Annotated in this window: 89 protein-coding genes and 1 pseudogene; 33 read left to right on the top strand and 57 right to left on the bottom strand. The window is 64.0% G+C overall.

Annotated features, from left to right (window positions below):
- From P8Y64_02055 to P8Y64_02030, 6 genes are all read left to right on the top strand, one after another.
- Positions 1-1395: APC family permease (locus P8Y64_02055; protein MEJ2059258.1), on the top strand; the 1395-nt coding region annotated here is incomplete at its 5' end.
- Positions 1396-1460: 65 nt separating this feature from the next.
- On the top strand, positions 1461-2219 hold the full coding sequence (locus tag P8Y64_02050; GenBank protein ID MEJ2059257.1) for a hypothetical protein: 759 nt from the start codon (positions 1461-1463) through the stop codon (positions 2217-2219).
- A gap of 30 nt (positions 2220-2249) precedes the next feature.
- On the top strand, positions 2250-3641 hold the full coding sequence (locus P8Y64_02045) for a glutamate decarboxylase (GenBank protein MEJ2059256.1): 1392 nt from the start codon (positions 2250-2252) through the stop codon (positions 3639-3641).
- A gap of 7 nt (positions 3642-3648) precedes the next feature.
- The gene (locus P8Y64_02040; protein ID MEJ2059255.1) at positions 3649-4884 is read left to right on the top strand and encodes a multidrug effflux MFS transporter; all 1236 of its coding nucleotides are present in this window, start codon (positions 3649-3651) and stop codon (positions 4882-4884) included.
- Between the two features lie 90 nt (positions 4885-4974).
- Positions 4975-5895, top strand: a complete 921-nt coding sequence (locus tag P8Y64_02035; protein ID MEJ2059254.1) for an ROK family protein — start codon at positions 4975-4977, stop codon at positions 5893-5895.
- 137 nt (positions 5896-6032) lie between these two features.
- The gene (locus P8Y64_02030) at positions 6033-6941 is read left to right on the top strand and encodes an EamA family transporter (GenBank protein MEJ2059253.1); all 909 of its coding nucleotides are present in this window, start codon (positions 6033-6035) and stop codon (positions 6939-6941) included.
- A 12-nt stretch (positions 6942-6953) separates the two neighbouring features.
- On the opposite strand, the gene P8Y64_02025 is transcribed toward P8Y64_02030, so the two are convergent.
- Both P8Y64_02025 and rlmJ read right to left on the bottom strand, forming a co-directional pair.
- On the bottom strand, positions 6954-7400 hold the full coding sequence (locus P8Y64_02025; GenBank protein MEJ2059252.1) for a thioesterase domain-containing protein: 447 nt from the start codon (positions 7398-7400) through the stop codon (positions 6954-6956).
- 5 nt (positions 7401-7405) lie between these two features.
- Complete coding sequence (gene rlmJ, locus P8Y64_02020) at positions 7406-8245, bottom strand: 23S rRNA (adenine(2030)-N(6))-methyltransferase RlmJ (protein MEJ2059251.1); 840 nt, start codon at positions 8243-8245, stop codon at positions 7406-7408.
- Between the two features lie 96 nt (positions 8246-8341).
- On the opposite strand from rlmJ, the gene P8Y64_02015 reads away from it, so the two are divergent.
- The 5 genes from P8Y64_02015 (at position 8342) to P8Y64_01995 (ending at position 12011) form a co-directional block, all read left to right on the top strand.
- The gene (locus P8Y64_02015; GenBank protein MEJ2059250.1) at positions 8342-8863 is read left to right on the top strand and encodes a hypothetical protein; all 522 of its coding nucleotides are present in this window, start codon (positions 8342-8344) and stop codon (positions 8861-8863) included.
- Positions 8864-8990: 127 nt separating this feature from the next.
- The gene (locus P8Y64_02010) at positions 8991-9458 is read left to right on the top strand and encodes a DsrE/DsrF/DrsH-like family protein (GenBank protein ID MEJ2059249.1); all 468 of its coding nucleotides are present in this window, start codon (positions 8991-8993) and stop codon (positions 9456-9458) included.
- A gap of 78 nt (positions 9459-9536) precedes the next feature.
- Positions 9537-10121 carry a TetR/AcrR family transcriptional regulator gene (locus tag P8Y64_02005; protein MEJ2059248.1) on the top strand — a complete coding sequence of 195 codons (585 nt, stop codon included), beginning with the start codon at positions 9537-9539 and terminating at the stop codon, positions 10119-10121.
- Positions 10122-10144: 23 nt separating this feature from the next.
- Positions 10145-10558, top strand: a complete 414-nt coding sequence (locus P8Y64_02000; protein MEJ2059247.1) for a hypothetical protein — start codon at positions 10145-10147, stop codon at positions 10556-10558.
- A 136-nt stretch (positions 10559-10694) separates the two neighbouring features.
- Positions 10695-12011 (top strand): NAD(P)/FAD-dependent oxidoreductase, encoded by a 1317-nt coding sequence (locus tag P8Y64_01995; GenBank protein MEJ2059246.1) that lies wholly within the window; start codon positions 10695-10697, stop codon positions 12009-12011.
- Between the two features lie 2 nt (positions 12012-12013).
- Here the strand turns inward: P8Y64_01995 and P8Y64_01990 are convergent, their stop codons facing one another.
- The 15 genes from P8Y64_01990 to P8Y64_01920 all read right to left on the bottom strand — a co-directional run bounded on the left by P8Y64_01990 (position 12014) and on the right by P8Y64_01920 (position 23291).
- Positions 12014-12802 (bottom strand): DNA-binding domain-containing protein, encoded by a 789-nt coding sequence (locus tag P8Y64_01990; GenBank protein MEJ2059245.1) that lies wholly within the window; start codon positions 12800-12802, stop codon positions 12014-12016.
- Complete coding sequence (locus tag P8Y64_01985) at positions 12799-13644, bottom strand: DUF692 domain-containing protein (GenBank protein MEJ2059244.1); 846 nt, start codon at positions 13642-13644, stop codon at positions 12799-12801. The genes P8Y64_01990 and P8Y64_01985 overlap by 4 nt, the downstream gene beginning before the upstream one ends.
- 57 nt (positions 13645-13701) lie before the next feature.
- A complete protein-coding gene (locus P8Y64_01980; protein ID MEJ2059243.1) occupies positions 13702-13956 on the bottom strand; it encodes a hypothetical protein in 255 nt (84 codons plus the stop codon).
- A gap of 111 nt (positions 13957-14067) precedes the next feature.
- Complete coding sequence (locus P8Y64_01975; protein ID MEJ2059242.1) at positions 14068-14490, bottom strand: DUF1841 family protein; 423 nt, start codon at positions 14488-14490, stop codon at positions 14068-14070.
- A 185-nt stretch (positions 14491-14675) separates the two neighbouring features.
- Positions 14676-15311, bottom strand: a complete 636-nt coding sequence (gene nth, locus P8Y64_01970; protein MEJ2059241.1) for an endonuclease III — start codon at positions 15309-15311, stop codon at positions 14676-14678.
- A gap of 77 nt (positions 15312-15388) precedes the next feature.
- The gene (locus P8Y64_01965) at positions 15389-15826 is read right to left on the bottom strand and encodes a hypothetical protein (protein MEJ2059240.1); all 438 of its coding nucleotides are present in this window, start codon (positions 15824-15826) and stop codon (positions 15389-15391) included.
- Between the two features lie 54 nt (positions 15827-15880).
- A complete protein-coding gene (locus tag P8Y64_01960; GenBank protein MEJ2059239.1) occupies positions 15881-16561 on the bottom strand; it encodes an electron transport complex subunit E in 681 nt (226 codons plus the stop codon).
- Positions 16554-17198, bottom strand: coding sequence for an electron transport complex subunit RsxG (rsxG, locus tag P8Y64_01955; GenBank protein ID MEJ2059238.1), 645 nt, complete (start codon positions 17196-17198; stop codon positions 16554-16556). Before rsxG ends, P8Y64_01960 begins: the two co-directional genes overlap by 8 nt.
- Positions 17195-18232: an electron transport complex subunit RsxD gene (rsxD, locus tag P8Y64_01950; protein ID MEJ2059237.1), complete on the bottom strand. Its 1038-nt coding sequence runs from the start codon at positions 18230-18232 to the stop codon at positions 17195-17197. Before rsxD ends, rsxG begins: the two co-directional genes overlap by 4 nt.
- A gap of 108 nt (positions 18233-18340) precedes the next feature.
- Positions 18341-20008: an electron transport complex subunit RsxC gene (gene rsxC, locus P8Y64_01945; protein ID MEJ2059236.1), complete on the bottom strand. Its 1668-nt coding sequence runs from the start codon at positions 20006-20008 to the stop codon at positions 18341-18343.
- A gap of 82 nt (positions 20009-20090) precedes the next feature.
- The gene (gene rsxB / locus P8Y64_01940; GenBank protein MEJ2059235.1) at positions 20091-20654 is read right to left on the bottom strand and encodes an electron transport complex subunit RsxB; all 564 of its coding nucleotides are present in this window, start codon (positions 20652-20654) and stop codon (positions 20091-20093) included.
- Between the two features lie 3 nt (positions 20655-20657).
- Positions 20658-21239 carry an electron transport complex subunit RsxA gene (gene rsxA / locus P8Y64_01935; protein ID MEJ2059234.1) on the bottom strand — a complete coding sequence of 194 codons (582 nt, stop codon included), beginning with the start codon at positions 21237-21239 and terminating at the stop codon, positions 20658-20660.
- 172 nt (positions 21240-21411) lie between these two features.
- Positions 21412-22089 (bottom strand): acireductone synthase, encoded by a 678-nt coding sequence (gene mtnC / locus P8Y64_01930; protein ID MEJ2059233.1) that lies wholly within the window; start codon positions 22087-22089, stop codon positions 21412-21414.
- The gene (locus tag P8Y64_01925; GenBank protein ID MEJ2059232.1) at positions 22086-22631 is read right to left on the bottom strand and encodes an acireductone dioxygenase; all 546 of its coding nucleotides are present in this window, start codon (positions 22629-22631) and stop codon (positions 22086-22088) included. The genes mtnC and P8Y64_01925 overlap by 4 nt, the downstream gene beginning before the upstream one ends.
- A gap of 39 nt (positions 22632-22670) precedes the next feature.
- Positions 22671-23291: a methylthioribulose 1-phosphate dehydratase gene (locus P8Y64_01920; GenBank protein MEJ2059231.1), complete on the bottom strand. Its 621-nt coding sequence runs from the start codon at positions 23289-23291 to the stop codon at positions 22671-22673.
- Positions 23292-23584: 293 nt separating this feature from the next.
- Here P8Y64_01920 and P8Y64_01915 point away from each other — a divergent pair.
- The 6 genes and pseudogenes from P8Y64_01915 to P8Y64_01890 all read left to right on the top strand — a co-directional run bounded on the left by P8Y64_01915 (position 23585) and on the right by P8Y64_01890 (position 32054).
- Positions 23585-24407 (top strand): annotated as a pseudogene (locus tag P8Y64_01915) (sensor domain-containing diguanylate cyclase).
- 84 nt (positions 24408-24491) lie between these two features.
- Positions 24492-26600 (top strand): EAL domain-containing protein, encoded by a 2109-nt coding sequence (locus P8Y64_01910; protein ID MEJ2059230.1) that lies wholly within the window; start codon positions 24492-24494, stop codon positions 26598-26600.
- 81 nt (positions 26601-26681) lie between these two features.
- Complete coding sequence (locus P8Y64_01905) at positions 26682-27776, top strand: PA0069 family radical SAM protein (GenBank protein MEJ2059229.1); 1095 nt, start codon at positions 26682-26684, stop codon at positions 27774-27776.
- Positions 27776-28471: an ABC transporter ATP-binding protein gene (locus P8Y64_01900; GenBank protein MEJ2059228.1), complete on the top strand. Its 696-nt coding sequence runs from the start codon at positions 27776-27778 to the stop codon at positions 28469-28471. Before P8Y64_01905 ends, P8Y64_01900 begins: the two co-directional genes overlap by 1 nt.
- Positions 28468-30936 (top strand): FtsX-like permease family protein, encoded by a 2469-nt coding sequence (locus tag P8Y64_01895; protein ID MEJ2059227.1) that lies wholly within the window; start codon positions 28468-28470, stop codon positions 30934-30936. The genes P8Y64_01900 and P8Y64_01895 overlap by 4 nt, the downstream gene beginning before the upstream one ends.
- Positions 30933-32054, top strand: coding sequence for a lipocalin-like domain-containing protein (locus tag P8Y64_01890; GenBank protein MEJ2059226.1), 1122 nt, complete (start codon positions 30933-30935; stop codon positions 32052-32054). Before P8Y64_01895 ends, P8Y64_01890 begins: the two co-directional genes overlap by 4 nt.
- Positions 32055-32070: 16 nt before the next feature.
- On the opposite strand, the gene P8Y64_01885 is transcribed toward P8Y64_01890, so the two are convergent.
- The 6 genes from P8Y64_01885 to metG all read right to left on the bottom strand — a co-directional run bounded on the left by P8Y64_01885 (position 32071) and on the right by metG (position 39991).
- Entirely contained in the window at positions 32071-32976 is a 906-nt protein-coding gene (locus tag P8Y64_01885; protein MEJ2059225.1) for an ABC transporter permease subunit, read from the bottom strand.
- Complete coding sequence (locus tag P8Y64_01880; protein ID MEJ2059224.1) at positions 32976-33881, bottom strand: ABC transporter permease subunit; 906 nt, start codon at positions 33879-33881, stop codon at positions 32976-32978. The genes P8Y64_01885 and P8Y64_01880 overlap by 1 nt, the downstream gene beginning before the upstream one ends.
- Positions 33878-34975: a polyamine ABC transporter ATP-binding protein gene (potA, locus tag P8Y64_01875; GenBank protein MEJ2059223.1), complete on the bottom strand. Its 1098-nt coding sequence runs from the start codon at positions 34973-34975 to the stop codon at positions 33878-33880. Before potA ends, P8Y64_01880 begins: the two co-directional genes overlap by 4 nt.
- Positions 34976-35073: 98 nt before the next feature.
- Positions 35074-36177 (bottom strand): polyamine ABC transporter substrate-binding protein, encoded by a 1104-nt coding sequence (locus P8Y64_01870; GenBank protein MEJ2059222.1) that lies wholly within the window; start codon positions 36175-36177, stop codon positions 35074-35076.
- A 347-nt stretch (positions 36178-36524) separates the two neighbouring features.
- Complete coding sequence (locus tag P8Y64_01865; protein MEJ2059221.1) at positions 36525-37697, bottom strand: GGDEF domain-containing protein; 1173 nt, start codon at positions 37695-37697, stop codon at positions 36525-36527.
- Positions 37698-37954: 257 nt separating this feature from the next.
- On the bottom strand, positions 37955-39991 hold the full coding sequence (gene metG, locus P8Y64_01860) for a methionine--tRNA ligase (protein ID MEJ2059220.1): 2037 nt from the start codon (positions 39989-39991) through the stop codon (positions 37955-37957).
- A 210-nt stretch (positions 39992-40201) separates the two neighbouring features.
- Here metG and apbC point away from each other — a divergent pair, with 210 nt between their 5' ends.
- The 5 genes from apbC (at position 40202) to P8Y64_01835 (ending at position 45379) form a co-directional block, all read left to right on the top strand.
- On the top strand, positions 40202-41293 hold the full coding sequence (apbC, locus tag P8Y64_01855; protein MEJ2059219.1) for an iron-sulfur cluster carrier protein ApbC: 1092 nt from the start codon (positions 40202-40204) through the stop codon (positions 41291-41293).
- A gap of 50 nt (positions 41294-41343) precedes the next feature.
- A complete protein-coding gene (gene dcd / locus P8Y64_01850; GenBank protein ID MEJ2059218.1) occupies positions 41344-41910 on the top strand; it encodes a dCTP deaminase in 567 nt (188 codons plus the stop codon).
- Between the two features lie 110 nt (positions 41911-42020).
- Positions 42021-42206 carry an SEL1-like repeat protein gene (locus tag P8Y64_01845; protein MEJ2059217.1) on the top strand — a complete coding sequence of 62 codons (186 nt, stop codon included), beginning with the start codon at positions 42021-42023 and terminating at the stop codon, positions 42204-42206.
- 146 nt (positions 42207-42352) lie between these two features.
- Positions 42353-43549, top strand: a complete 1197-nt coding sequence (locus P8Y64_01840) for an ammonium transporter (GenBank protein MEJ2059216.1) — start codon at positions 42353-42355, stop codon at positions 43547-43549.
- A gap of 186 nt (positions 43550-43735) precedes the next feature.
- Entirely contained in the window at positions 43736-45379 is a 1644-nt protein-coding gene (locus P8Y64_01835) for a Na/Pi symporter (GenBank protein ID MEJ2059215.1), read from the top strand.
- 15 nt (positions 45380-45394) lie between these two features.
- Here the strand turns inward: P8Y64_01835 and P8Y64_01830 are convergent, their stop codons facing one another.
- Together P8Y64_01830 and P8Y64_01825 are read right to left on the bottom strand one after the other, a co-directional pair.
- Positions 45395-45970 (bottom strand): DNA-3-methyladenine glycosylase I, encoded by a 576-nt coding sequence (locus P8Y64_01830; protein ID MEJ2059214.1) that lies wholly within the window; start codon positions 45968-45970, stop codon positions 45395-45397.
- Between the two features lie 179 nt (positions 45971-46149).
- Positions 46150-46683 (bottom strand): hypothetical protein, encoded by a 534-nt coding sequence (locus tag P8Y64_01825; GenBank protein ID MEJ2059213.1) that lies wholly within the window; start codon positions 46681-46683, stop codon positions 46150-46152.
- A 193-nt stretch (positions 46684-46876) separates the two neighbouring features.
- On the opposite strand from P8Y64_01825, the gene P8Y64_01820 reads away from it, so the two are divergent.
- Positions 46877-47107, top strand: coding sequence for a sulfurtransferase TusA family protein (locus tag P8Y64_01820; protein ID MEJ2059212.1), 231 nt, complete (start codon positions 46877-46879; stop codon positions 47105-47107).
- 65 nt (positions 47108-47172) lie between these two features.
- Positions 47173-47790, top strand: coding sequence for a TetR/AcrR family transcriptional regulator (locus P8Y64_01815; protein MEJ2059211.1), 618 nt, complete (start codon positions 47173-47175; stop codon positions 47788-47790).
- A gap of 10 nt (positions 47791-47800) precedes the next feature.
- Here the strand turns inward: P8Y64_01815 and P8Y64_01810 are convergent, their stop codons facing one another.
- Positions 47801-50773, bottom strand: coding sequence for an EAL domain-containing protein (locus P8Y64_01810; protein MEJ2059210.1), 2973 nt, complete (start codon positions 50771-50773; stop codon positions 47801-47803).
- A gap of 151 nt (positions 50774-50924) precedes the next feature.
- Between P8Y64_01810 and P8Y64_01805 the strand changes: the two genes are divergently transcribed.
- The gene (locus P8Y64_01805; GenBank protein ID MEJ2059209.1) at positions 50925-51884 is read left to right on the top strand and encodes a magnesium transporter CorA family protein; all 960 of its coding nucleotides are present in this window, start codon (positions 50925-50927) and stop codon (positions 51882-51884) included.
- A 67-nt stretch (positions 51885-51951) separates the two neighbouring features.
- Here the strand turns inward: P8Y64_01805 and P8Y64_01800 are convergent, their stop codons facing one another.
- Positions 51952-52668, bottom strand: a complete 717-nt coding sequence (locus P8Y64_01800) for an SDR family oxidoreductase (GenBank protein ID MEJ2059208.1) — start codon at positions 52666-52668, stop codon at positions 51952-51954.
- A 192-nt stretch (positions 52669-52860) separates the two neighbouring features.
- Positions 52861-53514 carry a peroxiredoxin gene (locus P8Y64_01795; protein MEJ2059207.1) on the bottom strand — a complete coding sequence of 218 codons (654 nt, stop codon included), beginning with the start codon at positions 53512-53514 and terminating at the stop codon, positions 52861-52863.
- Between the two features lie 411 nt (positions 53515-53925).
- Here P8Y64_01795 and P8Y64_01790 point away from each other — a divergent pair, with 411 nt between their 5' ends.
- Positions 53926-54243: a hypothetical protein gene (locus P8Y64_01790; GenBank protein ID MEJ2059206.1), complete on the top strand. Its 318-nt coding sequence runs from the start codon at positions 53926-53928 to the stop codon at positions 54241-54243.
- Positions 54244-54249: 6 nt separating this feature from the next.
- On the opposite strand, the gene mgtE is transcribed toward P8Y64_01790, so the two are convergent.
- The 13 genes from mgtE to kdsC all read right to left on the bottom strand — a co-directional run bounded on the left by mgtE (position 54250) and on the right by kdsC (position 65100).
- On the bottom strand, positions 54250-55635 hold the full coding sequence (gene mgtE, locus P8Y64_01785; GenBank protein MEJ2059205.1) for a magnesium transporter: 1386 nt from the start codon (positions 55633-55635) through the stop codon (positions 54250-54252).
- 156 nt (positions 55636-55791) lie between these two features.
- On the bottom strand, positions 55792-57537 hold the full coding sequence (gene ptsP / locus P8Y64_01780) for a phosphoenolpyruvate--protein phosphotransferase (GenBank protein MEJ2059204.1): 1746 nt from the start codon (positions 57535-57537) through the stop codon (positions 55792-55794).
- A 127-nt stretch (positions 57538-57664) separates the two neighbouring features.
- On the bottom strand, positions 57665-57934 hold the full coding sequence (locus P8Y64_01775) for an HPr family phosphocarrier protein (GenBank protein MEJ2059203.1): 270 nt from the start codon (positions 57932-57934) through the stop codon (positions 57665-57667).
- Between the two features lie 2 nt (positions 57935-57936).
- Complete coding sequence (locus P8Y64_01770) at positions 57937-58326, bottom strand: PTS fructose transporter subunit IIA (GenBank protein ID MEJ2059202.1); 390 nt, start codon at positions 58324-58326, stop codon at positions 57937-57939.
- Between the two features lie 35 nt (positions 58327-58361).
- A complete protein-coding gene (gene rapZ, locus P8Y64_01765; protein ID MEJ2059201.1) occupies positions 58362-59222 on the bottom strand; it encodes an RNase adapter RapZ in 861 nt (286 codons plus the stop codon).
- Positions 59219-60160 (bottom strand): HPr(Ser) kinase/phosphatase, encoded by a 942-nt coding sequence (gene hprK, locus P8Y64_01760; GenBank protein ID MEJ2059200.1) that lies wholly within the window; start codon positions 60158-60160, stop codon positions 59219-59221. Before hprK ends, rapZ begins: the two co-directional genes overlap by 4 nt.
- An 8-nt stretch (positions 60161-60168) precedes the next feature.
- Positions 60169-60630 (bottom strand): PTS sugar transporter subunit IIA, encoded by a 462-nt coding sequence (locus P8Y64_01755; protein ID MEJ2059199.1) that lies wholly within the window; start codon positions 60628-60630, stop codon positions 60169-60171.
- A gap of 10 nt (positions 60631-60640) precedes the next feature.
- Positions 60641-60964, bottom strand: a complete 324-nt coding sequence (raiA, locus tag P8Y64_01750; GenBank protein ID MEJ2059198.1) for a ribosome-associated translation inhibitor RaiA — start codon at positions 60962-60964, stop codon at positions 60641-60643.
- Positions 60965-61166: 202 nt separating this feature from the next.
- Positions 61167-62621, bottom strand: a complete 1455-nt coding sequence (locus P8Y64_01745; GenBank protein ID MEJ2059197.1) for an RNA polymerase factor sigma-54 — start codon at positions 62619-62621, stop codon at positions 61167-61169.
- A gap of 155 nt (positions 62622-62776) precedes the next feature.
- Positions 62777-63502, bottom strand: coding sequence for an LPS export ABC transporter ATP-binding protein (gene lptB / locus P8Y64_01740; protein ID MEJ2059196.1), 726 nt, complete (start codon positions 63500-63502; stop codon positions 62777-62779).
- A complete protein-coding gene (gene lptA / locus P8Y64_01735) occupies positions 63499-64014 on the bottom strand; it encodes a lipopolysaccharide transport periplasmic protein LptA (protein MEJ2059195.1) in 516 nt (171 codons plus the stop codon). The genes lptB and lptA overlap by 4 nt, the downstream gene beginning before the upstream one ends.
- Positions 64004-64549, bottom strand: coding sequence for an LPS export ABC transporter periplasmic protein LptC (gene lptC, locus P8Y64_01730; protein MEJ2059194.1), 546 nt, complete (start codon positions 64547-64549; stop codon positions 64004-64006). Before lptC ends, lptA begins: the two co-directional genes overlap by 11 nt.
- An 8-nt stretch (positions 64550-64557) precedes the next feature.
- The gene (gene kdsC, locus P8Y64_01725; GenBank protein MEJ2059193.1) at positions 64558-65100 is read right to left on the bottom strand and encodes a 3-deoxy-manno-octulosonate-8-phosphatase KdsC; all 543 of its coding nucleotides are present in this window, start codon (positions 65098-65100) and stop codon (positions 64558-64560) included.
- Between the two features lie 203 nt (positions 65101-65303).
- Between kdsC and P8Y64_01720 the strand changes: the two genes are divergently transcribed.
- Positions 65304-65717, top strand: a complete 414-nt coding sequence (locus tag P8Y64_01720) for a hypothetical protein (protein ID MEJ2059192.1) — start codon at positions 65304-65306, stop codon at positions 65715-65717.
- 18 nt (positions 65718-65735) lie between these two features.
- Here P8Y64_01720 and P8Y64_01715 read toward each other — a convergent pair whose 3' ends face one another.
- From P8Y64_01715 to P8Y64_01700, 4 genes are all read right to left on the bottom strand, one after another.
- Entirely contained in the window at positions 65736-66713 is a 978-nt protein-coding gene (locus P8Y64_01715; protein ID MEJ2059191.1) for a KpsF/GutQ family sugar-phosphate isomerase, read from the bottom strand.
- A gap of 20 nt (positions 66714-66733) precedes the next feature.
- Positions 66734-67699, bottom strand: a complete 966-nt coding sequence (locus P8Y64_01710) for a calcium/sodium antiporter (GenBank protein ID MEJ2059190.1) — start codon at positions 67697-67699, stop codon at positions 66734-66736.
- 66 nt (positions 67700-67765) lie between these two features.
- A complete protein-coding gene (locus P8Y64_01705) occupies positions 67766-68707 on the bottom strand; it encodes an NAD-dependent epimerase/dehydratase family protein (GenBank protein MEJ2059189.1) in 942 nt (313 codons plus the stop codon).
- Positions 68704-69792, bottom strand: coding sequence for an LLM class flavin-dependent oxidoreductase (locus P8Y64_01700; protein MEJ2059188.1), 1089 nt, complete (start codon positions 69790-69792; stop codon positions 68704-68706). Before P8Y64_01700 ends, P8Y64_01705 begins: the two co-directional genes overlap by 4 nt.
- 189 nt (positions 69793-69981) lie before the next feature.
- Between P8Y64_01700 and pepN the strand changes: the two genes are divergently transcribed.
- Together pepN and P8Y64_01690 are read left to right on the top strand one after the other, a co-directional pair.
- A complete protein-coding gene (gene pepN, locus P8Y64_01695; protein ID MEJ2059187.1) occupies positions 69982-72636 on the top strand; it encodes an aminopeptidase N in 2655 nt (884 codons plus the stop codon).
- Between the two features lie 124 nt (positions 72637-72760).
- Positions 72761-74542 (top strand): SulP family inorganic anion transporter, encoded by a 1782-nt coding sequence (locus P8Y64_01690; GenBank protein ID MEJ2059186.1) that lies wholly within the window; start codon positions 72761-72763, stop codon positions 74540-74542.
- 9 nt (positions 74543-74551) lie between these two features.
- Here P8Y64_01690 and P8Y64_01685 read toward each other — a convergent pair whose 3' ends face one another.
- From P8Y64_01685 to P8Y64_01675, 3 genes are all read right to left on the bottom strand, one after another.
- Positions 74552-74893, bottom strand: a complete 342-nt coding sequence (locus P8Y64_01685; GenBank protein MEJ2059185.1) for a type 1 pili tip component — start codon at positions 74891-74893, stop codon at positions 74552-74554.
- A 174-nt stretch (positions 74894-75067) separates the two neighbouring features.
- Entirely contained in the window at positions 75068-75274 is a 207-nt protein-coding gene (locus P8Y64_01680) for a hypothetical protein (GenBank protein ID MEJ2059184.1), read from the bottom strand.
- A 17-nt stretch (positions 75275-75291) separates the two neighbouring features.
- Complete coding sequence (locus tag P8Y64_01675; protein MEJ2059183.1) at positions 75292-75516, bottom strand: hypothetical protein; 225 nt, start codon at positions 75514-75516, stop codon at positions 75292-75294.
- Positions 75517-75681: 165 nt separating this feature from the next.
- Here P8Y64_01675 and P8Y64_01670 point away from each other — a divergent pair, with 165 nt between their 5' ends.
- Both P8Y64_01670 and P8Y64_01665 read left to right on the top strand, forming a co-directional pair.
- Positions 75682-76590 (top strand): formylglycine-generating enzyme family protein, encoded by a 909-nt coding sequence (locus P8Y64_01670; GenBank protein MEJ2059182.1) that lies wholly within the window; start codon positions 75682-75684, stop codon positions 76588-76590.
- 9 nt (positions 76591-76599) lie between these two features.
- A complete protein-coding gene (locus P8Y64_01665) occupies positions 76600-77673 on the top strand; it encodes a DUF484 family protein (protein ID MEJ2059181.1) in 1074 nt (357 codons plus the stop codon).
- A 27-nt stretch (positions 77674-77700) separates the two neighbouring features.
- Here the strand turns inward: P8Y64_01665 and P8Y64_01660 are convergent, their stop codons facing one another.
- Entirely contained in the window at positions 77701-79035 is a 1335-nt protein-coding gene (locus tag P8Y64_01660; GenBank protein MEJ2059180.1) for a dihydroorotase, read from the bottom strand.
- A 190-nt stretch (positions 79036-79225) separates the two neighbouring features.
- Here P8Y64_01660 and P8Y64_01655 point away from each other — a divergent pair, with 190 nt between their 5' ends.
- Positions 79226-80704: a hypothetical protein gene (locus tag P8Y64_01655; protein MEJ2059179.1), complete on the top strand. Its 1479-nt coding sequence runs from the start codon at positions 79226-79228 to the stop codon at positions 80702-80704.
- A complete protein-coding gene (locus P8Y64_01650; protein ID MEJ2059178.1) occupies positions 80701-81360 on the top strand; it encodes a VWA domain-containing protein in 660 nt (219 codons plus the stop codon). Before P8Y64_01655 ends, P8Y64_01650 begins: the two co-directional genes overlap by 4 nt.
- Positions 81361-81476: 116 nt before the next feature.
- Here the strand turns inward: P8Y64_01650 and fabA are convergent, their stop codons facing one another.
- The 8 genes from fabA to P8Y64_01610 all read right to left on the bottom strand — a co-directional run.
- Entirely contained in the window at positions 81477-81992 is a 516-nt protein-coding gene (gene fabA / locus P8Y64_01645) for a 3-hydroxyacyl-[acyl-carrier-protein] dehydratase FabA (protein ID MEJ2059177.1), read from the bottom strand.
- 84 nt (positions 81993-82076) lie between these two features.
- Entirely contained in the window at positions 82077-82592 is a 516-nt protein-coding gene (locus P8Y64_01640) for a pyridoxamine 5'-phosphate oxidase family protein (GenBank protein ID MEJ2059176.1), read from the bottom strand.
- 13 nt (positions 82593-82605) lie between these two features.
- Positions 82606-82842, bottom strand: a complete 237-nt coding sequence (locus P8Y64_01635; protein MEJ2059175.1) for a hypothetical protein — start codon at positions 82840-82842, stop codon at positions 82606-82608.
- A 53-nt stretch (positions 82843-82895) separates the two neighbouring features.
- Complete coding sequence (modC, locus tag P8Y64_01630) at positions 82896-83966, bottom strand: molybdenum ABC transporter ATP-binding protein (protein MEJ2059174.1); 1071 nt, start codon at positions 83964-83966, stop codon at positions 82896-82898.
- Complete coding sequence (gene modB / locus P8Y64_01625) at positions 83963-84634, bottom strand: molybdate ABC transporter permease subunit (protein MEJ2059173.1); 672 nt, start codon at positions 84632-84634, stop codon at positions 83963-83965. The genes modC and modB overlap by 4 nt, the downstream gene beginning before the upstream one ends.
- Positions 84631-85401 carry a molybdate ABC transporter substrate-binding protein gene (gene modA, locus P8Y64_01620; protein MEJ2059172.1) on the bottom strand — a complete coding sequence of 257 codons (771 nt, stop codon included), beginning with the start codon at positions 85399-85401 and terminating at the stop codon, positions 84631-84633. Before modA ends, modB begins: the two co-directional genes overlap by 4 nt.
- A gap of 164 nt (positions 85402-85565) precedes the next feature.
- Positions 85566-85913 (bottom strand): LysR family transcriptional regulator, encoded by a 348-nt coding sequence (locus P8Y64_01615; GenBank protein ID MEJ2059171.1) that lies wholly within the window; start codon positions 85911-85913, stop codon positions 85566-85568.
- Position 85914: 1 nt separating this feature from the next.
- Positions 85915-86118 (bottom strand): hypothetical protein (locus P8Y64_01610; protein ID MEJ2059170.1); only part of this gene is annotated, 204 nt, incomplete at its 5' end.

The raw sequence follows: 86118 nt of genomic DNA, 5'->3' as shown, positions 1-86118 counted from the left end.
CGCATCGGTGTGTTCACGCTGGTGATGATCACCACCGCGTTGTTCATGACCCTGCGCAACATGCCCATGATGGCGGAGACCGGTCTGCAGATGGTGTTCTTCAACATCGTCACGGTCTTCGCCTTCCTGGTGCCGATCGCGCTGGTGTCCGCCGAGCTGGCCACGGCCTGGCCGCGCAACGGCGTTTACCACTGGGTGCAGGAGGCCTTCGGCACGCACTGGGGATTCACCGCGGTGTGGCTGCAGTGGATCCAGAGCATTTTCGGCATCACCTCCATCCTGTCCTATGCCGCGGCGTCGTTCGCCTACGTGATCGATCCGCGGCTGGGCGGTTCGCGGTATTTCATCGTGGCCGTGATCGTCGCGGTGTACTGGACGGCGACGTTCGCGAACCTGCGCGGCACGCGCTTTTCCGGTTTTATCAGCAGCGTCTGCCTGATCAGCGGCGTGCTGCTGCCCACCGCACTGCTGATCGGCTTCGCGCTGGTGTACGTGCTGCAGGGGCATCCCGTGCATCTCGACCTGTCGATGCGCTGGGACAACTGGCTGCCCACTCAACACCCGACCCAGAGCCTGATCCTGTTTCTGAGCTTCATCTTCGGCGTGGTGGGCATCGAGGTGTCCGCTTCGCACGCGCGCGAGGTGCGCGACGTGCAACGCAACTATCCCATCGCCGTGTTCAGCGCCGCGATCCTCGGCTTCACGCTCACCCTGCTGGGCGGTCTGGCGGTGGCGGTGGTGCTGCCGGCGTCGCGTATCGATCTGGTATCCGGCGCGGTGGAGAGTTTTTCCGCTTTTTTGAGCGTGTTTCACCTGCAATGGGCATTGCCGTTGCTGGCTTTCCTGGTCGCCTTCGGCGCGGCGGGGCAGGTGAGTACCTGGGTGGTCGGCCCCATCAAGGGGCTGTGGGCGGCGGGCTGCGACGGCAACCTGCCTGTCGCCCTGCAACGCACCAACGCGCAGGGCGTGCCACGCAATCTGCTGTTCGTACAGGCGGGGCTGATCAGCCTCATTGCCTGCGCGTTCCTGGTCATTCCCTCGGTGGACACCGCATTCCTCCTGCTGACCTCGGCGGCGGTGATTCTCTATTGTGCGATGTATCTCATGCTGTTCGCGGCCGCGATCCGCCTGCGCTACAGCGAGGCGGATACGCCGCGCCCGTACCGTGTGCCCGGCGGGCGGGTGTGGGGCCTGTGGCTGGTGGCGGGGACGGGCTTCGCGACGACGCTCGCCTGCCTGTTCATCGGCCTGTTGCCGCCAGGCGATGGGATCCCAGACCGTGTCTATGCGCCGGTCATGCTCGCCACCCTGGCTGCGATGCTGGCGTTGCCGCTGCTGGTCTACCGTTGGCGCCGTTCCGCCTGGGTGCAGGTTGCGGGTAACGAAATCGATTAGGATGATCGTTACCGGAAGCATGTCCGCAATCCCGGATACCAAGATATAAATAAGAGGGGGAGCGTATGGTTTTTATCGTCGCAAACTTCACCTTGGCCGGCGTGCTGTTCGTGATCGGTATCCTGACCTTGAAAAAGGTCAGCCACGTCGGTGAGCTGGCGTTTGCCAGCCTGCCGTTGCTGTTCGGCCTGCATCAATTCACTCAGGGCTTTGTCTGGTTGGGCCTGTACCACGCCGTCGGCCCGCAAACCCTGCATGTCGCTTCCACGCTGTTCGTTTTTTATGCGCAGGCGGTTTTGCCGTTTCTGGTACCGCTCGCCATCTGGCTGCTGGAACCGCGCGGGGTGAGAAGGCAGCTGATCGGGGTGTTGTTGCTGCTCGGCGGCCTGCTGGCGGTGTATGTGGCCTGGGGGCTGATTCAGCAGCCGACGCAGGTGTTCATCAGGAACTACTCGCTGGTTTACTCCAACCCGACCACCAGCCGTTTGTGGGTCGCGTTCATCTACATTCTGACGACCTGCGGCGCGCTCATCCTGAGCCGCAGCGTCGCCATTCAATTGTTCGGCTGGTTGAACCTTTTCGGGTTGCTGGCGGTATATGTAATTGCGCAGTACTCGTTTACGGCCCTCTGGTGTCTGTATGCCGCGCTGGTGAGCGCCATTCTGTATCTGCATTTCATCGAGCGGCGCATCGCTTTTCTCCGTGCGCTCAAGCAGACGCAGGCGCGTCTCGGAAGCGAACTGGAGGAGGGGCTGGAAAAGGAGCTGGAAAAACTGATTCGGTTGTTTCCCAGGCTGCGCAGATTTTTCGTTAACCTGGTCTGATACGCCATACCGATATCCCGGGAGTGAACCATGGTCAAAAAGGTCGTGCGTCTCGACGCACTGGAAGAAGAACAAGCTCAGCTCGCACCCACCTACGGCAGCCGCGTGATGCGCGAGCCGGTGCCCAAGTACGCCCTGCCGGAACAGGAGATGCCGGCCTCCGCCGCCTATCAGCTGATTCACGACGAGCTCATGCTGGACGGCAACGCGCGGCTCAATCTGGCGACCTTCGTGACCACCTGGATGGAACCGGAGGCGGAGGCCCTCATGGCCGAGACCTTCGACAAGAACATGATCGACAAGGACGAGTATCCGCAGACCGCCGAAATCGAGGAGCGCTGCGTGAACATGGTCGCGCGCCTGTTCAACGCGCCGGACACCGGCCGCGCGGTAGGCGTGTCCGCCATCGGTTCCAGCGAGGCGGTGATGCTGGCGGGCATGGCGATGAAATGGAACTGGCGCAAGCGCCGCGAGGCCGCCGGCCAGGCGGCGGACAAACCGAACCTGATCCTGGGCAGCAACGTTCAGGTGGTGTGGGAGAAGTTCTGCCGCTACTGGGAGATCGAGCCGCGCTACATCCCGATGGCGGAAGGGCGCTACGTCATCACCCCGGAGGAGGTGCTGGCGCGCATCGACGAGAACACCATCGGCGTGGTCGCCATCCTCGGCACCACCTTCACCGGCGAATTCGAACCCGTGCAGGCGATTCACGACGCCGTGGTCCAGCACAACGAACAGCACGGGCTGGACGTGCCGCTGCACGTGGATGCCGCCAGCGGCGGCTTCGTCGCGCCGTTCATTCATCCGGACCTGCTGTGGGATTTCCGCCTGCCGCAGGTGCGCTCGATCAACGTGTCGGGACACAAGTACGGTATGGTGTATCCGGGCGTGGGCTGGGTGGTGTGGCGCGATCAGCAGGACCTGCCGGAAGAGCTGGTCTTTCACGTCAATTATCTGGGCGGCGACATGCCGACCTTTACGCTGAATTTCTCGCGCCCCGGCAACCAGGTCATCGGCCAGTATTACAACTTCCTGCGCCTGGGCCACGAGGGCTACCGGCGCATCATGGAAACCCTGCGCGACAACGCCATGTACCTGTCGGGGCGCATCGCGGAGATGGGGCCCTTCGAACTGCTGAGCGACGGTAGTTCCATCCCGGTGTTCGCGTTCCGGCTCAAGTCCGCGGCGGACTACTCGGTGTTCGACCTGTCCGCCAAGCTGCGCGAGCGGGGCTGGCAGGTGCCCGCGTACACCATGCCGCCGGGCGCGGAACAGATCGCGGTGCTGCGCGTGGTGGTGCGCGAGGGTTTTTCGCGCGACATGGCCGAGATGCTGCTCGGCGACATCGCCAAGGCGATCGACGAACTCGGCAGCAATCCGCCCAGCAAACCGCATTCGCCGGAACCGCAGTTTCATCACTGAACAGGCCGTGAACCTCCTGCGTGCCAATCTGTTCGGCACCACGGTTCCAACATTATGGATTCTGGTGCTGATGGTTTCGGTAGGGCCTTTCGGGGATACCGAATACACACCGTCGCTGCCGCGGATTGCAGGTGAACTGGGGGTCAGTTACGGCGCGGCCCAGCAGAGTATGACGGTGTATCTGTTCGGGTATGCGCTGGTGCAGTTGGTTTATGGTCCGCTGTCGGACCGGTTCGGGCGCAAGCCCCTGATGTTGGCAGGCGCATTGCTGTTTGTGTGCGGTTCGCTGGTCTGTTTTGTCAGCTATTCCCTCGAGGCTTTGTTGCTGGGGCGTTTCGTGCAGGGGGTGGGGGCTTGTGCAGGCGCCGTGCTGACCTCCGCCGCGGTACGCGACAGTTTCCCGCCTGCGCATATCGAACAGGTGTATTCACGCATCAATGCGGCATTCGCGTTGGCGCCCGCCATCGGTCCCGTGGTCGGTGCCTTTGTCGACGACCATTTCGGCTGGCACGCAAATATGCTGGTGTTGCTGGTCATGTCCGCGCTGTTGTTGGTGTGTGTGCTGCTGTTTCTGCCCGAAACCCATACCGCGGACCGGCGGCGTTCGTTGCGCCTGCGCCGGATTGCACTGGGCTACCGCAGTCTGTTCACTCACCGCCTGTTCCTGCCGTTTATTGTCATCAACGGTTTGGTCATCGGGGTGGTATATGCCTGCCTGACCGAGGCGCCCGCGCTGGTGATCAATGTGCTGGGCCTGAAACCACGCTGGTTTGCCGTGGTGGCGGGCGGTATTTTCGTGGCCTTCGTAAGCGGTTCGATCTTGAGCAACTATCTGGAGCGTCACATGCCGGCGCGGAAAATCGTGGTGCTGGGCCTGTTTGTGATGCTGGCCGGCTCGGTGATATTGGGTATGTTGGGGCTGTCCGGGGTGTCCGATCTGGCCAGCACCCTGGGACCCATCATGCTGGTATTCCTTGGCATCGCCCTGGTGGTGCCGAACGCGGTGGGTGCCGCGATGCGCCCGTTCAGCCGGCTCGCGGGTTCCGCCTCGGCCATGATCGGCTTTACCCAGATGGGGATTGCCAGCGCCGCCAATGCCGGCGTGAGCCTGATTCCCTTGGGTCCGTTGTATGCCATGCCCTTGATGTTCGGTTTGCTGGCGTTGCTGGGGTTGGCGGTTTACCGACTGGGCATCAGGGGCAGGGAGGATCACCGCAGGCGGACCGCAGCGCTTGGGGGATAAGCGTCGGATGCACTTTTCCGACATTCTGGTAGGGTAAAAAAAGCACGCAGGCCGTGCACCGTGTGATAACAAATACGACAGGGGATGCGAATGACCGACACCGACTGGCGCCTGGGCATCGACCTGGGCGGTACCAAAATCGAGATCATCGCCCTGGATCATCAGGGACAGGAACATTTGCGCCGCCGCGTTGATACGCCGCAGAACGACTACCGCGGCACGCTGCAGGCGGTGGTCGACCTGATCCACGGGGTCGAGGCGGAGCTGGGCGCGCAGGGCACGGTCGGGCTCGGCACCCCGGGTGCGATCTCGCCGCCCACCGGCCTGCTCAAGAATTCCAATTCGGTGTGCCTCAACGGCCATCCCTTCAAGACTGATCTGGAGGCCTTGTTCGGGCGCGAGGTGCGCATGGCGAACGACGCCAACTGCTTTGCGCTGTCCGAGGCGGTGGATGGAGCCGCGGCCGGCGCGGAGGTGGTGTTCGGCGTCATCGTGGGGACCGGCACGGGTGCCGGCGTGGTGGTACGCGGTCGCGTGCTGACCGGCCCGAACGCCATCGCCGGTGAATGGGGGCACAATCCGCTGCCCTGGCCGCGCGATGATGAGCGTCCGGGACCGCCGTGCTATTGCGGCCTGCACGGCTGCATCGAGACCTTTTTGTCCGGCACGGGCATGGCGCGCGACCACCGCGAGGTGACCGGCCAGGATCTGGGTTCGCCCGAGATCGTCGCGCGTGCGGAGGCTGGTGACAGCGATTGCGTCGCCACGCTGGAACGTTACGAAGACCGCATGGCGCGCGGGCTGGCGCACATTATCAATATCCTGGACCCGGACGTGATCGTGCTCGGCGGCGGCATGTCGAATATCCAGCGCCTGTACGACAACGTCCCGCGCCTGTGGGATCAGTACGTGTTTTCCGATCAGGTGCTCAACCGTCTGGTGCCGCCGATGCACGGCGATTCGAGCGGGGTGCGCGGCGCCGCCTGGTTGTGGAACGACCATAACGCCTGATGCGCCTGAGCCGAACGATCCGGTAGCCGGATTGTCTATGGCGTTGCGGACCGGCGTGGGTTCGGTCGGCGTATCGCCTTCATTTCATTCCCCGCCGCACGACCGGCAATGGCCGGCGGCGGGCACCGTTCGAGTTCATGAATCAACAACGCGCGTGGTTACCCTGGGCCGCCCTGGCCCTGCTGTGCATGATCTGGGGTTACAACTGGGTCATCATGAAATTCGCCCTGCATGACGCCGGGCCGTTCGAGTTCGCCGCGCTGCGTTCGGTGCTGGGCGCGTTGTTGCTGTTCTCGCTGCTGGTGCTGTTTCGCCGCCCGTTCAGGCCGCGCGGCGTGTTCAGCGTATTCGTGCTGGGGGTGCTGCAGACCAGCGGCTTCGTCGGCCTGGTGACCTGGGCGCTGGTCAGCGGCGGGGCGGGCAAGACGGCGGTGCTCGCCTACACCATGCCGTTGTGGTTGCTGCTGCTCGGCTGGCCCCTGCTCGGCGAACGGGTGCAGGGCTGGAACTGGCTGGCCATTATCCTTGCCGCCACCGGACTGGTGTTCATCCTGCAGCCCTGGCGGTTTCACGCTCATGTATTCAGTACCGTGCTGGCCATACTCGCCGGCCTGGCCTGGGCGCTGTCCTCGATCTGGGCCAAGCGCATGCGCGGGCGACTGCCGGTGGATCTGCTGCAGCTGAGCGCCTGGCAGATGCTGCTGGGTTCGATTCCGCTGGTGATCGCCGCGTTCACCGTCAGGGAGCCCGCGATCCATTGGACGCCGCTGTTCGTCGGGGCGCTGGCCTACAACGCGGCGCTTGCGACCGCACTCGCCTGGCTGCTGTGGCTGTTCATCCTGCGCCACCTGCCGGCGGGGCAGGCGGGCATGAGCATGCTGGCGGTGCCCATGATCGGCCTGCTCTCGGCCTGGCTGCAGCTGGGCGAACATCCCGGTCCCTGGGAGCAGGCCGGCATCGTTTCCATCCTGCTCGGCCTCGCCCTGCTGAGCTTTCTGCAAGTCCGCAAGGCGCCGCGCCGGGTGCCCGAGGCGGTACGCGAATAAGCGTGACCGCGCTCAGGTGTGGATGACGTATCTGCCCTGAAAGCGCACGGCCGGACCGTCGGCGCCGCCGATCTCAGCGTTCAGGGATATCCGCGCCATGCCCTTTTTGCGGAACAGGCGGACGAATTTTTCGAACCCGGCCTCGGATTCGATGCGGGCCGTGGCGACGATGTCCTGCGTCACCGGCTGCAGGTACCGGATGTCGCTTTCCTGAATCACGATGTGCGCGGCGAGCCCCAGTTCGTGAAGCCGGCTGTGGATCAGCGACCAGCCCGCCAGCACCGCCACCGAATACAGGCTGCCGCCGAACGCCGTGGCCTTGTGGTTGAGGTTGTTTTCCAGCGGCGCGGTCAGCGTCACCGCGTCGTGCGTGACGTCGGTCACCTTGATGCCGATCGCCCGCGTGAGGGGGATTTCATGGTGCAGCGTGTGCTGCAGGGCTTGCATGCGGTCCGTCATGCGGTTTACTCCGGAATCCACCAGTCGAGCAGCGGCGCCGGCGCCTCGTCGGTGTCCAGCCGTTTTTCCATTTCGGCGACGGCCGCCGCGATGCAGGCATCGATCTGCCAGGGCGGGTTGACGATCACCATGCCCGAGCCGTTCAGTCCCAGCGGGGTGTCGGGCGGGGCGATATAAAACTCGCTGCGCAGTACGTTGCGCAGGCCGCTTTTTTTCAGGTCATCCAGCAGGCGCTGCGCGGGGTTGCCGGCAAGGACGGGATACCAGACGGCGTAGATGCCGCCGGGCCAGCGTTTGTGCGCTTCGCGCACGGCGGGGACCACCGCGCCGTAGTCAGCCTTAACCTCGTAGGGCGGGTCGATCAGCACCAGGCCGCGCTTTTCCTGCGGGGGTACCAGGGCGGGAAGGCCTTCGAAACCGTCGCGGCGATGGACGGCCACCCGCTTGTCGTTGCGGAAGTTCTGCCTGAGGGCGGCGTGATCGGCCGGGTGCAGCTCCATGAGCACCATGCGGTCCGCCGCGCGCAGGAAATGCCGGGCGATGCCCGGCGAGCCGGGGTAATAATGCAGGCTGCCGTCGGGATTGAGCGCGCGCACCGCATCGAGGTAGCCGCCCAGGCTCTCCGCCCCGGTGATCGGCCAGAGGCGTTCGATGCCGCCGTGGAATTCGCCGGTTTTTTGCGCGGCCTGTTCCGTCAGGTCGTATACGCCGGCGCCGGCATGGGTGTCGTAGCAGCAAAAGGGTTTGGGCTTCGCGCGCAGCGATTGCAGCAGCAAAGCGAGAATCACGTGCTTGTGCACATCGGCAAAATTGCCGGCATGAAAGGCGTGGCGGTAACTCAGCATGAATCGGCTTTTAAAGTGGTTGACGCATCATGCCTGTCTATCGCTGTTCTGCTAGACTGGCCACATAAGTAAACCATGCCGATACACGCTACGACCATGAATACTCGAATCCTGACCCTGATCGTCGTTATTCTCGGTGCCGCATTGTTCCGCCTGGTGCCGCATCCGCCCAATGTCACCCCCATCGCTGCCATCGCCCTGTTCTCCGGCGCCTATCTCGCCGATCGCCGCCTGTCGCTGGTCGTACCCCTGCTGGCCATGCTGCTGAGCGATCTGTTCCTGGGCTTTTATTCCGGCATGGCGCTCACCTATCTGGCGTTCGCGCTCAGCGTGGTGCTGGGCTGGAGCCTGCACAGCCGGCGCGCCCGTCCGCTGCCGGTGCTGGGTGCCGCGGTGGGCAGCTCGCTGATCTTCTATCTGCTGACCAATTTCGGCAGTTGGGCCACCACCGGTCTGTATCCGCACGACCCCGCCGGCCTGCTGGCCGCCTACGTGGCGGGACTGCCCTTTTACCGCAACAGCCTGGCCGGCGATCTGCTGTTCACCGGGCTGCTGTTCTGGGGCTTCCATCTCGCAGAGCGCCGGATTCCCTCCCTGCGGGAACACGTGCACGGCTGATTCTTACCTTTCATTGCGTAAGGTCAAAAAATACGTATGCTTGGCAAGCTGAGTCTGCTTGACAAACTCATACGGCTGTCTTAATAACTAGATAGTAGTTTTACCTACCCTTAACCGGAGATTAGAGATGAGTGAGAAAAAGCTCGCGATTATTGCTACCAAAGGAACGCTGGACTGGGCCTATCCCCCCTTCATCCTTGCTTCCACCGCCGCCGCCCTCGGCTATCAGGTGGAGGTGTTCTTCACCTTCTACGGTCTGCAGCTGCTGAAGAAGAAGCTGGACCTCCAGGTCACCTCGCTGGGCAACCCGGGCATGCCGATGCCCATGCCGATGCCGGTGATGCTGCAGGCGCTGCCCGGTATGCAGAGCATGATGACCGTGATGATGAAGAAGAAGATGAAGTCCAAGGGCGTTGCCAGCCTGGAGGACCTGCGTGAATTGTGCCTGGAGGCCGAGGTACGCATGGTGGCCTGCCAGATGACGGTGGACCTGTTTGAGATGCCCACCTCCGATTTCATCGAAGGTATCGAGTACGGCGGCGCCGCGACTTTCTTCGAATTCGCCGGCGAGTCCGATATCTGCCTGTTTATCTGATTACAAAAAGCGGTTGGGCGGCTTTTGCCGCCCGCCGCATGATCTGCCCGATCCGGCAGTAATTAGGGGACTATCGGGATGGAAACACGCGGAGAACAAAATCGTCAGCGTATTCTGCGCGCCGCAGCTGACCTGTTTTATCATCAGGGCTATAACGCCACCTCGTTTACGGATATCGCCCAGGCGGCCGATATACCGCGCGGTAATTTCTACTACTACTTCAAGACCAAGGACGAAATTCTCGAAAGCGTCATCGAGATGCGCCTGGAATGGGTGCGCGAGCAGCTTAAGGAATGGACCGCCAGGCATACGGATCCGCGCGAACGCATGTGCGAACTGCCCGGCATGCTGCTGGACGAGGCGGACAACGTCGTCCGCTACGGCTGCCCGCTGGGTACGCTCAACGCCGAACTGGGCAAGACGCACCATATCCTGCAAAGCGCCGCCTCCCGGCTGTTCAGCGACATCGCCGACTGGCTCACCGGGCAGTTTCATGAACTGGGCTACAACAACGAATCGCGGCATACGGCCCTGCACGTGCTGTCACGAATCCAGGGTGCGACCGTGATTGCCAATGCCTGCACCGACCGTGGTTTTCTGTTTCGGGAAATGCACGACATCCAGGATTGGATTCGCAAGCAATCCTGGAACACCAGGCAGTGAGCGCCCAGCCCGCCGACGATTACATGGCCATCTACCACGGCCAGTTCCGTGGGGTGTTGCGCTGGCCTCAGCTGGATGACCTCTGGGCACGGATCCGTTCCGCACCGGAGGGATGGTACATTTATGCGGTGGGCGAACCGCCGCCCGATTCGAAGTCCTCTTCCGAGCAGCTGCTGCACTTCATCGACGAGGTCGACCAACTGCTGCGCGCCGAGCACAAAGAGGATTATTGCGGCATCGTCTACGTGGACGATCGCGAGCAACCGGCCTTCGTGAAAATCTACGACCCCAATAATCTCGGTGTGTCATGCGGATCCAGCGAGTTTCCGCCCTATCCGGGCTGGATCCTGTCGCGCATTCCGCCCGTGGATCTGCCGACCGCCTTTCCGCCGCCCAATAACCGCCGCCGCTGGTGGCAGAGGTTGCTGGCGCACTGATCCATAAGCCCGCTTGAGGCCTTGACCGTTTCATTTGCAGTAGCGGATGCTGCGCACACTATCGTGCAACGCTCGGCTTGCCCTGAACGGGGCGGACCCACCCTGCTGTGTATCATCAACAGGGAAACCACTCACCATGACTTCACCGCATCGTATCGTCATCGTCGGCGCTGGCGCTGCCGGCCTGGAACTCGCAACCCGTCTTGGCAACCGTTTGGGCCGGCGTAAGCGCGCGGAAATCACCGTCATCGACCAGCAGAGCACGCACCTCTGGAAACCGCTGCTGCATGAGGTCGCCGCCGGCACGCTGGACCCCGCCGAACACGCCATCAATCAGCTCGCCCACGCCCGCCACCACCATATGCGCTTTCGCATCGGGCGCTTGGAGACACTGGATCGGGAACGCAGGCAGGTGTGGCTCGCGGCCACGCACAACGATAAAGGCGAGGAAATCATCCCCCGGCGCAGCTTCGCCTACGACACGCTGGTGATCGCCGTGGGCAGCGTGTCCAACGATTTCGGCACGCCCGGTGTGGCCGAGCATTGCTGGTTTCTCGACAGCCTGCCGGAGGCCGAACGTTTCCAGCAGCGATTGCTCGAAACCCTACTGCGGGCCGGTACGCACAAGCCCGGCGAGGCGGGCGGCGATCCCCTGCAGGTCGCCATCGTCGGCGGCGGTGCCACCGGCGTCGAACTCGCGGCGCAGCTGCACGAGGTCGCGCGACAGGTCGTTCAGTACGGTTTCGACGAGCTCGATCCCGAGCACCGCCTGCACCTGACGTTGCTCGAGGCCAGCCCGCGTATCCTGGCGGCCCTGCCCGAACATCTGAGCCGGGATGCCACCGCCGAACTGGAGTCTTTAGGGGTGCGCGTCCGGGCCAATAGCCGCGTCGTCGAGGTCACGCAGGACGGCATCCGCACCGCCGACGGCGAATTCCTGCCCGCCGCGGTCAAGGTGTGGGCCGCCGGCATTCGCGCACCGGAATGCCTGGATCATCTCGACGGTCTGGAGACCAATCCCCGTCATCAGCTCGTGGTGGGCCGCGACCTGCTCACCACCCGCGATCCGAACATCTTCGCCATCGGGGACTGCGCCGACTGCACGCTCGACGATGCCGGGAACAAGGTGCCGCCGCGCGCCCAGGCCGCCCATCAGCAGGCGCATTTCGTCGCGCGTGCCATCCAGCGGCGCCTGCGCGGGCGCACCCAAATCGGTGAATACGTGTATCGCGACTACGGCTCGCTGGTCACCTTAGGCCATTACAGTACCGTCGGCAGTCTCATGGGCTCGCTGCTGGGCAGCGTGCGTGTATCCGGCCTGATCGCGCGCATGGTGTATCTGTCGCTGTACAAGATGCATCAGATCGCACTGCACGGCTGGATGCGCACCGGCGCGCTGACCTTGGCGCGTCTGTTGCGGCGCAGCGTCAATCCGCAGATCAAGCTGCATTGAGGTCAGTCCGGGCGGACCTCGAGTCCGCTCAGCAGCCCGGCCTCTATCCAGCCCTTGAGCAGGCCGGCCGCATGCATCGGCGCCTGTTCCTCATCTACCCAGTCGCACAGTCCCGCGCACAGGTCGCCGAAACCGGTGCCGTCAGACAGGGCATCGAGCGCCCAGGCCGCATCCTCCGCAAGCGTGTCATAGCGCACGCCCAGGTCGTGCCGCCAGATCAGCCAGGGTGTGGTTTCGTCCTCGAGGCGGGGAGGGCAGTATGCGTCCGCTTCGTCCAGGGATCGCCACAGCTCGGGTGTATTGGAATACAGATCCAACCGGCGCAGGGCGGGGTGCGGGGTAAAGCGCAGTGCGCCCCAGTCTTCGGGTGTCACCGCGGCCAGATCCTGAATGCCGAGCAGTGGGGCATCGGGCGCATCGAAGGCATCGCCCTGCGCCCACTCGAAGGCAGCGAGTTCCGCCAGCCAGGGTTCGGAGCGGGTCTGCTCGACGTGCCGCAGCCAGTCCGGGAGGTGCCGGCCGAACCAGCGCACCGAATAATGCCGGGACGGATGGGTATGGATGTAGGCCTGCGCCAGTTCGGCGAAGCGGTCTTCCCCGAGCAATTTTTTCAACCGCGGATAGTCGTTGCCCAGGACCTCCAGCAGGCGCAGCACATAGGCCTCGCCGTAGATTTGCAGGCGGCTGGCCGCGTCCAGGCGGCGGCTGGGCAGGATGTTGTCGCCCAGGGGCGTGGCGTCCCCGGTCAGCAGGTAATCCTGAAAGGCCTGCTGGAGCGTGGCGAGGCTCATGCCGCCAGCTCCTCGAAGCGCCGGCCGATGTCGCGTGCGGTCTCAAGCTCGTCCAGCAGCGCCTGGAAGGGTGGAATGTGATCGTCGCGCTCGATCATGGTGGAGACCGGCGCACCGATGTGCCGCAGCGTGTAGTCGTACAGCGACCAGACCGGATCGCCGACCGGATGATCGTGGGTGTCGACGATGAAGTCGCCGTTGTGGGTGTGCCCGGCGATGTGTATCTGCCAGACCCGTTCCGGCGCAATGCCGTTCACGTAGTCGTGCGGATCGAAATCGTGATTGAAGGCGCTGACGTAGATGTTGTTCACGTCGAGCAGGATCAGGCTGTCCGCCTCTTCGGAAATGGCCGAGAGGAACTCCCATTCGGTGAGTTCCGATTCGCGGAAGGTCACGTAGCTGGAGACGTTCTCCAGCAGCACAGGGCGTTCCAGGTAGTCCTGCACCTCGCGCAGCCTTGTCGCGACATGGCGGACCGCTTCCTCCGTATACGGCAGCGGCAGCAGGTCATGCAGGTGGGTATGGGCGTTACCGGTCCAGCACAGATGGTCTGAAATCCAGCGCGGCTGGATTTCGTCGGCCAGCGCCTTGACCTGCGCAAGATAGCCGCGGTCGAGGGGGTCGGTGCTGCCGATGGAAAGTGAGACGCCATGCATCACCAGCGGGTAGCGTTCGGCGATGCGCAGCAGGTAATCGCGCGGCCGGCCGCCGGTGGCGAGATAGTTTTCGGTCAGTATCTCGAACCAGTCCACGGCCGGATCGTCCGCGGTCAGAATCTCCTCGTAATGCGGCGGACGCAGGCCGAGGCCGTAGCCGAGCCAGGGGCGTTGAGGCTTGTTCATGATGGACTCCCTGTGTGGCGGGGGATGCGGGGCGCGAATGCGCCCCGCGAGCGGTCATCAGTTGCCGACCTTGCCCCCAATCTGCTCGCAGGCGTGCTTGGACATCAGCACGAATCCCTGCCCCTTGCAGCTGTTCTGCGCTTTACAGGAGCTGGCGGCGGTCTTGCAGCTGCTCAGTCCCTTGCAGGCGTTCACGCCGACGCATTTCACGTTGCCGTTCGAGCCGGCCATGGCAGTGACCGGGGCGGCCGTGAACAGAGCGGCGGCGGCACCGGCCAGCGCGGCGCCCTTGAGTTTGTTCTTGATGCTCATAAATGCTTCCTCCAGTGTGAATGAACGGTGTGGGCACAGCGCCCGTAGGGAAATACGCACCGGAGGTAAAACTGGATGCAGGCCGGCGAAAAAAACCGGCTTGCGGGTGGATCAGAGGCGCTTCAGGCACTCCAGATAGGCGGCCTCGTCGGGATCGTGCCCGCTGCGCCCGGCCTCCCACAGCGCCGTGCCGAGGCATTCCATCATCTGATGCTCCGCTTCCAGAGGGCCGAGGCGTGCGGCGAGGCGCGCGTGCACGGCGGCGATGCCGGCGGGCCGGTCGGTGGCCGCCTGTTCGCGGATGGCGAGGTGCATGCCCATATGCAGAAAGGGATTGGCTTCACCCTGCTCGGGCGTGTATTCGGCCTCCACGGCCGCGTCGGTCGCCTCCAGCAGGGCATGGTATTCGGGGTGTTCGGCGATCACCCGGGCGATCTGGGTACCCAGGGCGTCGAGCGGTTCGCCGTTGCGATGGCGTGACCAGATATCGCAGTAGTAGCGGCGCAGGGCGTTGCGGTCGTTGCCGAAGAACATGGATGTTGGTCGCGGTTTAATGGGTGCTGAAAATTACTGCCTTAGCAGGTTGTTATTGTCGCTCAGGCGAGTGCGAGAGAAGGAAAAATCGGGCGAGGAAGCGCAGTTTACTTGATGTGTAAACGAGCATTTTGAGCCTGATTTTGACGCCCTATCGTGCCGCATGAGTAGACAAAAACAGCCTGCTAGATTTCGGTCTTATGGCGATATTCACACAGATCATAGATCACGCAGGAGCCGCAGCGGGGCTTGCGGGCGATGCAGGTGTAGCGCCCGTGCAGGATCAGCCAGTGATGGGCGTCGTGCAGGAATTCCTCGGGTATCACCTTGAGCAGTTTTTTCTCCACCGCCAGCACGGTCTTGCCCGGCGCGATACCGGTGCGGTTGGCGACCCGGAAGATGTGGGTGTCGACCGCCATGGTGGGTTGTCCGAAGGCGGTGTTGAGGATGACGTTGGCGGTTTTGCGTCCCACGCCGGGCAGGGCCTCGAGCGCCTCACGATTGTCCGGCACCCGGCTGTCGTGCCGTTCCACCAGCATCCGGCAGGCCTTGATGATGTTGGCCGCCTTGCTGTTGAACAGGCCGATGGTCTTGATGTACTGCTTGAGCCCGTCCTCGCCGAGGTCGAGGATTGCCTGGGGCGTGCTGGCGACGGGGAACAGTTTGGCGGTGGCCTTGTTGACGCCCTTGTCCGTCGCCTGCGCCGAAAGAATGACGGCGATCAACAACTCGAAGGGCGTGCTGTATTCGAGTTCGGTGGTGGGTTTGGGATTGGCCGCGCGGAAGCGTTCAAAGATCTCGCGGCGTTTGGCGGCGTTCATGAAGCGGGGAATCCTCGGTTTGCCGGACCGGGCGCCGGGGCTGGCGGGCGACGTGTGCCGCCCGCCGACCGGAAGGCTCAGACGTGGCGGTACAGGCCGACGTCGGGTGACGGCGGACGCGGGTTGTTCTGCGCCTCGGCCTTCAGCTCATCCAGAATCTTGTGGTGCGCTTCGTCCAGCTTGTGCATGGCGTCGCTGTCCAGCTTGGGGAAGATCAGGTTGCTGATGAAGGCACCCAGCTCGTCCAGCGCGGATGCCCAGCGCTTGTCGTTCAGATGGAAGCCGTGTTCAGCGTGCTGGCCCATGGGGTAATTGTTGAACTTGAGACCCATGGTGACGCTCAGGTCGGCGTCTTTGCTCACGAAGTCCTTGGCCCAGTCGTACCACCACTTGTAGTACTTCTCCTGCAGGTCGTTGTTGAACCCCTGGTGTTCGAAGAACGCACTAATGCTCATGCGGGGGGCGAGGCCGTAGCGCGAACCGCGCTTGCCGCCGAAGGGGAAATGTCCAGCCATCTTCTTGACTCTCCTATCTAATGCTCAGTGACATCGGGATTGAATCGTTTTACATCAGGCCGTGGCCGGCGACGCGGCGGAAACCGCACGACGTGCCGCCTGGCGACGGTCGATGAAGTTCTTCAACGCGATCAGCAGGCCCAGGCCGAAAAAGGCGCCGGGCGGCAGGACCGCCAGCAGGAAGCCACGATAATGTTCGAGGACCTTCATGCTGAGTTCGCTCGCCCAGGGGCCGAACAACAGGTTGGCGTGGGCGAACAGCGTGCCGTGCCCGAGGAATTCGCGCAGCGCGCCCAGCACGAACAGGACCAGCGCGAAACCCAGTCCGATCATCAGGCCGTCCAGAGCGGCCTTGGGCACCGAGTTTTTCGAGGCAAAGGCCTCGGCGCGGCCGATAATAGCGCAATTCGTGACGATAAGTGGAATGAAGATCCCCAGGATCTTGTACAGCTCGTGGAACCAGGCGTTCATGGCGAGCTGAATGGCGGTCACGATGGAGGCGATTACCAGCACGAAAACGGGAATGCGCACCTCGGGGCGGACCACGTTGCGGATCAGGGAGACCGTGGTGTTGGAGGCGACCAGCGTGAGGGCGGTGGCCAAGCCCAGGCCCAGGCCGTTGATCGCGGAGTTGCTGGTGGCCAGCAGCGGGCACAGGCCGAGCAGCTGCACCAGCCCCGTGTTGTTGGTCCACAGGCCGTCGGTGATGATCTGTCGATAACTGATCTCAGCCATGCTCCGGCTCCGGTTTTTGCTTGAATATCTCGTCCCGGTGGGCGGCAAAGTATAGCAAAGTCTTATGCACCGCCCCGACCACCGCCCGGGGGGTGATGGTGGCGCCGGTGAACTGGTCGAAGATGCCGCCGTCCTTTTGCACCGCCCAGCCCTTGGCGCCGGGGTTGTTCAGGCTCTTGCCGGTGAAGCCGTAGATCCAGTCGGAGACGCTGGTCTTGATGGCATCGCCCAGACCCGGCGTCTCGTTTTCGGAGACCACGCGCACGCCGGCGATGGTGCCGTCGGCGTTGATGCCCACCAGCAGCTTGATGGGGCCGCCGTAGCCGTTGGGCGCGATGACGTTGAAGATCGCCGCCACCGGCTGGCCGTTCTTGCGGGCGATGAATACCGTGACGGGCTTGTGCTTGCCGGCGCCGAGCTCCGGGCTGGTCACCTTGACGGTGTCCAGGATCGGGTTGTTGTCGTAGCGGCCGGGCGGGACGATTTCGTTCAGGCTGGCCAGCAGCACGGCGCGTTCGTTCTCGAGGATGCGCGCCTCGGTGACGGATTCGATCCAGGCGACCATGCCGGTGCCCACCAGACCGAATCCGGCCAGCACCAGCGTGGAAAGCAGCACGTTGCGCGCGGTGGCCTTCATTCCCTGCCTCCGTGGCCGAAGACCCGCGGCTGGGTGTAGTAGTCGATGGTCGGTGCCGCCATGTTCATCAGCAGCACGGCGAAGGCGATGGCATCGGGGTAGCCGCCCCAGGTGCGGATGACGAAGGTCAGGATGCCGATGCCGGCGCCGTAGATCAGCTGGCCGCGCGGCGTGGTGCTGGCGGTCACCGGGTCGGTGGCGATGAAAAAGGCGCCCAGCATCGCCCCGCCGCTGAAGATATGGAATGCCGGCGAGGCGAAGGCGTCCGGGTCATATAAAAAGAACACGCCCGCCAGCAGTCCCAGCGACAGCAGCATGGCGGTGGGGATCTGCCAGGTGATGATGCGTTTGTACAGCAGCCAGACGCCGCCGAGGAAGTACCAGTTGGCGATCCATTCCCAGCCCTTGCCGCCGAAATCGCCGAACAGGGAATTCTTGCGGATCTCGCTGATGGTATGGCCCAGGCCGAGCTGGGTCTTGACCTGGTCCAGCGGCGTGGCGCCCGAGACCGCATCCCAGCCGAGCCCGTGGAGGGGCGTGCCCGTGAAGATGATCTGCGCGGTCTGCAGCAGGTCGAAGTGATGTGCGGCCAGCGATTGCACCGGCAGCCAGGTCGTCATCTCACGCGGGAAGGAGATCAGCAGCACCACGTAACCAACCATGGCCGGATTGAAGGGGTTGTAGCCCAGTCCGCCGTAGAGCTGCTTGGCCACCACGATGGCGAAAAACACACCCAGTACGGTCAGCCACCATGGCGACAGCGGCGGAATGGCGATGGCCAGCAGCCAGGCGGTGACCACGGCGCTGTAATCGGACAGGGCAGGCTGTACCGGGCGGCGGCGGATGACCAGCATCAGGGCCTCGAAGCCGACGGCGGCGGCCACGGCGATACCCAGGTTGATCAGGGTGCCCCAGCCGAAGTACCACACCAGCGCGGCGGTGCCCGGAACCAGGGCGTAGAGCACCTGGCGCATGATGGCGCCGACGCCGGGGGTCCGGGTGACGTGGGGTGAACTGACGGTCCTGAAGCGCATGAAGAGTGTCGGCAGTCGAGTGCGTTGTTGTTGATCGTTATGTCGTCATGGGTGCGGAACGAACCCCTACGGGGCCGTTGCACGCGTGTTTGGTCCGGCGTAAATCGGTCAGTCGTTTCCCTCGGAGTCGGCCTTTTCCCTGGCGTGTGCCCGGCGGGCCTCGGCGGCCTCGATCTGCGCCGCCTGCTCGGGCGTCAGGTCGCTGGTGTTTTTTGGCTCCACGCCGGCGGTCGCCTTTTTGGCCTTGACGCGTTCCAGCGCGGCCTGGATGGCGGCCTTTTTGGGGTCCTCCGCGTCCGCCTTTTCCGGCTTCTTGGCCAGTGCCGCCTTTTTCCTGGCCAGCTTTTCGGCCTTTTCGCGTTTTTCGCGCTCCAGGCGTTCCTGGCGGAATTCGTGGCGGATGCGCGCCTGGTCGGCCTTGCGACGTTCGCGCTCCAGCTCCCAGATCTCGGTCTTGGCGAAGCGGTAGTACTGCACCAGGGGGATGTGGCTGGGGCAGACGTAGGAGCAGCAGCCGCACTCGATGCAGTCGAACAGGTTGTAGTCCTGCACCTTGTCGAAGTCGCGCGCACGTGCAAACCAGTAGAGCTGCTGGGGCAGCAGGTTGGCCGGGCAGGCGCGCATGCAGGCGCCGCAGCGGATGCAGGGCAGGGCCGGCGGCGTGGCGGGGGTCTCCTCGCGCGTGGCCGCCAGCAGGCAGTTGGTGCCCTTGATGACCGGTACCTCGTCGTCGGACAGGGCGAAGCCCATCATCGGCCCGCCCATGACCAGGCGGTGCGCCTCCGGGGTGTAGCCGCCGGCGGCGTCGATCAGGTCGCCGACCGGCGTGCCGAGCAGCACCTCGAAGTTACGCGGGTTTTGGGTGCCGCCGCCGGTGACGGTGACGATGCGCGAGATTAGCGGTTCGCCTTCGGCCACCGCCCGGTAGATGGCGTAGGCGGTGCCGACGTTGTGGCATACCATGCCGACGTCGATGGGCAGGCCCTGGCTGGGCACCTCGCGCCCGGTCAGCACCTTGATGAGCTGTTTTTCGCCGCCGGTGGGGTAGAGGGTCGGCACCTGCACCACGCGGATGCCGTCGACATCGCTGCCGCCCAGTGCCGCGCAGAAGTCCTGGTAGGCCTCGGGCTTGTTGTCCTCGATGCCGATGACGGCCTCGCCGGCCTTGACCACATGCATGATGATGCGCAGCCCGTCCAGCACCTGCGCCGCGCGTTCGCGCATCAGCATGTCGTCGCAGGTGATGTAGGGTTCGCATTCCGCGCCGTTGAGGATCACCGTGTCGATGGGCTGCTCGGTGCGCGGGTTGAGTTTCACCGCGGAGGGGAAGGCGGCGCCGCCGAGGCCGACGATGCCGGCCTCGCGCACGCGGTTGCGCAGCGTGACCGGATCGGCGTTGAGGTAGTCCTCGATCGGCGGCAGCCGCGACTCGCCCCAGTATTCGCGTCCGTCCGGTTCGATGACGATGCAGGGTGCGGACATGCCGGAGGGATGCGGCACCGGCCGTTCCTCGACGGTGACGACTCGGCCGGAGGTCGAAGCGTGCACCGCGGCGCTGACGTAACCCGGCGCGCGGGCGATCACCTGGCCCTTGTTGACGTTGTCGCCCGCTTTGACCAGGGGTTCGCAGTGTTCGCCGATGTGCTGGGACAGCGGCAGCACGACCAGGCGCGGCAGGCGCATGAACTCGATGGGCTCGCGCGTGGAAACGTCCTTGTGCTGTTCGGGGTGTACGCCCCCGTTGAAGTGCCAGAGTTTGTGCGCCTGCGCGGTCATGGGGCGGGATTCTACTCAGCCGGAGCGGAAAAATCGTCCCGGACGCCGTTCTTCCGGCCGGGGTTGCGCGCGGTGCAGGCCTTCAATGTTCGGTACTCAGCAGGGCGGCTTCGGTCTCGCCGGGATAGGGCCATTTCCATTCATCGATGGTCTTGGGCACCGGCACCATGGAGATGCAGTCCACCGGGCAGGGCTCGATGCACAGCTCGCAGCCCGTGCATTCGGCCGCGATGATGGTGTGCATGTGCTTGGCCGCACCGAGGATGGCGTCGACCGGGCAGGCCTGGATGCACAGCGTGCAGCCGATGCAGGTGTTCTCGTCGATGATGGCGACGTGTTTTTCCTTGTGCTCGCCGCGTTCCTCGTCCAGCGGCTTGGCGTCCACGCCGAGCAGGTCGGCGAGCTGGGCGATCACCTGTTCGCCGCCGGGCGGGCAGCGGTTGATGTCAGCCTCGCCGGCGGCGATGGCCTCGGCATAGGGGCGGCAGCCGGCGAATCCGCACTGGCCGCACTGGGTCTGGGGCAGGATGGCGTCGACCTGGTTCGCGATCGGGTCGCCCTCCACCTTGAAGCGGATGGCCGAATAACCGAGCACGATACCGAAGAAGGTGGCGAGCCCGCCGATGGCAAGAATGGCAGCCAGCATGATTCAGGGTTTGACCAGGCCGGAGAAGCCCATGAAGGCCAGCGACATCAGGCCGGCCGTGATGAGCGCGATCGCGTTGCCCTGGAAGATCACCGGCACGTCGGCGGCCTGCACGCGTTCGCGCACGGCGGCGAACAGGACCAGCACCAGCGAGAAGCCCAGCGCCGCGCCGAAGCCGTACAGCCCCGAAGCGAGGAAGCCGTGCGATTCCTGCACGTTGAGCAGGGCCACGCCGAGCACGGCGCAGTTGGTGGTGATCAGCGGCAAAAAGATGCCCAGCACGTTGTAAAGCAGCGGGCTGGTCTTGTGCACCACCATTTCGGTGAACTGCACCACCGCCGCGATCACCAGGATGAAGGCGATGGTCTGCAGGTATTCAAGGCCCAGCGGCTGGAGAATGTACTGGTTGACCAGGTAGGCGCAGATCGAGGACAGGGTCAGCACGAAGGTGGTCGCGAGCCCCATGCCGGTGGCGGTCTCCAGTTTGCGGGACACGCCCATGAACGGGCACAGGCCGAGAAATTTCACCAGTACGAAGTTGTTGACCAGAATCGTACTGACCAGGATGAGGATGTATTCTTTCATGGTTTCGTTAAATGCCCTGCTTCCGCGTCGCTCGCCTTGCTCTGGATCAAGTCAGGCGCATTGACCGGGCCGCGAACGCCGCGGGGATGAAGAATTTCATCGCGCCCACGCATCCGCGCAGCGCGCAACCAATCAGTATCCGCGCCTGACGAGCGGCTTTCAACCGCGTCTGTTAAATGGAAATCTCGTCGAAGCTGGTGGCCGTGGTGTGTCGGCCGCTTATCTGCACGCTGTCGTCACGTACCAGCTGACGGGTGCGCATTCCGACCTCCGCGGCGGCGTCGAGTTCCTCGGTGGTGTCGGAGAGGAACAGGACATCGTCCGGCGGCAGGCCGATTTCGTTCAGGATGTGCTGGTAGGAGGCGGGTTCGCGCTTGCCGCCGATGCGGGTGTCGAAGTAGCCCGAGAACAGCGGGGTCATGTCGCCCGCGTCGGTATGCGCGAACAACAGCTTCTGGGCCTGGACCGATCCGGAGGAATAGATGTACAGGGCGATGCCCTGCGCGTGCCAGCGCTGCAGGCCGCTTACCGCATCTTCATAGATGTGGCCCTGAAAGGCGCCGCGCCGGTAGCCGTCTGTCCAGACCATGCCCTGCAAGGCCTTGAGCGGCGTGACCTTGCGGTCGGTGTCCATCCATTCCTGCAGGGTGTCGATGATGCCGTCCAGGTCGAGGTCCTGGTCGATCTCGCGCCGCACGGCGTCGAGCTGTTCGGCGACCTGGGGGTCGTCGGCGTGCGTCCGGACGAAGCCGGGCAGATGCTCGGCCGCATAGGGAAACAGGACTTCGTGCACGAAGGCGATGCTCGATGTGGTGCCCTCGATGTCGGTGACGATGGCGCGTACCGTCATGCTTCACCGTAGCGCGGGAAGCGGGCGGCGATGTCCGAACCGGTGAAGCTCGCCTTCCAGCCGTCCGGGTTGCCGAACAGGCGGATGGCGATGAAGTGGGGGGCGGCGCCCATGTCGAACCAGTGCGGGGTACCGGCCGGCACGCTGATCAGATCGCCCCGCTCGCACAGCACCGCGTACACCTTGCCGTCCATATGGATGTCGAACAGGCCGGCGCCGGCCACGAAAAAGCGCACCTCGTCCTCGCCGTGGGTGTGCTCGTCCAGGAACTTGGCGCGCAGCGCTTCGCGGTCCGGGTGCTCGGGATGCATGCTCACCACGTCCACGCTCTGGAAGCCGCAATCCGCCATCAGGCGGTCGACGTCCGCGCGGTAGGCCGCGATGGTTTCCTCCTGGCTGGTGCCCGCCGCCAGCGGGGCGTTGGCCGTCCAGCGCTCGAAGCGGATACCGGCGGCGTTCAGCTCGCGCGCGATGTCCTCGAAGGCGGCGTAGTCGGTCCGGCTGGCGGGGTCGTCGTCGGGGAAGATGGTCAGGTGGCTCATGGGGCGTTCCTCGGGCGCTTGTTCATCAACGGGGCGGGGTCAATCCACCTGTCTCAGGCGCAGTTCGCAGTCCAGCAGGAATTCCAGCGCCTCGGCATGGGTCATGGCCTCGTTCACGTCCGCCCCCCAGGCATACAGGCCGTGGCCCTTGATCAGGTAGCCGGGCACGGGCGGATTCTTTTCGAACCAGTCGTCGACGGTGTGCGCCAGGCGTGGGATGTCCTGGTCGTTGGGGAAGACGGGCAGTTTGAGCGAGGTCTCGTGGGTGTCGATGCCGGGGAAGGCCTTGAGCACCTCCATATCGGACAGCTCCACCGAGGATTCCATGCTGATGCGCGACAGCACCGTGCTGGCCACGGAGTGGGTGTGCAGCACGCAGCCGGTTTGCGCGTCGGAACGATACAGGGCCAGGTGCAGCCCGGTCTCCGCGGAGGCCCGCTTGCCCGGGCTCAGGGGTTCGCCGTCCAGACGCATTTCCATGAAGTCGTCGGCGTTCAGCCGCCCCTTGTGCCTGCCGGAAACGGTGATCAGGCAGCGTTCCTCGTCCAGGCGGACCGAGAAATTGCCCGCCGTGGCGGGCACCCAGCCGCGCATGTGGAATTCCCGCCCCACGTCGATCAGGGTCTGGGCAAGCTGCACCGCATCGCGGCTGTCGTTCATGGGCTTGTGATTCGTCTGAGGTACGAAATGGTTAATTTACGCAAGCTGTCACGCGACGTCCATGCACGGGAATCCGGAAAGTGTGAAGCCGGGCACATGCGGGAGGTTGGTTGCGTCATGGTCGGCCTGTAGTATGGGGCCGTTCAGAGGGTGCTGTCTTGATTACCGAATCTTCAGATAGCGATAGTCCGGAAAAACGCGACTTCTTTTATCGCCTCAGTTTCCTGCTCGCCCAGGCGCTGTCGACGCGCGATTTGCTGGTGGGCCTGGAGCCGCTGCTGCAGGACTGGGGGGTGGAGGGATTCTGGCTGGGCGCCGCCCGGACGGACGGCAGCATCCTGTTCGAACACGCCAGCGATGAGGATATGGCCGCCTACGTGGCCAATGTGCCGCTGCGCTGGGACGACAGTCCCTGGGCCCGCGGCCCTGGTGGACGCGCCGTGCAGACCGGCACGCCGCAGTACGTCGCCGACTGGAAGGACGGGTCGGCGCCCGGTCCCTGGTCGCCTTGGATCGAGCAGTTCGGCTGGCGTTCCAGTGCGGCGTTGCCGCTGCGGGTCGGCGACCGGACCCAGCTCCTCTCCCTCTACAGCCGTGTTCCGGGAATGTTCGGCCGGCAGCATACCCAGGCCCAGCTGGAGGAATTCGCCAATCTGCTGGCCACCGCCCTGTCGCGCGAGGCCGCCGTGGCGGCGGAGCGCCGCCATCTGGCCAGGCAGGCGCTGCGCGATCCCCTGACCGGGTTGCCCAATCGCACGGCGTTGGATCAGCACATCGAGGAAGCGCTGGCACGCGCCAATCGTAACGAGCGTTTGCTCGCGGTGGGTCTGCTGGACCTGGATGATTTCAAGCCGGTCAATGATCGCTTCGGACACGCCGTCGGCGATCAGGTGCTCAGTGCGGTTGCCCAGCGACTCAAGGCCGCCGTGAGGGAAAGGGGATGAGTTCGTCATCCTGATGGAGGATATCGAGGATCTCGACGACTTCGAGATGACGCTGGAACGCATTCGTCAATCAATCACCGTTCCGATCGCCCTGGATGAGGTCGGCGAGGTGCAGGTCGGCGCGAGCCTCGGGGTGGTGATCTATCCGCTGTGCATTGATTGCACCGAGCAGGCGTCGGGCATCCTGCTGCGCGCGGCCGACCAGGCACTGTACCGGGTCAAGTCGTCCAAGGGCCTGCGCGATCGCTGGTGGGGCATGTTCGACGCGCGGCGTCCTTTCGATCCCGGCACCGACGGTTCGGAACAGCTGCTCGGCGACACAGACGGGCAGCCCGGTTACGGCCCTGATGCATGCCGGTTGCTGGAGCCCTTGCATGCGTCGCTCGAATCCCTGGTCAGCAGTTTCGTCGAACGGTTTTTCGACGAGCAGCTTGCCGGCAGTTCAGGCGCCGGTCAGGTGCTCGCGAGCCTGACCCCCGACAATCGGGAAGGTTTGCAGCAGGCACTGGCCAATCATTTCCGCTTATTGATCGACCCCCATCTCGATGCGGCAACCCATCATGCGACCGCCGCCCGCGTCGGGCGGGTTCACGCCATGGCCGGTATCGAGCCGACCTGGCTGATCGACGCCTACAGTCAGTGGACCAACATGGTGCAGTCGAGACTGGTGCACGCCGGTCTGGCCCATGCGGTGCTGAGCCATCGGGTGGGGATGGATCTGCAGGCTCAGCTGTCCGGTTTCGAAACGATCGAAGAAGGCCGCCAGGACGTGCTGCGGCGTCTCGACGCCTTGGCCTGGCGGGCACAAAGCTTCGCCGACCTGGCACAGGGCGTGGTCGATGCCCTTGCCGGGCTGGACGAGGTGGTGGCCGCTACCATCGGCCGCCCCGGTGAGGGACCTCAATTCCAGTTCGAGTTCGTCGCCGGGGACACCTTCAAGGCCTACCTCGATGAGGTGAGTGCGGGCAAGGCCCGGACCATCGTGACCGATCCCTCCCATCCCCAGGGGCAGGGACCGACCGGGCGTGCCTGGCGCAGCGGACAGATCGAACGTACGGTCAACTATGCCAGCGATCCCCGTATGGAGCCCTGGCGGAGCACCGCCGCCAGGCTCGGCGTGCGATCGAACGTCGCCATTCCGCTCGCTCCGCCCGAGGGCGTCGCCCATGTGGTGCTGACGCTGTATTCGTCCTATGCCGGCGGATTTTCCTCGCGTGCGCACAAAGCCATGCTGCGCCATCTGCGCCATGTGCTCGGCCTGGCCCTGCTGCGTCTCGATCCGAAAGCGGAGGCAGCCGCGCCGCTGCCTTACCAGATTCGCCGCCAGTGGCGCAGCCTTCTGGAAGACGGCGGGCTGATCATGTACTACCAGCCGGTCATCGATCTGCGTACCGGCCGGCCGGTGAGTATGGAGTCGCTGGCGAGGCTGCGCGACGGAACGGGCGAGCTGATTCTGCCCGACCGGTTTCTGCCGACCTTTACCAACGAGGACATGCGCCGCCTGTTCGATCTGGGCTTGAACCAGGCGCTTCGGCATCTCCTGGAATGGGACCGGGAGGGGCTGGAGCTCAAGGTGTCCCTTAATCTGCCGTCGCAGGGCTTGATGGATTCGCGTTACATCGGATTGGTCGAACATGCGCTGGCACGCACCAGCCTGGCCCCGGACCGGCTGTTGCTGGAGGTGCTGGAGTCGGGCGAGATCGAGGACGAGCAGGCGCGCGACCGCGCGATTGCCGGCTTCAAGGCGCTGGGCGTGCAGCTTGCGGAAGACGACCTGGGTTCCGGCCACAGCAGCCTGCTGCGTCTGGACCAGCTTCCCTTCGACTGGGTCAAGATCGACCAGGCCTTGGTGCGCCGCGGTCCCGATGACGCCTTGCGCACCCTTGTCTTTATCCGCCACCTGACGCGGCTGGCCGAGGACATGGGCAAGGTCGTGGTGGTGGAAGGCCTGGAGAACCAGGGCCTGGTCGAGGCCGCCGCCATGCTGGGCGCAGGGCACGGGCAGGGTCATGCCATTTCGCCGCCCATGCCGCCGCAGGAGGTGCCGGGCTGGGTCGGCGGGTTCCAGCTCAGCCTGGAGCCGATGCAGCCGGCCACGGCCCTGGGAACACTGGCCTCATACATGCTCTTCAACGAGCAGATCACCGCCAGCATACGTGACCCGGATGCCCTGGAACGCCTGCTCGAGATGCCCTGTCCGGCGATGCACTACATCGAGGCGGTCGGGCTCGCGGGCCAGCCGTTGGAACGGGCGCACCGGAACCTGACGGCGCTGGCGCGCCGGGGGCTGGAACGGCGCGAGTTCGTACGTGCCCGCAACAAACTGGTCAATCTGCTCATCGACCGCATCCGCCTCGAGGCTTAATCCCGCGCATGCTGGTGCGTGGCAGTTTCGCTTGAATGCGTCCCGCCACTATCGCTCACGGCGCGTATACTGAGGTTCGAGATGGACACCGAACCGGATACCCGAATCCCGGCACAGCCACGCAAGGGGCGCGGGGCGGTCAGCAACCCCGACGGGCGCTTCGAGAGCCGCCAGCACCAGCGCGAGGACGACGGCTGGACCGTGCCTGAACCTGAGGAGGAGCGGCTGCGCACCACCCTGGACGTGGATACCGCGCGCCGAGTCATCACCCGCAACGATTCCCCGGACGTGCCGTTTAGTCAGTCGGTGAATCCCTATCGGGGCTGCGAACATGGCTGCAGCTACTGCTTCGCGCGTCCCAGCCATGCCTACCTGGGGCTCTCGGCCGGGCTGGATTTCGAAACCCGCCTGTTCTACAAGCCGGACGCCGCGGCGCGTCTGCGCGAGGAGCTGGCCAAGCCCGGTTACGTTTGCGACCCCATCGCGCTGGGCATCAACACCGACGCCTATCAGCCGGTGGAGCGGCGCACGCGCCTGACCCGCTCGCTGCTGGAAGTGCTGTGGGAATTCCGTCATCCGGTCTCGATCGTGACCAAATCCGCCCTGATCGAGCGCGATCTGGACATTATCGCGCCGATGGCGCAGGCCGGGCTGATCCACGTCATGTTCTCCATCACCACCCTCGATCCCGGCCTGGCGCGCCGCCTGGAACCGCGTGCCGCCACCCCGGCCCGGCGGCTGGAGGCCATGCGCCGTCTGCACGAGGCCGGCGTGCCCGTGGGGGTGTTGTTCGCGCCGCTGATTCCGGCGCTGAACGACGCCGAGATGGAAAGCGTGCTGGAAGCGGCGGCGGAGCACGGTGCCCGGGCGGGCGGTTACGTGCTGCTGCGTCTGCCGCACGAGGTGGCGCCGCTGTTCCAGGAGTGGCTGCGGCATCACGAACCGCTCAAGGCCGAGCACGTCATGAGCCTGGTGCGCCAGATGCGCGGCGGCAAGGATTACGACGCCCGGTTCGGCGCCCGCATGCGCGGCATGGGCGTGATGGCGGACCTGTACGCCAGACGCTGCCGAGTCGCCTGCCGCCGGCTCGGCCTGGACCGCGGTCTGGCGCCGCTCAACCGCGCGGATTTCCGCGTCCCTGCATCCGCCCGCCCGCAGTTGTCGCTGTTCGACTGATGACGGCAGACAACGCCGCTGTCCCGGCGCTGCGCTTCGCCGACGTCCATCTGCACTACCGCGACGGCAGACGTGAGCACCCGGTGCTGATCGGTGCCTCGCTGCAGCTCATGCCGGGAGAGCGGGTGGCGCTGGTGGGGGAAAGCGGTTCGGGCAAATCCACGCTGCTCAACGTGGCCGCCGGCATCGAGCCGCCGGATGCCGGCGGGGTGGAAATCCTGGGCCGCTCCCTGCAGTCGCTGAATGAAACCGGCCGCACCCGGCTGCGCCGCGAACATGTCGGTCTGGTCTATCAGTTCTTCAACCTCGTGCCGCACCTCACCGTCCTCGAGAACGTGCGTCTGCCGCTGGACCTGAACGGCTGGGCGCGCGACGAGGCGCTGGAACGCAGCCGGACCCTGCTGGCCCGGGTCGGACTGGTCGAGCGCGGCGACGATTATCCCGCGCAGCTGTCGGGCGGCGAGCAGCAGCGTGTGGCCATCGCGCGCGCCATCGCCCATCGTCCCGCGCTGATCCTGGCCGACGAACCTACCGGCAGCCTGGATCGTGGCAACGGCGATGCGGTGCTCGAGCTGCTCAACGAGGCCGCGGCCGAGGCCGGCTGCGCGCTGCTGATGGTGACGCATAGCCAGCGTGCCGCGGCGCAGGTGTCGCGTACCCTGCGGCTGGTCGACGGGTGCATCCGGGACGCATGAGCCTGGTGCTGCGTTCGCTGCTGCGCTACTGGCGGTTCCATCGCCTGCAGCTGGCCCTGTGCCTGCTCGGGGTCGCGCTCGGCGTGGCGGTGGTCGTGGGTGTGCAGCTGGCCTCGCAAAGCGCGCTGCGCGGCTTCGAGCTTTCGGTGCATGCCCTGGACCGGGGCGCCAAGCAGCGTGTCACCGGCGGCCCGCGCGGTCTGGACCAACGGCTGTGGGTGCGCCTGTTTCGCCACGGCCTGGTGCCCAGTGCGCCACGGGTGGAAGGCTGGATTCAGGCCGGCGAACACACCCTGAAGCTGGTGGGGGTGGCCCCGCTGGCCGAGGCTACGCTGGGCGGGCCGGGCCGCCCGGCCGGCGGCGGGCAGCTGCGGGCCCTGCTTACCGAGCCGGACACGGTGCTGATGACACCGGCCACCGCGGCGCAGCTGGGCATCGAGCCGGGCAGACGCTTTGCGGCGCAGGCGCGCGGCACGCAGTACAGGCTGCGACTGGTCGGCGAGCTGCCGGCGGACGCGGCCCTGTCCGGTGTGGTGCTGTGCGATATCGGTACCGCCCAGCGGCTGCTCGACATGCGGGGCCGGTTGAGCGCAATCCTGTTCGCGCTGCCGGCGGATCGCCTGTCCGCCTTGCGTGCGATGCTGCCGCCCGAGGCGCGCCTATCCACCCCCAACGAGCTGCTGGCCGCCGCGCGGGCGCTGACCGGCGCGTTTCGTCTCAACCTGTTCGCGCTGAGCCTGCTGGCGTTGCTGGTGGGCGGGTTCCTGATCTTCAACACCCTGCGTTTCGCGGTGCTGCAGCGCCAGGGCACGGTCACCCGCCTGCGGGCGGTGGGCGTGTCGCGGCGTATGGTGCTGGCCGCCCTGCTGGCCGAAGCCGGACTGCTCGGCATCGTCGGTGGCCTGGCCGGCAGCGCTCTGGGCCTGGGACTGGCCCAGGGGCTGCTCGATCTCATCGCGCGCACCATCAACGACCTGTATTTCGGGTTGACCGTGCGCCGCCTGTATCCCGGTCCGGCATTGTGGCTGGGCGGCGTGGGGCTGGCCGTGGCGGCGGCCGTGCTTGCGGCGCTGCCGCCGGCCTGGGAAGCGGCGGGCTGGCCTCCACGCGGGGCCGGCGAGGAAGCCGGTCTGGCGCGGCAGGCTGTGCGCCGCGCCCCGCAGTTCGCCCTGCTGGGTGTGGCCTGCATGCTGGCGGCCGGCCTGTTGACCCTGATGGCAGGACTGGTGCCGGTGTTCGCCGGGATTTTTCTGTTCATTCTGGGTGCGGCATTGGCGACGCCCTGGCTGGTCGGGCGGGTGCTCGATCTGCTGCAGCGCGGACGGGTCGGCGGTCTGGCGGGACGCCTGGCGCTGGCCGAGGCGCGCGGCGGGCTGGACCGCATGGGTGTGGCCGCCGCCGCACTGGCGGTCGCCGTCGCCGCCGGTCTGGGCGTCGGGCTGATGGTGAACAGCTTTCGCAGCACCGTGGCCGACTGGCTGGGCCAGACCCTGAACGGCGATTTATATGTCTCGGCGGACGGCGGGCGGGCGTTGCCGCCCGCCTTCGTCCGGCAGGTGGGTGCGCTGCCCGGACTCGATGCGCTGCACACCGGTATCCGCACCCGGGTGGATGCCGCCGGCGGACCGGTCGACGTGCTGGCCATCGGCACACCGTCCGGCGCCCATCCGGCGGCGCGTCTCAAGTCGGGGCAGCCCGATGCCTGGTCGCGCTGGCAGGCGGGGGCGGTACTGATCTCGGAACCCCTGTCGCGGCGGCGGCATCTGGCGCCGGGTGATACCCTCCGGCTGCGGACCGCACAGGGTTGGCGAGCGTTTCCCATCGTCGGGGTGTATTACGACTACAACCCGGGTCCCGGCCGGGTGCTGATGGCGCGCGCCGCCTATGCCAGGTACTGGCGGGACGACCGGGTCCTGACACTGGGGTTGTACCTGCGCCACGGTGTGACCCTGCAGGCCATGCAGGAACGCTTGCGTACCCTGGCCGCGCGGGACGGCCTGGCACTGGACGTGCGCTCCAACCGCGCCATCCTGGCCAATGCCCTGCATACCTTCGACCAGACCTTCGCGGTGACCCGCGCCCTGCGTCTGCTGGTGCTGCTGGTTGCCTTCGCCGGCGTGTTCAGCGGCCTGATGGCTCTGCTGCTGGAGCGCAGCCGCGTGCATGCCACGCTGCGTGCGCTGGGGCTGACGCCGGCGGGCGTGTTCGGTCTGCTGATCGGGGAGGCTGCGCTGATCGGGCTGTGCGCCGGGCTGATCGCCCTGCCGCTGGGCGCGGCGCTGGCCTGGGCGCTGGTCGAACTGGTCAATCCGCGCGCCTTCGGCTGGAGCCTGCTGCTGCACTTCCAGGCGCCACTGTTCGGGCAGACGTTGCTGCTGGCACTGGGCGGCGCCCTGCTGGCGAGCCTCTATCCCGCGCTGCGCCTGGCCCGCACCCCGCCGGCCCGGGCCTTGAGGTCGGCATGATGCGGGTTGTTGCACTGCTGTTGCTGGGACTGTCGTTGGCAGGCTGTCATCAGCAGCCGGCCAGCGGCCGGGACGAAGGCGTGAGTCTGGGCAAGGCGTTGGGTGGCGAGCCCACCACGGGCTTCGCGCAGATCGGGACGCCGCGGGCGTTTCATTTTCCGGCCGACCACGGTCCTCATCCCGGGTTTCGCAACGAATGGTGGTACTACACCGGGGTGCTGCATACCGAGGCGGGCCGGCGCTTCGGTTTCGAGCTTACGTTTTTCCGTATCGCGCTGACGCCCCGGGCACCCGTCGGCAACGACCGCTGGCTGACCAACCAGATTTACATGGCGCACTTCGCCGTGACGGACGTAAAGACGGGCCGCTTTCATGCCTGGCAGCGTTTCGCACGGGGCGCACAGGGACTTGCCGGCGCGCGGGCGAAACCGTTCCGGGTGTGGCTGGGCGACTGGCAGGTCAGCGGGAATCCTGAGTTTCCCTGGCGACTCGACGCCAAAGATGGAGACACAGCCGTGCGCTTGGACCTCACGCCCGACAAGCCGCCCGTTCTGGAAGGGGATCGCGGCCTGAGCCGCAAGGGGCCCGCGCAGGCGTCGTACTACTACAGCATGCCGCGCCTGGCTGCGCAGGGCCGTATCGAGGTCGGCGGTACTTCGTACCCGGTAACCGGACTGGTGTGGCTGGACCGGGAGTGGTCCACCAGCGCCTTGTCGCCCGATCAGGTGGGTTGGGACTGGTTCGGGCTGCACCTTTCCGACGGCAGCGACCTGATGCTGTACCAGCTGCGGCAAAAGGACGGTGCCCCCGACCCCTACAGTCAGGGCACGCTCATCACCAGGAATGGCGAGACGGTACATCTGAAAGCCGCGGACTTCTCGCTCAAGCCACAGCATGTATGGAAAAGCCCGGACGGGGCCGCGTATCCCGTCGCCTGGGAAATCCGTATTCCGACGCAGCATCTGCGGCTCGAGGTGCGGGCGATGGTTCCGAACCAGGAGCTCGATCTGACGGTGAAGTACTGGGAAGGGGCCGTCGATGCGACCGGACGTCATGCGGGCAGGGCCGTGACGGGGCAGGGCTATCTGGAAATGACGGGTTACGCGCAGCGGCCGTAACGGTCACTGCGATACATCACTCCCGGACGCCGTGCGGCGCGTATTCCGGTTCTCCTTCTTCCTGCTGTTCCATGTCCTCGTCGACGGTGGTCGTCAACGCCATCTGGGCCTCGATGCGGCGTTTGCGCTCCATGCGCGAGGTGGCCCAGGCGGCGAGCAGCACGCTGACGGTGACGGCCAGCACCAGCAGGGTGGCCAGCGCGTTGATGGTCGGGCTGACGCCGAGTCGCACGCGCGAGAAGATCACCATGGGCAGGGTGGTGGAGCCGGGGCCGGCGACGAAGCTCGCGACCACCAGGTCGTCCAGCGACAGGGTGAAGGACAGCAGCCAGCCGGCGACCAGCGAGGGGGCAATGCCGGGCAGCATGATGACGAAGAACACCTTCCACGGCGCGGCGCCCAGGTCCAGGGCGGCCTCTTCGAGCGAGCGGTCCAGGTCGCGCAGCCTGGATGCGATCACCACCGTGACGTAGGCGGTGCAGAAGGTGGCGTGCGCGATCCAGATGGTGAGCATGCCGCGGTTCTCCGGCCAGCCCAGGCCGGTCTGCATGGCCACGAACAACAGCAGCAGCGACAGACCGAGGATGACGTCGGGCATGACCAGCGGCGCGGTGATCATGCCGGCGAACAGGGTGTGGCCGCGGAAGCGTCCGTAGCGAACCATGGACAGGGCTGCGAGGGTGCCGAGCACGACCGCGGTGCTGGCGCTGGAGAAGGCGATGCGCAGACTCATCCAGGCGGCATCGAGGATCTGCTGGTCATGCAACAGCGCGGCGTACCACTTGGGCGAGAAGCCGGCCCAGACGGTGACCAGCCGCGAGGCGTTGAAGGAATAGATGATCAGGCTGACGATCGGGATGTACAGGAAGACGATCCCGAGGCCGAGCATGAACGAGGTCGGTTTCGGCATGCGCAGCTGCATCAGAATCTCTCCAGCTCACGCGCCTGATAGCGGTGGAACAGGATGATCGGCACCAGCAGGATGAGCAGCATGACGATGGCCACCGCGGCGGCCGTGGGCCAGTCGTGATTGGCGAAGAATTCGTTCCACACCACGCGCCCGATCATCAGGGTGTTGGGTCCGCCCAGCAGCTCGGGGATGACGAACTCTCCCACTGCGGGGATGAACACCAGCAGCGAGCCGGCGATGATGCCGCCCTTGGAAAGCGGCACCGTGATGGTGAAGAACGCCTTCCAGGGTTTGGCGCCGAGGTCGTGTGCCGCTTCCAGCAGGCTGGGATCGTGGCGCACCAGGTTGGCGTACAAGGGCAGCACCATGAACGGCAGATAGGCGTAGACCATGCCGAGATAGACGGCGAAGTTGGTGTACATGATGTGCAGCGGCTGGCTGACGATTCCCAGGTGGATCAGGAAGTCGTTGAGCAGGCCGTTGGTGCTGAGAATGCCCATCCAGGCGTAGACCCGGATCAGGAACGAGGTCCAGTACGGGATGATGATGAGCATCAGAAAGATGCTGCGCAGCGTCGGCGTGGCGCGCGAGATCGCGTACGCCATTGGGTAGCCGATCAGCAGGCACAGCAGCGTGGAAAGGGCGGCGATCTGAATCGAGCTCAGGTAGGCGAGGGCGTACAGATCGTCGCTGAGCAGGAACAGGTAGTTGCCCAGGTCCAGCGTGATGCGCAGCGCGTCGTCCTTGAACTGGAGCAGCGCGGTATAGGGCGGGACGTCGATGACCGAGACGGCGAAGCTGATCTTGAGAACGATGATGAACGGGATCAGGAAGAACAGCAGCAGCCAGAGATAGGGGACCCCGATGATCAGGCCGCGCCCGCGCGGGAACAGCGGTTTGAAGCGTCGGAGTTTCATCGGGTCAGCACCACCGGGGCCTCTTCGTCCCAGCTCAGATAGACGCGGTCGTCCCAGGTGGGGCGCAGGTCGATGTTGCGGCTCTGGTTGGGCTGGGTCACCACCACGCGTTTTCCGCTGTCCAGACGCACGTGATAGATGGAGTGGCTGCCCTGGTAACCGATCTCGACCACCGTGCCCTGCGCGCAGTTATGGTCGAGCGGACTTTTTTCGCGCTGGATGGTGATCTTCTCGGGGCGGATGGCGGCCCACACCTGCATGTCCAGCGTGCCGCTGATGCCGTGGCCGACGCGGATCGGGCAGCAGGCCTCCGACGAATCGATGACCACGTGATCCGGTTCGTCCTCGACGAGCCTGCCTTCGAACAGGTTGACGCTGCCGATGAACTCCGCGGTGAAGCGGCAGTTCGGATGTTCGTAGATTTCGCTGGGCGTGCCGACTTGCAGGATCTCTCCCTGGTCCATGACGGCCATGCGGTGCGCCATGGTCATGGCCTCTTCCTGGTCATGGGTGACGATGACGCAGGTCATGCCCAGCTGCTCCAGGATGTTGACGATCTCGAACTGCACCTGGTTGCGCAGTTTCTTGTCCAGCGCGCTCATGGGTTCGTCGAGCAGCAGCAGCTTGGGGCGTTTGGCCAGGCTGCGGGCGAGCGCGACGCGCTGGCGCTGGCCGCCGGAAAGCTGGTGCGGTTTACGCTTGGCGTACGGCGTCATGCGCACCAGTTCCAGCATTTCCTTGATCGTTTTCTTGATCTTGTCCTTGGGCTGTCCTTCCTGCTTCAGGCCGAAGGCGATGTTCTGCTCCACGGTCATGTGCGGGAAGATGGCGTAGGACTGGAACATCATGTTGGTCGGGCGGTGATACGGCGCGACGTTGGTCATGTCCTCGCCGTCGATCAGGATCTGCCCGCTGGTGGGTATTTCGAAACCCGACAGCATGCGCAGCAGGGTGGTCTTGCCGCAGCCCGTACTGCCGAGCAGCGCGAAGATCTCGCCCTTGCGGATGTCGAGGTCGGTGTCGTGGACGGCGACGGTGCCGTCGAATTCCTTGCGCAGTCCCTGCAGGCGGATGTAGGCGGCGTCCGCATCCATTGCGGGGACGGTGTTACTTGCTGATTGCTGTGGCATGGTTCAGGGCACGCAGATGAAAACGCCCCATCCGCTGCCGGATGGGGCGTTTGATTGCAGGATCAGGTTCCTGTTTTGAGCTTGGTCCAGAGCCGCGTCATGATGCGGTTGATCTTGGGCTGCGGCGTCAGGTAGGTGTACAGCTTGTCCATGACGGCCGGCGGCGGATAAATGGCCGGATCGTCCTTGATGTCTTTTTCAACATACTTCAGCGAACCCGGCACCGGGTTGGCGTAGCTGATGTAGTTGGTGTTGGCCGCCTCCACCTTGGGGGAGAGCAGGTAGTTGATGAACTGGAACGCCTCCTTGGGGTGCGGCGCGTCGGCCGGCACCGCGAGCATGTCGAACCACACCTGCGCGCCTTCCTTCGGGATCACGTAGGCGATCTCCACGCCGTGCTTGGCCTCGTCGGCGCGGTCGCGCGCCTGGAAGACGTCACCCGACCAGCCGATGGCCACGCAGATGTTGCCGTTGGCCAGGTCGTTGATGTACTGCGAGGAATGGAAGTAACGGATGTAGGGGCGCACCTTTTCCAGCAGGGCGAAGGCCTTCTCGTAGTCCGCCGGATTCGTGCTGTTGGGGTCCAGGCCCAGGTAGTGCAGCGCGGCCGGGACGACGTCGGTCGGGGCGTCCAGCATGCTGACGCCGCAGTCCTTGAGTTTGGAGACGTACTTGGGATCGAAGATCAGTTTCCAGCTGTCGGTCGGCGCGTTCTTGCCCAAGCGCTTCTCGACCTCCTTCACGTTGTAGCCGATGCCGGTGGTGCCCCACATATAGGGCACGCCGTACTGATTGCCGGGATCCACCTTGGCGAGCTGTTTCATCAGCTTGGGATCCAGGCCCTTGAAATTCGGGATCATGGCCTTGTCGAGCTTCTGGAACACGCCGGCCTTGATCTGGCGCTCCAGGAAGTAGGCCGAAGGCACGACGACGTCATATCCGGTATGGCCTGCGAGCAGCTTGCCTTCCAGCACCTCGTTGCTGTCGAACACGTCGTAGGTGACGGGGACACCGGTCTGCTTGGTGAAGTTCGGCACGGTATCTTCGGCAATGTAGTCGGACCAGTTGTATACCCTGAGCGTTGGTTTTTCGGCCTGAGCCGGCAAGCTCGCCCCGAACGCGGTCACGGCCGCGAGGGCGATGGTTGTCAGTGACTTGCGGATCATGATTGCTCTCCTCGTTGGTATGGCTTCATCACATGGGCGGTCTTCAGACCATCGTCCTGATGTCATGCCTCAACGTCCCCCATTATCTGCGGCGGGCTGATGTTTTCAGAAGTCCGCAGTTTGTTATAGCAGGCTGCAACGTGTGAAGTTGTAACCCACAAACAGGGGATTGGAAATACCCCGCGCATATGAAGCAATGAATGCGCCAGTTACGCCGGGCGGCGGATGGCGGGCTCGGCCGTGGCGGCTTCGGGGGGCGGCGGGGCGGCAGCAATGCCCGAAAGCGGTGCGTGACTTGCCGTCCCGCACCCAATGCAGTGCAGCCGGCGCTATCGGAATCCGTCCGGCTATTTCCCCGAAGTGGAGGTGTCGGTCGCCGGCTGCGAGGGCAGCTGCCCTTCGACACGGTTCCGGCCCAGACGCTTGGCCTGGTACAGGGCGCCGTCGGCGCGTTTCACGAAGGCGGAAACGCTTTCGCCCGGGACGAAACGCGTGAAGCCGACGCTGGCGGTGACGGTGCCGACGTGAGGGTGTTCTATGTCCGCCAGACCGGCGCGCAGGCGTTCGGCCGTCTGCCTGGCCTGCTCCTCCGACTGTCCCGGCACGAGAATAATGAACTCCTCGCCGCCCCAGCGGGCCAGCAGGTCCGTGGTGCGCAATTGTCGCTGGACGAAGTGGGCGATGCGGACCAGGACCTCGTCGCCGACATCATGACCATGGGTGTCGTTGATGTTCTTGAACCGGTCCACGTCGAACAGCAAGAGGGAAACGGGCTGAACATGGTTGAGCGGGTCGGCGATTACGGCCTCGAGTGCCTGGCGCATGACGCGCCGGTTGGGAACGCCGGTCAGGGAATCCTGGGTTGCCGCCAGACGCATGGTCTGAGCGATATTGTGCACGCCCGCGGCGTGGGACTTGATCTGCGCCACGCCCCATAAGGCTGTGATGTACACCACATGCGACAGCAGCATGTTGATGATCATGTCGTGGGCAATCAGCGGTTCGATACGGCTCAGGATGGCCAGTTGCGGCAGGCAGAAGGCGGCGAAGATGCCGAGAGAGGTCAGTCCCGCGGTGCGTGGGGAAAAGAAGATAAAGGCGGCGAGATAGCCGAGCGGCAGCCACAGGGCCAGTGTCGCCAGTTGATAGTTGGAGGTGTGGCCGGTGACCGTCTGGTAGATGAAGAGGTAATAGTAGTTGGCCAGCAGATACAGGATAAAAGTGGTAAAGATCGTTGCGACGATGCGTTGCAGCAGCTGCGGGCGCAGAAAGAGCAGCAGGGTGCCCAGGCCGTCGGTCACCAGCAGGACGGGGTAAGCCACGCGGTCGATCGCGCCGATCAATCCGCTTTGCGTTTCCAGATACCAGATGGTCGCAATCGCAATGCTGGAAATGGCCAGCAGCAGGCGCAGAACGCGCAGCCTGAAAGCATCCGTGACCTGCGGGGCGACGCTGCCGGCCAGGTTGTTCAGATCGTCCGGCAGGCGTGCGTTGACCGTCTCGGTCCTGGTGTCAGGCATGTTGTTTCGTCACGTATAAGGTGCTGGCCAAACGCATCGGTCCCAAGTGTCGGCGGGAGGTTGGCCGATCAGGCACAACCAGTCAAGGCAATGCGTCACAGTTTGCGGATGCGTCAGACCGGCAGGTGCCTCCTGTCACGCAAGTGGCCGCTGGCAGGGTTTGTCGGCATCCTGTCCGAATTCTTTAGCAGCTTTTGGACCAGCGGGAATGGGGTATGGTTGCAGTGCCGTGCCCCGCGATATGCCGGCGCGCCGGTCTATTTCACCCGCATGCCGGGCTGGGCGCCTTCGTCCGGGTTGAGGATGAACAGATCCTTGCCGCCCGGCCCGGCGGCCAGCACCATGCCTTCCGACACGCCGAAACGCATCTTGCGCGGCGCCAGGTTGGCGACCATCACCGTAAGTTTGCCCTCCAGGTCTTCCGGGGCGTAGGCGGATTTGATGCCGGCGAACACATTGCGGGTCTCGCCGCCCAGGTCGAGGGTGAGCTGCAGCAGCTTGTCGGCCCCTTCCACGTGCTGGGCCTTGGCGATGCGCGCCACACGCAGGTCGAGTTTGGCGAAATCGTCGTAGTTGATCTCGGCGGCGATGGGGTCGTCGGCCAGCGGGCCGCTGACGGTTGGTTTGGCGGTATCGGTGGCTTCCAGAGTGGCTTTGCTGTCTTCGGTCATGGCGTCTATGGCTTTTGGGTCCACCCGCGTGAGCAGGGGCTTGAAGGGATTGATGGTCTGGCCGAGCAAGGGTTCCGCCGGGCTGGACCAGGTCAGCTCGCCGGCGGCGAGGAAGGCCTCGGACTCGCGCGCGATGCGCGGCAGCACGGGCTTGAGGTAGGTGATCAGCACCCGGTAGAGATTGAGCCCCTGGGTGCAGATGGCCTGCACCACGGCCTCGCGGCCGTCCTCCTTGGCCAGCACCCAGGGCTTCTGGGCGTCGATGTACTGGTTGGCGACGTCCGCCAGGGCCATGATCTCGCGCATGGCCTGGCCGAATTCGCGTTTTTCGTACAGCGCGGCGATCTCCTCGCCTGCGGTGACGAAGCGTTTATAAAGATCGGGCTCCGGCAGTTCGTCGGCCAGACGGCCGCCGGAAAGCTTGCTGATGAAACCCGCGCAGCGCGAGGCGATGTTGACCACCTTGCCGACCAGGTCGCTGTTCACGCGGGCGACGAAGTCCTCCAGGTTGAGGTCGATGTCGTCCACCCCCGCGCCCAGCTTGGCGGCGAAGTAATAGCGCAGGTATTCCGGATGCAGATGTTCCAGGTAGGTGCGCGCCTTGATGAAGGTGCCGCGCGACTTGGACATCTTGGTGCCGTCGACGGTGAGGAAGCCGTGGCACCACACCGCGGTCGGGCGGCGGTAGCCGGCCCCGCTCAGCATGGCCGGCCAGAACAGGGTGTGGAAGTAGGCGATGTCCTTGCCGATGAAGTGGTATAGCTCGCGGTCGGAATCCTTGTCCCACCAGGCGTGGAAGTCCAGGCCTTCGCGGCGGCACAGATTCTCGAAGCTGGCCATGTAGCCGATGGGGGCGTCGAGCCAGACATAGAAGTACTTGCCGGGGGCGTCGGGGATCTCGAAGCCCCAGTAGGGGGCGTCGCGCGAGATGTCCCAGTCGGACAGACCGGCTTCGAACCATTCGTTGAGCTTGTTGGCGATTTCCGGCTGCACGTGGCCGCGGGCGGCCCACTCGTGCAGGCCGTCCTCGAAGTCGCTGAGGCGAAAGAAGTAATGCTCCGAATCGCGGTATTCCGGCGTGGCGCCCGAGATGGCGGAGACCGGGTTTTTGAGATCGGCGGGGGTATAGGTCGCGCCGCAGACCTCGCAGGAGTCGCCGTACTGGTCCTTGGCCCCGCAGCGCGGGCATTCGCCCTTGATGAACCGGTCGGGCAGGAACATGCCGGCGACGGGGTCATAGGCCTGGCTGATGGTGCGGGTGACGATGTGGCCTTTCTCCTTGAGGCGCTGGTAGATCAGCGTGGCGAACTCGCGGTTCTCTTCGGAGTGGGTGGTGTAAAAGTTGTCGAAGTGGATCAGGAAGTCGGCGAAATCCTCGCGGTGCTCCTGGCCGATGCGCTCGATGAGCGCCTCGGGTTCGATGCCTTCCTGGCGCGCCTTGAGCATGATGGGCGTGCCGTGGCTGTCGTCGGCGCAGACATACAGGCACTGGTGTCCGCGCAGCTTCTGAAAGCGCACCCAGATGTCGGTCTGGATGTACTCCACCAGGTGGCCGAGGTGAATCGGCCCGTTGGCGTAGGGCAGGGCGGAGGTGACCAGGATTTTGCGTTGGGCGTCGCTCATTGCGAGGATCGAATCGTGCGTGCGGGAAAAGTCGGATAAGTTAACAGTATGCGCCTTGTCTTGCCAGACGAAAGGCGGGGTTATTCCAGCGCGCCGGGAGCGGTCGGGTATTCCGCGCACGGGGGTGCGGGGTTTCGAAGAACGGTGGGGTGTTGGTGTAGAATGCCCGCCCCTGATGAAAGTTAAGTGAACACCCGAGGTAGCAAAACCATGGCCGAAGTTTCACGCCTGCAGGTTGAGACAGCACTCAAGAATGTCCAGGACCCGTACCTGGGCAAGAATCTGGTCGAGGCCGGCGAGATCCGCGATATCAACGTCGAGGGCGGCCGGGTGGTCGTGCAGATCGGCTTGGGCTATCCCGCCAAGGGACTGGTCGATCGCCTGACGGAAGAGGTCAGGCAGGCGCTTTCCGGGATCGAGGGGGCGAACGATATCGATGTCCGGATCGGCTGGAACATCACCCCGCATGCCGTGCAGAAAAATCTCAAGCCCCAGGCCGGCATCAAGAACATCATCGCCGTCGCGTCCGGCAAGGGCGGGGTCGGTAAATCCACCACCGCGGTCAATCTGGCCCTGGCGCTGGCCGCCGAGGGCGCCCAGGTGGGCATACTCGACGCCGACATCTACGGCCCCAGCCAGCCGCGCATGCTGGGTATCCACGGCAAGCCGGAGTCCAAGGACGGTCGCTCGCTGGAACCGATGGAAAACTACGGTGTGAAGGCCATGTCCATCGGTTTCCTGATCGAGGAGGACACCCCCATGATCTGGCGCGGGCCGATGGTCACCCAGGCGCTGGAGCAACTGCTGAACGACACCCGTTGGGGTGACCTCGATTACCTGATCATCGATCTGCCGCCCGGCACCGGCGACATCCAGCTGACCCTGTCGCAGCGCATCCCCGTTTCCGGCGCGGTGATCGTCACCACCCCGCAGGACATCGCCCTGCTGGACGCGCGCAAGGGGCTGAAGATGTTCGAGAAGGTCGAGGTGCCGGTGCTCGGCATCGTCGAGAACATGAGCATCCACATCTGCTCCCAGTGCGGCCACGAAGAGCACATCTTCGGCACGGGCGGCGGCGAGCGCATGGCCCAGGATTACGGCGTGGATTTCCTCGGTGCACTGCCGCTGGACATCAACATCCGCGAGCAGGTGGACAACGGCCGACCGACGGTCGCAGCGGCGCCCGAAAGCCGGGTGACCGAGATTTACCGCGAGATCGCGCGCCACATGGCGGCCAAGCTGGCGGCGCAGTCGAAGGACTACAGCTCGAAATTCCCGAATATCGTCATCCAGAACAACTGATCCCATTCAAACCGGGGCGGGCGACCGCCCCGTCGGCGCGCGGGGCGTTTATGTCAATCAAGTCCGATAAGTGGATTCAACGCATGGCGGAAAACGAGGGCATGATCGAGCCCTTCGAGCCGGGTCAGATCCGGCATCACGGCGACCACCGCATCGTGTCCTACGGTACCTCCAGCTACGGCTACGACGTACGCTGCGCCGATGAGTTCAAGATCTTCACCAACATCAACACCGCCATCGTCGATCCCAAGGCCTTCGACGAAAAGAGCTTCGTCGACGTGAAGTCGGACGTGTGCATCATCCCGCCCAATTCCTTCGCCCTGGCCCGCACGGTCGAGTACTTCCGCATTCCGCGCAAGGTGCTGACCATCTGCCTGGGCAAGTCGACCTACGCCCGTTGCGGCATCATCGTGAACGTGACCCCGCTCGAACCGGAGTGGGAAGGGCACGTGACGCTGGAGTTCTCCAACACCACGCCGCTGCCGGCCAAGATCTACGCCAACGAGGGTGTGGCGCAGATGCTGTTCCTGGAATCCGACGAGGTTTGCGAGACCTCCTACAAGGACCGCGGCGGGAAGTACCAGGGGCAACAGGGCGTGACCTTGCCGAAGACGTGAAGTTGGTGAGGCGTAAGGCGTAAGGATACGGCCGCCGCTATCCCAATCCGTTAATTACCATGTCCGGTCCCTACCATCCGCTCCCGGGCGAGCGATACGAGTCCATTTCGATGGCCGCTTTTCGCGGCGATGCCGAGGCCCAGTACCGCTTGGGCGAGGTGTTGCGCCGTGGCCTGCTGGGGCAGACTGTCGATGAGCGCCAGGCCCGTTACTGGTACAACCGTGCGGCCCGCGGCGGACATCGCAGCGCCGCCTTTCTCGTCAACAACTGGCGTAACCGCCATCATTTCAAATAGCGCTTCGCGCGCTTCCGGTGCATTTACGCGTCCGGTGATGCCTCTATAAGCCACTGATTTTCTGTTCGATACGCCCTAGAATGGTGCCTTATTCGCTGCGTTGCCCTAGACTCGCCATCTTTGTGCTCCATTTCAGGTCAACGCCAATGTCAAATCTGAACACCGCGGTCGATACCTTTTTCGTTCTCATGGGTGCCATCCTGGTACTGGCCATGCATGCCGGTTTCGCCTTTCTCGAGGTGGGTACGGTGCGTGCCAAGAATCAGGTCAATGCTCTGGTAAAGATCCTCACCGACTTTTCTGTTTCCACCATTGCTTACTTCTTTATCGGCTATTACATCGCCTATCACACCAACTTTATGCACGATGCAGGGACGCTGGCGGCCGGGAACGGCCACGATCTGGTGAAGTTCTTTTTCCTGCTTACCTTCGCGGCAGCCATCCCGGCCATCATCTCCGGGGGCATCGCCGAGCGCGCCCGGTTTGTACCTCAACTGCTGGCGACCCTGATCTTGGTGGCGCTGGTGTATCCGTTTTTCGAGGGGCTGGTGTGGAACGGCAACCTCGGGTTTCAGCACTGGCTGACGGGTGCCTTCGGTTACCCGTTCCACGACTTCGCCGGTTCTGTCGTGGTACACGCGATGGGCGGCTGGATCGCGCTCGGCGCGGTGCTCGTGCTCGGCCCGCGGCATGGCCGTTATGGCAAGAACGGCGAGATCTACTCGCATCCGCCGTCGAGCATTCCCTTTCTAGCCCTGGGCGCCTGGATCCTGTGCGTCGGCTGGTTCGGGTTCAACGTGATGTCCGCTCAGGAGATTCAGAACATCAGCGGCCTGGTGGCGGTGAATTCGCTGATGGCCATGGTGGGCGGCACGCTCGCGGCTTTGGTCATCGGCCGCAACGATCCGGGTTTCGTGCATAACGGGCCGCTGGCCGGTCTGGTCGCGGTGTGCGCGGGGTCGGACATCATGCATCCGGTGGGTGCGCTGATCACCGGCGCGGTGGCCGGCGGCCTGTTCGTGTGGCTGTTCACGCTGACCCAGAACCGCTGGAAGATCGACGACGTGCTGGGCGTCTGGCCTCTGCACGGACTGTGCGGCGCCTGGGGCGGGATTGCCGCCGGTATCTTCGGGCTCAAGGCGCTCGGCGGGCTGGGCGGCGTGTCTTTCGGTTCGCAGGTGATCGGTACTGCTCTGGGGTGTGCGATCGCGTTGATCGGCGGGCTGGTGGTTTACGGCGTACTCAAAGCGACGGTGGGTATCCGCCTGACCGAGGAGGAGGAATATCAGGGCGCCGATCTGAGCATCCACCATATCCTGGCGAGCCCCGAATACGACCGCTAGCCGCCGTCTATCTGCCGCGTCCGTTTTGTTAAGATCATAGGGCGCGGCAGAGGCATCTCATGCCACGCACAAAGGAGCATGCATGGCGAGAGCGCAGGGTGGGTCGAACACGGTAAGGGGCGGCCCGCCGCGCTTCCCTGAACCCACTGCCAATCACATCGCCTCCGGCACCGGCGGGGACGGCGCATGAGTGTCTGGTTGCATCTGGGACTGCAGGCCGTCGGCGGCCTGGGACTGTTCCTGCTTGGCATGTGGCTGTTGACCGAGGGGCTCAAGCTCGCGGCCGGCCATACGCTGGAGCATGTGCTCGGCACCTGGACGCGGAACAAAAAGCGGGGCTTCGTCTCCGGGCTGGCCCTCACCGCGCTGGTGCAGTCCTCCAGCGCGGTGACCATGGCCACCATCGGCTTCGTGAACGCGGGTCTGCTGACCCTGGCCCAGTCCCTGTGGGTGATGTTCGGCAGCAACGTGGGCACCACCATGACCGGCTGGCTGGTCGTGCTGCTGGGCTTCAAGCTCGAGATCGACGCCTATGCCCTGCCGGTGATCGGCATAGGTGCCTTGTTGCGAATCTTCGCGCGCGGGGAGCGCACCCGTTCGCTGGGTGGGGCGCTGGCCGGTTTCGGTCTGCTGTTCATGGGCATCGAGGTGCTGCGCACGGCTTTTGCCGCGCACGGTCCCGGCGAGACCCTGCTGGTGCCGGCGTCGGCGGGACTGCCCGATCTGGTGCTGATGGTCGCCATCGGCATGCTGATGACCATGGTCATGCAGTCGTCCAGCGCGTCCATGGCCGTGCTGCTGACGGCCGTGCAGGGCGGTCTGCTGCCGCTCGAGGCGGCGGCCGCGGCGGTGATCGGCGCCAACATCGGTACCACGTCCACCGCGCTCATCGCATCGCTGGGTGCGACACCGGCCGCCAAACGGGTGGCTTCGGCGCACGTGGCCTTCAATCTCATCACGGGGATTGTCGCACTGGCCATATTGCCGTTGTTCATCTATGTCGTGCCCGCCCTGCAGCGGCTGACCCATGAAGGCCTGGATGCGACCACGACCCTGGCGCTGTTTCATACCCTGTTTAATCTGCTGGGGGTGGTGCTCATGGTGCCGCTCAGCGATCCGCTGCAGCGTTTTCTGTTACGCCGGTTCCGGACCGCCGAGGAGGATGAGGCACGCCCGCATTATCTGGACGGCAACATCGCGTCCATGCCGGATCTTGCCCGCACCGCCCTGATCAAGGAGCTCGGCCTCGTCGCGCCGATGATTACCGGGCTGGGCATGCAGTCCATTCATGCCGCCACGCGGGACGTCCATCCCCTGAACCGGCGCCGCCTGGCACTGGATCAACGGCTTGCCGCCATCAGCCGTTTCAGCTCCTCGGCGTCGCGCGAAACCTTGCCGAAGGAGATTGCGGTCAGCCTGGAAGAATCCATGCGTATCGTTCAGTACTACCTGAACGTGACGGATTTGTGTGTCGAACTGGCGGAGCTGCGCGTGGAACTGCGCACGGCGCACGAGACCGGGCTCAAGGAACCGATGGATGTCTGGCTGACCGCATTGTCGCGTCTGTTGGAGCTGAATGGCGAACCGGAAAAGTACGATGCAACCGCATACGAAAATCTCTATTCCACCGAGGAACAGACGCATGACGAGGTCAAGGACCGTCTGCTGGCGCTGGCGGCGGGTGCGCAGATCAGCGCCGAAACCCTGAGCACGGCCCTGCGGTTTTTGAGCCTGTCGCGCCGCATGGGCAAGCAGATGCGCAAGGCGATGAGGCATCTCGATGCGCTGGCACGGTATCAGGTCCCCGAGGCCGGCAACGAGGCGGCCTGAACCGGCGCGTTTACGCTACTTCCCGCCTAGCTGCCCGTGCCGAAAACAGTCCGTGGTGTGGTCGTTCACCATGCCGACGGCCTGCATGTAAGCGTAGCAGATGGTCGAGCCGACGAACTTGAAGCCGCGCCGTTTGAGTTCCCGGCTCATGGCATCCGATATCGGCGTCGAGGCCGGCACCTGCTTGAGCGTGCGCCAGGCATTCTGGACCGGTTTGCCGTCCACGAACTGCCAGATGAAATCCGCGAAGCAGTCGTATTCTTCCAGGACGTCCAGATAACGCTGCGCGTTGTTGATGGTCGCGTCGATCTTGAGCCGGTTGCGCACGATGCCGGCGTCATCCAGCAGCCGCCGCCTGTCGGCGTTCGTATAGCGTGCCACCTTGGCGGGGTCGAATCCTTCGAAGGCGCGGCGGTAGTTCTCCCGCTTGTTGAGTATGGTCGCCCAGGACAGACCCGCCTGGGCGCCCTCCAGGATCAGCATCTCGAACAGGTGGCGGTCGTCATGGTTGGGCACCCCCCATTCGTGGTCGTGGTAGTCCAGATAAAGCGGGTTGTTGGCCGGTGCCCAGCCGCAGCGCGTGATGTGCATGGTCTTGGCGTCATGGTTCACTGGCCTCCCATATTGGCGAACGGGGCATGGGGGCGCAATGGCCCGCGTGCCGGGAGCCAATGAATACCATCTAACGCCCGCGGCGTTCTATTTAGGCCTCGCTTTACGCGCTGCCCCGGCGGGCAGCCGGGGGGCTTTGGATTCAGGACAGGCCGGTATCAGTAGTCCGCTTCGAGCTTGAAGGCATTGAAGACCACATCCGAGGCCAGCATCCGGGCGCCATGGGTTACCGCATCCAGGATGTCGCCGTCACCCCAACCCAGATCGTGCATGGCCCCGATGTCGTCGGCATTCACCTCTGAAGGCCGCCCCACGGCTTTGAGGACGAACTGCAGCATGGCTTTTTCGCGTTCGTCCAGCGGGGCGCTCGAGGGGTCTTTCCTGAGTGCGTCCACCTGCTCCTGCGAGAGTCCGAAGCGGTTGATCAGCAGGCCGGTGTTCAGACCGATGCAGTACTCGCAATTGTTTTCCTGGGAAACCAGCAGGCGAATCATCGCCAGCAAGGGCTGGGTGAAACTCCGCTGGCTGGCGTTATAGGCAATGTATTCCCATTGTTGTTTGAGCAGCAGCGGGCTGACACTCATGATCGACAGGGCGTTGGGAACGCCGCCCAGTATTTTTTCCGCCTGGCGGTAGATTTCGGCTACATCGTCCTGGGCGGATTCGAGGGGTACGGTTGCGATCAAGGCCATGGTGGTTCTCCTGTTGTAGATGTTCGTATCGATGTGAAAAGACATGGATAAGACGGCAGTCGTCGTCCGGGCGTTTGCCTGGGTGATTATGGCACAGGTTGACAGATGTATGTCTTAGTCGTATATAAGTAAACGGTCACTAACTTGTGGCTGGTTGTTGTCATCGATCCGATACCTTTTCAGGAGGTGTGCCATGACAGGCTTTGACTCAGAATTGAATGCCGCGGGTCTCAATTGCCCGCTCCCCATCCTCAAGACCAAGAAGGCCATTACCGAGCTGCAGGCCGGCCAGGTCATCAAGGTGGTCGCCACCGATCCCGGTGCGGTGAAGGATTTCGAGGCCTTCTGCAAACAGACCGGGCACGAACTGGTTGAACAGGAGCAGGGCGGCGGCGAATTCGTTTTTTATATCCGCAAGCACTGAAGACACGACGAAAGGCGTGCGGTGGGGTGGTAGGCTATTCCCACCGCACCCGCTCGATGTCTGATATGCGCAAACGACTCAGTGCACCCGAACGGCGCGCCTCGATCGTCGAGGTGGCGGGCCGCCTGTTCGCCGATAAGGGGTTTCATGGCGTCTCGGTCGACCAGATCGTCAGCGAGGTCGGCGTCAGTCCGGCGGTGCTGTATCGCCACTTCAGCTCCAAGGAGCAGCTCTACGAGGCGGTGCTGGAAGAGCTCTCCGGTACCCGCGAGGACTACGTGGAAGCGGTGGTGGAAACCGAATCGGATTTTGCCGCCGTGCTGCGTGCCCTGACCCGGGTGTTCGTGGGCAGTATCGCCTGGCGGCCGGAGCTGCTGCGCATGGAGTTGCACAGCATGCTGGAAGGCAATGAGGCGGCGCGGGCGTTTTTCAACAACCGTTGGAAGACGTTTACCGATTACATCGAGTTCAATCTGGGGGAGCTGGAGCAGAGCGGGAAGATCCCCGCCCTGGACAAGCGGGCGGCGGGATTGATGTATCAGGGCATGATTCGCGAGGCCTTGTTGACCAAGTGCCTCGACCCGCACGACCGCTTCAACGAGATTTCATTGGATGCGTTGACTGACCGGCTGGTGGATTTGTTCCTGGATGCGGTGCGGTATAACGCACCGGACAGCGCCTGAGGTATTCGCCTTAATCCCTTTGATGGCCCCTGGCCCAGGCGAGGAACTCGTCCTTGGGCATGGCCGGGGCGAACAGGTATCCCTGGACGGTGTCGCAGCCCTGTTCGCGCACGAATTCCAATTGCGATTGCGTTTCCACGCCTTCGGCGCAGACCGTCATGTCGAGGCTGTGGCCCATGGCGATGATGGCGCTGGTGATGGCGGCGTCGTTGGGGTCCGTGACCACGTCGTGTACGAACGACTGGTCGATCTTGAGGGTGGAAACCGGGAAGAGCTTCAGCTGGCTCAGGGAGGAGTAGCCGGTGCCGAAGTCGTCGATGGCGAGCCGGATGCCTGCCTCGTGCAGTGACAACAGCATGGCGCGCGCCTGGGGATGGGTCATCAGAAAGCTCTCGGTCAATTCCAGCTCGATGCTGGCGGCGCAGATGTCTGCCGTGACGATCTGGTCGAGAATGCGTTGCTGCAGATCGCGCTGGACGAATTGCCGCCCGGACAGATTGAGCGACAGCGTCAGATCCGGAAAGCCCGCCTGGTTGAATTCGAAAACGGAACGGCAGGCGGTGCGTATCACCCATTCGCCCAGCGGAATGATCAGCCCGGTGGTTTCCGCGACCGGAATGAAACGGTCCGGCGGAATATTGCCTTCCTCGGGGTGCAGCCAGCGCAGCAGCGCTTCGGCGCCTACGCAGCGCCCGCTCGCGGCATCGATCTTGGGCTGGAAGTGGAGATGGAAATCCTCGTTTTCGATCGCGGCGCGCAGCGCGTGCTCCAGGTCGAAACGGTGACGCGCTTTGAGGCTGAGCTCCTTGGTGTAGGTGTGCACGCTGTTGCGGCCTGATTCCTTGGCGGCGTACATGGCGGTGTCGGCGTGTTTGAGCAGGTCGTCGAAATCCGTGCCGTGCTTCGGAAAGAAGCTGATGCCGATGCTGGCGGTGACGACCAGCTGCGTATCATCGAGTTGCAGGGGCTGTTCGATCGAGGTGAGGAGGCGTTCTGCCATGTCCTCGGCATCGTCGATCGCGTGCAGACCCTCGAGCAGAATGATGAATTCGTCCCCGCCGAGTCGGGCGACGGAATCGTCCTCGCGCAGGGTGTCGCAGATGCGCTCGGTCACGCTCTTGAGCAGCTGGTCGCCACAGGCGTGTCCCAGCGTGTCGTTGATCTCCTTGAAGCGATCCAGGTCCAGGAACAGCAGGGCGAGCATGGTGTCGTCGCGGCGCGCACGCTTGATGGCGTGGGCGACGCGGTCGCTGAGCAGCAGGCGGTTGGGCAGGCCGGTCAGCGGATCGTGCTGGGCGATGTACTGCAGCTGGGCCTCGTCTTCGAGCTGACGCGTGATGTCGCGGCCGGTGCCGACCAGGCCGATGGCGTTGCCGTTGGTGTCGCGCAGCACCACGGCGTGGAATTCGTGCATGATTTCCTGGCCGTCGCGGGTATAAAGCGGGAGGACGATGGATGCGCTGCCGGTGACGATGGTTTCCTTGATCGCGGTCTCGATGGAGGTCTTGTGCGTTTCGTTGAAGAAATCGGTCGGCAGCATGCGGGAGATTTCCTGGTCCGTATAGCCGGTACGGGTGCTGAAGGTGCGGTTCCAGCGCAGCAAGCGTCCGTCCAGGCCGATGACGTAGAACAGGTCGTACATGCTGTCGAGGGCGAGGCGGGTGAAATGTTCCGCCTCGCGCAGGGCCTGTTCGGCCAGAGCGCGGTCGGTGACGTCCTGGATGAACCCGGTGGCGAAAACCGCGCGTCCATCTGCGTCGTGTTCGATGTAGGCATGGTTGCGCAGCCACACCCATTCGCGACGGGTTTTGTTCCAGATACGGTATTCCATCAGGAACTCATTGGTGGCGCCGTCAATCGCCTTGCGGATCCGGTCCAGGTATTTGTCCCGGTCGTCGGGATGAACCCGTTCGATCCAGCTTTGCGAATCGGTATTCATTTCCTGCACGTCGATGCCGTACAGGTCGTAGGCGCGCGAGCTGTAATAGTGCGGGTTGAGGTCGGGCAGCGGGGTGGTGTAGATGACGCCGGGGACGGCCTCGATGACGCCGCGCAGGCGGGCTTCGGAACTGCGTGCGCTGTCCAGCAGGCGCTGGAACTGCAACGCCTCGCTGAGCTGGCGGGCAATGGATTCGAGCAGCGGAATCTGATCTTCGCCAAAGGCTTCGTCGTTGGTGAAGCTGACGATGCTCAGTGCGCCCAGCGGCTGGGTCTTGTCCAGGATCGGCACCACGATCAGGCTGCGTATGCCGGTGGCGACGAAATACGGATTGGCGAACGGGCTGTCGGGATAATGGTTGGCGATCTGGGCGCGGCCGGTGCGGAAGGCGATGCCGGCCAACCCCTGGTCGGCAGGAAAGGGTTTGTCGAAGCGATGTTCCGGATGGCCCTCCGCGTGTTCGTGAGTCGTCCAGCGGTAGCTCAGGGTGGGTTGTTCGTCATCCTTGAGCGCAATACCGCCGCCGTTGCCGCCGGTCAGTTCCGCGGCGCGAAACAGGGCGCGCCGGGCGACCCCTTCCAGGTCGGTGCGGGTGGACAGCTCCTGGATGATGTCCACCAACAGGTTTTCGCGTTCCCGGGAGCGCTTGAGTTCGCGCAGGTCGGTATAGACCCCGACCAGGGTCCGGCGTCCGTCGAGCTGGGTTTGTACCTTATGGGCCACAAGGCGGCAGGGGATTTCTTCCTGGTCGGCGGAAATCAGACAGACATCGCCTTCCCAGCGTCCTGAGTCGATGATGGTGTTGTGAATCTGCGTGGTATTCGCTGCCGGGCTTTGCCGATGGTAGGCACTCGTAGGCAGCGTGCGCAGCTCTTCCAGGGAGCGGCTCAGCCAGCTGCGCAGGGTTAGGTTGGCGTAGATGAACTCTTTCGATTCATCGAGGATCAGAACTCCGACACCAACAGTGTCAACGATGCTCTTTAAGTAGGCGCGATCCTCGATGACCTGACTGACGTCGTCCATTGTTTCGGGCTGGAAGTTCATCCTGAGGTTGTCCAATAACCGCCTGCCGGCTCAGTATAGCATCGGCTGTTCGCGTACAATCCCGTGGAAGCCGGCGGTGTCGTCGGCGGTTTGTTGTATCGTTTTCGATTCTGCTGGTAACGGATGCAGCTGACAAATAGGCTAGCATGATATGGAACTGACAGGTTTCCAACACGGCAAGGTCATTGCGGATCTGAGGTCGCGCGAGGAGGTTGCCGACTGTGATCTGGTATGGCTCGATTTTTTCCCGGGGGAGACCAATTGGCCGGAGCGGGTCGGCCAGCTCACCGGATTGCACATACACGAGGAACACCTGTGGGACAGTACCAACCGCCAGCATCCGCCCATTTATGACTACACGGCGGAATACGAGCTGCTGGTGCTGCGCAGCCTGATTCCCGGCGCCAAGGAGTCGCTGACCGCGACCCGCTCCATTTCCATTTATCTGTCCGAGAAGGTGCTCATCACGATCCGGACCGGTCCGGAGCCGGTGCTGGACCGGTTGAAGAAACGGCTGACCGCTGGCCTCATGCGGGCGCCGGACGGTCCGGTCAATCTGCTTTCGCTGATCCTGACCTTTCTCGCGGACGAATTCCTTGCGCTGCGCGAGCCGTTGTCCCTGCAATTGGAAAACTGGCAGTCGCGCCTGCTGGACGAGCGCAACGACTTCACCGAATGGCGGCGTCTGATGGACATGCGCGGTCAGCTGCGGCGCTTCGAATTGCAGATGGAAGGGCAGTTGAACGTCCTGTCCAGCTGGCGTCTGGACACCGATTTCCTGATATCCGATCACCTGGCGGTGCGCTTCAGCAACGTCGAAGAGCATCTGCAGCGCGTGCTGGGGCACGTGCGCTCACTGGAGCAGGACATCGAGTCGCTGGTGCAGATCTATTTTTCCGTGTCCAGTCAGCGCACCAACGAAACCATGCAGGTCCTGACGGTGATTTCGGCCATTTTCCTGCCGCTGAATCTGATTGCAGGCATCTTCGGCATGAACTTCGAGGACCAGCCCCTGCTGCATTCGTCGCACGGCTTCTGGTTCATCCTCGGGCTGATGATCGTGATCATGTTCGTCATGCTGTGGCTGTTCCGGTCCCGCAAGTGGTATTAAGGGTAAGGCGTAAGGCGTAAGGCGTAAGGCGTGGGTACTACACTTCGCCTAACTCCTAACGAAACCCTCACCAGGGGATCGGTTCGCGGTCGCGGAAGAATCCGCCGCTGGGGCCGTCCTCGGGCAGGGTCGCCAGCCACACCACCGTATCGGCCCCTTCGGCCACCGTCCGCGTGGCGTTGGGTCCGCCCATATCGGTCTGCACCCAGCCGGGGCACACCGAGTTGACCTTGACCCCCGTGTCCTGGAGTTCGTCGGCGAGAATGCGCGTCACGGCATTGAGCGCCGTCTTGGAGAGGCGATAGGCGGGGCAGCAGCCGTTCATCTCCGACAACTGTCCCATGCCGGACGACATGTTCACGACGCGTCCGCGCCGCCCCTGCATCAACGGAACCAGGGACTGGCATACCCGCAGCGCCCCGAAAGTGTTGGTTTCCATGGCCTGGCGCAGGATTTCGATATCCGCCTTGAGTGCGCTGCTTTCAGGCTCGCCGGGCGAAGGGTCGGGGAAAATACCTGCATTGTTCACCAGCACATCGAGCCGACCGTGTTCTTTTTGAATGTACTGCGCCAGCCGCTTGATGCTGTCGAGTGCGGTGACGTCCAGAGTCTGGAACTCGACGTCGAGTCCCTCGTCGCGCAGTTTCTGCGCAGCCAGCTCGCCCTTGAGGGTGGCCCGTGCCGTCAGGATGACGTGATAACCCTTGCCGGCAAGCTGACGGGAGGTTTCCAGGCCGATGCCGCGGTTGGCACCGGTCACGACTGCTATGGGTTTTTCGGACATGATGGGTGACCGTCTGCTGTTCGTGGTTTTAGTCTGACAACGCCCGGGTGTGGCGGTTTGGTCGCATGGCGCAGTGACCTCATCCCGCTGCCGCCGGGTGCGGACCCTGAACAGCATAGCCTACAAAAAGCCGCGGCGTGCCATGGCACGCCGCGGACGGGGTTGCAGCCGGCTCGAGGCCTGGCGCCAGGATCAGCCGAGTTCTTTTTTGCTGAAGTACCAGTCGGTGTACTCGTAACCTTCACCGGCTCGTGCCTCGGCAGCCTCCGCCGTCTGCGGCGGCGGTACGATGACCTTGTCGCCGGGCTGCCATCCTTCGGGCGTGGCACAGGCGTTGGCCGAAGAGGTCTGCAGGGCTTCGAGCAGACGCAGGAACTCGGGGATCGAGCGGCCGTTGGTCATCGGGTAGTACACCATGGCGCGCAATACGCCCTCGGGGTCGATGATGAAGGTCGCGCGCACCGCGGAGGTGTCGCCCGCGCCGGGGTGGATCATGCCGTAGGCCTTGGCCACCGCCATGCTCAGGTCCTCGATGATCGGGAACTGGATGTCGACCCCGAACTTCTCCTTGATGTTGCGCACCCAGGCCAGGTGGGAATAGATGCTGTCGATGGACAGCCCCAGCAGGTCGCAGTTCCTGGCCTGGAATTCGTCGTAGTGCCTGGCGAAGGCGGTGAACTCGGTGGTGCACACCGGGGTGAAGTCGGCCGGATGTGAGAACAGGATCAGCCAGCGGCCCTTGTAGTCCGACAGCTTTTTCACGCCGTGCGTGGTCTTGGCCTCGAAGTACGGGGCCGGTTCGTTGATCCGGGGCATGCCCGGGGCATTGCTCTCTACGTTTTCCATGACGTCTCCTGAATGATGCGATGTGGTTGGGACGTCTTAAATATTAGTAATCGCTTATATTTAAGGCTAATTGATTGTGAAAATATGGATCATAGGTTCCGGCTATCACTTAAGGTCCGTTATGGGCAATGGGTCTTGCCGGCCAAATCCACCGGCCCGATTCACGTTGCAATTTCCGCGTATTGGGTTAAACACTGGGGAGCCATGCCGCGTCTGGCAGACGGCTGTGCCGCAGCATATCGCCGCCGCCGTTGCCTGGCCATGGTAAAGCTAAAGCCCGTTATGAGCGAAGCAGCGAAAATCGAGCCGTTCGGCCATCACCTGCGTTACGAGGCAAGGTTTGAGCGCAAGCGGGCAGCTTATTCGGGCCGCATGCGGCCTGTTTTCTGCCCAACACGTATGAGAGTGTCCATGACTGACCAAGTACACATGACGCGAGAAAGGCTGGAACAGGCCTTTCGCGATCCCGCCGCGGTTTTTGCCGGCCCGGAGGAGGTCGTCGATCATCCCGATCTGACCCTGGATCAGAAGATCCAGATCCTGAGTGCCTGGGAATACGATGCGGCGGAGGTGGCGGTGGCCGAGGAGGAGGGCATGCCGGGTCCCGACGACGATTTGCTGCGCCGTATTCTGCTGGCGCTGGACACGCTGGTACAAGACTTCGAGCGTCAGCCCGTTGCGCCCACCAAGCAGCATGGCCTGCTGGGCACGGCACTTAAACGCGGTTAATCGTCCTCAGGTGTGATGCCGGACGATGAGTAGCGTGGCCAGGCCGAGGAAGGAGGCGTAGCCCACCACGTCGGTGAAGGTAGTGAGGATGGTGGCCCCCGCCACGGCGGGGTCGATGCCCATGCGGCGCATGATGAGGGGCAGGACCATACCCACCAGGCCGGCGTTGAGGAGGTTGATGATCATGGCCAGGGCGATGATGCCGCCGATCTGATCGTTGCCGAACCACCATACGGCAATCAGAGCGACGACCAGGGCCCATAGCAGACCGTTCAGCAGGCTGACGGAAATCTCTTTCAGGAACAGCCAGCGCAGGCTGGAGGAGGCCACCTGCCCCAGCGCCTGGGCGCGGATCACCACGGTCATGGTCTGGGTGCCGGCGATCCCGCCCATGCTGGCGACGATGGGCATGAGCACGGCCAGCGTGACGAGCTGCTGCAGGGCGCCCTCGAACCGGCCGATCACCCAGGAGGCCAGGAAGGCGGTGGCGAGGTTGATGCCAAGCCAGACGGCACGCCGCCGCGTGCTGGGCCAGATGGGCGCGAACAGGTCCTCTTCGGTTGGGCCGGTCATCGGCGTGACCGCGGCGTGTTCCGCCTCCTCGCGGATGAGGTCCACCACGTCGTCGATGGTGATACGACCGAGCAGGCGGCCGTTTTCGTCGACCACCGGCGCGGTGATCAGGTCCAGGTCCTCGAACCGTTTGGCCACTCCCCCGGCCTTCATGTCTGCCGGGATCGGTTCGATCCCCTGATTCATGACCTCGGCCACCGTGTTGTCCAGTTCGCTGGCCACCAGCACCGAGAGCGGCAGGATGCCCAGATACTTGTCGAAGCGGTTGACCACGATCAGGTTGTCGGTGGCCTCCGGCAGCTCACCATGACGGCGCAGGTAACGCAGCACCACGTCCAGCGTGACGTTGGCGCGCACCGTGATGGTGTCGGTGTTCATCAGGCCGCCGGCCGAGTCTTCCGGATAGGACAGCACGGACTCCAGGCGGTGGCGGTCCTGCTTGTCCATGGCCTCCAGGGTCTCGGCCATGACCTGGGCGGGCAGATCCTGGATGAAGTCGGCGAGGTCGTCGAGGTCGAGGTCGCGGATGGCCGAGAGCAGCTCCTCCGTGTCCATCTCGCGGATCAGGCTGGCGCGGATCTCGTCACCCAGATGGACCAGCACTTCACCGTCGTTTTCGGAATCGACGAGTTCCCAGACCAGTTCGCGCCGGGCGGGCGGCAGCGTCTCGAGCAGATGGGCGATCTCGGCCGGATGCAGCGCATTGAGCATGGAACGCACCGCATCCAGGGCCCCGCTGCGGATAGCGCCCTCCTCGAAGACGGAGGCGAGGTGCTCAAGCAGATGCTCGGTCTTGGTCCGAATCTCGGTTTCGGCCATGGGGCGCCCTCGGGAAAAAGTGGATACTCAGCCGCTCAGTGTAACAAGGGCGATGCCGCGATTGATACGGACTGCCGGTCCGAAGCCCGGCAATCGATCATGTTGCCCTGCACCAGCGCCGGTTACTGCTTTCTCCGCATGCGGTGCGGGTACGGCTCATGTGAGTACGAGACCTTCGTTCAGTTCCTCGAGCAGGGCGTGGATGGTGCGTGAGTCGTGGGTACGCAGGATGCGCTTGGTGGGTTTGGCGAGGGTGTCGATGCGGGTGTTCTGGATGACCCGTTTCACCTCCAGCATGGTGGCGGGCTGCATGCTGAATTCCCGCAGCCCGAGCCCCAGCAACAGGCGGGTATAGCGGGGATCGCCCGCCATTTCACCGCACATCGAAACGGGAGTGCCGGCATCGCTGCCTGCCTGCAGGGTCATGTGGATGAGCTTCAGCACGGAAGGATGCAGCGGGTCGTAGAGGTAGTTGACCTCTTCGTCGATCCGGTCGATCGCCAGGGTGTACTGGATCAGGTCGTTGGTGCCGATGGAGAGAAAATCCAGCCGTTCCGCAAAGGCATCCGCGACCAGAGCCGCCGCAGGCACCTCGATCATCGCGCCCAGCGCCAGGTTTTCGTCAAAGCGTTTGCGCTCACTGCGCAGCTCCGCCTTGGCCTGTTCCACCAGTTCCAGGGCGAGATCGAGTTCCTGCACGCTGGTCAGCATGGGAAACATCAGTCGCACCGGCCCGTTGGCGGCCGCGCGCAGGATGGCGCGCAGCTGAGGCATGAACTGGCCGGCATCCTTCAGCGAACGGCGGATGGCGCGCAGCCCGAGGGCGGGGTTGGGTGCCAGCGCCCCTTCGATTTCAGTTCCGCACTCCTTGTCGGCGCCCAGATCGAGTGTGCGGATGGTCAGCGGTTTGCCGTCCAGGGAGCGCACCACCTGACGGTATACCCGCAGCTGTTCGTCCTCGTCGGGTTCCGTGTCGCGGTTCATGTACAGGAATTCGGTGCGATACAGGCCCACGCCCAGCGCGCCGACCTGGCGCAGTGCGCGCAGGTCCTCCTTCAATTCGATATTGGCGTGCAGGGTGATGTCGACCCCGTCGAGGCTGCGTGCCGGCAGGTTACGCAGTTTGTCCAGTTCGCGGCGCTGGCGCCGGAAGGCCTCTTGGCGTTTGCGGAAATGGCGCAGGATGCCGGCATCCGCGCCCGCGATGATCATGCCGGCGCCGCCGTCGAGGATGATGGACTCCTCCTCGGCGAGCAGGCGGCAGGCATTGTGGATGCCGACTACGGCGGGAATGCCCAGGCTGCGGGCGAGGATCGCGGTATGTGAGAGCGGTCCGCCGTATTCGGTGATGAAGCCCGCGACGTTCTGGTGTTCGAGCATGACGGCATCGGCCGGCGTCAACTCGTCCGCGACCACGATGTGTCCGCGCAGGCTCTTGGAGAGCATGTCCTCGCGGGTTTCCTGATTCAGCAGGATCATCTGGATAAGGCGGATGACGTGCTCGATGTCGTCCTTGCGAGTACGCAGGTAGGGATCTTCCATTTCATCGAAGACGGCAACCAGCTTGTCACGCTGCAGCTTGAGCGCCCATTCGGCGTTGCAGTTCTGCGTGCGGATGATTTCCACCGGCGCTTCCGCCAGCAGACTGTCGTTGAGCATCAACAGATGCGCATCGATGAAGCTGGCTACATCCGCGGGGGCTTTGTCGGGGATGTGGTTGCGGATATCACTCAACTGGGCGGCGGCCTTTTTCAAGGCCGACCGATAGCGCCGTACTTCCGCATCGATGAACTTGTCGGGAATGGCATATTCGTACAGCTCGGGCTGATTGCGCTCGAGCAGGCGCACCTTGCCGATGGCAACGCCACGCGAAACTCCTATGCCGTCCAGCAGTAGACTCATGAACTATTTCCCATCCTCAGCCGTTCGCCCCTGTCATGCCCGGGCTCCGGTCTTGTCGTGTTTTTGTTGAGTACCCGATCCTTGGGCAATCTAGGAAAATACTGGAATGGCCGAGCGTTGTCGATGGTTACTCGGATTCGCCGAATCGGTCGTTGATCAGCGTTTCGAGTTGCTGCAGGGCTTCTTCTTCATCTTTGCCGCTGACGTGCAGGCGCAGCGTCGAGCCCTGGCTGGCGGCCAGCATCATGACGCCCATGATGCTTTTGCCGTTGACGCGCTGGCCGGATTTTTCCACCTCGATATCCGCGGCGAACTGGGAGGCGAGGTTGACGAACTTGGCTGCCGCGCGGGCGTGCAGACCGAGTTTGTTGACGATGGCGATGTCCTTGCTCGGCATGGTTATGTCTGGCTGCAGATAACGACCCCGTCGTGCCCGCCGCTGATGGCCTTGGCGGCCAGGGCGTCGAGGTCGAGGTCCGGGTAGTTGAAGATACGCACCAGCATGGGCAGGCTGAGACCGGCGATGACCCGGACGTTCTCGTTGCACAGCCGCGATGCGATATTGCTCGGGGTGGATCCGAACATGTCGGTGAGCACCAGCACGCCGTCGCCCTCGTCCACTTCCTGGCAGTATTCCTGGGCGCGCTGATGCTGCCGCTCGGGGTCGCAATTGAGCGAAATGGCCAGGGTGCGCGTCTTCAGCGGACAGCGGCCCAGCATGTTGCGGGCCGTGCTGAGCAGGTCTTCCCCCAGCAGATTATGCGTAATGATGAGCAGTCCAACCGACATGGCGTGCCTAGTTTGCCCTGAACCGGGACAGGGTGCTAGTTGAGTTCTCTATGGCGTACGTTGACCTGTTCCCCGTAGCCGCCGCGAAAATGGGCTGCGAGGCGTTCCGCCATGTAGACGGAGCGGTGCTGGCCGCCGGTGCAGCCGATGGATACGCTCAGGTAACGCCGGTTGCCGGCCTCGAATTCCGGCAGCCAGGTTTCCAGAAAGCGCGTGATCATGCTGAACATCTTTTCGACCAGCGCGTGCCCTTCCAGGAAATCCATCACGGGCTGGTCCAGGCCGGTATGCTGGCGCAGGCGCGGTTCCCAATGGGGGTTGGGCAGGCAGCGGATGTCGAATACGAAATCCGAATCGGCCGGCGTGCCGTGCTTGAAGCCGAACGACTGGAACTGGATGGAAAGGTTGCCGGTCTCGCGCAGTCCGACACGCTGGCGCAACATGCTGTTGAGTTCGTGTACGTTGGTGCGCGTGGTGTCGATGATGAGATCGGCGCAGTTCGAGATGTGCGTCAGCAGGCTGCGCTCCAGATGCACGGCCTCGATCAGCGGGAGTCCCTTGCGGCTCAGGGGATGTCTGCGCCGGGTTTCGTTGAAACGCTTGAGCAGCGTCTCGACCTCGGCCTGCAGGAAGATGATGTCCAGGTCGACGCCGCGTGAGCGGATCTCCTCGACGATCTGGGGAAAGCGTTCCAGTTCCTCAACGCCGCTGCGTGCATCGATGCCCACCGCAGCCTGATCGTACAGGCGTAATTTGCGTTCCAGCAGTTCATCCACGAAGGCGGTGAGCAGACCGAGGGGTAGGTTGTCGACGCAGTAGTAGCCCTCGTCTTCGAGGGCGTGCAGTGCGACGGTTTTTCCTGATCCCGAAAGCCCGCTGACTATAACGAGCTTCATGTTCTGTTCATGATGGTCTGCTGACGGTCCGCGAGGTCGCTGCCGGCATTGTAGCCGCCTTCGCGCAACAGGTGGATGCGTACGGCGGCCTCGACCAGCACCGCGAGGTTGCGCCCCGGCGCCACCGGGATGGTGACCTCGGGAATCTGCAGCCCCAGGATCTCGCGATAGCGGACCCTGCCCTGCAGACGGTCGTTTTCGCTCATGCGCACCTCGCGGTAGTGTTTGAGATGCACGATCAGACGCAGGTACTTGCCGTTCTTGATGGCGTTGTCGCCGTACATGGAGCGGATGTTGAGCACGCCCAGGCCGCGCACCTCGAGAAAGTCCTGCAGCACCTCCGGGCAGGAGCCGTGCAGGATGTCCGGCGCGATGCGGGCGAACACCGGCGAGTCGTCCGCGATCAGGCGGTGTCCGCGGTTGATCAGGTCGAGCGCAAGCTCGCTTTTGCCGACGCTGCTTTCACCCGCCAGCAGCACGCCGATACCCATGACCTCCATGTAGACGCCGTGCACGGTCGTCGATTCCGCCATGCGGTTGGTCAGGTAATAGCGCAGGATCGAGATGACCTCGTATCCAGGCATCGGCGTATTGAACAGCGGGACCTGGTAGCGGTCGGCGAGTTGCAGGAAGTACTTGGGCGGCTTTTCGCCGTCGGCCATCAGGATGATGGCGGGCTTGCTGTGGAAAAGCTCTTCGTAGGTGTCCTGCAGCGAGTTCTTGCGCAGACGGGTCAGGTAGGCCATCTCGACTTCGCCGATGACCTGAATCTGATTCGGATGAATCAGGTTGAGGTGGCCGAGCAGGGAGGCGCCGCCCTGCTTGACCACTTCCTGTTCGAGTATCTGGTCGCCACCTTCATGACCGGCGACCCAGGAGAGCTTGAGCCGGTCCCGCATGGTATCGAACAGATAACGTGCAGAGATGGCTTTGCTCATGTCGTCACTCACGCGGCGTCGCTGACCTTGCGGCTCGCAACTTGGTTAAGCATGGCCTCGGCGGTACCCGCCGAGCGCAGGTGTTCGACCGCTTCCGCATCGGAAAACAGGGAGGCGATGGCGGCGATGACATTCAGGTATTCCTGGCTGGCCTCTTCCGGCACCAGCATACAGAACAGCATGTCGACCGGGACATGGTCCGCGGCGTCGTAATCGATGGGTTGCGCCAGTTTGATCAGTGCGGCCTTGAGGTGTTTCGCCGAGGCAATCCGGGCATGGGGTATGGCAATGCCTTTGCCCAGCCCGGTATTGCCCAGGCGTTCACGGCCGATCAGTCCGTCGAAGATCTCGATGGCAGACGAGTCGTCGTCCGCGAGCAGCTTGCTGAGGGCCTCCAGTGCCGCCTTCTTGCTGTTCGCGTTCAGGTCGTAACAGACCCGTTCGGAGCTGAGTAGATCGCCGATGTTCATGATGCAGGTGTCAGGAGGCCTGGTTGCGGTGAGAGCCTTCAGCCCGGTGATGATCCTGAACCTTGTCCTTGTGTTTCAGTACCTGGCGATCCAGCTTGTCCGACAGAGCGTCGATAGCGGCGTACATGTCTTCGTCAACGGCGTCGGCAAACAGCTTGTTGCCGCTGACCAGGATGCTTGCCTCGGCCTTGTGGCGGAGTTTTTCGACCGAAAGGACCACGTGGACGTCGATCACGTTATCGAAATGGCGTTCGAGCTTGCCCATTTTGTCCGTGACGTAGTCGCGCAGGGCGGGGGTGATGTCCATGTGGTGACCTGTGAGATCGAGTTGCATTGTGGTTACTCCTCTTGATAGGCCTCGTGGCCTGCGTTGTACCCTGTGGTTGGAGGCGGGAAGTCTAGCCTCAGGCTTCCCGAACGGGAATCGCAAAGGGCATGACTGATTCCCGTTGGACGACAACACGCCCGCGGGCACTGCCGGGCGGCAGGGCCAGTCAGTGACGGCGGGCGTATTAAGACGGTTCATGTGTCAGCATTCAGACCAGTCGACGGCGCTCGTTGGAAGGCGCGATGTTCATGCCCTCGCGGTACTTGGCTACCGTGCGGCGGGCGACCTGTATCCCCCTTTCCTTGAGGATAGTCGCAATCCGGCTGTCGCTCAGGGGTTTGCCCGAGTCCTCCTCGGCCACCAGCTTGCGGATCATGGCGCGGATGGCCGTGGCCGAGCATTCCCCGCCGTCGGCGGTGCCGACATGACTGGAGAAGAAGTACTTGAATTCGAACACCCCGCGGGGCGTGTGCATGTATTTCTGGGTGGTGACGCGCGAAATGGTGGATTCGTGCATTTCGAGCTCTTCGGCGATGTCGCGCAGCACCAGCGGCTTCATGGCCTCTTCGCCGTATTCGAGGAAGGCCTGCTGGTGCTGGACGATGGCGCTGGCGACCCGCAACAGGGTCTCGTTGCGGCTTTGCAGGCTCTTGATGAACCAGCGCGCCTCCTGCAGATGATTGCGCAGGTATTGGTTGTCGGTGCTGGTGTCGGCGCGCTTGACGAAACTGGCATACAGCGGGTTGACCCGCAGGCGGGGGGAAATCTCGGGATTCAGTTCGACCTGCCAGTGGCCGCTGAGCTTGCGCACATAGACGTCGGGCACGATGTATTCGGTGCGGCTGCTGCCGACCAGGCTGCCGGGGCGCGGATTCAGGCCCTGGATCAGCTCGATGATCGGCTGCAGGTCATCTTCGTTCACCTTCAGGAGCCGGCTGAGCTTGCGGGTGTCGCGTGCCGCCAGCAGGTCCAGATGCGCGTCGACCAGGGTCTTGGCCTGGGCGAGCCAGGGGGTGTCCGTGGGGAACTGCCCCAGCTGGATCAGCAGTGCCTCGCGCAGGTCGTGGGCGCCGCAGCCGATGGGGTCGAAATGCTGGATGAGGTGCTGCATGGCCAGCACTTCGTCCAGGTCCACGTCCAGGTCGTGCGCGAGCGCGGCGTGGATCCTTTCGATGGAGTCCTGCAGATAGCCGTTTTCGTCGATGGAGTCGATCAGCGTGCTCGCAATGGCGCGGTCCTGTTCACTCAGCGAGGTCATGTCCAGTTGCCACTGCAGGTGGTCCTGGAGGGTCTCCTCGTCGCCGCTTTGATAATCGATCGGATCGCGGGCGTCGTAATCGGGGGTGCCGACCAGGGGGGTGGGCAGGTCGTAGATGTCCTCCCACTGGCTGTCCACCGGCAGGTCCTCGGGGATGGTGTCTTCCGCCGTGGTGCCCAGGTTTTCGCTTTCCTCGGAGAGGGATTGACCGTTGCCGTTTTCGGAGGCGCTCGCCGTGGTTTCGGCCTCCTCCTCGACTTCCAGCATGGGATTCTGTTCCAGGGCCTCCTGGATCTGGGTGGTCAGTTCGAGTGTGGACAGCTGCAGCAGCTTGATAGCCTGCTGAAGCTGGGGGGTCATGGTGAGGTTTTGACCCAGGCGCAGATGTAGGCCGGTCTTTAACATAAGGCTACTTGATGGACTGCGCTGGTTGTCGGTTGATACATCTTCGGGGGGCGGCGGTTGGATAGTCGCCGTTTGGCTATATTCTGGCACGATATGTGCCGGCTTTTCATCGTCTGTGCCAATTATAGAGGAGCGGGGGCCAAAAGGGAGACTGCCTAAAGCCTGAATTCATGGCCCAGATAAACCTCCCGCACCTGTTCATTCTGCAGTATCTGCTCGGCCGATCCCTCGGCAATGATGTCTCCGGCGCTGAGGATGTAGGCGCGTGAGCAGATACCCAAGGTCTCACGTACATTATGGTCGGTGATAAGAACGCCGATATTGCGTTCCGTCAAATGTCTGATGATGCGCTGGATATCGAGCACCGAGATCGGATCCACCCCGGCGAAGGGCTCGTCGAGCAGGATGAAGGCGGGCTCCATGGCCAGCGCGCGGGCGATCTCGGCACGGCGGCGTTCACCGCCCGACAGCGACTGGCCAAGGCTGTCCGCGATGTGGTCGATTTGCAGGTCGTCCAGCAACTGAGTGAGTTTCTGCTTGCGCCCATCGGCATCCAGGTCCGTGCGCGCCTCCAGCACGGCCTGCAGATTCTGACGCACCGTCAGCTTGCGGAAGATCGATGCCTCCTGCGGCAGATAACCGATGCCCATGCGCGCCCGGGCGTGCATGGGAAAGCCGGTGATCTCCTGGCCGTCGAGCAGGATGCGGCCTTCGTCGCAGGGAATCAGCCCCACCACCATGTAAAAACAGGTTGTCTTGCCGGCCCCGTTGGGACCCAGCAGCCCCACGACCTCGCCGCTGTCCACATGGATCGACACGCTGCGTAGCACCGGGCGTTGGCGGTAACGCTTGCTCAGGTCGGTGGCCTGCAGGGTGCTCATGGCTTGGCGGGTGTCTCTTTGGCTTTGGGGGGCGGCGGAATGAGGATGGCGCGCACGGGTTTGTTGTCGCTGCCGCCGGCCTCCAGCCGGCTGTCGGTGATCTGGTAGACCACCCGGGCGCCGGAAAAACGGTTGCGTCCCTGCTGCAGTTCGACCCCGTCGGTGAGTACGATGCGATGCGTATTCGCCTCGTATTCCATGCGGGCGGCCCTGGCCTTGACCAGTTCGCCGTTGTCGGCCTGCTGCTGCAGGGTGGCGGGATCGCCCAGGGCGACGATGCGCGAGAGCTTGCGGGCCGGGGTCAGGTAGACCTCGACGCGATCCGCTTCCATATGCAGGGTGCCCTGCGTCAGGCGTACATGCCCCTGATAGATGCTGCGCCCGGTGCGGCCGTCCACCCGCACGCGGTCGGCCTTGATCTCGACCGGCTTGGTGGCGTCGGAACGCAGCGCGTAGGCCGGCAGCGCGAGACCGAGCAGCAGAGCGAGCAGCAGGAGTCGTTCAAGGCGCATAGTAGCCCCGGGCGTCGCGGTCGATATCGAGCATATTGTTCTGGAGATTGAGCCGCATGCCCTGGCCGCGTACATGCCAGCGGGTGCTGACCACCTGGGTGACGGCCTGGGTGACGGCCTCGCGTTTTTGTGGAAAGACCTGCACGTCGCTGGTCTGCACGTTGATCGGGTCGCGTTTTTCGGTGGCGCTGCTCTGGATCAGGATATCGCCGGGCAGGGTGATCAGCCGGTGGTTGTCGTTCAGCACAGCCTGTTCGGCGTGCAGGGTGATGTCGCCGCCCGAGGTGGGGTAGAACACCAGATGCGGCTTCTGGATCACGCTTTCCTTGTCATCGGGCTTATGGGTCAGCTCCGGGGCGTTGAGGCGATAGAGCAGGGCGCCGTCGACCGCTGTGACCTCGGTGGTGAACTCGTTCAGGGTCAGGTCGGGACCGACCAGCCGTGGGGGCTGCGGTGCATTTTCCTGTTGCTGCAGGTTGTTCAGCCACCAGCTCAGCAGCGCCACGCTGCCGACACTGAGCAACCCCAATGTCATTCTCAGCTTCATGCCAGGTAGGATTCGAGCATCGCGTCGAGTTTGCCCTGGGCCTTGAGGATCAGTTCGCAGACCTCGCGCCCCGCGCCGCGCCCGCCGGCCTTCTGGGTGACCCAGTGGGCGTGTTCGATCACCAGCGGATGCGCGTCGTTCACCGCCACGGCGAAGCCGACGCGGCGCATGACCGGCAGGTCGACCACGTCGTCGCCGACATAGGCCATGTGCTCGGCGGAGATGCCGGTCTCGGCCTGCAGGATCTTGAAGGCCGGCAGCTTGTCGCGCTGGCCCTGGATGACCAGGCTGACTCCCAAGTCGCGCATGCGGTGTTTGACCACCTCGGACTGGCGCCCGGTAAGCACGGCCATCTCCACGCCGCCATGCTTGAGCATGCGAATGCCGTGACCGTCCCGTGAATTGAACATCTTGTATTCCTGGCCGTCGTCGCCGAAGAACAGGCCGCCGTCGGTGAGGACGCCGTCCACATCGAAGATCACCAGGCGGATGTCTTTGGCCTTCTCGAGGATGTGTTCCATTGCTGCCGGTATGCTCATGTAAACCCCAAGGATAACCCGTTTGCGGTGCTTGCAGTCCGTTGCAGGGGTGTCCGGTCCGTAAATCAATCACTTGGGTGTTTGATTTTTGCGGCCCGACGGTGCTGAAAAAGGCCGCGGGGCGCATTTCCAACCGACCGTCAGGGCGCGACTATACTTGAATAAATTGGCCAGCAAAGCCCTCAGGGGGTGGGAGGTGAGCCATGTATCCGACCATGTTGCCCGATGCCGTCGAGCATGAGCGCGAAACCATGATGGAAAGCGCGATCGATATGTTGAAGGCGCGCGGTTACCGGCATTTTTCGGCCCATGAGTTGCCGGGATTCGAAGAGCCCGGACGCGTGACAATCCGGGTCCTCAACGTGCCCATGACGCCGGATATTTTCGCCGATGGGGTGGCGGGCCTGCAGCCCCTGCTCGCCGTGGTGGAGACGGCCACCGATCTTGGCGAGGAACTTCCGGGGCGCCGCTGGCAGGCTTTTGCCGAATGGGCGGAGGCCCATGGGGCCCGTCTCAAGGTGTATGTCCATCCGGACGACCTGGCGCGGGCCCGCACGGTGGCCGACCACTGGCATCTCGATCCCGGCCTGGTCGAGGCCCTGCCGACCCGACATTGAAAATGTAGGACCGGTTGGTCAGACCACGCCGGCGCGCAGCAGATCGTGCATGTTGAAGGCGCCGATCACGCGTCCGTCCGCATCGGTGACGGGCAGGGCGTTGATCTTGCACGTCTCCATCAGTGTCAGCGCCTCCACGGCCAGCAGGTCTGCGGGCACGCTTTGACAGGGATGGGTCATCACCTCGCGGATGGGGGTGCTGTGCACGTCCACCGTCCGGTCCAGACAGCGGCGCAGGTCGCCGTCGGTGAACACGCCCTGCAGCCGCCCGTCCGTGTCGGCCACCACGGTCATCCCCAGCCCCTTGCGGGTGATTTCCAGCAGCGCCTCGCTGAGCGGCGTATCGGGCGCCACCAGCGGAATGCGTTCACCGCTGTGCATGATGTCTGTCACATGCAGCAGCAGCCGCCGGCCCAGGCGGCCGCCGGGATGGGAGCGGGCGAAATCGTCGGCGGTGAAGCCGCGCGCCTCGAGCAGGGCGACCGCCAGGGCATCGCCCATGACCAGTGCGGCCGTGGTGCTTGAGGTGGGGGCCAGCCCCAGCGGGCAGGCCTCTTTCTCGACGCTGGCATCGAGGTGCACGTCCGCTTCGCGGGCCAGGGTGGAGGGCGGGTTGCCGGTCATGGCGATCATGGGCACACCCAGGCGCTTGAGGATCGGCAGGATGGTCAGCAGCTCCTCGGTTTCGCCGGAGTTGGACAGCGCCAGCACCACGTCCTTGGCGGTGATCATGCCGAGGTCGCCGTGGCTGGCCTCGCCCGGATGCACGAAAAAGGCGGGGGTGCCGGTGCTGGCCAGGGTGGCGGCGATCTTGTCGCCGATGTGTCCCGATTTGCCCATGCCGGTCACCACCACGCGCCCCTGGCAGTGGAGCATGAGTTCACAGGCGCGCTCGAAGTTGCCGTCGATGCGGGCTTCCAGGGCGGCGACGGCCTCGGTCTCGATGCGGATGACGGCGCGGGCGAGCGATTCGAAGGATTCCGGTGAGTGGGTCATGTTCAGGCGGCCGTTCGCTGCTAGAGACTGAGATAAATGAGGACTTCATAGCCTACGAAGCAGGCCAGCAGAATAGCACCTTCCAGGCGTGTGATCCGGCCGCGCCCTCCGCGCAGGCCAACGCCCATCAGGACGAAGGCCAGGGTCAGGGCGAGCATGATGGGGTAGTCGCGCGTGAGGACCTCGCTGGGCAGCAGGATTGGATGGATCACCCCCGCTATCGGCAGCACGCCCAGGACGTTGAATATGTTGGAGCCGATGATGTTGCCGATGGCGAGGTCGGCCTCACCGCGCCGCGCGCTGACGATGGATGAGGCCAGTTCCGGCAGGCTGGTGCCGATGGCGATGATGGTCAGGCCGATGATCAGGTCGCTGATGCCGAAGGCTTTGGCGATGGTCACTGCGCCCCAGACCAGAATGCGCGAGCTGAACAGCAGAATGCCCAGGCCGACCAGGAACCAGAGCACGGCCGTACCCAGGCGCATGGTCGGTACCAGTTCGTGTTCCATTTCCACCCGCAGCGGATCGTTGCGCCTCGCCTTGTGGGCGACGTACACCGTCCAGCCCATGAAGACGGCCAGCGCCGCCAGCAGAATGAAGCTGTCCAGACGTGTGAGTGTGCCGTTGAGCAGGAACACCAGCACGCCGACCTGCACCGCGACCAGCAGGGGAAATTCCCGGCGCAGGGTCTGCGACTGTACGGCCAGCGGCGAGACCAGCGCGGTCGCGCCGATCACCAGGGCGATATTGGTGATGTTGGAGCCGATGGCGTTACCGATGGCCAGCCCCGGGTTGCCCTGCCAGGCCGCAAAGCCGGAGATCAGCATTTCCGGCGCGGAGGTGCCGAAGCCGACGATGGTCAGGCCGATGATGATGGGAGACACGCCGAGGGTGGCCGCAATGCCGGCTGCGCCGTGCACGAAACGGTCGGCCCCCCAGATCAGCAGCACGAATCCGAGGATGACAGCGGTGATCGCAAGCAGCAAAGACCTTACCCCCAACTAAAAGCGTGAATGATACCGAATCGACGCCGGTCTGCGGATAACAAACGCTCAGGTCGGGAAGGCGGCCTGCCTGACGCAGGCCGCCAGGTCGCGTGCCGGCCGCCAGCCGAGCAATTGCTCCGCGCGTGTACTGTCCACGGCCAGGCTGTACCTCAGCCCGCCCACCCAGCCGGGTTCGCCCGCCGCGGGGGTGAGTCGCCAGGCCAGGCGTTGAAGCCGCTCCGCCAGCGGCAGCGACAGCGGCAGACGGGTGCGGCGTACCAGGCCGAGCATATCGTACAGGCTCATCGCCGGCTGCGCGGCCAGGTTGAAGGCGCCGCGGGCATCACTGTGCAGGGCCAGGCGCACCGCCTCGGCCACGTCGTCCTCCCACACGCACTGTGTCAACGGACGCGGATTCAAGGTCAGCGGATAAAACGGCTGACGCAGCATGCGCGCCAGCAGCGCGTGCGCATGGGGGCCGAGAATGGCGTGCGGGCGCAGGCGCGCCAGGCGCAGACCGGGATGGGCCGTTTCGAAATCCGTCAGCCAGGTTTCCGCCGCAGCCTTGTCCTCGGCATAGGAAAAGCCGGGATTGGGACGCAGGGGGCTGTCCTCGGCGATGAGCGGCGGGTTGTCGGGCCAGGCGCCATAGACCGCCACGCTGGAAACGAACACGGCGTGGCGTACGCCCTGGCGGACCGCCGCTTCGAACACCTTGCGGGTGCCGGTGACGTTGACCGTTCGCACGGCTTCGCGGTCCAGACGCCGTGCGCCCAGGCCGCCGCCCATGAGCACGAAGGCCATGTGCACCAGCGCGTCGGCCCCCTCCAGATAGCGCTCCAGGTCCGCATCCAGCACATCGGCGATGACCGGCCGGTAGCGCGGGTGATCGAACGTCTGCGGCCGCCGGTCGATGCCGGTGATGTGTTCGATGCGTGGGTCGGTCAGCAGATGCGGAATCAGCACCTCAGCCAGCCGGCCGGCGGCGCCGGTGACGACCAGCTTCATGCGGCGGTTTCGCGCAGCGCGGGCATTACCTGCTCGGAAAACAGGCGCATGGACCCGCGGATCGTTTCGGTCGGCATGGCGCCCGCCCCGAAGGCCAGCAGGACATGATCCACACCCTCGGCCTGCAGGGTCTTGAGTTCGCGGATGCAATGTTCGGGGTCGCCGACGATGGCCATGCCCAGGCTGTCTAGCAGCTTGAGGTTGACCGCCATGTCCAGCATGCCGCGGAAGCGCCCCATTTTGCGGTAGTACTCGAAGCTGTCGTAGAGCTTTTCCAGGATCGGACGGGTCTGCCCCAGCAGCTGGCGGTAGAACCAGACGAAGGGTTCGTTGGCGATGCGGCGCGCGGCGCGGGCGTCCTCGTGGCAGAACATGCCCACCGTCATCGCGACGCGGCGGTTCTGGCCGGGGCGCAGTGGGGCATCGCCGTGGTATTTGCGCCAGGCCTCGCGGTACTGGCGGATGTCCTCGCGCACCATGAACCAGGGTTTGAACGGGCCGACCAATACGCCGATGCCGAGGCGGGCCGCCATGTCGAACGAGTCCGGACTGACCGCTGCGGTCCAGATCGGCGGGTGCGGTTGCTGTACCACCGAGGGCGTGATCTCGACCTCATCGAGCTGGAAGTGCCGGCCCTGATATGAAACGGTGGGTGAGGCGAAGGCCCGCTGGATGATCTCCAGCGATTCCTGGGTATAGCTGCGGCTGTCACCCATGGCCACGCCGAAGCTGGCGTACTCCTTGGGGGAAAATCCGCGCCCGAAGCCGAACTCGATCCGGCCGCCGGACAGTACGTCGAGGCTCGCGATGCGTTCCGCCACCCGCACCGGGTGGTTGTAGGGCAGCGGCACGATGGCATGGCCGAGGCGCAGCCGCCGGGTGCGCTGGGTCAGCGCGGCCAGAAACAGCTCCGGCGCGCTGGCATGGGAATAACCGGGCATGAAGTGGTGTTCCACCAGCCAGGCGGTATCGAAGCCCAGGGTTTCGGCGTAGGCGATCTCATCCAGGGTTTCGGCGAACAGCCGCGTCTCTTCCCGCAGATGAAAAGGCGGGTTGGACAGTTCGTAAAAGAGATCGAATTTCACGCCGTGAGCTGTGCTGGCTGCATGGAATAGTCGGTAAAACCCCGGGGCGCTGCGAAAACACCGCCGGTATCGTCCGGATTGCCGGTCACGGGCGATCAGATACCCCGGATAAAGCGCAGGCGCAATGCTAACATGTGCCAACCTATGTGACCGCGTCGCTAAACTCACCCTACGCCTGGTGTCCGCCCCATGAGAGAAACGAGTCCCCACAGCCGAATTTATCTCAAGGATTACACCCCGCCGCCTTACCTGATCGACGACGTCGATCTGCGCTTCGAACTGGGGGAGGACGAAACGCTGGTTCATGCCCGGCTTTCGCTCCGGCGCAATCCGGACCATCCGGCACCGGGCGACAAATTACGGCTGGATGGCGAAGGGCTGTCGCTGCGAGCCATCGCCGTGAACGGCCAGGCCCTGCCGGAAACCGCGTATCACCTGGATGCGCACGGTCTCGAGCTGATCGACCCGCCGGAGTCCTTCGTGCTGGAGACCACGGCCGCCACCCGGCCCCAGGACAATACGGCGCTGGAGGGGCTGTACAAGTCCTCGGGCAATTTCTGCACCCAATGCGAGGCGGAAGGGTTCCGGCACATCACCTGGTATCTCGACCGGCCCGACGTGCTGGCCCGCTTCAAGACCAGCATCGTGGCGGAACGCGCCCGCTATCCGGTGCTGCTGTCCAACGGCAACCTGATCGAACAGGGCGAGACCGATGACGGGCGACACTACGTCGTCTGGCAGGACCCTTTCCCGAAGCCGGGTTACCTGTTCGCGCTGGTGGCCGGCGACCTCGGCTGTCACGAGGACCGTTATGCGACCGCTTCGGGGCGGGAGGTGGCGCTGCGCATCTACGTCCAGCATCACAACCTGGACAAGTGCGATCACGCCATGGACTCGCTCAAGAAGGCCATGCGCTGGGACGAGCAGACCTTCGGTCTGGAGTATGACCTCGACATCTACATGATCGTGGCGGTCGACGACTTCAACATGGGGGCGATGGAGAACAAGGGGCTGAACGTCTTCAACTCCAAGTTCGTGCTCGCCAGTCCGGAAACCGCCACCGATGCCGACTACCTGGCGATCGAAGGGGTCATCGGACACGAATACTTCCACAACTGGACCGGCAACCGTGTGACCTGCCGCGACTGGTTCCAGCTCTCTCTCAAGGAAGGCCTGACGGTGTTCCGCGACCAGGAATTCAGCGCGGACATGAACTCGCGCGCGGTCAAGCGCATCGAGGACGTGCGCCTGTTGCGGGATGTGCAGTTCGCCGAGGACGCCGGCCCCATGGCGCACGCGGTGCGTCCGGATTCCTATATGGAAATCAACAACTTCTATACGGTTACGGTCTACGAGAAGGGCGCCGAGGTGGTGCGCCTGTACCAGACCCTGCTGGGACGCGACGGATTCCGGCGCGGCCTGGAGCATTACCTGCGCAGCCACGACGGTCAGGCGGCCACCACGGACGATTTCCGCCAGGCGATGGCGTCCGCCAACGGCGTCGATCTGGAGCCGATGAAGCTGTGGTACAGCCAGGCGGGCACGCCGCGGGTCAAGGTGGAACAGGCCTGGGATCCGGCGGCGCAGACCTGCACGCTGCACGTCAGCCAGTCGATTCCTGACACCCCCGGACAGACCGGCAAGCAGCCCCAGCTGATTCCGCTGGCGGTCGGTCTGCTCGACGGGGCCGGGCGCGAAATTCCGTTACAGCTCGAGGGCGAGGAGGCGCCGGTCGGCGGCTCGCGCGTGCTGCGCCTGACCGAAAAATCCCAGTCGTTCACCTTCGTGAACGTCCCGGAACGGCCCGTGCCATCCCTGCTGCGCGGCTTTTCGGCACCGGTTTGTCTCGAGTATCCCTATACGGAGGCCGAGCGGGCCTTCCTGATGGCCCACGATACGGACGAGTTCAATCGCTGGGAGGCCGGGCACCAGCTGGCCACCCGGACCCTGCTGGAACTGGCGGCCGACTACAGTCGCGGGGATGCGATCGGCCTCGCACCGGAGTTCATCGATGCCTACGCGCAGCTGTTGTCCGATCAGGACGCCGATCCGGCGCTGATCGCCGAGGCCCTGCGTCTGCCGTCGGTGTCCTATCTGATCGATCAGATGGACTCGGCCGACCCCGAGGCCCTGCACGCCACGCGCCGTTTCGTGCGCCACACCCTGGCGCAATCCCTGCGCGAGGTCATGCTGGAGCGCTATCACGCCGGCGTCGACGAGCATTACTCCAAGTCGCCCGAGGCCATCGCGCGGCGCAGCCTGAAGAACGTTTGCCTGGGTTATCTGCTGGAGTTGCGCGAGGCCGATTTGTGCGATCTGGCGGTGGAACAGGCCCGGGCCGCGGACAACATGACCGATGTGCTGGGGGCGTTGCGGGGGGTGAACGACATCGATTGCGAGCAGCGCGACCAGGCCCTGACTGATTTCGAGACGCGCTGGCGCGACGATTCCCTGGTGCTCGACAAGTGGTTCAGCCTGCAGGCGACATCCGCCATCCCGGGCGCGCTGGAACGCGTGCGGGCCTTGATGGATCATCCCTGTTTCTCGATCAGGAATCCCAACCGGGTGCGCGCCCTGATCGGCAGTTTCGTCGCCGCCAATCCGCTGCATTTTCATGCCCCCGACGGCTCCGGTTACCGCTTCCTGGCCGAGCAGGTGGCGGAACTGGACAAGCTCAACCCCCAGGTCGCCGCCCGGCTGGCCAAGCAGTTCTCACGCTGGCAACGGTTCGAACCCGGGCGTTCGGGACATATGCGGACGGCGCTGGAATCGCTCGCCGCCCGGGAGGGGCTGTCCAAGGACGTTTACGAAGTGGTAACGCTGAGCCTGGGCTCCTCGGACTGAACCGACAGCCGTTTCCTGCCGGTTTTTCCCTGTTTTCAGGGGCAAATACATGCGGCGAGAGAGGCGATCGGCTAGAATGCCCGCCTTTCTTTGACCGCTGACCCGAGAACAGGACCCGATGGCTGTGCAGAAGACTGCTCCCTGGCTGAAGACGATTTTCCCCTTCCTCGAATGGTTGCCCGGCGTCAATCGCGCCACGGCCAAGTCGGATCTGGTCGCCGGCCTGACCGGTGCCATCGTGGTGCTGCCGCAGGGTGTCGCCTTCGCGGCCATCGCCGGTATGCCGCTGGAATACGGGCTTTACACCGCCATGGTGCCGGCCCTGGTGGCCGCCTTTTTCGGCTCCTCCTGGCACCTGGTTTCGGGTCCCACCACGGCGGCATCCATCGTGCTGCTGTCGGTGCTGTCGGCCCATGCGGCGCCGGGCAGCGCCGAATTCGTCAAATACGCCCTGACGCTGACCTTCCTGGTCGGCCTCATCCAGCTGGTGATGGGGGCGGCGCGTCTCGGCACCCTGGTCAACTTCATCTCCCATTCGGTCATCATCGGCTTCACGGCCGGCGCCGCCATCCTGATCGCCTCCAGCCAGCTCAAGCACTTCCTGGGCATGGACATCCCGCGCGGACTGCATCCGCACGAGGTGATCATGCACATCGGCCAGCACGTGGTGGAGATCAATCCCTGGGTGGTGTTGATCAGTATGGTGACCCTGGTCTCGGGGCTGATCTTCAAGAAGTACATCCCCAAGGTGCCTTACATGATCGCGGCCATGCTGATCGGTTCCGTCGCCGCCTACGTGGTGAACGTGCTGTACGGCAAGGACGTCACCGGGATTGCCACCGTGGGCGCCCTGCCGGCCAGCCTGCCGCCGCTTTCCGCGCCGTCCTTTTCGCTCGAGACCATCAAGCAGCTGCTGCCGGGCTCCATCGCGGTCACCGTGCTGGCGCTGACCGAGGCCGTTTCCATCGCCCGCTCCATCGGGGTGCGTTCGGGCCAGCACGTCGACGGCAACCAGGAATTCATCGGCCAGGGGCTGTCCAACATGATCGGCAGCTTCTTCTCGGCCTACGTCGCCACCGGCTCGTTCAATCGCTCCGGCGTGAACTACGAGGCGGGTGCCCGCACGCCGCTGGCCGCCGCCTTCGCCGGTGTCATGCTGATGGGCGTGGTGCTGCTGGTTGCGCCCTATGCGAGCTACCTGCCCAATGCCGCCATGGCCGGTATTCTGATGCTGGTCGCCTGGGGGCTGATCGACTTCCATCACATCAAGCTGATCCTCAAGACCAGTCGGGCCGAGGCCGTGGTGCTGGGAGTGACGTTCTTCTCCACCCTGCTGATGGATCTCGAGTTCGCCATCATGGTGGGGGTGATCGCCTCGCTGGTGGCCTATCTGAACCGGACCTCGCGTCCGCGCATCCTGAGCCGGGTGCCGGATCCGAGCCTGCCCAGCCGTAAGTTCAACAGCGATCCCAAGCTGCCCGAGTGTCCGCAGCTCAAGATCATCCGCATCGACGGGTCGGTGTTCTTCGGTGCGGTGAACCACATTCGCGAAACCCTGCGCGGGTACATGGAAAAGGATTCCGGCCAGAAGCACCTGCTGGTGGTGGCCTCAGGCATCAACTTCGTGGACGTGGCGGGCGCGGAGTATCTCGCCCAGGAGGCGCGCAGCCGGCGCAAGATAGGTGGCGGGCTGTATTTCTATCGCATCAAGGAAGGGGCCTGCGAGGCGCTGACGCGCGGCGGCTACCGCGACGAGATCGGCCAGGAGAACATGTACATGTCCAAGACCGACGCCCTGCACGACATTACGCTGCACCGCCTGGACCCGGACATCTGCCGGCAGTGCAAGAAGCGGATATTCCTCGAATGCAGCGAGCTGCCGGGGGCTGAAGGCAAGAAGGGCTGAGTCTTCGGCTCAGTCCTTGCGTTCCTCGATGTCCTGCAGGTGCTTGCGGGTCAGTTCGAGGAAGCGGGGCGTCAGGCCGGCATCCTCGTAGATCGGATCGCCCTGTTCGTCCTCGCTGATGACCCGGTTGCCGGCCACGTAGGGCATGCCGGCTTCCAGTTCGGTGAGTGCGGAGGCGATCAGGTCCCGCACGATCTGCGCTTCGTCCATCCCCGGAAACATCTCGGCCAGTGCGGCGATCTTGGCCTGCTCATGGGCCGTGAGCCGCACGGTGTACTCATGGCTGAATTTCTCGCGTTCGCTGCGGTTGTGCCAGTTTTCCAGCAGGGTATTGATGGACGTTGCAGACATCGGTTTCATCCGTGCAGGGTGAGTTATATTTAGAATCCGTTTCATTCATACGGCACGTATGCTGAAGCAGGTGTGACATTTTACAGGAATCCCGGAACCGGAAAATCCCTCTCCGTTCCCTCGATAAAAACGATAAAGGGGCCTTGCGGCCCCTTTATCGTTGTTGACGCATGGTCAATGTGCGGGTGGCATGTACTCGTATCGGACGTGATCGGGTTCCGCAGGCGGATGGATGCCGGCGTCACGCAGCATGCGGGCCAGTTGGGCGCCAAGCTCTCCGAATTCCTCGCGGTGCGCTTCCAGGCCGGCCAGCAGGTCGCTTGCGGTACCTTCCGACGCGTTGATGACCACATTCTTGCCGTCTTCGCGTTCGATGTTCATGGATGTTCTCCTCCGACTTAGCTGGCGCTGGGTGCCTTCGGCGCTTTTTCGTCAAAGGCGTGCGGGGGTTGGCGGAAATCGTTTTTGGCGTTGTAGTACGCCTCGTGCAGCAGGCTGGCCAGGGCGAGGCAGCCGTTGGTGGTGTCGTTTGCATGTTCGCGGATCTGGTCGGCCAGCTTGAAGCCGGTCTCGATGTCGACTTCGATCCGTACGCGCCCCTGTTCGTCCTGGGTCACTTTCATGGGCGTCCTCCTGTGCTTGAAAGTTGCGGTCCCCAGTGAATATAGACCAATCTTCGCGCACGGGGTCCCGATGACCCGGCCGGTGGGATTGAACCGGCCGGTGTATACTTTTTCGAACATGTGGCGGCCTGATCGCCCCCGATAATGACGAGGTTTGAGCGGTCGATGATGGAAGCACGACAATCGAAGGTTCCCTGCGAACCGGATCTGCCCTATGTCCACGATATGGACGAGGCGGCCCTGCTGGCGTGGCAAGCCGTGGCGGCGGAGCGCGCCGGCGTCGACGCGGCGTTCCAGGACACCCTGGCGGATGGTTCCGCCGGGCCCTGGATGCAGATGATCCCGCCGGGGATGTTCGAGATGGGCTCGTTACGCACCGAGTTCGGCCATCAGTCCAGCGAGCATCCGCAGCACACGGTCTGCCTGGGCCGGCCCTTTGCGTTGGGACGCTACACGGTAACGGTGGAGGAATTCGACCGCTTCCGCCTCGATACCGGCTGGGTGATCCGTTCCGACCTGATCTGGTCTTCCGGACGCCGACCGGTGATGAACATCCGTCTCAAGGACGCCCAGTTGTATGCCGATTGGCTGAGTGAGCAGACCGGCCAGCGCTATCGCCTGCCTACCGAGGCGGAATGGGAGTATGCCTGCCGGGCGGGCAGCCTGACGCCTTTCCATTTCGGGGCATCGCTGACCTGCAAGGAGGCGCATTTCAACAGCACCTTCCCTTACGAGGAGGCCAGGCAGAAGCGACGCTGGTTTCTGCCGCGCTGCTTCCCCCTGCAGCGCGCGGCCGAGGTCGGCGAGAAACCCGCCAATACCTGGGGGTTGCACGACATGCACGGCAACGTCTGGGAGTTCACCGTTAATCCCTGGACCAATTCGCACATCAACGCCAACCGGGACGGCGCTCCGGCGCCGCTGCACGGCACGCAGCGTATCGTGACCAAGGGCGGGTCGTATTTCGACAGTGCGGCCCAGGCGCGCAGTGCGGCGCGCATGACCCGGTTGCGCGACGAACTCGACGTGAACCTCGGCATGCGGCTGGTTCGCGAGCTGGATCTGGCGGAATAAGGCAGGGCGATGGAGCAGCAGAACGACCAGGATCTGAAGCGCCAGCTCGATACGCTGCTGGCGCAGGTGCGCGAGAACGAAGGCAAGCTCGAGCGCCTGCATGCGCTGGAAATCCGCCTGCTGACCACCGCAGACATCCGCTCCCTGTTCGAGTTGCTGATCCACGACGTGCCGCGCGAGTTCGGTATCGATGCGGCCAGCCTGACGGTCCTCGACGATGATCACGAACTGCGTCGCCATTTCGACCGCGAGATCGATGAACCGCAACCGGAAGTGGTCCTGGTTTCCCAAGATGAGGCCGAGATTGGGCTGGAACACGAGCCCTACATGGGCGATTTCGAGGAACTCATTCACGGCCCGCTGTTCCCCGGCGTGGAAGCGCTGGCCAGCGTCGTGATTCTGCCCCTCAAACGCGGCGACAAACGTGTAGGTCAGCTGGCCTACGCGAGTACCGATCCGGACCGTTACAGCGCAGATGCCGGTATGTACTTCCTGGACCGGTTGGCCGTCATGGCCGCCATCAGCATCGAGAATGCGGTCAATCTGATGCGCCTCGAGCAGTTCGGTATCACCGACCCGCTGACCGGCATCCGCAATCAGCGCTACTTCGACCAGCGTCTGCAGGAGGAGGTGCTGGCCGCGCAGCGCGAGCAGAATCCCATCTCCTTCCTGTTCATCGATATCGACGACTTCAAACCGCTGAACAGCAGCCATGGGCATCGGGCAGGGGACGATATCATCCGCGCGGTCGCTTCGCGCATGGCCCTGCCGCTGCGCAAGTTCGACGTGTATGCACGTTACGGCGGGGACGAGTTCGTCGTGCTGCTGCCCGAGGCCGGCCTGGAGGACGCGACCGGGGTGGCGGAGCGAATCCGCGATCAGGTCTCCATCAAGCCCGTCCTGCTCCACAACGGTCAGCGGGTCGACGTCACCGTGTCTGTGGGCGTGGCCAGTTGCGAACACCCGGAGGAGCTGCCCGACGTGGTGGAGATCGGGCAAATGCTGATGCAGCGGGCCGACCAGGCCATGCTGCTGGCCCACCAGGAAGGGCCGGGGCGGGTGGTGCCCTATACGCGCCTGTGAGCGCGCATCTTCACGGCGGGATTTTCCTTAGGCGCTGAACTTCAGCCGCTGGCCGTGCGTCCCGGGCTGCAGTCTGCCATCGGCCCAGGCAAGCCGGCCATTGACCCAGGTCATGTCGATCGTCGCGTGGAAGGTCGTGCCCTCGAAGGGTGACCAGCCGCACTTGTACAATACGTTGTCGCGTTCCACGGTCCAGGGCTTTTCCAGATCGATCAGCGCCAGGTCGGCGTAGTAGCCCTCGCGGATGTACCCGCGCTCCTCGATCCGGAAGCGTTCGGCCACCGCGTGGCTGGTCTTTTCCACGATCAGTTCCAGGTCCAGGTCGCCGCGGCGATGCAGTTCCAGCAGCACCGGCAGGGCATGCTGCACCAGCGGCAGGCCGGAAGGCGCCTTGAAGTAGCTGTTTTGTTTCTCGGCCCAGGTGTGCGGCGCGTGATCGGTACCGATCACGTCCAGGCGGCCGTCCTTTAGGCCCTGCAGAATGGCGGCGCGGTCCGCGGCGGTCTTGATGGCCGGATTGCATTTGATGAGCGCGCCTTTTTCCGCATAGTCCTCATCCGAGAACCACAGGAAATGCACGCAGGCCTCGGCCGTGATCTGTTTCTCCGCCAACGGCTGGGTGGAGAACAGCTCCAGTTCGCGACCGGTGGACAGATGCAGGATATGCAGCCGCGTGCCGTGTTTGCGCGCGAGCTCTACGGCCAGCGAGGAGGATTTGTAGCAGGCCTCGACGCTGCGGATCTGCCCGTGCGCGGCGAACGGGACGTCCTCGCCGTAGCGTTCACGCCATGCCTGCTCGTTGGCCAGGATGGTGGGGGTGTCCTCGCAATGGGTCACGACCATGGTCGGGGCGTGCGCGAAGATGCCGTCCAGGGTGTCGGGGTTGTCGACCAGCATGTTGCCGGTGGAGGCGCCCATGAAGACCTTGATGCCGCAGGCGCGGCCGGGTTCGAGGCGCTTGATGTCCTCCAGGTTGTCGTTGGAGGCGCCAAGGTAAAAGGCATAGTTGGCGTGGGCGCGCCCGGCGGCGAGGGCGTACTTGTCTTCCAGTATTTCCTGTGTGAGGGTGTTCGGACGGGTGTTCGGCATGTCCATGAAACTGGTGATGCCGCCGGCCACCGCAGCGGCGGAGTCGGTGGCGATGTCACCCTTGTCGGGCATGCCCGGCTCACGGAAGTGGACCTGATCGTCGATCATGCCCGGTATGAGCAGGCGCCCGGCCGCGTCGATCACCCTGTCCGCGGTGCGGGCGGAAAGATCGCCGCCGATGGCGCTGATGCGATCTCCTTCGATCAGGACGTCGCCTTCGAATTGGCGTCCGTCGGTGACAATGCGTGCGTTGGTGATCAGGGTGCTGTCCATATCGATATCCGTGGGCGGCCTGCAATCAAAGTTTCAAGTGTTTCATCTTTACTGACGGAGTGCAAAAGCCCCTCCGGGTTTACCCGGATAGGGCGAATGGACTATAAAAGCAGGCCAGTATTTGGCCAGGGCGGCTTGCCCGGGTTAGGATAATTTCAATTAATTCAAACTATTATATCTAGGAGGCAACATGACCTGGGAGACAATTCTCGGCCTGTGGTCGCATTCCATGGCGCTCTCAGTGTCGATCTGGGTGGTCATTCTGCTGGTTGCCCTGTATCTGGCGCGCCGTCCGGCTCATGAGTTCATCCGCACCCTGAGTCATGTCCTCTATAACGCGCTGCGCAAGTCGGCCCACTCGGTCAGGCTGGCCGAGACCCGGCTCGGGCGGCGCAACCGCGAAGTGCTGCTGGCCATGGCGGCCGAGAATCAGGAGCGCATCATCGAGCGCGAGTTCCACCGCATCAACGCCGTGGTGAGCCGTGACCTGAGCAGCTATCCGGCCCTGCATCGCCAGCTCTCCGAGCAGATTACGCATATCGACGAGGATTACCGCGAAACCGCCGAAACGCCGCCCGAACCGCCGGCCTGGCTGGATGCCGTGGAGGCGGTGGCGAAGATCCCGACCGACGGCGATCCGACCATCGCGCGGATCCTGCAGGACATCCACCACACCCTGAAGCGGTCCACTCAGGACATCACGCGCGAGTACCGCATTGCGAGCGGCGAACGCCACAAGCTGCTCAAGCGCATGCTGCCCTATTGGCGCCGCCTCGACGAACGCATCCGCGAGGTGCAGAAGACCATCAAGGGCATCGGCGAGCGCGCCACCGAAATCGACAAACAGATGACGCACTACGAGGAGATCCTCTCCGGCAACGACCGGGTGGTGCGCACGCTGTCCTCTTCCTCGATGACCCAGTTCCTGATTTCCGGTGTGGTGATGGTCATCGCCATCATGGGCGGCATGATCAATTTCCAGCTGATCGCCCTGCCCATGTCCGAGATGGTCGGCGGGGCCAGTTACATCGGTTCGGTACGCACCGCGGATGTGGCGGCGCTGGTCATCATCATGGTCGAGATCGCCATGGGCCTGTTCCTCATGGAGTCGCTGCGCATCACCCGTCTGTTCCCCGTGATCGGCGCTCTGGACGACCGCATGCGGCGGCGCATGATCTGGGTGACCTTTTTCATCCTGCTGGCCATGGCGAGCATCGAGTCCGCGCTGGCCTATATGCGTGACATGCTGGCGGCTGATCACGAGGCGCTGACCCAGTCGCTGGCCGCATCCAGCGGCACGGTCGTTCAGCAGGCCCAGTTCCGCTGGATTCCCTCCATCGGCCAGATGGTGATGGGTTTCGTGCTGCCGTTTGCACTGACCTTCGTGGCGATCCCGCTGGAGTCATTCATCCATGCCTCGCGCACGGTGATGGGGGTGGTCATGGCCGGCCTGCTGCGCGGACTGGCCTATGTGCTGCATCTCCTGGCGGGCGTGATGCGCACGCTGGGCAACAGCCTGACGCACCTGTACGACCTGATCATCTTTCTGCCGCTGGCGGTGGAGCACCTCGTGTCCGAGTGGCGGTCCTCCAAGTCCTCTTCGGAAACTAAGGGCAGCGAGTCGCCGCAGACCAAGACCGCGGCCAAACCTGCGGAGAAGGCGGCATGAGGCGTTTGCTGATTCGAACGGTCCTGCTGTTTGTCGTTACGCTCAGTGCGGCGGGCTGTGTCAATCACAGCCACAGCCGTGCCGTGTACATGCTGCTGGATACGTCCGGCACCTACAGCAAGCAGCTGGACAAGGCCAATGCGATCATCAACTACCTGCTGGGCATCCTGAACAGCGGCGATACGCTGGTGGTGGCACGCATCGACAGCGGCAGCTTCACCGAGAAGGCGCTGGTCGCCAAGGCCACGTTCGACGACCGTCCCTCGGTCGCGAATGCGCAAAAGCGTGAGTTCCGCGAAAAGTTGAACACGTTCTTCAAGCACCTCAAGCCGAGTGCGTATACGGACGTCACCGGCGGAATGCTGCAGGCGGCGCAGTTTCTCCATGAAACGCCGGCAGGTCAGAAGACGATCCTGATCTTCTCCGACCTCGACGAGGATCTGAAACGCGGTTACGTGCGCAAGGCGATTCAATTACCGCTCAAGGACGTCAACGTGGTGGCGCTGAACGTCACCAAGCTGCGTTCAGACAACGTCGATCCCCGCGACTACATCAAGCGGCTCGCCTATTGGAAGAAGCGGGTGCTCAAGGATGGTGGGCACTGGCGGGTGGTCAACGACCTGGATCGCCTGGACGGCCTGCTCAACACCAATTGAGCCGCGCCGGCATATGGGTTGAGGGTGGATTGACGCCTGCCCGAAGGCTCAGGCGCCGGGTCTGCAGATGAGTGAGATTCGCAACGGCCGCTGATTCAGTCAGCGGCCGTTGCGTTTCAGAAGTCGGCGGTGGAGGTGAACAGGCCTACGCGCAGGTCCTTGGCGGTATAGATCTCACGCCCATCCACGCTCAGGCTGCCGTCAGCGATGCCCATGACCAGCTTGCGGGTGATGACGCGCTTGAGGTCGATGCGATAGGTCACGCGCGTTGCCGTGGGCAGTACCTGACCGAAGAATTTGACCTCCCCGACGCCGAGCGCGCGGCCGCGGCCCTGGCCGCCGGACCAGCCGAGAAAGAAACCGACCAGCTGCCACATGGCGTCCAGTCCCAGGCAGCCCGGCATCACGGGGTCGCCTTCGAAATGACAGGCGAAGAACCAGAGGTTCGGATTGATATCCAGCTCCGCCAGGATTTCGCCCTTGCCGTATTTGCCGCCTTCCTCACTGATATGAGTGATGCGGTCCAGCATCAGCATGTTGTCGAGCGGCAGTTGGGCATTGCCCGGGCCGAACATCCGGCCGTGTCCGCATTCGATCAGGTCTTCGTGGGAGAAAGCGTGTTGTCTTTCCATGGTCTGGGGCCGTTAGCAAAGCTGCGCATTGTAGCCGCCTGGGGGCGGGGTGGCTACACCGTTTCCGGATCGGGATCCGGCGGTCTATGAACGGTTCGACGGGTCGATGTGGCGAATCCGGTCCATCGCCTCGCCGGTGATTTCGTAGGCCTTGGCGAAGCCGCGCACATAGTTCCCGCGCACCGGCTGCAGGCGGAACAGGTGAAAATCTCCCAGGCCGGCAAGCAGGGAAACGATTTCCCCGAATTCGTCCTGCAAACGGGACATGGCCTGCGTCCAGCTCTCGCTGTCGCGCGCAATCTCGCGGGCCTCGGCCTGATAGCTCAGCCGCTGCCGGGCAAAGGGATTGCCGCCCTGCGTTTCATCGTGGATGAACAGCAGGCTGGCGCGGGGATTGGCCAGCAGGTTGGCGCAGTGGCGCGCCAGTTCGCTCAGGTAAACGTAGTACGCGCCGTCATCACTGCGTATGCAGGGCGCGTAGCTGGACTCCGGCGTGCCGTCCCGGTCACTCGTGGCCAGGATGACCGACCGGAACTGATCGCGGAACGCGGTGAACTCGCGGTTGATTTCCTCGGCGGTGGGCTGCTGGCGATCCTTCATGGCACGGGGCTGTTCAGTTGGCGGTTGGACGCCGCTTGTTGCGCTGAAGTTCCAGCAGGGTGAGCAGCGGCTTGAGGTTGACCTTCTCGACCTGGCTCACCTTGGGATCCTGCTCGATAGCATGTCTTGCCAGGCGTTCGAGCTCGTCGAGCTCCTCGAGGCTCAGCTTTTCGAAATTCACTTCTCCGCCGTGTTTCTGTTCCAGTTCGTCGAAGTAGTCAGCCAGCGGCGGTCGGTAATCGTCGGTCATCGGAATCTGTCGCGTGTGAGGATCGGTGCATTCTAATGTATGCGCGAGGCCGTTCAACCGAGCACGGCGACGGCCTTGATCTGCGCGTAGAGCATCTTGCCGGCGGTCACGGCGAGGCGCTCGCAGGAATAGGGGGTGATGCGCGCCAACAGGGTGGCGTCGCCGCAGGCCAGATGAATGGTGCATTGGCCGTGCTCGGTCTCGCCCACCTCCAGTACGGTTGCCGGGAGAATGTTGAGGATGCTGGTGTCGTGGTGCGGCTGCAGCGCCAGGCTGACGTCGCGCGCCATGACCCTCAGGCGCACCTCCGCCGTGTCCTGCGCCGTCAGCTGGGCGATGTGAATGACGCCCGCCTCGGTTTCCACCCGGGCCGGTTGATGGTCGGTGGATCCCGTCACCACCCGGCCGGTCAGCACGACCCCGGCGTAATCCGAATGCACCGGGCTCAGTTCGTGATGGGTGAGTATCTCGTTCACCTCGCCGGTGGCGAGAATGCGGCCGTTCTCCATCAGGGCGATCCGATCGGCGAGGCGCATGACCTCGCCCAGGTCGTGACTGACATACAGCATGGGGAAGGCCAGGCGCTGATGCAGGCGTTCCAGGTAGGGCAGGATCTCCTGTTTGGCCGCTTCATCCAGGGCGGAGAGCGGCTCGTCCAGCAACAGCAGCTGCGGGCTGGTCAGCAGGGCGCGGCCGACCGCCACGCGCTGGCGTTGTCCGCCGGAGAGCGCGCCGGGCGATCGGTCCAGCAAGGCGGCCAGTCCCAGCCAGTCGATGACCTGTTCAGGTTCCAGGCGCCGTTCGGCGGCGGGCAGGCGGCTGTACCCGAACAACAGGTTGCGGCGCACGTCCAGGTGCGGAAACAGCTGGGCATCCTGGAACACGTAGCCGAGCGGTCTGCGATGCGGCGGCAGATGCCGTTTTGCGGCGCTGTCCTGCCAGAGCGCTCCGCCGACCTCCAGGCGTCCCGTGGCGCCCGGCTCCAGGCCGGCGATGGTACGGAGCAGGGTGGTCTTGCCGCAACCCGAGGGACCGAACAGCGCCGTCACGCCACGCTCGGGGAATTCGAGCTGCGCCTGCAGGGTGAAGCCCGGGCGCGCCAGGGTGAGGTTGCCGCGAATCATGGCTGCCACCGGGCATGGCGACGGTTGAGGGTGTACAGCAGCCACATGACCGCAAAGGCGAAGGCCAGCAGGCCGATCGAGTAGACGTTGGCGGTGTGGTAGTCCAGCGCCTCCACGTGGTCGTAGATCGCGACCGAAAGCACCTGGGTTACGCCCGGGATGTTGCCGCCGATCATCAGCACCACGCCGAATTCGCCCACCGTATGCGCAAAGCTGAGCACCAGGGCGCTCAGGAATCCTCGCCGGGCCAGCGGCAGCACGACATGGATAAACCGGTCCAAGGGGCCGGCGCGCAGGGTCGCGGCGGCCTGCAGGGGGCCGCTGCCCACGCCTTCGAAAGCGGTTTGCAGCGGCTGTACCGCAAAGGGCAGGGAATAGACCACCGAGCCGATCACCAGTCCCATGAAGGTGAAGGCCAGGCGGCCGCCGGTCAGCCAGTGCCAGCCCGACCCGAGCACGCCCTGCGGCGCGAGTGCGACCAGCAGGTAATAGCCGAGCACGGTCGGCGGCAGGACCAGCGGCAATGCGACCACTGCCTCGATGAAGGTCGAAAATCGGTTGCGGCTGCGCGCCAGCCACCAGGCCAGCGGCGTGGCCAGGACGAGCAGGATCAGCGCCGTCGTCCCGGCCAGCCGCAGGGTGATCCAGAGCGGAGCTAGATCGATCACGGCAGCGAATAACCCGCGGCTTCGATGATGCGACGCGCCTCGGTTGAGGTCTTCAGGTAATTCAGGAAGGCTGCGGCGGTGGCATTGTGATTCGCCCGTTTGAGCAGTACCGCCTGCTGCTCGATGGGGGCATGGAGATTTTCCGGGATGACCCAGTAACTGGTTTTGGGGCTGTGGGTGGTCATGACCTGTGACAGGGCGACGAAGCCCAGCGGCGCATTGCCGCTGGCAACGAACTGGTAGGTTTGGGCGATATTCTCGCCGTACACCAGGCGCGGTTCCAGTTGTTTCCACAGCCCGAGGTGCTGCAGGGTCTGTTGGGCCGCCAGTCCGTACGGTGCGGTCTTGGGATTGGCGATGGCCAGATGGGCGAAATCGGCCTGTTCGAGCGTCGCGCGGCCCGGCTTGGCGGTCTTCGCGCCGGGTTGCCACAACGCGAGGCGCCCGCGTGCATAGGTGAAGCGGCTACCGGCGACGGCCTCGCCATTCGCCTCCAGCAAGCGGGGGCGCCGTTTGTCGGCCGCCAGAAATATGTCGTAAGGGGCGCCATGCACGATCTGCGCATACAGTTTGCCCGTCGAGCCGAAGGACAGGCTGACCCGATTGCCGGTCTCGGTTTCGAAGCGCTTGGCCACGGTCTGGATGGTGCTGGTGAAATTGGCCGCGACTGCCACGTCGATATCGCCGGCGCGGGCGGATACCCAGCTGAAAAGTCCCGGCAAGACGATCAGGGAGATGAGAATCGTGCGTAGCCGTGCATGGTTCATGGAGTAACTCCGTCGTGAAAGATTATTGTTGTCGTCCGCCGGGGGTTCGCCCGTGGCCGGTGGTTTCGTTATATATGGCCAGATATAACGTTGGGCATATAAAAACCCCTTGCAGGGGCGTCGTTATGTTCAGTGAAATATAACGAAAATGCAAGCCGAAGCCGCTACTGATCCTTGAGCAGCGCCGTGAAGGCCTGCATTTCGCCGGCCACTGCCTCGGCGGCCTTGTCCTCCATCTCCCGGTAACGTTTGAGAATGTCCCTGCCGAACGGGGTGACCGTGGTGCCGCCCCCACCACGGCCACCGGTGGCGGTATCCACCAGCGGTTCGACAAAGGCCTGGTTCATGACCTCGACCAGTTGCCAGGCGCGCCGGTACGACATGTGCATTTCCCGGGCGGCGGCCGAGATGGAGCCCGTACGGTCGATGGCCTCGAGCAGATCGGCCTTGCCCGGTCCCATGGCGATGGCCTGACCAAGCAGGATGCGCAAGCGGGGGCGGCGGTTGCTCATCTCAGGGTCTCGCCTGCGGCCAGCAGGGGTCGGCCACGTAATGATCGAAGGCCGGATTGCCTGCCATGCGGGCATGAACGGTGGCCGGATAATCGGCGGCGAACAGGTTCAACTCGGCCATCGGCGGCGTCTTCGAGATCACGGGAATCAGCCTCAGGCCGAAGCCGTTGCCGGCCCAGCAATCGGCGGACCGCGGCGCGGTGGC

The sequence above is a fragment of the Gammaproteobacteria bacterium genome (assembly GCA_037388465.1).
Classification (GTDB): domain Bacteria; phylum Pseudomonadota; class Gammaproteobacteria; order SpSt-1174; family SpSt-1174; genus JARRKE01.
The sequence above is the reverse complement of the archived record's forward strand: the minus strand, read 5'-3'. Positions and strand labels throughout refer to the sequence as shown.

Excerpts from the sequence above, each read along its gene's own strand:
- P8Y64_02050 (MEJ2059257.1), top strand. The coding sequence starts at position 1,461 with ATGGTTTTTATCGTCGCAAACTTCACCTTGGCCGGCGTGCTGTTCGTG.
- P8Y64_02045 (MEJ2059256.1), top strand. The coding sequence starts at position 2,250 with ATGGTCAAAAAGGTCGTGCGTCTCGACGCACTGGAAGAAGAACAAGCT.
- P8Y64_02035 (MEJ2059254.1), top strand. The coding sequence starts at position 4,975 with ATGACCGACACCGACTGGCGCCTGGGCATCGACCTGGGCGGTACCAAA.
- P8Y64_02030 (MEJ2059253.1), top strand. The coding sequence starts at position 6,033 with ATGAATCAACAACGCGCGTGGTTACCCTGGGCCGCCCTGGCCCTGCTG.
- P8Y64_02025 (MEJ2059252.1), bottom strand. The coding sequence starts at position 7,400 with ATGACGGACCGCATGCAAGCCCTGCAGCACACGCTGCACCATGAAATC.
- rlmJ (MEJ2059251.1), bottom strand. The coding sequence starts at position 8,245 with ATGCTGAGTTACCGCCACGCCTTTCATGCCGGCAATTTTGCCGATGTG.
- P8Y64_02015 (MEJ2059250.1), top strand. The coding sequence starts at position 8,342 with ATGAATACTCGAATCCTGACCCTGATCGTCGTTATTCTCGGTGCCGCA.
- P8Y64_02010 (MEJ2059249.1), top strand. The coding sequence starts at position 8,991 with ATGAGTGAGAAAAAGCTCGCGATTATTGCTACCAAAGGAACGCTGGAC.
- P8Y64_02005 (MEJ2059248.1), top strand. The coding sequence starts at position 9,537 with ATGGAAACACGCGGAGAACAAAATCGTCAGCGTATTCTGCGCGCCGCA.
- P8Y64_02000 (MEJ2059247.1), top strand. The coding sequence starts at position 10,145 with ATGGCCATCTACCACGGCCAGTTCCGTGGGGTGTTGCGCTGGCCTCAG.
- P8Y64_01995 (MEJ2059246.1), top strand. The coding sequence starts at position 10,695 with ATGACTTCACCGCATCGTATCGTCATCGTCGGCGCTGGCGCTGCCGGC.
- P8Y64_01990 (MEJ2059245.1), bottom strand. The coding sequence starts at position 12,802 with ATGAGCCTCGCCACGCTCCAGCAGGCCTTTCAGGATTACCTGCTGACC.
- P8Y64_01985 (MEJ2059244.1), bottom strand. The coding sequence starts at position 13,644 with ATGAACAAGCCTCAACGCCCCTGGCTCGGCTACGGCCTCGGCCTGCGT.
- P8Y64_01980 (MEJ2059243.1), bottom strand. The coding sequence starts at position 13,956 with ATGAGCATCAAGAACAAACTCAAGGGCGCCGCGCTGGCCGGTGCCGCC.
- P8Y64_01975 (MEJ2059242.1), bottom strand. The coding sequence starts at position 14,490 with ATGTTCTTCGGCAACGACCGCAACGCCCTGCGCCGCTACTACTGCGAT.
- nth (MEJ2059241.1), bottom strand. The coding sequence starts at position 15,311 with ATGAACGCCGCCAAACGCCGCGAGATCTTTGAACGCTTCCGCGCGGCC.
- P8Y64_01965 (MEJ2059240.1), bottom strand. The coding sequence starts at position 15,826 with ATGGCTGGACATTTCCCCTTCGGCGGCAAGCGCGGTTCGCGCTACGGC.
- P8Y64_01960 (MEJ2059239.1), bottom strand. The coding sequence starts at position 16,561 with ATGGCTGAGATCAGTTATCGACAGATCATCACCGACGGCCTGTGGACC.
- rsxG (MEJ2059238.1), bottom strand. The coding sequence starts at position 17,198 with ATGAAGGCCACCGCGCGCAACGTGCTGCTTTCCACGCTGGTGCTGGCC.
- rsxD (MEJ2059237.1), bottom strand. The coding sequence starts at position 18,232 with ATGCGCTTCAGGACCGTCAGTTCACCCCACGTCACCCGGACCCCCGGC.
- rsxC (MEJ2059236.1), bottom strand. The coding sequence starts at position 20,008 with ATGACCGCGCAGGCGCACAAACTCTGGCACTTCAACGGGGGCGTACAC.
- rsxB (MEJ2059235.1), bottom strand. The coding sequence starts at position 20,654 with ATGCTGGCTGCCATTCTTGCCATCGGCGGGCTCGCCACCTTCTTCGGT.
- rsxA (MEJ2059234.1), bottom strand. The coding sequence starts at position 21,239 with ATGAAAGAATACATCCTCATCCTGGTCAGTACGATTCTGGTCAACAAC.
- mtnC (MEJ2059233.1), bottom strand. The coding sequence starts at position 22,089 with ATGACGGTACGCGCCATCGTCACCGACATCGAGGGCACCACATCGAGC.
- P8Y64_01925 (MEJ2059232.1), bottom strand. The coding sequence starts at position 22,631 with ATGAGCCACCTGACCATCTTCCCCGACGACGACCCCGCCAGCCGGACC.
- P8Y64_01920 (MEJ2059231.1), bottom strand. The coding sequence starts at position 23,291 with ATGAACGACAGCCGCGATGCGGTGCAGCTTGCCCAGACCCTGATCGAC.
- P8Y64_01910 (MEJ2059230.1), top strand. The coding sequence starts at position 24,492 with ATGTTCGACGCGCGGCGTCCTTTCGATCCCGGCACCGACGGTTCGGAA.
- P8Y64_01905 (MEJ2059229.1), top strand. The coding sequence starts at position 26,682 with ATGGACACCGAACCGGATACCCGAATCCCGGCACAGCCACGCAAGGGG.
- P8Y64_01900 (MEJ2059228.1), top strand. The coding sequence starts at position 27,776 with ATGACGGCAGACAACGCCGCTGTCCCGGCGCTGCGCTTCGCCGACGTC.
- P8Y64_01895 (MEJ2059227.1), top strand. The coding sequence starts at position 28,468 with ATGAGCCTGGTGCTGCGTTCGCTGCTGCGCTACTGGCGGTTCCATCGC.
- P8Y64_01890 (MEJ2059226.1), top strand. The coding sequence starts at position 30,933 with ATGATGCGGGTTGTTGCACTGCTGTTGCTGGGACTGTCGTTGGCAGGC.
- P8Y64_01885 (MEJ2059225.1), bottom strand. The coding sequence starts at position 32,976 with ATGCAGCTGCGCATGCCGAAACCGACCTCGTTCATGCTCGGCCTCGGG.
- P8Y64_01880 (MEJ2059224.1), bottom strand. The coding sequence starts at position 33,881 with ATGAAACTCCGACGCTTCAAACCGCTGTTCCCGCGCGGGCGCGGCCTG.
- potA (MEJ2059223.1), bottom strand. The coding sequence starts at position 34,975 with ATGGATGCGGACGCCGCCTACATCCGCCTGCAGGGACTGCGCAAGGAA.
- P8Y64_01870 (MEJ2059222.1), bottom strand. The coding sequence starts at position 36,177 with ATGATCCGCAAGTCACTGACAACCATCGCCCTCGCGGCCGTGACCGCG.
- P8Y64_01865 (MEJ2059221.1), bottom strand. The coding sequence starts at position 37,697 with ATGCCTGACACCAGGACCGAGACGGTCAACGCACGCCTGCCGGACGAT.
- metG (MEJ2059220.1), bottom strand. The coding sequence starts at position 39,991 with ATGAGCGACGCCCAACGCAAAATCCTGGTCACCTCCGCCCTGCCCTAC.
- apbC (MEJ2059219.1), top strand. The coding sequence starts at position 40,202 with ATGGCCGAAGTTTCACGCCTGCAGGTTGAGACAGCACTCAAGAATGTC.
- dcd (MEJ2059218.1), top strand. The coding sequence starts at position 41,344 with ATGTCAATCAAGTCCGATAAGTGGATTCAACGCATGGCGGAAAACGAG.
- P8Y64_01845 (MEJ2059217.1), top strand. The coding sequence starts at position 42,021 with ATGGCCGCTTTTCGCGGCGATGCCGAGGCCCAGTACCGCTTGGGCGAG.
- P8Y64_01840 (MEJ2059216.1), top strand. The coding sequence starts at position 42,353 with ATGTCAAATCTGAACACCGCGGTCGATACCTTTTTCGTTCTCATGGGT.
- P8Y64_01835 (MEJ2059215.1), top strand. The coding sequence starts at position 43,736 with ATGAGTGTCTGGTTGCATCTGGGACTGCAGGCCGTCGGCGGCCTGGGA.
- P8Y64_01830 (MEJ2059214.1), bottom strand. The coding sequence starts at position 45,970 with ATGCACATCACGCGCTGCGGCTGGGCACCGGCCAACAACCCGCTTTAT.
- P8Y64_01825 (MEJ2059213.1), bottom strand. The coding sequence starts at position 46,683 with ATGGCCTTGATCGCAACCGTACCCCTCGAATCCGCCCAGGACGATGTA.
- P8Y64_01820 (MEJ2059212.1), top strand. The coding sequence starts at position 46,877 with ATGACAGGCTTTGACTCAGAATTGAATGCCGCGGGTCTCAATTGCCCG.
- P8Y64_01815 (MEJ2059211.1), top strand. The coding sequence starts at position 47,173 with ATGCGCAAACGACTCAGTGCACCCGAACGGCGCGCCTCGATCGTCGAG.
- P8Y64_01810 (MEJ2059210.1), bottom strand. The coding sequence starts at position 50,773 with ATGAACTTCCAGCCCGAAACAATGGACGACGTCAGTCAGGTCATCGAG.
- P8Y64_01805 (MEJ2059209.1), top strand. The coding sequence starts at position 50,925 with ATGGAACTGACAGGTTTCCAACACGGCAAGGTCATTGCGGATCTGAGG.
- P8Y64_01800 (MEJ2059208.1), bottom strand. The coding sequence starts at position 52,668 with ATGTCCGAAAAACCCATAGCAGTCGTGACCGGTGCCAACCGCGGCATC.
- P8Y64_01795 (MEJ2059207.1), bottom strand. The coding sequence starts at position 53,514 with ATGGAAAACGTAGAGAGCAATGCCCCGGGCATGCCCCGGATCAACGAA.
- P8Y64_01790 (MEJ2059206.1), top strand. The coding sequence starts at position 53,926 with ATGACTGACCAAGTACACATGACGCGAGAAAGGCTGGAACAGGCCTTT.
- mgtE (MEJ2059205.1), bottom strand. The coding sequence starts at position 55,635 with ATGGCCGAAACCGAGATTCGGACCAAGACCGAGCATCTGCTTGAGCAC.
- ptsP (MEJ2059204.1), bottom strand. The coding sequence starts at position 57,537 with ATGAGTCTACTGCTGGACGGCATAGGAGTTTCGCGTGGCGTTGCCATC.
- P8Y64_01775 (MEJ2059203.1), bottom strand. The coding sequence starts at position 57,934 with ATGCCGAGCAAGGACATCGCCATCGTCAACAAACTCGGTCTGCACGCC.
- P8Y64_01770 (MEJ2059202.1), bottom strand. The coding sequence starts at position 58,326 with ATGTCGGTTGGACTGCTCATCATTACGCATAATCTGCTGGGGGAAGAC.
- rapZ (MEJ2059201.1), bottom strand. The coding sequence starts at position 59,222 with ATGAAGCTCGTTATAGTCAGCGGGCTTTCGGGATCAGGAAAAACCGTC.
- hprK (MEJ2059200.1), bottom strand. The coding sequence starts at position 60,160 with ATGAGCAAAGCCATCTCTGCACGTTATCTGTTCGATACCATGCGGGAC.
- P8Y64_01755 (MEJ2059199.1), bottom strand. The coding sequence starts at position 60,630 with ATGAACATCGGCGATCTACTCAGCTCCGAACGGGTCTGTTACGACCTG.
- raiA (MEJ2059198.1), bottom strand. The coding sequence starts at position 60,964 with ATGCAACTCGATCTCACAGGTCACCACATGGACATCACCCCCGCCCTG.
- P8Y64_01745 (MEJ2059197.1), bottom strand. The coding sequence starts at position 62,621 with ATGTTAAAGACCGGCCTACATCTGCGCCTGGGTCAAAACCTCACCATG.
- lptB (MEJ2059196.1), bottom strand. The coding sequence starts at position 63,502 with ATGAGCACCCTGCAGGCCACCGACCTGAGCAAGCGTTACCGCCAACGC.
- lptA (MEJ2059195.1), bottom strand. The coding sequence starts at position 64,014 with ATGCGCCTTGAACGACTCCTGCTGCTCGCTCTGCTGCTCGGTCTCGCG.
- lptC (MEJ2059194.1), bottom strand. The coding sequence starts at position 64,549 with ATGACATTGGGGTTGCTCAGTGTCGGCAGCGTGGCGCTGCTGAGCTGG.
- kdsC (MEJ2059193.1), bottom strand. The coding sequence starts at position 65,100 with ATGAGCATACCGGCAGCAATGGAACACATCCTCGAGAAGGCCAAAGAC.
- P8Y64_01720 (MEJ2059192.1), top strand. The coding sequence starts at position 65,304 with ATGTATCCGACCATGTTGCCCGATGCCGTCGAGCATGAGCGCGAAACC.
- P8Y64_01715 (MEJ2059191.1), bottom strand. The coding sequence starts at position 66,713 with ATGACCCACTCACCGGAATCCTTCGAATCGCTCGCCCGCGCCGTCATC.
- P8Y64_01705 (MEJ2059189.1), bottom strand. The coding sequence starts at position 68,707 with ATGAAGCTGGTCGTCACCGGCGCCGCCGGCCGGCTGGCTGAGGTGCTG.
- pepN (MEJ2059187.1), top strand. The coding sequence starts at position 69,982 with ATGAGAGAAACGAGTCCCCACAGCCGAATTTATCTCAAGGATTACACC.
- P8Y64_01685 (MEJ2059185.1), bottom strand. The coding sequence starts at position 74,893 with ATGTCTGCAACGTCCATCAATACCCTGCTGGAAAACTGGCACAACCGC.
- P8Y64_01680 (MEJ2059184.1), bottom strand. The coding sequence starts at position 75,274 with ATGAACATCGAACGCGAAGACGGCAAGAATGTGGTCATCAACGCGTCG.
- P8Y64_01675 (MEJ2059183.1), bottom strand. The coding sequence starts at position 75,516 with ATGAAAGTGACCCAGGACGAACAGGGGCGCGTACGGATCGAAGTCGAC.
- P8Y64_01670 (MEJ2059182.1), top strand. The coding sequence starts at position 75,682 with ATGATGGAAGCACGACAATCGAAGGTTCCCTGCGAACCGGATCTGCCC.
- P8Y64_01665 (MEJ2059181.1), top strand. The coding sequence starts at position 76,600 with ATGGAGCAGCAGAACGACCAGGATCTGAAGCGCCAGCTCGATACGCTG.
- P8Y64_01660 (MEJ2059180.1), bottom strand. The coding sequence starts at position 79,035 with ATGGACAGCACCCTGATCACCAACGCACGCATTGTCACCGACGGACGC.
- P8Y64_01655 (MEJ2059179.1), top strand. The coding sequence starts at position 79,226 with ATGACCTGGGAGACAATTCTCGGCCTGTGGTCGCATTCCATGGCGCTC.
- P8Y64_01650 (MEJ2059178.1), top strand. The coding sequence starts at position 80,701 with ATGAGGCGTTTGCTGATTCGAACGGTCCTGCTGTTTGTCGTTACGCTC.
- fabA (MEJ2059177.1), bottom strand. The coding sequence starts at position 81,992 with ATGGAAAGACAACACGCTTTCTCCCACGAAGACCTGATCGAATGCGGA.
- P8Y64_01640 (MEJ2059176.1), bottom strand. The coding sequence starts at position 82,592 with ATGAAGGATCGCCAGCAGCCCACCGCCGAGGAAATCAACCGCGAGTTC.
- P8Y64_01635 (MEJ2059175.1), bottom strand. The coding sequence starts at position 82,842 with ATGACCGACGATTACCGACCGCCGCTGGCTGACTACTTCGACGAACTG.
- modC (MEJ2059174.1), bottom strand. The coding sequence starts at position 83,966 with ATGATTCGCGGCAACCTCACCCTGGCGCGCCCGGGCTTCACCCTGCAG.
- modA (MEJ2059172.1), bottom strand. The coding sequence starts at position 85,401 with ATGAACCATGCACGGCTACGCACGATTCTCATCTCCCTGATCGTCTTG.
- P8Y64_01615 (MEJ2059171.1), bottom strand. The coding sequence starts at position 85,913 with ATGAGCAACCGCCGCCCCCGCTTGCGCATCCTGCTTGGTCAGGCCATC.